We start from the raw sequence: 115,343 nt of genomic DNA, 5'->3' as shown, positions 1-115,343 counted from the left end.
AGATACTGCAAAAAAGCATAATGTTTGTGCAATTTTGAGAGGGTTAAGAGCTGTTTCTGATTTCGATTATGAATATCAGATGTCTAGTATAAATAGTAAATTAGATGACTCTATACAGACGGTCTTTTTAACTCCTAGTGAGAGTTTCTCTTGTATTTCTTCTACGATGGTTAGAGCTGTAGCAATTCATGATTATACTAGGCTCAAAGAATTTGTTCCTGAATGTGTATATGATGAGCTGAAAAATAAAGTGCAAAGAGGATAGTAATGGCTTTATTAATAACAGATGATTGCATAAATTGTGATATTTGTGAGCCTGAATGTCCTAATCAAGCAATTTCACAAGGTGAAGAATATTATGAAATTGATCCTGATAAGTGTACTGAGTGTGTAGGGCATTTCTCTGTATCTCAATGTACAAAAGTTTGTCCAATTAGGTGTATAATTGTTGATCCTGATTATATTGAGACAAAAGAAGATTTAATGTCAAAATATAAAAAGCTTACTTCAAATTAATAACAAAAATTTATTTGAATTAAGTTATGAAGAAGTTGGCAAGTTTTATAGCAGATTTATTAAAATATTAAATTCTTTAATAATTTAAAAATAGATAGATAAGTTTAGTTTAAAAGGTTTCTTAATTTATTTCTGAATTAAAAATCTTATTAACTTAAATTTTTCTTAAAATTTTTCTTGAATATGAACTTTCTTTTATCTAGAATATTTGCATTGACTATTTCCAGTCAAGAAAATTTTATTAAATGTTATAAAATCTATAGAGGAGATTTTTGATGAAATTAAGAAGTATTGCTATTGCTACATCTTTGTTGTTAGGTACAACTAGTTTTTCTTTTGCTGATAATATAATGGATGCATTTGGAAGCACTTGGGGAAGCGTAACTAACAGTGATAACACTTGGGGTCCTCAAGATAGAACAGGACAATGGTACTTAGGTGTACAAGCTAATGGTTTTGCTAATAATTTCAATAACAAAGCTGGTGCCTCTGGTGGTTGGAACGGTATAGTTGGTTATAACATCAACAAATATTTAGGTGTTCAATATAATCAGTTCGCTACTTACGGTGGTATGTTCGGTGGCTTAGGTGAAGGTGTTATTAACTTTAGTAATAGCACAATGGTTACTCCATATGCTGCTGGTGGTGCTGGTTGGGCTAACTTAGCAGGTCAAGCTACAGGTGCTTGGGATGTTGGTGGAGGTCTTAAATTTGAGCTTTCTAGAAACGTTCAATTAACTGCTGACTATAGATATATTCAAACAATGGCTCCTAATGCTGTTGCTGGTGGTGGTCAACAACCAGGTGCAAGAGCTGGTACTAACATGATAGGTGGTGGTATTACTTGGTTATTTGGTGGAGAAGACAATAAAGTTAATACATCTAATATTAAAGATAATGGCGCTACAACTGCTGCTGAAACTACTGGTGCGGCTGCTTTACCAACTATAGATGAAGGTAAATACAATCTTCCTGAAGGTATCAAGCAGTGTGAAGGTAATTTCAACTTAACTAAAGATGGTGTTGCTTGCTATACAGTTGATGGTGATGATGTTACTGTATATTTAGATACTAAGTTTGCTTATGATAGCGCTGATTTAAATGCTAAAGGTAAAGCTGCAATAGCTAGCTTTGTTAAATTTGTAAATAGTTATGATATAACTAAAGTAACAGTTAAAGGTTATGCTTCTCAAGGTAAAACGGGTCCTCTTTATGAGAAATATAATAAAGACCTTTCTGAGAAAAGAGCAGCAGCTGTTTCTAACTATATGAAGCAACTAGGTCTTGATGATACTAAGATCGATACAAAAGGTTTCGGTTATGAGTTTCCATTAGTTCCTAATACAAACTCTGAGAACAAAGGTTACAATCAAAGAGCTCAAGCAAGTGTTTCAGCTCCTTTAAAAGAAGAAGCTTCTAACTAATATATTTACTACAATCAATTATTTATTCTTAAAAGCTTAGGGTTTATAATATTTAGACTCTAAGCTTTTCTTATTTTAGATATGTTAAATGTTGTTCTCTATGAGCCTGAGATTCCACCAAATACAGGTAATATAATCCGCTTATGTGCTAATGTGGGAGCTAATCTCCATCTTATAGAACCATTGGGATTTAAACTTGATGATAAACAGTTAAGAAGAGCCGGATTAGACTATCATGAGTTTGCGGACATTAAAATATATAAAGACTTTAAAGACTTTATTGAGCAGAACCAAGATAAACAGATTTGGGCTTGTACTACTAAAGCTAGTAATTATTATCATCAAGTAAAGTTTTCTGAAGATGATATGCTTTTGTTTGGTCCAGAGACTAGGGGGTTGCCTGCTGATATTTTAGAATCTTTAGGAGAAACACAAATAAAGATTCCTATGAATAAGAACAGTAGAAGTTTAAATTTATCTAATGCTGTCGCTGTTATTTTATATGGAGCATTAGATAGTATTGGTTTTGAAAATTTAGGATTAATTTGATTTATTTTCTTTATAAAATTTAGGTTCGAATCTTATACCATATTTTACATTCATCCACATTCTGCTAATAAAAGATTGTGTTTCAGCATCGTGAATATTTAAAACATACATTTTTTCTAGCATTTCATTAGAGGGTTTTATATTTGTATCATCAAATAGCTTTGATAGGTATTTTTCATTACCAGTCATAGCATTTGGTTGATATAAATAATTACTATTTTGAGCCGCAACATATGGATCAATTATGTAATTCATTAGCTCATAGACTTTATCTAAGTTCTTAGCTCCTTTAGGAATCATTAGCATATCAAACCATATGTTAGTGCCTTCTTTAGGGACAACATATTCTAGTGTAATATCTGGATTTATTTCTTTTGCTCTTTCAACAGACCTTACCACGTCACCAGAATAGCCCATCACTAAACAGAGATTTCCAGCTGTAAAGTCATTTTGATATTTATTGCTATCAAAATACTTAATATAAGGTCTAACATTATCAATAAGATATAAAGCCGCTTCTTCATAGGCTGCTTTATCTGTTGTATTTGGGTCTATACCTTTATAGAAGAAGTAGTTACCAAAAATTTGCTCAGGCTCATCTAAAAGAGATACGCCACAGTCAGAAAGCTTATTTAAATATTTAGGGTTAAAAACATAATTCCAACTATTCGGAATGGTATTTTTACCTAGCCTTTCTTCTATTTGTTCTTTATTATAGGCAAGTCCAGTTGTGCCATAGCTATAAACTACGCCATATTTATTATCTGGATCATTTATTTCTGAAATTTTACTATAGATAATATCATTCTTATATTTTAAATTTGGTAGTTTTGATTTATCTAACTCTACAAGAGCTTTTGATTGGATTTCGCTTGGTAAGTATAGAGAGCCTTGCTCAATTAAATCAAAACCTGATGATCCTGTTAAAACTTTTGTTCTAGTCATATTGTCATCAGAAGTATAGATATATTTTACTTGAGTATTACTGAGTTTAGAAAAACAAGGGATAATATCTGGTGATATATAATCAGCCCAGTTTGTAAAGTTTAGCATTTGTCTTTCATCAGCTTTAGGAATTGGAGTTTTTAAAATGCTATTTTTGCAAATATATTTACTATCTTTAGCATATAGGCCTGAAGCTGAAGTAAGCATTAAAGCAAGTGTTAAATATTTTACTTTTTTCATCTTAATTTAAACTTAATGATCCCTTGTTCTAATTCGGTATAAAGTATATACTAAAATGCTATATCGTATAAACTTTTTTAAGATCTTTGTGGAACAAATTTTGACTAGTAAAAAACTAGGTCTTATTCGTCTAGTTATGATTAATATAATAGCTGTCGATAGTTTGAGAAATATTTCAATAACGGCCCAAGCTGGTTGGATTGTAATCAGCTTTTACATTCTTGCAGCTATATTTTTTCTAATACCTTGTGCATTGTTAACAGCTGAAATGGCTACGGGCTCTTCAGATGAAACTGGAGGTATTTATATCTGGGTTAAAAAAGCTTTTGGAAAGAGATTTGGTTTTGTTATTTTATGGCTTCAATGGGTTTATAACCTAGTATGGTTCCCATCAATATGTGGTTTCTTTGCCGGAGTTATTGCTTATGTTATGGCACCTTTATTGGGGCAAAATGCTAATGATCTAGTCTCTAATCCTTGGTATATGATGTCGATGAGCTTGGTTATGTTTTGGAGTGCTACAGCCATAAATCTTTTTGGAATAAAAACATCAAGTACAGTTAGTACATTAGGTGCTGTTATAGGAACTTTATTGCCTATGATAGTTATAATTCTAATAGCTTTTGTGTGGTCAACAACTCATACAAATAATATAACAATGCCAAGCCTTAATGATTTTGTTCCTTCAGGAAATAATGTAGGAAGTTGGGCTTTATTTATTACAGTGATGTTTAGCTTGTTTGGTTTGGAAATGAGTGCTATTCATGCAGCTAATGTAAGAGATGCTAAGAAAAATTTTCCTAGGGCTTTATTAATTTCAGGTTTCGTTATTCTATTGACATTGATCTTGTCTAATATAGCTGTAATTTTGGTAAGCGAGCAGCTTGAGATAGGTGATGTTGATATTGTGACAGGTCTCATGGTTTCTTTTCATTATTTCTTTTCACAGATAGGTATGCCGTGGTTATCTTATTTTATAGCTATCACATTAATTTTTGGGGCATTTACAACAACATCTGCATGGATAATGGGGTTATCTAGAGCTTTCATGGTTGTTAGTAAAGATAATTTGTTACCAGCTGTTTTCAGTCAGACTAATAAAAATGATGCTCCCGATAAGATTTTAGTGTTTCAAGGGCTTATATTTACTATATTTTGTTTCTTTTATATATTTATGCCTTCTGTTCATTCAGCATATTGGTACTTGAGTGATCTTACTGCTCAGTTAGCAGTAATTGCATATATGGGGATGTTTGCTACAGCACTCAAGCTCAAGTTAACTCAGCCCTTACAGGAAGGTCAATTTGAAATTTTCAAAGGAGCTATAGGTACATTTGTTATGTCTACTTTGGGTATCATTGGATGTGTTATAGCTGTTGTAGTTGGTTTTATTCCATTAGATAATTCTGAGATGTCTGTGTTGTATTTTGACTCTTTGCTCCTTGGCGGAATAGTATTGGCCTTGGTAATTCCTTATGTATTTACCTTAAAAATGGCTAAGTAGTCCTATTTCTCATAGCCTACATATTTAATATCTTCATTATTTATTTCAAATTTAAATACTATCCCTCTAAAGTAAAAATTAAAGTTGTTACAATCCTTTTCTTGATGTGCTCTATCCAAAACTTCTTTTTTTAAAGCATCATCTGTGTAGTGACATAAAGTAAAAAAATTTTGAAAATCAGAATAAAGTTTATTAAAGTTAACAGCATTCATTTGCATTATCCTCACTATTAATCTTAACTTTAAAAAAGTTTAAAAAAAATTATTTGTTACTGTATAATACATCTAGTTAAATATTAAATACAAATAAAAGGTTTGTGTAGTGAGACTATTAGTTGTAGAAGATGATTTGAATTTGGGTGAGGGGCTATTAGAAGCTCTCCAAAAAGAAGGTTATTCTGTTAATTTAGTTTCTGATGGTGAGGCTGCTCAATTATTTATCGAATCAGGTCTTTATGATGTCGTTGTGCTTGATGTTGGCTTACCTATAAGAACAGGTTTTGAAGTGTTAAAGCATGCTAGAGATAAGGGTGTTAAAACACCTATATTATTATTGACTGCTAGAGATAGTTTAGAAGAGAGAGTTAAAGGTTTAGATTTAGGGGCTGATGACTATTTAACTAAGCCTTTTGAATTAGAAGAGCTTGTTGCTAGAATAAAGGCAATTTCTCGTAGAGTTGCCGCTAAAGCAAATAAAACTATAAATGAAGAAGTTAAGTTTGGAGACTTTTGCTTTAACTCAGCTTCTGAGACTGTAACTAGAAAAGGTGTAATTATTCCTATTTCTAAGAAAGAATTAGCTTTACTTTCTATTTTATTGAATAATGCAGGTCGTGTAGTACCAAAAACACAGTTATTAGAAGAAGTTTATTCGACTGATAAAGAAATGGATACTAATACTCTTGAGGTTCATATGCATAATCTCAGAAAGAAAATAAATATGTCTGATTTTATTCAAACAATAAGGGGAGTTGGTTATTTCATTCAAAAAGATAAAATTGAAAAGTAAAAAAGCTGATTGCTTTTATATTGTTGAATGTATAAAGATTTAAGTTTTATAAATGAGTTTTAATTTTACTTTCTGGTTACTGTTTCTTTCTATTGCTTCAGGAATTATTTATTTAATTGATTTACTTTTCTTTCAAAGATCAAGACTTCAGCCTTATAAGGCTGAATTAAAAAAACTATCTAAAAAAGAGAAAAGACAGTTTTATAAAAATCATAATTTAAAAGCACCATTAGTAGCAGATTATGCGAGATCTCTTTTTGGTGTTTTTGTAGCAGTTTTTATAATAAGAACTTTTTTAATTGGAAACTTTTTAATTCCCACAGCATCAATGACACCAACACTCCCTGTTGGGGATTTTATTTTTGTTGATAAAACTGCTTATGGAATAAGAGCTCCTTTTTCTAACAAGGTGCTGATTCCTATTGGAGAACCTAAAAGAGGAGATATAGTTGTTTTTCATTTCCCAGTTAATCCTAAGGTTGATTTTATAAAAAGGGTCATAGGAGTTCCTGGAGATGTGATTTCTTATAAAGATAAGAGATTAACTATCAATGGAGAGCCTTTAAAATATACCGATTGTGACTATCATACTAAAAACTACTATAATCAAGGTGGAAATAGAGAGTCGCAGGATATAGTCTGTGTAGAGCATTTAGGTGATGTTCAATACAAAGTTGATTGGATGAGTATAGCACAACCTACTAATTTTGATGGGGTAACTGTGCCTGAAGGAAGCTATTTTGTTATGGGAGATAATCGTGATAATAGTGAAGATAGTCGCTATTGGGGATTTGTTTCTGAGAAAGATTTGGTTGGTAAAGCTAAAATAGTCTGGTTTAGCTGGGATAGCCATAACAAAACAGTAAGACTAGGTGAAATAGGTAGGATTTTTTAGATAATGTCTAAAGACTATATATCTCTATATAAAAGAATTAATTATTCATTTAAAGATCAAGCTTTTGCGATAAGAGCGCTAACTCATCGTAGTAAAGGTAAAAAAAACTATGAAAGGTTGGAGTTCTTAGGGGATTCGATATTAGGATTTCTAATAGCAGAGGTGTTGTTCTCTATGTTTCCTGAACAATCTGAAGGTAAACTTTCTCAGATAAGAACTAAGTTAGTGAAAGGATATACTTTAGCACAGCTAGCTCTAAAGTTAGGACTTGATGAGTATATAATTTTGGGTGCAAGCGAATTAAAAGGTGGAGGACATAAGAGAGAGAGGATTCTTGAAGATGTCTTAGAGGCTTTAATCGGTGCTATATATTTAGATAGTGATTTTGAGACTGTTAAAAAATGTGTGATTAGCTGGTATAGACCTATATTAGAAAATATAGATCTTGATGTTGTTAAGATAAAAGATAACAAATCAAAATTACAAGAGATTTTATTACAAAATACTTATGAGTTACCCGACTATACTCTTGTAAAAACTGAAGGGGAAGATCATCAGCAAATATTTACTGTAAAGGTTTTAGTAAAAGAGTTTAACTTGGAAACAGAGGGCGTCGCAGATAGTAAAAAAAAGGCTGAGCAATTAGCTGCAGGAGAGATGATTAGATTGCTTGCAGAAAAGGAGCTGTATGAAAAAAAGAAATAAACTCAATTTGAACGGGGTGGTAGTGATTAATAAACCCCAGGGTTTATCATCAAATAAAGTTCTTCAAGAGGTTAAGCATCTATTTAATGCTCAAAAAGCTGGTCATACAGGCACCTTAGATCCAATGGCTACAGGAGTTTTACCTATCTGTTTTGGTAGGGCAACTAAAATAGCCCAGTATTTATTAGACTCTGATAAAGAGTATATGGCTACAATTAAGTTAGGTGTAGAAACTGATTCAGGAGATACTGAAGGACAGATTATATCGGAAAGTAAGCAAATACCTAGTTTAGGTGAGAGTTTAATAGAGAAAATATTAAGTAAATTTAGAGGGAAAATTGAACAAGTTCCTCCAATGTTTTCAGCTTTAAAATATAATGGACAACCTTTGTATAAACTAGCTAGAGCTGGTGAGAAGGTTGAGATAAAGCCAAGAAATATAAACATATATAAGTTAGAGTTAAAATCTTTCGCAGAAGATAATATAAAAATATTAGTTAAATGTTCTAAGGGGACATATATTAGGAGTTTAGCTATAGATATTGGTAGAGAGTTAGGGTGTGGAGGGCATTTGATAGAACTTGATAGAGTTGCAAGTGGACCTTTTAATATTCAACAAGCTTTTGAGCTAGAAAATTTAAAATCATTAAGTTTAGGGCAAAAAATTGATACCATTAATCATGTAGAAAAAGTTTTTGAGGATAAGCCAATTTATTATTTGGCAGAAAATCTTAAAGATGATTTGTTAAAAAGAGGGAAGTTACCTGTTAAACTGGAATTAGATGGAGTGGTGAGAATTTATAGTGACGATATATTTATTGCAATTGCAGAGTTTGATCAGGGTAAATTAAAAAATAAAAAGTTCTTTGAACAGGATATATTTATAAGTGAGTAAATACAATATTGAAAATGACCCTAATAAAGAGTTAGAGGCACAAAAATACACCAACCCAATTCCAAGTAGAGAGTTTATTCTCAAATATCTTAAAGATCTTGGTTTTCCAGCAACGATAGAGAATATTGCACAAGCTTTGGAAATAGATAAAAGATCACAGCTTGAAGGTCTTATCAATAGACTTGGGGCTATGGATAGAGATGGACAGGTTGTTAAAGATAAATCATTTTATAGATTAGCTGATTATAAGCATCTATATATAACATCAAAAGTAAGATCTGATAAAGATGGGCGACTAGTCTTATTCTCTCATGTTGAGCAAGCTGAAGTAGTTATTTCATCAACATATTCAAAGATGTTATTTGTGGGAGATGAGGTTGCAGCTAAGATTATTGGTTTGAATAAGAAAAATCAATTAGAAGCAGAAGTGACAACTATTTTAAAAAGAAATACAAAAACTTTAGTTGGTTATTATGATACCTGCTTTGATGGTCATTTTTTAAGACCAGTAAGTAAAAATATAAGTTCTAATATTATCTTATTGCCTCCTAGAGAAAAAATAGAGCAACATTCGCTTATTGAAGCTGAGATTATAGTTCAACCAAGTGTTATAGGCGCAGCCGTAGGAAGATTTTTAAGAATTGTGGAAGAAATGTCTCCTGTTAAAGAAGCTATGATGATAGCTAGTAAGAAGTATGATTTAACAGAGGAGTGGAGTAAAAAGGCCTTAAAATATTTAGAAAAAGTATCTGAAGATGTGAAGTTAGAAAATAGAGTGGATTTAAGATCACTAGATTTTGTAACTATAGATGGTGAAGATGCTAAAGATTTTGATGATGCTGTTTATGCAACAAAAACAAAGACTGGTGGTTGGAAGTTATATGTTGCCATAGCAGATGTTTCTAATTATGTAAGAAAAGATACTGCTTTAGACCTAGATGCTAAAAAGAGATCTACATCAGTATATTTCCCTGGCTATGTAATACCAATGCTACCAGAGAAATTATCAAATGAACTATGTTCGTTACAACCTAAAGTCGATAGATATTCACTGGTATGTGAAATGAATATCAGTAGTAATGGAGCACTTTCAAGATATAAGTTTTATTCTGCGGTTATTAGATCAAAAGCAAGACTTACTTATACTGAGGTTGCTAACTTGTTGGATAAGAAGAAAAATTCTATTGTAGAAAAATCCCCAGAAGTTATCCCTAGCTTATTTACTTTATATGATTTATATAAAATATTACATCAGGCTAGAGATGAGCGTGGCGCTATAGATTTTGATACGGTTGAAACGCAAATACTTCTTGATGAACATAATCATATTGAGTCAATAGTTCCAAGACATAGAAACGATGCACATAGATTAATTGAAGAATGTATGCTTATAGCAAATACAGCAGCAGCTAAGTTTATGATTAAGCATAAAAAAACTTCACCATTTAGAGTTCATAGTGAACCTAAAGAAGAAAAAATGCTTGCGCTAAAAAAATATTTGGGCTCTCAAGGAATACATCTATCACAAGGTAAAGATGGAAAAGTCACACCTCAAGCAATATCTGAAATGCTTGAAAGTGTTAAAGATCGTAAAAACTTTGATGATATTCAATTGATGACTTTAAGAAGTATGAATCAAGCTGTTTATAGTATTGATAATCAAGGACACTTTGGATTAGCATATAAAGCTTATACTCATTTTACCTCTCCTATAAGAAGATATCCTGATTTAGTAGTCCATAGGCTTATAAAATCAACAATTGATGAATATGGCTATGGAGGCAGCGATTATAAAGCAGGAGAATTAGCTGCAATTTGTGATAATGCATCTAATCAAGAAAGAAATGCTGATGGTGCTTCTAAACAAGTTGAAAATTGGCTGAAGTGCTACTTCATGAAAGATTATATCGGAGAAGTTTTAGATGCTCATATAGCACATATTAACGGTTTAGGGATATTCGCTGAATTAAAAAATATGTACATAGAAGGGCTTATCCATGTTTCGGCTATTAAGGGAGACTATTATATTTTTGATGAGCCTAAAAATATTCTTATAGGAAAGAGAACTAATAGAGTATTTAGATTAGGTCAAGAAATAACAGTACGCGTTGTAAGAGTTGATCTTGATAAAATCCATATAGATTTTGAATTGGTTGATAGTAAGACTGATCCTGAATTGGAAAAATCTTTAACACCAAGAAAAAGTAAAAGAGCTAAATTTAAGGCATCTAGAAAACGTTCAGAAAGAAAGAAAAGAGCAAAAAAGAAAAAAATAAGTGAGCTCGAGTCTTAAAAATTAAAACCATCTTTTTTGCAAGCATTTAAGAATTCTGGTCTTTGAGATATTTGCTTAGCTAAACGTTTTACATTTTCACCAGTGGTAACAGTTAAGTAAGGAAAGAACTTTGCTGCCCATTTGGTATATATGGTTATTAAATAGTCTACAATTGTTGCTTCATCGCCAAACATGAATTCATTTTCTGAAAGGTGATTGTCAACTATTACCCATAGTTCAGAAATTTTATCAGCTAGTTTTTGTAAAACTTCTATATTCTTATTTTCTTTCATAGCGTTAGCTGTACCTGTGGCACGGGTGTAAGAAGGATGAAGGGTAGCATAGTTAAACATTAACTTTTGATAAAACTCTCCCTTATCCTCTATAGATATTTTTTTTAATGAATCACAATGTTTATCTAGTAGATATAAAGTAATAGCAGCACCCTCAGAAATAACTCTTTCGCCAGTATCTAAAGCAGGCACTTGGTTAGTTGGGACTATTTTAGAATAATTTGGGACATCATTACGATGGATTATTTTATAATCTACTTTTAATTTTTCTAATAGAATCGCGATCGCTGTAGAGCATGATCCTGGAATTGAATAAAGGATATACATATTTTCTAAGTTTTTCTTTTTTGGTGAAAATATTATATATATTTCTAATTTAGATAAGTAGTTTATTCAAATACTTAATATTTATGAATATTTGGCTAGATATAGGTTATGAAAGCTTTGGGATAAGTGCTTTTAAAGCTTTTCCTAGGATTATTTTTTTGAAATGTTTTTTCATAAATTTCTCCTTTAATATGTTTTATTAATTTAATAAAGGAATCAAACTTTCCTTTTATATATAATTGTAAGTAGAGAGAAATGTATTGTCTCTATACAAAATTGTATATCTGCTATACAAGAAGGAATATAAAGTATGAATTATAACGATTTATTTTTGTTTATAAAGCTTATAAAACTAGGATCATTTACAGCTCTTGCTGAATCATTGAATACTTCGCAAGCCACTGTATCTAGAAGAATAAAGCAATTAGAGGAATCATTAGGAATAAATCTAATGAGAAGAAACTCTAGAGGACTTATTGAAATGACATCTCAAGGTAGAGAGGTTTTTGAAAGGTTTGAAGGTATAGAGCAAAATGCAAGCGATGCTTTACAAGATATTGTTAATAAAACAAAAGACGTTGAAGGAGTATTAAGAATAGCTTTACCAAAGCAATTTTTTGATAATGTTTTATTAAACAAGTTAAAACATTTTTACTTAAAATATCCAAAAGTTATATTAATCTTTTCCTATAATGGTGGAGCAATAGATTTACTAAAAGAAAATTGTGATATAGGAATTAGCTTTCATAAGCCAGTTGCTCAAAATAATACAATAAAATTGTTAATAAAAACTAAAAATAAGTTATATGTATCTAAAAAGTATATGGAAATCAATGGTATTCCCAAAACATTAGAAGAATTAAAAGATCATCGTTTGGTTGGGTTCTTAGAGAATGGGGAAATAAAAACAAAATTAATAGCCACATCTGAAAAAACACATAAAAAAGAAGAGTTTAATTTTAACCCTAGGTTCATATTAAATAATGCTTTTTGTGATGTCAAAATCGCATTTAGTGATGCTATCGTTATTAATACTTTTGATATATTTATAAACTCGAATGATGAGAATAAATTAGTACCAGTTCTTGAAGAATACCATTTTGGGGAGTCTAATTTTTATTTAATTAGAGGTTCAGGTGTAAGGAGTAAATTAGAAGATACTTTTGTCGATTTCTTAAAGGTTTGTTTATCAAAAGAAAATTAGAAAACTCTATAGTCACTCTAACTATTATAAATTTTTTATCAATGTTATAATTTATTAATTATTCTTTGAAATATGTTGATATGAAAAAAAATAATTTAATTTCTGGTATTTTGGTCGCAACAATATTTCTTTTGTCTTCTTGTGGTAAAACAAGTGTCAATTATGAAAAGTCTGATAGTGTAGATACAACTTCGATTAACTTCAGTTCGACAGATCTTCAAGCCATGACTAAGGATATGGTTGAGGATATGTTATCGTCAAAAGCTGTTGTGAGAATAACATCTATGGAAAGACCAACTTTATTCTTTAGTAATATTCGTAATGAAACAAGAGAGCATATAAATACAAATATGCTATCTAATACAGTACAAACCCAGCTTATAAAGAGCGATATGTTCCAAGTTACAGATATGGAGCAAATTAAGAATGTTAGAGAGCAGCTGGGATATCAAGCAAATAGTGGCATGGTTGATCAAAATACAGCTATAAAGCTAGGGCAGCACATTGGTGCTAGGTATATGGTTTATGGTAGCATTCAAGATATTGATAATACAAATGTAGATGGCGATAAAAGGTCTAAATTCTTTTTAGCAACATTGAAAATGATGGATTTACAAACAGGCTTAATAATCTGGCAAGATGATAAGCAAATACGAAAATCACAAACTAGATCAACATTTGGATGGTAATTCTTTAAAGATATGTAAATGGAGAGTAATATGAAAAAGAAAATTTTAACATCTTTGCTTTTAGCATCACTTTTTATGAGCACTGCATTTGCTCAAGAAACTAATGATACACAATCAGTTCAACAGCAAACTAAGTCAGACTCAAAAAATATAGAGACTGATAATGTTTCAGATTTGAATAATTCTATTAGTTCTGATGCTAAACCAGTCCAAAACCAAGATGGTAGAACTGCTGAGCAAATATTAGAAGATGTTATGGAAGCTTATATTAATGAAAATAATTTAAGAGATAAATATGCTTATGTTGGTTCAGCTGTTGGAGAAGCTTCTTTTAATCAGACTAACTCAAACTATACAGATGGTGTGCAAATAGCATTTGAAAAATCTTTAATAAAAGCACAAGCAGAATATATTTCATTTATCTCTGCAAATACAAAGGTTGATAGATCTTTAAGTATAAATAGTAATCAGGGTACAGGAGCGAATGAATTAAATACTGATTCTGATAAGCCTAAAGCTGGCACACAGGCTGCGATAGATGCTAAAACTATGGCGTTAAGTGAAGCTGAACTAGATGCAAAGCTTAAAGCAAATGGAGTTGATCCAAGTAATATTGCTTCACCAGATGAAAAGAGAAAACTTTTACTTAATCAGCAAACAACAATCCAAAGTTTAACTACTGGATTTGGAAACTTATCAGGATTATTGCCAATAAAGACTTTTGTAGTTGAAAAAGATGGTAATGCTGCAGTAGGTGTAGTGGTTATCTACTCTGATAAAATTAAAGGGATGTTTGAAGATATTAAACACGGCAATGAACCTGTAATAAAAGGTAAGGGTGGGAAGCCAACAGCAGATTTATATAAAGATAAATCTGGTGAAGATATGATGGGAGATTTTGGTATTAGAGTTGGCTTTGATGAAAATAATCAACCATATATTTTATCTTTTGGTCAAGGATCTTATACTGGAGCTAAAATCCAAGGAGTTTCAGCTTCTAGTTATGCTTATAAACAAGCAGAGATTCAAGCAAGAGCCAATATAGTAACTTTAGTTGCTGGACAAATGTCTACAAAAGAGGCTTTAACTCTATCAGAAAATATAGCGAGTACATTAGTTAAGAATAAACAGACAGATCAGTTAAGAAGAGATGATACAACTGATATAGAAAAAGCTCTTTCAACTTATTATCAAACTCATGCGCAGTTGGATTTAATAGGTTTGAAAACAGTTAAAAAATGGAGATACACATTACCAGGTACTAATAATCCAATATATGGCATAGTTATAAGATGGAATCCTGAACAAGTTAAAACAGCTAATGCTATCAAAAATTTTGATTATGATAAATATCGTAGAGAACATGCTCAAACAAGTGATAGCGGAAAAATTTCCACAAATGGTCAAGTTATCATTAGGCAAAGTGATGATAATGAGTATTTAAATCAATTCTAATTTTGAGATAAGTATTATGTTAAGAAATGTGCTTTTAGTATTTATTACATTATTGCTTGTAGCATCTTTGTCTTTAGCTAGTGATCATATATTGGTTGATGGCTTTGGAAAAACAAGACACGAAGCTATTATAAATGCTTTGATTCAAACAGTTAATAAAAATGAAAAAGCCAATGAAGCAGAAATTGAGAAAGAAATAGATAATCTAAATACTCAAATGCCAAATACTTCAGGAAGTTTAGAAATAGCTCTTACAGAAAACTTTGAAAAAGAAATTAGAAAAATAACTAAAGGCTTAATCATATCTTATACAATAGAGAATGAAATCAAACATCAAGAAGGATATGAGGTTAGATTATCTATAAATTTAGGGCAATATCAACCAGTTGATGAAAGATCTAAACTTAATATGTATAAAGTTGCAATAGTTCCATTTAACGTTAAGCAGGATGCTATAAATGCTGGTGATACAACAACTTCTGTAGTAAAAATAGGTTTAGAAGAAGCTATAAAAGCTCAATTTACTCAATCTAGAAAATTTAGAATAGTAAACCGAAATGAAGATGATGAAGCAATTTATCAGTCTGAAATACAAAAAATAAACTCTTCTACTTCAGCAGAAGATAAACTAAAACTAGGCCAGAAAATTGGAGCAGACTTTATTTTGACTGGTGATGTTTTAGCTTTAAGTATAAATGAGAAGAAGTCATCTTATTATGGGGAGAATTTCGCTAATTGGAGAGTTTCAGCCACAGTTTCTTATAGAGTGATTGAGTTAGCTACTATGGAAGTGAAATGGTCTAATACTGTTACAGTATCTCTACCATCAAGTGAAGCAAATGAATATATAGACGCAAATAATGGTTCTTTACTAGAGGTTGAAAATAGACTGTACCATAAGATAGGTAAAGAAATAGCAGATCAAGTTATCGGAGCTATTTATCCACTGTCTGTACTTTCTATTGTAGATAATAATATATACCTTAATCAAGGTGGTGAAAGAGTCAAAAAAGGAAGTATCTATACTATAAGATATGGCATAGGAAGAGTAGAAGATAGTTCTACAGGGCAACATACTGTATTGGATAGTAAGCCATCCGCTAAAATTAGAGTTATAGATGTAATGCCAAAATATTCTATAGCTGAGGTTATCGAAGGTGGAATCAATAATATACAAAAAGGTGATAGAGCATATTTATCTAACTAAATGTTTAACATGAAAAAATTATTTCTAAAATTATTTTTGTATATATATTTTTTTAGTTTTATTACTGGTTGCGCAACTCTTAGCTCTAGTCACCCTGACAAAATAAAGCCAGCTAAAGATTCTATAAGATCAGGAGTTCCGAAAAAAGAAGAGCAAAATTTAAGAAAAGTATTTTTATCAGAAAGTGTGGATTCACCAATTGGATTTCTTGAGGTTGGAAGATTTGAGCAATTTGCTGGTAGTGTTGATACATCACAAAAAAATTATAATAAAGCTACAGACTATGTAGCAAAAACTCAAACTCAAGCTTTAATTAGAGTAAGAGATATTATTTCAGGTATTCAATCAGTTGCTTTAAGTGATAAAGAAAGGCTGTACCGTATTCAAGATTATGAAATAACTTTTTTATATATCTATAGAGCATTAAACTTTTTGATTAATAAGAACATTGAAGATGCTGCTGTAAGTATAAGAAATTTATCTTATGCTCAATATGCTACTTTTGAATCAAAACAGTTAGCTCAAGATATTAAAAGAACAACAAAACAGGACATTAGAGGTGGTGAATCTCAATATATCACTAGAGATTTTGTTAATACTAAGCAGTTTAGGGATACTCAAGAGATTGCTAGTAAAGTAGTTAATTCTTATGAAAATGGTTTTGGATATTATTTGGAAGCTCTAATATACCAAGCCTATGATAATGACTTAAATAATGTGCATTTATCTATGAAAAATGCTTCTAGAATATTGCCAAATAATCCATATGTAAGTAAAGATTATGAGCAGGTAAGAAAGGCATTTTATGGTGAAGCACCTTTATATAAAGATAACCAAGGAAAATTAGTTCTTATATATGAGCAAGGGCTTGTCGAATCGATAAAAAGATTCGATTTGCCAATAATAATATTTGCAAGAATGGCAGGAGTACAAAAAATATCTCTTCCTTATTATGATAAATACGTTTTAGAACCATCTGTAGGTGTAAAAGTTTTTAAAGATAATAATTTAGTAGACTCAGATAAGACATCCTTACTCGTTGATACTACTGCTATGGCGGCTAAGTCATTAAGTGATGATTATCCGGCTATTCTTTCTCGAGAAATAGCTAGAGTTATAGCAAAAGTAACTGCTTCTGTAGCAGCAATACAGTCATCTGGTGATTACGGTGCTTTAGCAGCTGTTGCTGCAACTGCTTATTCTCAACTTACTACAGTTGCAGATCAGAGAAGCTGGTTGCTATTACCAAATAATGTCCAGTTATATAGTATAAATTTAGATCAGGGTTACTATAATATTGAAATAGATGGAAAAATAAGGAAAGTCAAAGTTCAACATGGCAAAAATTCTTTGTTATGGATTACTAAAGTCGATAAATACGATCAAGTAATGTTCAATAGTGTTTTATAGAGGTAGCTGGAATTTTACTTAGGTTCCATATATCATTATATGGTTATATTTTTTATATTCTTGGAGTTTATTTATGAGAATAGTTTCTGTGGATGATATGGCTAAGATTGTCCAAAAACATGGTTTTGATAATTTTGTAAAAGATCTTGTTCAGTATACAAAAGAAGATTTTATAAGATGGAATAAGTTTGATAAATCACCAAGGTACGCAGCGCATGTTCCTGGTGGGGTTTTAGAGCTTATGCCAACTGCAGATGATAAGCTATTTACATATAAATGTGTGAATGGACATCCTGGAAATCCATTTGATGGAAAACAAACTGTTGTAGCTACTGGACAACTTAATGAAATCAAATATGGATATCCTTTATTAATATCTGAAATGACACTTTTAACTGCTTTAAGAACAGCGGCAGCAACTATTTTAGCAACTGATTATCTGGCAAGAAAAAATAGTAAAACTTTAGCTCTAATTGGTACTGGTGCTCAAAGTGAGTTTCAAACTTTGGCACATAAACTAATAAGACCAATAGAAACTGTGAAATACTATGACACAGATCCTAAGGCAATGATTAAGTATGCTAACAATATGAAAAACTCTGGCTTAAACCTTCAACCATGTGAGAGCGCTAAAGAAGCATGTGAAGGGGCAGATATTATAGTTGTTTGTACAGCTTGTAAGCTGCACGCGATTGTTATTGAGAATGATTGGATTAAAGAAGGTGTACATATAAATGGTCTTGGTGGAGATTGTCCAGGTAAGACAGAGTTAGATATGAAAATACTATTCCGTGGTAAGGTTGTTGTAGAGTACAAAGAACAATCTATGATTGAAGGAGAGATTCAAAATCTTTCTCCACAAGAAGTAAAAGAAGTTCTCCATGCTGAAGTTTGGGAAATACTTTCAGGCAATAAGGCTGGTCGCGAAAGTGATGATGAAATTACAATCTATGATTCAGTTGGTTTTGCTATTGAAGACTTTTCAGCATTAAGGTTAGTTCTGGATTTGGCCGATAAATATAAGATTGGCAGTGATATGAATATGATCCCGCCTATTAAAGATCCTAAAAATTTATATTCAGTTCTATAATAATTTTGGAGTAATAATATGAGAAAAGTAGAAGCAATAGGAGTTTCTATTGGTAATGCTGGTCGTAAAATAGGATGTGGAAGAGCTCCTTATGTATTATTAAATCTTCTAAGAGATAGAAGAATAGACGCGCAAATTTTTAATTATATTGGTGGGCGTATTGAAGTAGATACTATGGAAAGATATTTCACTAAAGTAGCTAAGAAAATATCTAATGTATTATCCGAAAATAAATTTCCTCTAGCCTTAGGTGGCGATCATTCATGTGCTATAGGTACATGGAGTGGTGTTTATGATCATTTAAAAAAACAAGGAAATGATCTTGGTTTAATATGGGTAGATGCTCATATGGATAGTCATCGTCCAGATACATCTGAAACTGGTAATATTCATGGTATGCCGGTGGCTCACTTACTTGGTCATGGGTATCAAGAATTTACACACATATTAAATAATGAGCCAAAACTGAAGCCAGAAAATATTGTTTTCTTTGGTATACGCTCTTATGAGCCTGCAGAGGAAGAATTTTTAAATGAGCTTGGAGTAAAGGTTTATTATCAAAAAGATTTGAATAGTCAGAATTTTGAAAAACTCTTTTTAGAAGAGTTTGATCGCCTTGCAAAAGCAACAAATGGTAATGTTGGCATAAGCTTTGATTTAGATGGTTTAGATCCTGTTATGATGGATGCAGTTGGCACTCCAGTGGAAAATGGAATTCAGCCGGAAGTTTTTTATGAGACTATCTCTAAAATTGATTATGATAATTTAGTATGTTTTGAAGTAGCTGAATATAATCCAATGCTTGATAAAACTGGGCTTTCTTTAGGCTATATGGAAAAAGTCTTAAGACTTGTTGAAGGAAAAATAAAAGAGGGTTAGAAGCAATAGTTTTTATATCAGAGGGTAATAAGATATAATGATCTAACTACCTTTTAGATTTTAGTAGCTTAATGACTGATCAAAATATCCTTTTAATGACAGATAGTTATAAGCATTCACATCCTTTTCAATATCCTGAAAATACTAATTACCTTCATTTTTATATAGAAAGTAGAGGAGCGTCAGGTCCTTATCTTAAGGAGGAAACAAAGTTCTTTGGTCTTCAATATTATATTAAAAAATATTTATCTAAACCGATAACTATAGAGATGGTAAATGAAGCTAAAGAACTTTTAGCTCTGCATGGTATTCCATTTTATGAAAAAGGGTTTAGAAAGATTATAGATAAATATAATGGTTATTTACCAGTTAGGATAAGAGCTATTAAAGAGGGTATTGTTATACCTACTAAAAATGCTCTTATGACCATAGAAAGTACAGACGAAGAGCTTTTCTGGTTACCGGGATTTTTAGAAACTCTTTTGCTTAAAGTTTGGTATCCAATTACAGTAGCAACTCTTAGTTACAATATAAAAATAGAAATAGAGAAATATCTAAAAGAAACGGCAGATACTTTAGATAAATTACCCTTTATGTTACATGATTTTGGATATAGAGGTGTTTCAAGTGAAGAGTCTGCTCAGATTGGTGGAGCAGCACATCTTACTAATTTTATGGGTACAGATACATTAGCTGCTTTAAAATTTTGTAGAGATTACTATTCAGAAGAAATGGCAGGATTTTCTATACCCGCTAGTGAGCATTCTACAGTTACATGCTGGGGTCATGGGCTTGAGAATGAGAAAGAAGCTTTTGAAAATATGATAAATAAGTTTGGTGATAATAGTCTTTTATATGCTTGTGTGTCTGATAGCTGGGATTTTAAAGGAGCTATACAAACATGGACAGACTTAAGAGATAAAGTTTTATCTCAGAAGGCAAATCTTGTTATACGACCAGACTCTGGTGATGCAATTGATAATATTACTTATGCTTTAGTTGAATTAGAAAAAAGCTATGGTGTAAAAATTAATTCGAAAGGATATAAGGTTTTAAATAAAGTTGCTTTGATTCAAGGTGATGGCGTGAATCTAACTTTAGTTAAGAAAATCTTAGAAGCAATGAAAAAAATAAAGTTCTCTGCAGAAAATATAGCCTTTGGTATGGGTGGAGCATTGCTGCAAGGTAACTTTGAATCTTCTATAAATAGAGATAGTTTTAAATTTGCAATGAAATGTTCAGCTATCAGAAGAGGAAACGAAATCTTCGATGTGTATAAAAACCCAATAACAGATAGAACTAAAAAGTCTAAAAAAGGGCGTCTTGATCTTATTAAAGATGAGAATGGAGAGTATCAGACTATAGTTTTAGATGAGAGTTTTAAAGTTGGTCAATATCATCCCAAAAGTGAATTTGTAACATATTATGAAAATGGTCAACTATTGTTTGAACAAAGCTTAAAAGATATAAGACGCAGAAGTTAATTTTGGTAATTAAATTACAGGAAGGTAGGTATGGGTTTAATAAAAGATTGGTCTTTTTTTTGGGATAATAGAGAGAAGTTTAGATTAGGTCATTTGACCACAGAGAAACCTAATCCTAAAACCATTGGATTAGCTGAAAAATCTCAGATAGATCTTGAGCTAGCTATAGAAATGATTCGATCAGTTGATATAGATGTTATTGAAAAACTTAAAGAATATTCTAAAGAGTTTGAGTTATTAAAATCCGATATTTCTAAAGCATTAATTACTAATAAGGTTTTTATATCTGGATGTGGTGCAACAGGAAGACTAGCACTTTTATTAGAAAGTCTTTGGAAAAGATATGCACCAGCAAACCTGAAAGATAAAGTTATAGGATTTATGGCGGGAGGTGATGCTGCCTTAGTTAAATCAGTTGAGGGTTTTGAAGATCATCCTGAGTATGCTACTAGACATGTGAAAGAGCTTGGATTTTCTGAGAATGATTTAATGGTTGGGGTTACAGAGGGAGGGGAAACTCCTTTTGTACTGTCAACAGTTGAATATGCAAAAGCTAATTCTAAAGTTGAGCCTTGGCTTATTTATTGTAATTCAGATGAATCTTTGAAATCAGTTAAAAGATCAGATGATTTGATAACTTCCGATGATGTAAAGAGTCTAAGCTTAACTATAGAGTCGATGGCTTTAGCAGGTAGTACTAGAATGCAAGCAACAACTGTACAAACATTGTTTGTTGGTTTAGCGTTATTTGCACAATTTGAAAAAATTGATTTCTTAAAAGAGTTAGATGCTCTTTTAGACGGAGTGAAGTCTATAAATGCTAGTGATGTTAAAGATTTTACTACATTTGAATCTGAGTGTTATAGGAATGGTGGTTTTACAACTTACATAACAGATGATGAGTTAGGTTTAACAATACTTACAGATACAACAGAAAGAGCGCCGACTTTTAGTGTTACACCATTTGAAAATATTAATAATAAAGAAGATAAAACAAGCTATTGTTATTTATCGATAAAAGACTCTAATACTAATACATGGTCAAAAATTTTAAATCATAAACCTAGAACACTAGAGTGGGATTTCTCAATAGCAGATACAGGAATTGAGAGATTAGAAGGTTTTAATATTTCAGCTCAAGCTGTTAAAAGAAGATCTAGCTTAAATAATCATAAAGTAGTTGAAGTTATTAAAAATGAAAATGGTTATACAGTTATTTATGACGATAAAAGTTTTTCTATAAGACATAAAAAAATGTCTGAGGTTACATCTCAAGTTTTATTAAAAATTTTACTAAATACTCATTCAACTTTATTAATGGGTAGATTAGGTAGATATACAAGTAATATTATGACTTATGTATCTCCAGCAAATAATAAGCTTATAGATAGAAGCACTAGATATGTAGAGTATTTATTAGAGCAAACAGGGCATCCTAAAGTGGAGTATGATGATTTAGTCCAGAAGCTATATGAGATATCAAAAAACTTAACAAAAACAGACTCAATAGTAATGGAAACCTATAATCAGATAATAACCAAGGAAGCCTAATGATAGTAAATAAATATCAGAAGTTAGTTCTAGGCCTTATTGTTTTAACAGGGCTTTGTTCTGGTTTTGATATAGGAGTCATTTCAGGAACACTACCTTTAATAGAACAAGAGTTAATGTTGAGTCCTTTGCAACTTTCACAAATTGCGGGAGTAGTATTTTTTGGTGCATTAATATCTAAGTTTATCTCAGGCTTTTTAATGGATTTATTTGGTAGAAGGAATACTATTTCTTTAGGGTCATTTTTATTTGCAATATCCATAGTATTGATGATCTTGTCACAAAGCTATATGTCTTTATTATTATCTAGATTATTTCAGGGTATATCCGTAGGTTTTCTACTTACAGTAATACCTATATATATAGCAGAGGCTAGTTTTGTTAATTTTAGAGGAAGAGCTACAGGGATATTTCAGCTATCATTAGCTAGTGGGATATTTATTGCAAATTTATTAGCAAGTTTGTTGGCAGCTAACTATGGTTGGCGTTTAATATTTGCTTTTGCAATACCTTTAGCTATTTCGTTGCTATTTGTAAGCTTTATAGCGCCATTTTCACCAGCATGGCTTTATTCTAAAGGTAAAACTGCTTTAGCAGATGAAACTAATAAAAGACTTTTTGCAGACTCACAACCGTCATCTTCGATAAGAGAGAAGATAAGGTTTGTAGACTTTATAGCTGCGTTAAGAAATAAGACCTACTTTTTTCAATTAATTTTAATAAGCTTCTTAACAGTACTAAATGGTTTTGTAGGAATTAATTTATTTATAAGCTATGGTCCAACAATATTTGGACAAGTTCTCCCTAATCTAAAAATTCACGCAAGTGACTATGGTTCAGCTTTGACACTTGTGAATCTATTAGCAACAGTAGTGGGTATCTTCTTTGTAGATAGAGTAGGACGTAGGAAATTAGCTATATCAGGTTTGTTAATTGCTTTTGTATTTACTATTCTCACTATTATTGCATTACAGTGTGATCTAAAAATTATAGCTCTTATAGGTATAATTATAGTTGTATTTGGTGGAGCGGTTGGTCCAGCTGTATGTATTTGGTTGATTCTTTCAGAAGTTTTACCTATACATCTAAGAGGCATGGGTATTTCTATAGCATTGGTTTCTAAAGCGCTATTAGAAAGTATATTTATTTCTAGTTTCTTAGAGTTAGTAAATACTTATGGTTATCCACTAATCTTCTCATTTATGGCAGGTTGTATGTTGCTATTTGCAGTATTGGTTTATAAGTTTTTACCAGAAATGGCAAATAAAGAATTAAAATAAGAAATAAATTGTTCTAAATATTTAGTTTTTCATACTTTGTGAAATAAGATCATCAAGATTATAACTAGCTATATCTTTTGCTTTAGCGTGTTGTTCTTCTAGAAGAGCAAAATCAGCATCGGCATAAGCACATAACTCATGGTTCTGATTATATATATCAACTTTCATCCATACAGTTGTTCGGCTTTTACGGATAAGTGTAGTTTTAAAAATATATGCTAACTTACTATAAGCAGGCTTTAAATATTTCACATTTAGATTGCGTGTTACACAAAAAGATTTTGCAGCCATTAGAACGTGCTTGCCTAATATATCGTCACATATCAGTGCTATGATGCCACCATGAATGACATTTTCCCAACCAACATGGTGTGGCAAGCATTTAAACTTCGTATATAGATGATTGCTAATGTGATATAGAGGTAATTGCAAACCAATAGGATTTTTATCTTTAGAGCTAAAGCAGGTATAGTTCCAGTGAAAATCTATAGGTTTGTAGTCATCTAGATTTATCATAATAATAAATACCTTATTTAAATTAGTAACAAGCTTCAATAATTCCAGCTGCACCCATACCTGTACCAATACACATTGTGATCATGCCATATTTTTTACCAGTGCGACGTAAGCCATGAAGAGCTTTTACAGTTAATATTGTACCAGTTGCTCCAAGAGGGTGTCCAAGAGCAATAGCTCCACCACAAGGGTTAACTTTTTTCTCATCAAGCTCTAGGTCATTAATCACAGCTATTGACTGAGCAGCAAAAGCTTCATTAAGCTCAATCCAATCTATATCATTCATAGTTAAATTAGTCTGCTTAAGTACTTTTGGAATAGCTTTTACTGGACCAATACCCATAATGCGAGGTGGTACTCCAGCAACAGCAAATCCTAAAAATTTACCAAGTGGTTGTAGATTATGTTTTTTTAGATATGATTCACTAACTAAAACTACAGCTCCAGCACCATCAGAAACTTGAGAACTATTCCCAGCAGTAACAGAGCCTTTAGCAGCAAAAGCTGGTTTTAGTTTAGCTAAAGCCTCTATAGATGTATCCTTACGAGCACCTTCATCAATAGCAATAATTTTTTTATGATCAACTATTCCACCAGTTTCTTCATCAGGTTTACGATGACTTACATCTATAGGTAAGATCTCATTATCAAAATAACCATTTTCGATAGCAGTAACTGCTTTTTGATGACTCTTAAGTGCAAAAGCATCCTGCTCTTCACGAGAAACATTCCAGTCTTTTGCCACATTTTCAGCTGTAATACCCATACCGTAAGCAATAGCAACATGCTCATCGTTAGCAAAAACTTCCCTACTGAAAGAGATATTATTACCACCAAATGGAATCATACTCATACTCTCTACTCCTGCTCCAATTGCTACATCAATATTTCCTTGAGCAATTTCATTTGCAGCAATAGCGATAGACTGTAAACCTGAACTACAATAACGATTTATTGTAAATGCTGGTATAGAATCAGGTAAGCCTGCTAGTAGTGTTGAGATTCTAGCGACGTTCATACCTTGCTCAGCTTCAGGCATGGCACAACCAACTACTATGTCATCTATATCTTCTGGATTAATACCTGATTCTTCAACAGTCATTCTTAAGACATCAGCTAATAGATCATCTGGGCGTTTTTTTGCAAACCCACCTTTTTTACCTTTTGTAACAGGGGAGCGTTTTGCTGCTACTATATAAACATTTTCACTCATGTGAATTACTCCTTAAAATTAGTTTCTTAACGGCTTACCTGTTTCTAACATATATTGCATACGAGCAGCACTTTTTTCTGATGATGCTAACTCAATAAAGTTTTCTAACTCTTTTTCTAGCAGCCAATCTTCAGAAACCATAGTATCTTTTTCAATTTCTCCTCCGCACATAGCATCTACAAGATTAGAGGCTATGTTATAATCGTGGTCTGAGATTTGATTACCTTCTTTCATATTTATTAGTAAGGCTTTAACTGTAGCAATACCAGTTTCACCAAATACTTTGATCTTTTGTTTTAAAGGTGGCTGATATTCTGAGAATGCCATAAGTTGAGCTTTTTTAAGTGCAACAGCTAAGATTTCTTTTGTATTCATAACAATGATATCGCTCTCACGCAAGAAACCCATTTCTTTTGCTTCATAAGCACTTGTAGCAACCTGTGCCATAGCTAAATTTTTGTAGCGTTTTTCAAAATCTTTCCATGGATCTTGAGCTTCACTGGCACGTTTTGCCATTTCTTTTGAACCACCCCAGCCTGGTATAATTCCTACCCCAGCTTCAACTAATCCGATATAGCTTTCATAAGCAGCAACAGCAGCATCGCAGTGAAGAATAGTTTCACATCCACCACCAAAAGCGAAGCCTTTAACAGCAGCAACAGTAGGGATTTTACTATAGCGTAATTTTTGTGTGATTATTTGGTGTCCTTTACGAATGACTTCTTCGATAGCAGTTTTACCATTCATGGTAAATTTAATACCAAATTCTTCTAAGTTTGCTCCGACAGAGAATACATCTTGCTCTTGCCAAATAACCATTGCTTGACACTTCTCTTCAGCGATATCGATAGCTTGAGAAATTCCATCAAGAACATCATCACCAATTGAGCACATTTTACTTTTAAATGATAATATCCCAATGCCTTTATATTCATCAACTTGCCATAATCTAACACCATCATTCTCAAATAGAGTTTCGGTAGTTATATTGTTATGTTCACCAATAACCATTTCTGGGAATAGTTGACGTTTATAAACAGGTAGACTCTCACGAGATACTAATTTTTTATCAGAGTAACTAAATTGTTTATTATCTGCATATACCCCATTTTCTAGAGTATAAACCCATTCAGGAAGAGGTTGTTTTGATAAAGTCTTACCAGATGCAATTTCTTCTTTCAGCCAACTAGCTACTTTATGCCAACCAGCTTGTTGCCAAATTTCGAAAATACCTTCTTTCCATCCAAACCCCCAACGAATAGCCATATCCATATCTCTTGGAAAATTAGAAATATCACCAACTAAGACAGCAGCATAGTGGAACATCTCTCTGAAACATACCCATAAAAAACGAGCTTGTTGATTTTCGCTATTACGTAATGCCTCAAGTTTTTTGCCCCAATCTTTTTCAGATAGGATTTCTAAGACTTCTTTATCAGCTTTTTTCTCAGAAGGGCGATATTTGTTTGTTTTTAGATCTAACACTTTGATACCGTCTTTCTCTTTAATATATAGACCTTTTTTAGTTTTTTGCCCTAAAGAGCCTTCTTTTATTAGGTCATCAATCCATTGAGGCAGTTGGTAAACATGCTCCCAACCATCTTTTAGATTTGTTTTCATAGTATCAACAACATGAGAAAGTACGTCTAATCCAACAACATCTGCAGTACGATATGTTGCACTTTTTGCACGTCCAAGTTTTTTACCAGTTAAACCATCTACAATCTCAAGAGGAATTCCCATATCTTCTGTGTAGTAACAAGTTATTAACATGGAAAATACGCCTAATCTGTTTGCGATAAAGTTAGGAGTATCTTTTGTACGGATTATACTTTTGCCAAGTTTTGCGGTTAAGAAAGTTTCTAATTTATCCAATATCTCAGTTTTTGTATTAGTATGAGGTATTAGTTCTACTAAAGGCATGTATCTTGGAGGGTTAAAAAAGTGCGCTCCACAGAATTGACTTTGTAAATTCTCAGGAAGATAGTCTGCTAAAGTTTTAATACTTAAACCTGATGTGTTAGTAGTTAAAATAGTATTTGGATCTATGTAATTAGCAATTTTTGTATATAAGCTTTTTTTGATATCCAAACGTTCTGCAACCGCTTCAACAATCAAATCACAGTCTTTTAGAAGCTCTAGATGATCATCATAGTTTGCAGGAGTTATATAGTTGATTGAATCTTTTGATCCAAAAGGAGCTGGTTTAAGTTTTTTTAACTTTTCTAGAGCACCTTCAGCAATAGCATTTGATGATTTATCTTCAGATTTTAAATCAAATAGAATTACAGGAAATCTGGCATTAGCAAAGTGTGCAGCTATTTGAGATCCCATAACACCAGCACCTAATACAGCAACTTTATCAATAGCTTTACGCTTTGAATTTTTTGTAACTTCTTTAGTTGAATGCTTTAGTGTATTAGAAGATGAAGAGGATTCTTCTTTTGATGAACTATCATCTTCTGGAAGATATTCAGGGCCAAAAACTCTTAAATATCCTCTCATAGCATCTTCTTTACTCATTCCTTTAATAGCATCCCATGCCATCCATTTAGCACGTTCAACCATTTTTAATACAGAAGGGCATTTACCTTGAACATCACCTTCCATTACTTGCTTATAGAAAGCGTATAGTTTTAATTTTTGGCTATTATCTGGCTTAAAGTCAATCGTTGCATCACGGACTGCTTCAAGCATTTCATTAAATTTTTGTTCTAACTTTGACATTGCTCTCTCCTAATTAGCTTTATTTTTCTGCCATTCTGGATGGGCATTTTTCGGTCCAAGGGCATAGTCATCAAACTCATCTGTTTGAATAACTTCATTAACTTTTCTTAGCATTTCTTTGACTTTAACTGATTCTTCAGTGGAGATAATATTTTGTTCGACTGCTTGATCAACTAATGATGACCAATTTGCTTTTGGTAGCTTATTATTTTTAATTGCTTCTATAATTTTATGTTTGATTGAATTTGCTTCTAAGGCTGTTAAATAAGCATTTTCTACACGACCAACAGGATCATTATCATCATTAGGGATGTAGCACTTAGTTTTCATCCAATTTCTAGTAGAGCCATTTGTTACAAGCTCTTTACAGATTTTAGCCTCAAGTTCATCAGAAGGTTTTCTGAATTTCTTACCGTATGGAAATACAAAAAGCTTCATTTTTAATGCTAAAAGTCTATTTGGGAAATTTCTAAATAGATCTAGCATGGCTTGTTGAGCATTATATAAACAGTACTGTAAACTCCATTGCACAAATAGATCGTCACTTTCAGGTTCGCCAGAATCTTTATAGTATTTCAGCACTGCACAAGCCATATATAAGTAACTCATAACATCACCTAAGCGAGCAGAAAGCCTTTCTTTTCGCTTAAGACCACCACCTAGCACAACTAATGATAAATCATTGATATATGAAAAAGCAGTACTCATATGAGTTATATATTTGTAGTAACGGTTAAATTTACTTTTGTATCCTGTAGCTGTAATGCCCCCAGTTAAACCATACCAAAGTGTACGACCACCATTACTAAACATATAAGTAATATGTTTTTTCATTAGGTCATTAAAAGCTTTTTTTCCTTCTTCTTCATTTGGATTCATCAAGCTTTCAGCTTCAGAACGAATATATGGATGACAGCGCATTGCACCTTGACCGAAAATCATGAGATTACGAGTCATGATGTTTGCACCTTCCACAGTAATTCCGATAGGTGTTGCCATATATGGAATCGCGAGGTAATTATTTTTACCCATGATAATTGCACGACCGCCATGAATGTCCATAGCATTGTTTATTGTTACTCTTCCCATTTCAGTTAGATGATATTTAGAAATAGCAGATGCTACAGATGGACGAATCCCTCCATCGATGGCACTTACGGTAAATTCACGAGTTGCATTTGCAAGGTAAGCGAATCCTCCTATTTCTGCTAGCTTTTCTTGAACACCTTCAAATTGGGCGATAGGAACTTTAAACTGTTCTCTAACACTACTATAAGCAGAAGTGATCACAGCCGACATAAGTGTATTAGCTGTACCACATGCAGGTAGTGAAATAGCACGTCCAATAGATAAACATTCAACTAACATTCGCCAGCCTTCGCCAGCCATTTTTTGTCCACCAATAATCCAGTCTATAGGAATGAAAGCTTCTTTAGCCTTGATATAACCATTCATGAAGGCTTGCCCTAATGGAAAACCGCGTTTCCCAATTTCTAAACCTTTATGATCATGAGGTAATAGCGCACATGTTATACCTTCTTCACCAACACCATTTAATAATCCTTCAGGATCTTGTAGCTGAAAAGCTAGTCCAACTAAAGTTGCTACCGGAGCAAGTGTTATATATCTTTTATTAATATTTTCTAAACGTATGCCTAGAACTTCTTTTCCATTATGTTCACCATAGCAAACAATTCCTCTATCAGGAAGTGAGGTTGCATCAGATCCTGCAGTTGGGCCAGTTAAAGCAAAACAAGGAATTTCTTCACCAGATGCTAAACGAGGTAGATAATGATCTTTTTGTTCATCAGTACCGTAGTGATGTAATAATTCACCAGGCCCTAAAGAGTTTGGAACCATGACAGTAATTGCAGCGGTAACACTCTTAGTAGCTACTTTCATTACAATCTCAGAATGTGCTGCCGCTGAAAAACCTTTTCCACCATGTTCTTTACGAGTTATAAGGCCGAAAAACCCTTTCTCTCTTATGAAATTCCAAGTTTCTTCTGTTAGATCTTTATCTTCATAGTTAATTTTCCAATCATCTAACATGTTGCATAACTCAACTACTTCATTATCTAGGAAAGATTTTTCCTCATCAGATAATACAAATTTCTGTAAGCTATGTAATTTGTTAAAGTCAGGTTTTCCTTGAAATATTTCTTGCTCAAACCAGCAGTCGCCAGCATTTAACGCAGTCTGCTCAGTTTTAGAAATAGGAGGAATTGATTTTTTACTCATTTTGTAGATTTTGTTGAACATTTTTTCTCCTCAAATAGAAATAAACGTAAAATTAAAAATTCTTACTGATAGTTTTCAGTATACTCCTTCTGTAATGATTTAATACTTATTTTCCCAACTGTATCCTTAGGAAGAGTATCTTTAAAAATCACTTTTTTTGGTATTTTGTAATGTGCTAATTTAGAGGTACAGTAAGCTTGTATTTCTTTACTAGTTATCTTTTGGCCTTCTTTTAATACGATAAAAGCCACAGGCATTTCACCAGTTTCTGATGAGGGAGCTCCTATAACAGCAGCTTCCTCTATTTCTTCTTTATCAAGTAGGGCAAGTTCAATCTCTTTAGGAAAAACATTAAACCCAGAAACAATAATCATATGTTTAATTCTTCCAGATATAACTAGTCTTCCTTCTTCATCAATATATCCAACGTCACCAGTTTTTAACCAACCGTCATCTGTGAAATGTTCTTTATTTATTTTCGGAAGACACCAGAATCCTGGAGATTTTTGAGGTCCTGTTACCCAAATTTCTCCAACCTCTCCTTGTGACAAATCATTTCCGTCAGTATCTCGTATTGAAACATCAGTGTTAGGTAAAGGGAAGCCAACTGATCCATTAAATGGGGCATCATTATCTAAAGTATTAACACTAACTACAGGAGACATTTCAGATAACCCGTAACCTTCTCTGATACTGACACCTGTGACTTCTTTCCACTTATCTGCAATAGACTTCATAGTTGGCATACCACCACTTATAGAAAGTTGAAAGTTAGGGAATTTACTTTTTATAAACTTTTTGTTGTTAAGTAGAGCAATGTATAAAGTATTCACTCCAAAGATTGTACTAAAGTTATATTTTCTCATCTCGCTAACTAGAGAAGATATATTTTTAGGGTTTGGAATCAGAATTTGTAAAGCTCCGGAAAAGTAAAATAGGAATAAGTTGGCTGTCAAACTGAATATATGATAAATAGGTAGAGCATTTATAACTATTTGTTTACTTACATCAACATCAAATCCATCTGTCCAAGCCTTGATTTGATAGACATTGGCAACAATGTTTCTATGTAACAAAATTGTGCCTTTAGGGGTACCAGTTGTACCGCTAGAATATTGTAGGGCTACCATATCATCTGGTGATATTGTGATATTACTATAATCTGGAGTGTGTTTAGATTCCAAAGCCTCACTAAAACTATCAAACCTTTCTTTTGAAAACTGATCTTTCATTTGCTTAAAATATTTAGCAACAAAAGAGACTATTTGTTTTCTAGGGGTCGAATATAAATCAACAATATTTGCTGTCATCATATGCTTAAGATCTTCGCATTCATGAGCTATAGCTTCTACATTATGTGCCAAGAAAGAAAGGACGATTATACCTTTAGCTTTTGAGTCTGTTAGAATGCCTTTAACTTCACAACTAGTATACAAAGGGTTTATATTTACAAATACACAGCCTAGTTTTATGAGCGCAAAGATGATGATAGGGAACTGTAAAATATTTGGTAACATAATGGCAATATGATCGCCTTTTTTAACGTCCCATTTCTGTTGCAGATATCCGGCAAAGGTATCAGAGAGCTCATCTATTTCCTTGAAGGTAAGCTTCTGCCCCTGACATATTAAAGCATCATGAGAAGCAAAATCTTCAGTAGCTGACTTTAGCATATCTTTTAGAGTAATATTTGGAATATCTATATTTGTTGAAATTTGTGAAGGGTAGTTTTTACTCCAAAGTTTATGTGACATAAACTCTCCTATTTGTTGGTTAGCGGATTTTTACCTTAACTTATGATTTTTATAATTTTGAAATCATCCATAAAAACACTTATTTCCTTAACTTTATTATAGTGAACATTATAGAGCCTTCAAATGTTTTTAGGTTAAATTGTGAAAAAACATTAAATAAGTATTAATTTTTAAGGGTGTGAATTAGTGTTTTTATTGGACTTTATAAAGTTATATTTCTTTGTTAGTTTATTTATAATGTATATATTATTAGGTAGAAAATTATTTCTATGAAAATTTATCATAATCCAAAGTGTTCAAAATCTCGTCAAGCTAAGCAAGCCTTAGATGAAAGTAATATAAATTATGACGTACGTTTGTATCTAGAAGATCCTTTGAAAGAAGAGGAGTTAAAAAAACTACTGATAAAGCTAGATTTATCTATAAAGGATATTATTCGTACTAAAGAAGATATTTGGAAAGAAAATTTTAAAGATAAAAACTATACTCAAGAAGAGCTTATAAAAATAGTAGCCGATAATCCAAAATTATTAGAAAGACCAATTATTGAGCATAGCAATAAAGCTGTGGTTGCAAGGTCAGATGATAAAATCGCTGAAATATTAAATACTTACTAGTTTTATGGTAGTATTTTGTTAGTAAAATATTTTTCAATTATCCTTTAACAGTCAAGGAGATGTTTATATGTCTAAAATTTTTTATACAATAACTGATGAAGCTCCAGCGTTAGCAACAGGCTCATTTCTAACTGTGGTTGAAGCATTTGCAAAAACTGCTGATATTAATGTCGAAACAAAAGATATATCTTTAGCAGCTAGAATATTGGCTACTTTTTCTGATTATTTAACAGAAGAGCAAAAATGTTCAGATGATTTAGCAATCTTGGGAGAGTTGGCAAAAACTCCCGATGTTAATATTATAAAACTTCCAAATATTAGTGCTTCAGTACCACAACTTACAGCTGCTATTGCTGAACTACAAGCTAAAGGTTACAAAATCCCTAACTATCCAGCAGAAGCAAAAAATGATGAAGAAAAAGGAATAAAAGCGCGTTATGCAAAGATTTTAGGTAGTGCAGTTAATCCAGTTTTAAGAGAAGGTAACTCTGATCGCCGTGTTGCAGCACCTGTAAAAGCTTATGCAGAGAAACATCCTCACTCTATGGGAGAATGGTCAAAAGATTCAAAATCTCATGTAGCTAGTATGTCTAGTGATGATTTTTATGCGAATGAGAAATCATATATAGTTCCTAAGACAACAACAGTGAGAATAGTTCATACTTGTCCAAAAGGTAAAGAAACTGTATTAAAAGCTGGTTTGGCGTTAGAAGAAAAAGAAATTATTGATGCTACTAAAATTTCTGTAAAAGCATTAAGAGAGTTTTATAAAACTGAAATAGAAAAAGCTAAAAAAGAGGGAACTCTACTTTCATTGCATTTAAAAGCAACAATGATGAAAATTTCTGATCCAATATTGTTTGGTCATGCAGTAGAGATTTTCTTTGAAGATGTATTTAAAAAATATGCAAAAGAATTTAAACAGCTTGGCGTTAATCCTCGTAATGGATGGGGCGATGCGGTTGAAAAAATAAAGCAATTGCCTAAAGCTACTCAAGATAAAATAAATGCAGATATTGAAAAGGTTTTTGCTAAGCAACCTGATATCGCTATGGTTAATTCTGATAAAGGCATTACTAACTTAAATGTTCCTAGTGATGTGATTATTGATGCATCTATGCCTGCAGCGATTAGATCTTCAGGAAAGATGTGGAATAAAGATGGCGAACTTCAAGATATGAAGGCTATGATTCCAGATAGATGCTATGCTGGAGTATATGCTGCAACTATTGATTTTTGTAAAGAAAATGGTGCTTTTGATGTGGCTACTATGGGAGATGTTTCAAACGTCGGCTTAATGGCTAAAAAAGCTGAAGAATATGGTTCGCATGATAAAACATTTGAAATAGAATCTGATGGAAAAGTACAAGTTATAGATTCAGATAATAATATTATTCTTGAACACGACGTTGAAAAAGGTGATGTTTGGAGAGCATGTCAGACTAAAGATGTAGCAGTAAAAGATTGGGTTAAATTAGCTGTTAATAGAGCTAGAATTACTCAAAATCCTGCTATATTCTGGCTAGATTCAAAAAGGGCGCATGATAGAAATTTAATAGCAAAAGTACATGAGTATTTAACTCTACATGATACAACAGGCTTAATTATTGAAATACTGTCTCCGATTGAAGCTACTAAATATTCTTTAAAAAGAGTAAAAGCTGGTAAAAATACAATTTCAGTAACAGGTAACGTTTTGAGGGATTATTTAACAGATCTTTTCCCTATATTAGAGCTTGGGACAAGTGCAAAAATGCTTTCTATAGTTCCTTTACTTGCTGGTGGCGGACTTTTTGAAACAGGTGCTGGTGGTTCAGCGCCTAAGCATGTTGAACAACTCCTAACTGAGAATCATTTAAGATGGGATTCTTTAGGAGAGTTTTTAGCATTAGGAGCATCATTAGATGATTTAGCTATTAAAACTAGAGATAAGAAGATTAAAGTATTAGCAGAGACTTTAGATAAAGCTAATGGAGAATTTTTAGACAAGGATAAATCTCCCCTTCGTAAAGCTGGTGAACTTGATACTAGAGGTAGTCATTTCTATTTAACTTTATATTGGGCGAAAGCTTTAGCAAATCAAAGTGATGATCAAGAATTAAAAACTAAATTTTCTCCTATTTATAAAGAGCTTGCGGCTAACGAAGAAAAAATAGTTAATGAGTTAAATGGCGTTCAAGGTAAGTCTGTTGATATTGGTGGATATTACTATCCCTCTAAGGAGCTTGTAGCAAAAGTAATGCGTCCTAGTAAAACTTTAAATACTATTTTGGCTAAAATATAAGGGAAAGTTGTGTCAGATATTAAAAATGATGAATACATTGAGATTTCTATAAAAGACATTTTATGTAAGTTATGGCGAAATAAGTTAGTTTTTATAGTTGCTCTTATGATTGCATTAATCGTTGGTGGTATAGCGTTGGCTAAGAAGAATTATAATGGTTACACTTATTTTGCTAATGTTTCGTTACCTATATATAATGATGGACGGCTCATATTATTTTCTAGAGATATTATTAATATTTATAATAGTGACCAATATAATGTTACTGATAAGGATTTGAATGTTGACACAAAAACAGGTGATTATTATTCTATTAATTTAACTTATGTATCAAATAAGCCCATCCAACGTGATTTGTTAGATAAGCGAGTAGAAAATTTTGTTAATTTTTTTAATAGTTCAGATTCTTTAAATAGAGCTACTACTAAATATGTAAATTCTTTAAATGAAGCTAATCAGCATATAAAGCTTCTGGATAGTAAGATTAAGCAGTATAAATCAAAGCACAGCTCTGAGGTTGTGGATTTAGCGATGACAATGCTTAAAGATAATTTAATTACATATGAGAGTATGAGGCTTCAAGCAGAGCTGGATATTAAAAATGCAAAATTTGTTGTAAATCAAACTTCTGTAGATTATGCAAAAATAAGTAAGAAGAAATATATATTGGTTGTTTTAGTTTTATCATTCCTGTTTTCTGTATTTGCTGCATTGGGAGTTGATTATTTAAGAGAAAAATTTTTAAATAGAAAATCGTAATCAAACAACCCTAATGAATCAACAGTATATTTCTTTATTAAATAAAATTCCAACTAAATTACGTCGTAAATATATTTCTCTTTTAAAAAATAAGAATATTGACAAAGTTATATTAGTAGGAGAGTTAGAGAGTTTAGCTTTAGAAATTCAAAATAGAAGTCTTCCTAAAATAACTTATCCTGATTTACCAGTTGCTGAAAAAGTTGAAGATATAAAAAAGCTTATTCAAGACAATCAGGTTGTTATAGTGGCTGGTGAAACTGGATCTGGCAAATCTACACAGTTACCTAAAATTTGTTTAGATTTAGGTTTGGGTAAAAGAGGCTTAATTGGACATACTCAACCTAGACGATTAGCAGCTAGATCTATTGCTAATAGAATAGCTAGTGAAATAGGAGATCAATCAAAAGTTTCATATAAGATTCGTTTTTCAGATCAAACATCAGAAGAAACTCTTATAAAAGTTATGACAGATGGAGTTCTTCTATCAGAAATAAAGAATGATAAGTACTTATCTCAATATGAGGTAATAATTATCGATGAAGCTCATGAAAGAAGTTTGAATATTGATTTCCTGCTTGGTTGTATAAAAAAGATTTTGCCTTTTAGACTAGATCTAAAAGTTATTATTACTTCAGCAACAATTGATCATCAGAAATTTACAAGCTATTTTAATCGAGCTAAAGACATTATTATATATGGTAGAACATATCCTGTAGAGATACGATATCAGGATGATGATGAATTTTTAGATTTTTCCTTACAAGAGAGAATTTTGTATGCAATAGATGAGTTAGGAAGAGGTGATATATTAGTATTTTTAGCTACTGAAAGAGACATTCATGAGACTCTTGCTTATTTAAATAAGCAACAACTTAGATTCACAGAGGTCTTACCTCTTTTTTCAAGGCTTTCCAATAAGGATCAGAATAAAATTTTCAATCCGCAAGATTCTACTAGAAGAATTATTTTGGCGACAAATGTTGCAGAAACATCATTAACTGTACCAAGAATAAAATATGTTATTGATTCTGGCTTGGCTAGAGTTAGTCGATATAGCTATCGTACAAAAGTTCAAAGACTGCCTATAGAGAAAGTATCTCAGGCGAGTGCTAATCAAAGAGCAGGGCGTTGTGGGCGGTTATCAGCAGGTATTTGTGTAAGGTTATATAGTGAAGAAGATTTTTTATCAAGAAAAGAATTTACAGATCCAGAGATTTTACGTACAAATCTAGCTTCTGTAATATTGCAAATGTTATTTTTGAAGCTGGGGAATATAAATGAATTTCCTTTTATAGATAAGCCAGATTTTAAATTCATTAAAGATGGTTATAGATTGTTATTTGAGCTTCAGGCTATAAAAAAGCTAAATTACTCTAATCCTGAAATTACTGATGATGGTTTAAAAATGGCAGTAATGCCTTTGGATCCTAAGTTAGCAAAAATAGTAATTGAAGGATATAGACAAAATTGTTTGAAAGAAGTTATATCAATAGCAAGTTTCTTGAGTATACAAGACCCAAGAGAGAGACCTTTAAACTTTCAAGAAAAAGCAGATATAAAACATTCAGCAGATAATGATAAAAATTCAGATTTCATAACTATTTTAAATTTGGCTAATAGGCTTAGTACAGATTTAAAAGACTTGTCAAATAAAGATAAAAAAGAATATTTTAGGAAAAACTTTATATCGCCAGTTAGATTTAACGAGTGGAATGATATTTATAGACAAATTATAGAAACAATACATGGTTTTAAATGGAAGTTGAATTCTACAAAGGAATTAAGCTATGAAAATTTCCACAAAGCTTTAATTAGTGGTTTTATAGGTAATATTGGTTATAACTATGAGAATGTTGAATATCTAGGAGCTAGAGGATTAAAGTTCTTTATTTTTCCTGGGTCATCACAGTTTAAGAAAAAGCCAAAATGGATGCTAAACTCTGAGATTGTTGAGACTACAAAAATATATGCTAGAAATGTGGCAAAAATTGAGCCTGAATGGATTGAGGATTTAGCACAACATCTTGTTAAGAAGCATTATGATGAGCCAGTATGGAGTAAGAAAAGAAAGTCAGTAATAGTTAATGAAAGAGTTTCTTTATATGGTCTGGAAATTGTTTCTAAAAGAATAGTTCAGTATGGAAGAATTAATCCTGAAGAAGCTAGGGAAATATTTATTAGAGATGCTTTAGTTAATGGGGAGTTTGATTCAAGTGCATATTTTTTTAATCAAAATCTTAAGTTAGTCCAAGAGGTTGAAGATTTAGAAAGCAAATCTCGCCGTAGAGATATCCTTGTTGATGAAGATGTAATGTATAAACATTATGACAAGATTATTCCAAATGATGTGTGCGATGGTATTGGTTTTGAAAAATGGGTTAAAGAATTAGGTAAAGACAAACAAAAAAAGTTTGTCTTCGATGTTCAAACGTTGATGCAACATGATGCTAGCAATATCACTCAAGAAAAATACCCAAACACCTTTAATATTGGGAATATGCATTTGCCATTAGAGTATAATTTTGATCCTTTGTCTGAAAAAGATGGTGTTACATTAACGTTACCAGTAGCTTTTTTAAGCGATATTGATCCTATTGTTTTAGAGTGGGGCGTGTATGGATTTTTATATGATAAGATAGTTGCTCTCTTAAGAGCATTACCTAAAAATATACGAAAAGCTTGTGTGCCTGTTCCAACTTATGCGCAAGCTATTCTAGAGTCAATGGATTTTGAAAAAGATAGATATAGTCCATTAAAGTCTATCATTGCTAAACATATTACTAGAATTGTTGGTTTTGTAGTTAATCAAGATGTTTGGCAAGATGAGCAAATAGAAAATTATCTTATTCTAAATATTAAAGTTGCTGATCAAGATGGGAAAACTTTAGCTGTAAGTAAAGATATTAATGAACTAAAGAAAAAGTTTGAAAGCTTTGCTGCTCTAGTTGTAACTAAAGAAGATGATAAGGCTTATTATGACTGGGATTTTGGAAGTATAGATAGAGTTCAACAAATCAAAGAATATGGTATTAATGTAGAGGTATATAATTGTCTTGAAGAGTATAAAGATGGTATAAAACTATCTTATAAGGCTTCAGAAAGCGAAGCATTATTTACTATGAAAAAAGCTTTGGCTAAAATTGTAAAATTAAGATTAAGTAAGTCATTAGATAATAGAATAAAGCAAAATGATTTGGCTAGCCTATCAACATCTATGAAATTAAATGACTCAAAAAATATTGTTATTGATAAAGCTATAGAATTGAGCTTTTTTGAAGATGAAAATATTCCATATGCCAAAGAAGATTTTGAGGTTTTTTATGACCAGGGATTAAAAAGTTTTGAGCAGAATAGAAAAAAAGTTGAGAGTTTAGTTGTTGATATTTTTAAATATAAGCATCAACTTGATAATAAGCTATCTGAAAGAAAAATACCCTTAAATTTTATAGAGCTGTATTCAGATGTAAAAAAAGAGTTAGACAAATTATTTGAAGGTAATTATTTGAGTTATCCATTTATGTATTTAGAAAGATATAAATATTATATTCAAGCATTAGATAATAGATTAGAAAAAGCACAGCAAAATTTGCAAAGAGATAGAGCTTATAGAATTGAAATAGAAGCTTTAGAGAATAGGCTAATAAATGTTAAGACTAGTAAATATTTAGATAAGCAATCAGAGAGTGTGTTGAGAGCACATTTTTTAATTAAAGAACTATGGGTTTCATGGTATTTGCAGAGTGTGAAAACTATAGAGTCAGTGTCATATAAAAAAATAAATGGGTATTTGAGATGTTCTAGTTTAGAGAGTTAATTTTTGTTATAATATGAAAAATTCTTTTCTTGTGACTCATAGTGTTTTTACTTAATAAGTTTGATAAAAGATTTCTAAACTTTGCTGTAATTATTTTTTTAACAATAGTTACAGTCTCTTGGAGTTTTTTTATATTTAATTGGAAATATGATTTATATTTTCTATTAACTATTATTTTTTTGAGATGTATGACATCATTTTTTTTATTGCGTGATTATTCAGCAAGTTGGTCAAAATCAACACAAAAAACTTTTTTAAGAAAAATTTTTGTTAACTTTCCTGTTTTTTGTATTGTCGCTTTAAGTTTTTATGGTAAGGTTCCATTTGCATTAATATTTTCTGAATTTCTTTTCTATTTACTTGCTTTAAATTTTAGTGTTTATAGTTATTATTACTTTATAAATAGAAGTCATGTATCTAAAACTAAGTTAGCAGTTATCTATGGAGCTGGAGTTGCTGGAACTAAAATAGGATTGGAATTTATAAATACTGAATATAGAGTTAAGTATTTTGTTGATGACGATGTGCATTTGCAAAAGAGAACAATAGGTTCTACAAAAATAATATCTAGAGAAAGGTTGAAAAAAGAGCTTTTATCTAAAAATTTTGATTTACTTGTTATAGCTCTTCCAAGAGAATCTAAAAAAGTTATTAAAGAAATTTTTGATGAATTTCAGGATGGTTTCTCTCAAGTTAAGATCATGCCCTCTCTTGAAAATATATTACGAGATGAAAGCTTTTTATCTCAGCTAAAACCAGTTTCTCTATATGATCTTTTATCGAGAGATTCTAAGAGTTTGGATAAGAAGAATATCTTGAATTTTATAAAAGATAAAGTTATTTTAGTTACTGGAGCAGGTGGTAGTATAGGTTCAGAGATTGTTAGGCAATGTATTAAGTTCGAGGCTAAACAAATAGTACTTCTAGATCACAGTGAATTTAATTTATATAAAATTGCTGATGAATATGAAGAATATAATATTAAGAGTGTACTTTGTTCAGTTAGTGATAAAAGTGATTTAGAAGGGGTTTATAAACAATATGCGCCAGATATCATCTTTCATGCAGCAGCTTATAAACATGTCCCATTAGTTGAGGGTAATATTGATAAAGCAATAGTAAATAATATTGTAGGTACAATAAATGCTATAGATTTAGCAATTGAGTATGGTGCTGAGTCTTTTATTCTTATTTCTACAGATAAGGCTGTGCGCCCAACTAACGTTATGGGAGCAACAAAGCGTATTTGTGAGTTATATTTGCAGAATATCGATCCTAGAAAGACTAAGCTAGCAGCGGTTAGATTTGGGAATGTTCTAGGAAGTAGTGGAAGCGTGATCCCTAAATTTGAAGAGCAAATTAGAAAAGGTGGGCCTCTTACTGTTACGCATCCAGAGATTACGAGATATTTTATGTTAATTCCAGAAGCTTGTGAGCTTGTATTACAAGCAGGTGCAATAGCAAAAAATTCGGAAGTCTTTGTTTTGGATATGGGTAAGCCTGTTAAGATACTTGATCTTGCTAAGCAATTTATCAAACTCTCTGGTCGAGATGATATTGCTATCAAGGTAATTGGTCTACGCCAAGGAGAGAAGCTTTATGAAGAGCTTTTGATAGAGGAGGGTGATACTAGTACTGATTATAAAGATATCTTCGTTGGTAAAAAGACATTTTATGATATTAATGAGCTAATTAAAGATATTAATTCACTACTAGTAAATAGTGATAAAATTAGAATTTTAAAAAAGATTGTTCCAGAGTTTGAGCATAGGTTAAATCGGTAAAGATTATGTTTTACAAGATTTTTAAAAGACTACTTGACATCTTACTTTCTTTTGTCGGGATAGTATTGTTGATCCCATTTTTTCTAATTATTATTTTTATGATAAAGAAAGATTCAAAAGGGCCTATATTTTTTAAGCAAAAGCGTTATGGTAAAGATAAACAATTTTTTTATATATATAAATTTAGAACTATGTATGTAGATACTCCAAAAGATATGCCAACGCACTTATTACAAGATCCATCTAAGTGTATAACTAAGATAGGGGCATTTTTAAGAAAAACATCTCTAGATGAGTTACCACAAATCATAAATATTCTAAAAGGTGAAATGAGTATAGTAGGTCCACGACCAGCATTGTGGAATCAAGATGATTTAATTATTGAGCGTGATAAATATGGAGCAAATAATGTACCCGTGGGATTAACCGGTTGGGCTCAAATAAATGGCCGTGATGAATTGCCAATAACTAATAAAGCTAAGTTTGATGGAGACTATGTCAAAAATAAAAGCACATGGTTTGACTTGAAATGTATTTTTCTAACAGTATTTTCTGTTTTTGCTAGAAAAGGTGTGGTTGAGGGTGGCACAGGTTCAATAGAGAAAAAAGAGAATCAAAAATGAAAAAGAAGATCTTAATTACAGGCCTAAATAGTTATATTGGTAATTCTTTTGCTGAATACTGTGTAAGTGATTTTGAAATTAATAAGATTTCTTTAAAAAATGATAATTGGAAAAGTTTAAATTTTTTAAAGTATGATTGTATATTACATGTGGCAGGAATCGCCCATACTTCAAAAGATCCTAAACTAAAAGAAAAATACTATAGAATAAACACGCAACTAACTTATAATCTAGCAAAACAAGCTAAAGATCAGGGTGTTAGACAGTTTGTGTTTTTAAGTAGTATTATAGTTTATGGCGATAGTGCACAGATAGGTCAGCAAAAAGTTATAACTAAAGATACTGAACCTAAACCAGACGACTTTTATGGGGATAGTAAGTTACAAGCTGAAATTAAACTAAATACATTGATTAGTGACGACTTTAGTATTGCTATAATTAGACCACCCATGGTATATGGAGAAGGCTCAAAAGGTAACTATCCAAAGTTGGTTAAACTGGCAAAGTATGCTTTTATTTTCCCAGATATAAAAAATCAAAGAAGCGTTATATCAATAGAAAACTTATCTAAAGAGATTGCTGAAATAATTATCCAAAGTAAAAATGGAATTTTTTTACCTCAAGATAGCGAGTATTTTTGTACATCAAAATTTATCAGGGATTACAGAAAAAACATTTTATCTAAGAACACTTATCTAACAGTCTTATTTAACCCAATTATAAGATTAATTGCTAAAAAAGTAGATTTTGTAAATAAAGTTTTTGGGAATTTGACATATAAATTATGAAGAAGCATATATTAATAGTTAGCCAATATTTTTATCCTGAGAATTTTAGGGTCAATGATTTAGCGGTTGAGCTATATAATAGGGGATATGAAGTCACAGTACTAACAGGTATACCAAACTATCCTTCAGGGAATTTTTTCAAAGGATATGGTTATTTTAGTAAAAGAAAAGAAAATTATGGTGGAGTTAATATAATTAGAATTCCTATAATTCCAAGAAAAAATAGTAAGCTACTTTTAGCATTGAATTATATATCATTTGTGATTTCTGGTTATGTTTGGTCATTTTTTTCCAAATTAAAGCTAGATTATATATTTATATATGAAGTTTCACCAATGACTCAGGCTTTGCCAGCTATTAAGATAGCTAAGAAAAATCATATTCCTTGTTATATTTATGTAACAGATTTATGGCCAGAAAGTGTTGAAGTTGTTCTTGGGTTAAAAAATAAATTTATCCTAACTAGACTTAATAAGATGGTTGATTATATTTATAAAAATTGCAATATGATTTTAACTTCATCAAGAGGTTTTATGGGTAAAATAGTATCTCGAAATAATTCATACGAGCATAAAATAATGTTTTGGCCACAATATGCTGAGAGTTTTTATGAGGAAGCTAAATTAAGAGATGAGCAAGTTTATAATAAATATTTTAAAGATGATGGTAGTTTTAAGGTGCTTTTTGCTGGGAATGTAGGTGAAGCACAAGGGTTAGATATACTTGTTAAAGTCGCATTAAAGCTTAAAGAGAGTAATGTAAGAGATGTGAAGTTTTATGTAGTTGGAAATGGCCGATATAAGCATCAATTACAGAATAATGTTGCTCAAAATAATATTGATAGCTATTTTGTGTTTATTGAGTCGCAGCTTCCACAAAATATCAAGTATTTTATGTATGAAGTAGATGCTTCATTAATATGTTTGACTAAGTCAGAGATATTTTCAATGACAATTCCTGCTAAAACACAGTCGTGTTTGGCTTGTGGTAAACCGATATTGGTATCAGCAGATGGAGAAGTTCAAGAAATAATTACTGAAGCAAAATGTGGTTTATCAAGTGACTCGGGAGACTGGATATCATTATATGATAATATATTAAAAATGAAAGCTATGCCAGAGTCTGAAATAGCCAGCATGTCTCAAAATGCTATAGAGTTTTCACAGAAATATTTTAACAAAAATAAACTAATGGAAGAGTTGGATGACTTGTTTAAATGATTTTAAAGATAAAGTTCTTTTAATAACAGGAGGTACAGGATCATTTGGCGAAACTGTAGCGAATAGATTTTTAGATAGTGGTATTAAAGAAATACGTATATTTTCGCGCGATGAAAAAAAACAAGATGATATGCGAAAGAAGTATAATTCAGATAAGCTGAAATTCTATATAGGTAATGTAAGAGATAGAAAGAGTGTTGACACAGCAATGAAGGGAGTAGATTATGTCTTTCATGCGGCGGCTCTTAAGCAAGTCCCATCTTGTGAGTTTTTTCCAATGGAGGCTGTTAATACTAATGTTCTTGGTACTGAGAATGTATTAGATTCAGCTATATTTTATAATGTAAAGAGTGTTGTTTGCCTAAGTACAGATAAAGCTGCCTATCCTATAAATGCTATGGGGATTTCAAAAGCAATGATGGAAAAAGTAGCAGTAGCAAAAAGCAGAAATTTATCTAATCATGAAACCAAGATATCAATTACAAGATATGGTAATGTAATGGCTAGCAGGGGTTCTGTAATTCCATTATTTTCTAAGCTTATAGATGAAGGTAAAAATCTTACTATTACAGATCCTAATATGACTAGATTTATGATGACATTAGAAGATGCAGTTGATTTGGTGTTATTTGCATTTAGAAATGCAAACCAAGGCGACTTGTTTATCCAAAAAGCGCCGGCGGCTACTATCCAAACACTAGCTGAAGCAATTATGCAGAAGAAGAATAAAAAAATAGGTATAGATATTATCGGATTTAGGCATGGTGAGAAGCTATACGAAGTGCTAGTTACAAAAGAAGAAATGTCTAGAGCTGAGGACATGGGACAATACTATAGGATAGCGGCAGATGATAGAGATCTTAATTATAGCAAATACTTTTCGGATGGTGAAAGTACTATTGCTAAAGCTGAGGATTATCACTCGCATAATACTAATAGGCTAGATGTCGAATCGATGAAGAAGCTTTTAGAGAAAATAGGATACTAGTATGAAAGTTTTAGTAACAGGAGCTAATGGTTTTGTAGGCAAAAATCTGTGTGCCGAATTAGAAAATTTAGATTATCAGCTTTATAAATACACTAGAGAGTCAGATGCTGAAGAGCTAGATCTCTATACCAAAAATTGTGATTTTGTTTTTCATTTAGCAGGTTCTAATAGGCCAGTTAATAATGATGAATTTAGACAGGTAAATACTCAATTAACACAGGAACTATTTGATTTATTAGCGAAAAATGGTAATAGTTCACCAGTAGTTTTATCATCTTCGATACAAGCTAATAAAGATAATGATTATGGTGTAAGTAAAAGATTAGCTGAAGAGACTGCTCTTGCCTCGTTAAATAAGATTTTTATTTTTAGACTACCTAATGTCTTTGGTAAGTGGAGTAAACCTAATTATAATACTGTAGTAGCTACATTTTGTCATAATATCGCTAGGGATATACCTATAAATATTAACGATAAAGATGCTATATTAAATTTAGTTTATATAGATGACTTAATAAAAGATTTTATTAAGCTACTGAAAGAACATAATAATCAAAATAGTGGTTATAAAAATGTTTCCAAAAGCTATGAAGTAACTTTAGGTAAAATAGCTGAGTTAATATATAGATTCAAATCATCTAGACAGACTCTAGAAATTGTAAATATGTTTGATGAGTTTACAAAAAAACTCTATAGCACGTATCTAAGTTTTTTACCCAAAGATCATTTTTCATATCCTTTAAAGATGAATGTAGATGATAGAGGCTCATTTACTGAATTTCTTAGATTGGATGAGAAAGGTCAAGTTTCTGTTAATATATCCAAATCAGGAATTACTAAAGGTCAACATTGGCACCATACTAAAAATGAAAAGTTTTTGGTAGTTTCTGGAAAAGGTGTGGTGAGGTTTAGAAATATATATAGTCAAGAAATTATAGAGTATTATCTATCATCTGATAAACTTGAGGTAGTTGATATTCCCACTGGTTATACGCATAATATTGAGAATCTTGGTGATACTGATATGGTAACTATTATGTGGGCTAATGAATATTTTGATAAAAATAATCCAGACACGTATTTTTTGAAGGTGTAGTAATTTATGAAAAAATTAAAAGTAATGACTGTAGTTGGTACAAGACCAGAAATTATTCGTTTATCAGCAACTATTTTAAAACTAGATCAAAGTTCAGCTATTGAACATATACTAGTCCATACAGGTCAGAACCATGACTATGAATTGAATCAAGTATTTTTCGAGGACTTTGGCTTAAGGAAGCCTGATTACTTCCTTAATTCAGTTAATAATAGTAAGCCAATGGAAACTATAGGAAATATTTTTATTAAAATAGATGAAGTTCTTGATAATGAGAAACCAGAAGCATTGCTGGTTTTGGGAGATACAAATAGTTGTTTATCAGCTATTGCAGCAAAAAGAAAAGGTATTAGTGTCTTCCATATGGAGGCTGGTAATAGGTGTTATGATAAAAGAGTCCCAGAAGAAATAAATAGGAAAATAGTTGATCACATATCAGATATAAATCTGCCTTATAGCGATATTGCTAGAGAATATCTTTTAAGAGAAGGTTTTCCTGGACAAAGAATTATAAAGACAGGCAGCCCAATGTTTGAGGTTTTACAAAATAAAAAAGATGATATAAATAAGTCAAAAATATGTGAAAAACTAGGTTTGATAAAGAACGAATATTTTGTCGTTTCTGCTCACAGAGAAGAAAATGTAAGTCATAAAGAGCATTTTTTAGACCTGTTTGAATCTTTAAATAGTATTGCTGAAATATATAATCTACCAATTATTGTAAGTACACACCCTAGAACAAAGAATGTTTTAGATGCTGAAAAGATAGAGTTAAACCCATTGATTAAAATATTAAAACCTCTAGGTTTTATTGACTATAATAAACTTCAGTTAGATTCAAAAGTAGTGCTTAGTGATAGTGGAACTATTAGTGAAGAAAGTTCAATACTAGGGTTTAAGGCTTTAAATATAAGATACTCACATGAAAGGCCTGAGGCAGTCGAAGAAGGTACAGTCATGATGGTGGGATTAAAAAAAGATAGAATATTACAAGCTCTAACAGTATTGAATGAAGAGATCGATGATAGAAGGAGACTTGTGGCTGACTACTCTATGCCAAATGTTTCTGATAAGGTGTTAAAAATAATTGTTTCATATTTAAACTATAATTTTTAAGCTTTTGGGGCAGTAAATGATAAATATATTAAACTTGATTGGAAGAACACAAGAATTATTTATAGCAGATGTAACAAAAAATGAAAAGAAACTATCTGATGAAGTTTCGTCCTCAAGGTTTTTGGTTTTAGGAGCAGCAGGCTCTATTGGGCAGGCTGTTACTAAAGAAATCTTTAAGCGAAATCCTAAAAAGCTCCATGTAGTAGATATCTCAGAAAACAATATGGTAGAGCTAGTAAGGGATATAAGAAGTTCACATGGTTATATAGATGGGGATTTTAAGACTTTTGCATTAGATATTGGGAGCCTTGAGTATGATGCTTTTATAAAGAATGATGGTGAGTATGACTATGTATTGAATTTATCAGCACTAAAACACGTTAGAAGTGAAAAAGATCCATTTACTTTAATGAGAATGATTGAAACGAATATTTTTAACACTGATAAAACTATAAAGCAGTCTATAGAAAATGGAGTAAAAAAATATTTTTGTGTGAGCACAGATAAAGCCGCTAATCCTGTTAATATGATGGGGGCCAGTAAGCGGATTATGGAGATGTTTGCGCATAAAAATTCCCGTGAAATAGATATATCCATGGCGAGATTTGCAAATGTGGCATTTAGTGATGGAAGTCTGCTTCATGGGTTTAATCAAAGAATTCAAAAAAAACAGCCTATTGTAGCACCTAATGATATTAAAAGATATTTTGTTACACCTAAAGAAAGTGGTGAATTATGCTTAATGTCTTGTATTTTTGGTGAGAATAGAGATGTGTTTTTTCCAAAGTTGAGTGAGAATCTGCATCTTATATCTTTTGCTGATATTGCAGTGAAATATTTAAAAGATTTAGGATATGAACCGCACTTGTGTGAGTCAGAGGATGAAGCAAGAAAGTTAATCAATAATTTACCATCTCAAGGTAAGTGGCCATGTTTGTTTACACAAAGTGATACAACAGGCGAAAAAGACTTCGAAGAATTTTTTACAAATAATGAAGTCTTAGATATGGAAAGATATAATAATTTTGGTGTTATTAAAAACCAAGCTGACTTTAATATTGAAAAATTAGTTGCATTTGAAAAATGTATAAACTCTTTAAAGCAAAATTTATCATGGACAAAGCAAGATATAGTCGAAGAATTCTATAAATTGATCCCTGATTTTGGCCATAAAGAGACAGGAAAGTATTTAGATGGGAAAATGTAATGAAAGGAATAATTTTAGCAGGCGGGAGTGGAACTAGATTATATCCACTTACATTAGGAGTCAGTAAACAACTTTTGCCGGTGTATGACAAACCTTTGTTATATTACCCATTATCGGTGCTAATGCTTGCAGGTATTAAAGAAATTTTAATTATATCAACCGAGAGAGATTTGCCACTCATTCGCGAATTACTTGGTGATGGCTCACAGCTTGGTATAGAACTTAGTTACAAAATCCAGCCATCTCCAGATGGACTTGCTCAAGCATTTATCTTGGGCGAAGAGTTTTTAGAGAGGGGATCTGTTTGTTTGATATTAGGTGATAATATATATTATGGTCATGGTATGAGTTCTATGCTTGAATCTGCTAGAATACAGTGTGAACAGGCTGATGGTGGAGCTTGTGTTTTTGGATATTATGTTAAAGATCCTCATAGGTATGGTATCGTTGAGTTTGATAAGCAAAGAAATGTTATCTCAGTGGAAGAAAAACCCCAGCATCCTAAATCAAATTATGCTATAACAGGGCTATATTTTTATGATAATAATGTTGTTGAGATGGCAAAACAAGTTAAGCCATCTGCTCGAGGAGAGCTTGAGATTACATCACTTAATGAACTTTATCTACAAAAGAATAAACTAAATGTTGAACTTTTAGGAAGAGGATTCGCTTGGCTTGATGCTGGTACACACGATTCACTGCTAGAATCAGGTCAATACGTGGAAACTATTGAAAAAAGACAAGGTCTAAAAATAGCATGTTTAGAAGAAATAGCTTGGCGTAAAGGTTTTATAACATCTGAGCAGGTTTTAAAACAAGCAAAGAAATTATCGAAAACAGAATATGGTCAATATTTGAAGAGAATTGTGAATGATGGAATATAAAGCAAAAAATATATTAGTAACCGGTGCAGCAGGTTTTATAGGTAGTAACTATGTACGCATGATGCTATCGCGCCATAGTAATATTAAAATAATCTCATTTGATAAGCTTACTTATGCAGGTAGTTTAGATAATCTAAAAGACTTGAATAACGAACATAATCATACTTTTATAAAAGGTGATATCTGTGATGAAGTTTTAGTATATCAAGCGCTAAAAGAACATAAGATTGATACGATAGTACATTTTGCTGCAGAATCCCATGTTGATAATTCTATTGCCAATCCTAAAATATTTTTAGAAACCAATGTGATTGGAACATTTACTCTTTTAGACTGTGCTAAAAAGTATTGGTTAGATGAATTAGGTTTCGATGAAACTAGTTGCAAGTTCCATCATGTATCCACAGATGAAGTGTATGGCACATTATTAAAAGATGATCCTGCATTTACTGAAGAGAAAGCATATGAGCCAAACTCTCCATACTCAGCCTCTAAGGCTGGTTCTGATCATATAGTTAGGGCATACTATCATACTTATAAATTACCTATAACTATTTCAAATTGTTCAAATAACTATGGACCATATCAACATCCTGAGAAGTTAATACCAGTTGTGATTAATAGCTGTATTAACCAAAAGCCTATTCCGGTATATGGAGATGGTTCAAATATTCGTGATTGGTTATATGTAGTAGATCATTGTGATGCTATACAAACAGTAGTTGAAAAAGGTATTATAGGGGAGGTTTATAATATAGGTGGAATTAATGAGGTTGATAATTTGACACTTATAAATACTGTTTGTAAAATAATGGATAAGTATATGCCTGAGCATGCTCCACATAGTAGACTAATATCATTTGTAGAGGATAGAAAAGGTCATGACTGGAGATATGCTATAGACAATAGTAAAATCCAGAATGAGTTAGGTTGGAAGCCTTCTCAGGATTTTGAGAAGATGTTTAAAGAAACTATTGAGTTTTATTTATAATATAATTATACGAATATGTCTCACAAGAGGTTATCCGATTGAATAATAAAGTTGCATTTTATGTTATGAACTCTAAAGGGTATTATACTTTAGAAAAATTTATTAATAGGTTCGGTGCTCAAAGCGTAGAGTTTGTGATATCCGGTAAAGATAAAAGTATACAGCACGATTTTTTTCAAGAAATTGAGAGTCTCGTTAAAGCTAATGACATAACTTTTCATGACAAATCTGATGATTATGAGTTTTTAGAAAGTAGTTTTGCTGGATATAAGTTTGCAATTGGTTGGAGATGGATTATTAGAAATGATAGAAATCTGATAGTGTTCCATGATTCTTTACTTCCAAAATATAGGGGGTTTGCACCTCTTGTAAACTGCTTAGTAAACAATGAGAGTCAAAGCGGAGTAACGGCTCTATTTGCTAATAGTGAGTATGATAAGGGAGATATTATAGCTCAAAAAAAATTTGATATAAAATACCCTGTAAAAATTAGTGAGGTGATAAGGCGGGTGGAGCCGCTTTATTATGAACTTGTTGAAGAGGTATTTACATCTATTAAAAATAATGAAACTTTAATATCTATAAAGCAAGATGAGAGTAAATCCACCTATAGTCTTTGGCTTGATGATGAAGATTATTTTATTGATTGGTCATGGCCTTCTACTCAAATAAAAAGATTTGTTGATGCTGTTGGTTATCCATACTGTAATGCAAAAACATATTTAGATAATAAGATTATAAAAGTTATCAATGCTGAGTTAGTAGAGGATGTATATATAGAAAATAGAGCTAGACATATAGGTAAAATAATATTTTATGATGATTATCCTATAGTTGTATGTAAAAATGGTTTGATAGCTTTTAAAGATCTTGTTTGTGAAGATGAGGAAAAAATAAAAATTAAGTTTAGGAGTAGGTTTTACTAATTAAAATATTATGAAAGAAAGTACGATGAGAATGAGCAAATGAAACTATCTATAGTAATACCTCTATATCAAAATGAAAAAAACATACCAGTTACTTACTCAAGACTAAAAGACGAAGTAATCGAGTATTTAGATGATTATGAAATAATACTTGTCGACGATGGCTGTAAAGATAACTCATATCAAGAGGCTATGAAACTGCGAGAAATAGATGATAATGTAAAGGTTATTAGGCTCTCGAGAAATTTTGGGCAACATGTAGCTATATATGCGGGATTGGAACATATATCTGGTGATTGTGCTGCCGTTATATCGGCAGATTTACAAGATCCTCCCAGTTTATTAGTGGAAATGGTTGAAAAGTATAAACAAGGTAGCAAAGTAGTACTAGCCATCAGGGAGTCAAGGGATGAAAAATGGTCGCAAAAACTTTTTTCAAAAATATACTATAAGCTGATGCGAAAATTTGCTATAAAAGATATGCCAAAGGGCGGTTTTGACTGTTTTCTAGCAGATAAACAAGTCATAGAAGTGCTAACAAGCATAGGGGAGAAAAACACATCATTATTTGCCCAGGTGCTATGGCTGGGTTTTAAACGAGCTGAAGTTCACTATTCTCGTCGCTCAAGAGAGATAGGCAAATCTGGCTGGACACTTTCAAAAAAAATAAAACTCGTTGTTGATTCATTACTGGCATTTTCATATGTGCCAATCAGAGCTATTTCTATTATAGGGATGGTTGACTGTATTATATGCATTATAATGGCTATATATATCATCTTACAAAAAATATTCTTTGGAGCAAACCCTGGTTGGTCATCTATCATGGTAGTTATATTATTCACATCAGGTGTTCAGATGCTAACACTCGGCATAATAGGTGAGTATCTGTGGAGAAACTTCGACGAAAGCCGAAAAAGACCACTATATGTGCTGGATAGTAAACATGGTTTATGATTTTATTCAAAAGTATTACTCTTTTATTAAGTTTTGTATTGTAGCAGTTGGGTATAATCTATTTGCATATTTAATTTTTGTGATATTTATATTATTAGATATTAACTACCTGGTTGCTAGTACTATAGCTTTTATATTAGGTGTAGTACTAAGCTTATATATGAATAAAACTTTCGTTTTCGATAGTAGTAATTATAGTAAGGGCTTAATCATTAGATATTTTGTTTTCTATATATTACTACTATCTTTTAATTTGGTCATGCTGCATATACTTGTAGACAAAACTCCTGTAAATGTATATTTATCACAAATTATAGTTACAGGAATATCTGCGGTTGTTTCATTTAATGTGATGAAAGCATTTGTTTTTAAATAAAGATGGTGTAAGAGATTGAAATATATAAAAAATAAATTTTTTATTATAGGTTTGGTAATTGTTCTTGCTGTATCTATAGGTGTTTTTTACGAATCATTTTATCACCAAGTATGGAGTGAACATATATATGGTGTAAGTGATGTACCTTTGCATGTAAATTTTATAATTAAAAGTGAAAAGGTTGGTGCTTTCCCACTCTATAGTATTTGGTTTTATCTAGTCTATATTATTAGCTTTATGTCAAACAGCTATAAAATCCTTGCATATACAAGTATTGTGTTATTATCTGTTTTTGTTATATTTAAATATCTAATTACATATATTATTATTAGTGATGGTAGTAATAAAAAATGGTTAGTTGCTACCGTTAGTACACTAATGATTTTCGCAATGCCAATAATTAGCTTTTTTAATAGTCCTCGTCGCTATACTCATATATACCTAGGTAATATTTCTCCTAATATTTGGCACAATTCAACGCTTATATTTGCAATGCCTTTTTATATCATGCTGTTTAGCTATTCTATTAATAAAATTCTGAGTTTTAGAAATAAAGATATTATCATCATCGCCACACTGTTTATGGTTGCCACGTTGTGTAAACCTAACTTTATCTTAGCATTTGCACCAGTCTTTTTCATTGTATCTTTTTGGTATATCTTATTTAACGAAAGAAAAACTATTAACATTTGTAAAGTATCTACTATTGGGATATGTATATGTGCTATTTTACTAATTCAGTTTATTTCAACCTTTATGCATAATGAGATATTTCCTAAAGTTAGCACTGGAATTGCACCATTAAAAGTATGGAGTTTATATTCTCCACATATTTTACTATCATGCTTATTATCATTTACGTTTCCTGTGTCTGTTACTCTGCTATATATGACCAAAGTTATTTATGAGAAAGAAATATTGCTATCTTGGCTTACGGTATTCATAGCAACTATGATGTTTGCAGTTTTCATCCAATACCCTGACTGGCAAAGCGCCAATTTTGTATGGGGAGCTATTGCTGCAAATTATATTCTGTTTGTATATTGTGTAAAGTTTTTAATTAATCAAAAAATAGATTATAAAAGTATTGTGTGTTATATGATATTTATAATGCATTTTATTTCAGGGTTTATTTTTTTTAAGAATTATTCGTTAACATTTTAGATTATTAAGGCACATGATATGATCTCTTTTAACAAACCACCTGTGACAGGTATTGAAGAAAAGTATATTTTAGAAGCTATACAAAGTCCCAAAATTTCTGGTGATGGTGGGTTTACAAAAAAATGTAGCCAATGGTTTGAAGCTAATTTGTCCTGCCCAAAAGCATTATTAACTACTAGCTGTACCCATGCTTTAGAAATGGCAGCTATTCTTATAGATGTTCAAAAAGGTGATGAGATTATTATGCCATCATATACATTTGTATCAACGGCAAATGCTTTTGTTTTGCGTGGTGCAAAAATTGTGTTTGTGGATATCCGACCAGATACTATGAATATTGATGAGACAAAAATTGAAGCTGCTATTACAAATAAAACTAAAGCTATAGTTCCAGTGCATTATGCCGGGGTTGCATGTGAGATGGATACCATCATGGGTCTTGCAAATAGATATAATTTATTTGTAGTAGAGGATGCAGCTCAAGGTATGATGAGTACTTATAAAGGCAAAGCTTTAGGGACTATTGGACATATTGGGGCTTATAGCTTCCATGAGACTAAAAATTATACAAGTGCTGGCGAGGGTGGCTTGCTAATAGTGAACGATGATAGATTTGTGCAAAGAGCAGAGATTATTCGCGAAAAAGGTACTAATAGAAGTCAGTTTTTTAGAGGGATGGTCGATAAATACTCTTGGGTTGATATCGGTAGTAGTTATCTTATGAACGATGTTAGTGCCGCATATTTATGGGCTCAATTAGAAAATGCAAAACTTATAAATGATAATAGACTTGTAAGTTGGCAGTATTACTATCAGTTGCTTAAGCCTCTAGAAAACATCGGTAAGATAGAGCTCGAAAAAGTTCCAAATAGCTGTATTCATAATGGCCATATGTTTTATATAAAAGTCAGAAACCTTAAAATGAGGTCTAATCTTATAAAACATTTAAAGAAAAATGGCATAAATGCAGCTTTTCATTATATACCACTACATTCATCTAAGTATGGTATATTACACACTAGATTTCATGGTGATGATATGTGTACGACTGGTAATAGTGAAAGATTGGTTAGATTACCTATGTATTATGGGTTAAAAAAGGAAGATATTTCTTATATTTGCAGGGTTGTTAATGAATACTTCAACTAATAAAGATTTACTAATATGTTTTATTATTTATAGCATATCTAATATATTTTTATTGACTAATTTTAGTGGAATATATTGGGATGATTTAACCCTTTATAGTCATAGTTTTGTAACGATTAATTCACAATTTTCTCAATCAATGGGGCTAATGGGGTATTTTGTTAGTCTGGTACATTGGGTATTAGGGTATATAGGTAATGGGATATATATATATAGACTGTTGACTTTCATCCTTATTTATATTTCAGGATTATGTTTATATAAAATATTAGAAACAGTACCACTAATAGCAAGAACAGAAAGATTTCTTCTAACACTGGTATTTTTAGCTTGTCCCCTCTATATAGATAGGATACCGCTTATTGATTTCTTATATACTTTTTGTACTAGTTTATTTTATATAGCATTTTATTTAGTAACTAAAGATTGGCATAGGATTCCACTCAAAAGACTAGTAGTGTTTGTTTTGTTTTTCATATCTTTTGTTCAGCAATCTTTAGTTCCGTTTTATCTTATGGTTTTGGCATATGTTTTCATTAGAGAGTATGATTATAAAAAAAAATTTAAAGAAAATTCATATCTATATTTTAAGTCGAATATTATTCTTATAATTATAATAGTTTTTTTTGCAATATGTAAATTTACATTTTTTGAACCATCTGGGCTATATGCTGGCTACAATAAAATTCATATTGAAATATTTAGTCTTTTAAAACTAATATTGCATACATTTTCTTCTAGTTTAATTGCGCCAATAGCAGTTTCATTAAAGTTATTAATACAGCATAAGCTTTTACTGTTAGGGCTTATGACTATTATTTTTATATTACTTTTTCTTGAGATAAAGAAAAAAAATAATTGTTATACTACCCAATATACGAAGGGGTTATTTTATAGATATCTACTATTGTTATTTGTAGGGGGGGGGATTTTTATCTTAGGGGCTCTTCCATATGTTTTAGTTGGTAAAGTTCCGGTGTATAATGCAGCCTATAGCTCAAGGTTTCAAGTATTATTGCCACTTGGGTTTGCATTTATTATAGTGTATCTGATTAAAGCCTTAGGCATAGTAGTGTTCAGACAGAAGGTGTTAAAGTATCTTTATATTTCGTTAGTCTTTATGTTTGTTGTTTTTAATATTGTGCAACAATATAAATATGAAAAGTCTAACATTTACAGGCAAAGCATTATAGTTAATTTGAGAAGCACAGATATTATAAGAGATAATGATAGTTTTATTTATAATATTAAGGGTAATTGGTATTATCATACTATTTCATTTTATGAAATGAATGGTTTGTCTGTGCGAGCTTTTGGTAACTCTAGTAAGAACTATATACTGTCAACACAAGCTTTAGAATCTGGATATTGTGCTTATAAGCAATATAACTGTTATAATTGGAAACGAAGTAGTAATTATATTAAGATTCAGATTGATTATATTAGAGATATATCTTTTATAGAATTCTTAAAAATGAAGTATTACTCATTAAGTAATGTGGGGCAATATGATAAAATGATAAGAGGATTTGTTAAAATACAAGAGCAAAAGTGAAAACTGAAAAAATAATAGATTTTATAAAGCAAACATTCAGTACAGATTCTTTCATTCCGTTGCATGAGCCTAGATTTATAGGTAACGAAAAGAAATATCTTAATGATTGTATTGACTCTACTTTCGTGTCAAGTGTTGGTAAGTATGTTGACCAGTTTGAAAAAGAATTTGCAGAGTATGTGGGTAGCAAGCATGCTATTGCTGCAATGAATGGCACAGCATCATTACATATAGCATTGATACTTGCGGATGTCGAATATGGTGATGAAGTAATAACTCAGCCACTGACATTTGTGGCTACTTGTAATGCTATAAGTTACTGTGGAGCTAAGCCAATATTTATTGATGTCGATTTAGATACTATGGGTATGAGCCCTGATTCTCTTAAAAAATTCTTAGAAGAAAATTGTGAAGTAAAAGATAATAATTGTATAAATAAAGTAACTGGTAACACTATAAAAACATGTGTACCAATGCATACTTTTGGCCATCCTTGTAAAATTGATGAAATAGTAAGAATTTGTGATGAGTGGTATATTACAGTAGTCGAAGATGCTGCAGAAAGCTTAGGAAGTTATTATAAAAGCAAGCATACTGGAACATTTGGTAAAATTGGAGCTTTTAGTTTTAACGGAAATAAGATTATTACTAGCGGTGGTGGAGGTGTAATAGTCACCGATGATGAAGAGTTAGCAAAAAAAGCTAAGCACTTAACAACGACTGCGAAAGTTCCTCATTCTTATGAATATGTCCATAATGAGATTGGGTATAACTATAGGCTTCCAAATATTAATGCAGCTTTGTTAGTTGCACAGCTTGAGCAACTAGATGTTTTTTTAGCGTCTAAAAGAGAATTAGCCATAATATATAAAGACTTCTTTAAAGATAAAAATGGTATCAAATTCTTTAAAGAGCCAGCTAATTCTAAATCAAATTATTGGCTTCAAGTTGTAATGTTAGATGATAGGCAACAAAGAGATGATTTTTTGACGTTTACAAATAAGCATGGTGTTATGACGAGGCCTATTTGGAGACTTATGAGTGAACTTGAAATGTTTAAAGATTGTCAAAAATATAATTTAGTAAATGCAAAATATTTAGAACAGAGAGTTGTAAATATTCCTAGTTCAGTGAGATTATGAATAAAGAAAAGATTATACTAGTTGGTGGTGGTGGTCATTGCCATAGTGTTATTGACATTTTAGAGCAGCAAGATAAATATAGTATATTAGGAATAGTTGATGCCAAAGAGAAAATTGGTAAAGATGTTCTTGGCTATAAAGTTATTGCTTGCGATGATGATTTAGAAACTATCTTTCTTTCTTGTAAAAATGCAATAATAACAGTAGGACAAATAGAGTCAAATAAAATAAGAGTTAAAATCTATAATGATTTAAAACGAATAGGCTTTAATTTGCCAGTGATAATTTCTCCATTTGCATATGTTTCTAAGCATTCTGATATAGAAGAAGGAACCGTTATCATGCATCATGCACTTATAAATGCGAATGCTAAAATAGGTAGAAATTGTATAATAAATACTAAAGCTCTTGTTGAGCATGATTGCGTAGTTGGAGATAACTGTCATATTTCAACGGCATGTGTTTTAAATGGTGGAGTCGTTGTGAAAAATAATACTTTTTTTGGAAGTAATGCTACATCAAAGCAAGGTATTGAAATTGATGGGTTCATAAAGGCAGGAGAGTTAGTGAAATGAGAGATGTATTTATAATAGCAGAGGCTGGAGTAAATCATAATGGTTCAATTGAACTTGCAAAAAAGTTAATAGATGTTGCTGTTGATAGTGGTGCAAATGCAGTTAAGTTTCAAACCTTCAAAGCCACAAATTTAGTCAGTAAAAATGCACAAAAAGCTAAATATCAAAAAGAAAATATCAACGATGGAGATGATTCTCAATACAATATGCTCAAAAAGCTTGAGCTAGATGTGGATACACACAAAGAACTTATATCTTACTGCAAGCAAAAAAAAATAATGTTTTTATCGACTCCTTTTGATCATGATAGTATAGAGCTTCTAAATAAATTAGGCCTTGCAATATTTAAAATTCCAAGTGGTGAAATTACAAACTTACCGTACTTAAGACATATTGGAAGTTTAAATAAAAAAATAGTTTTATCAACTGGCATGGCGGATATTGGTGAGATAGAAGATGCTCTAGACATCCTTATAGCTGCCGGAACTAAAAAAGAAAATATAATAGTACTTCATGCTAATACTATGTATCCAACACCTATGGAAGATGTAAATTTAAAAGCAATGGTGACTATTGGTAGTGCTTTTGATATCAAGTATGGTTATAGTGATCATACTTTGGGTATAGAGGTGGATATTGCAGCTGTTGCTATGGGTGCAAGCTGTATTGAGAAGCACTTTACACTAGATAAGTCTATGGAGGGACCAGATCATAAGGCAAGTCTTGAGCCAGATGAGCTAAAAGCAATGGTAAGGGCTATACGAAATATAGAACTAGCTCTTGGAAGTAGTGTAAAGAAACCATCTAAAAGTGAAACATCAAATATTGCTGTTGCGAGAAAGTCTATAGTAGCAAAAAAAGAGATAAAAAAAGGTGATATCTTAACAGAAGAAAATATAACTATAAAAAGGCCAGGGAACGGTATAAATCCTATGAGGTGGGATGAAGTTCTTGGATCTGTTGCAATGAAAGACTATGAAAAAGATGATCTGATATGAAGCGAAAAATATGTGTAGTTACAGGCACAAGGGCTGAGTATGGGTTATTATATCCTGTAATGAAGATGATAAAAGACTCTAATAGTTTAGAGCTCCAGATAGTAGCAACTACAATGCACCTGTCTCCAGAGTATGGTTCAACTGTTGAAAAAATAAAAGAAGATGGTTTTACTATTAATGAAACGGTAGAAAATCTTTTAAGTGCAAACACTAATTCGGCCATAGCTAAATCAACAGGTATGGCTTTAATCATACTATCAGACGTATATAAGAGATTAAAGCCTGACTTGGTTTTTTTGTTGGGTGATAGATTTGAGACACATGCCGCGGCGACATGTGCGTTACTAATGAACATTCCTATTGCACATATTCATGGTGGAGAAGTGTCTGAAGCTGCTATTGATGAACAAATAAGACACTCTATAACAAAAATGTCACATATTCATTTTACTTCTACAGAAGAGTATCGAAATAGAATTATTCAAATGGGTGAGAACCCTAAATATGTTATAAATTCGGGAGCTCCAGGATTGGATAATATTTTGAATATGAAACTTCTATCAAAAGAGGCTCTTGAAAAATCACTGGAGTGGAAATTCGCTGAAAAAAATATTCTATTTACATACCATCCCGAAACCATAAAAGAACAATCTGTAAAGAAATCTATTAAACTTATTTTAGATAAACTGGTAGAGCTCCCAAGTACTGTTAATATTCTTATGACATATGCTAATGCTGATGAGGGTGGCTCTATAATAAATGAACAGCTTGAAAAGTGCTCTTATGAAAATCCTAAACGGTTTAAAGTAGTTAAAAGCCTTGGACAATTAAGATATTTATCAGCAATGAAGGTGTGCGATATTATGGTTGGTAACACTTCTAGTGGTATAATTGAAAGTGCTAGTTTTTATAAGCCTGTTGTTAATATTGGAGATAGACAAAAGGGTAGATTAAGAAGTGGTAACGTTATTGATTGTCACTATGATGATTTATTGAATAGTGTAGAGGTTGCTATGTCAAGCGAATTTGTTGAGAAGTGTAAGAAACTTAAAAATATATATGGTGATGGTAATGCGTCGTCTAAAATAGTAAATTCAATTGAACACATTAATTTTCCAGATATTCTAAAGAAGAAATTCTATGATTTGGAGTAGTAGATTATGAAAGCTATCAATAGTATAAAAATAGGTATAGATGCAACAATTAGAGAGGCATGGAAAGTGATTGACTCAGGCGCTATGCAGATAGCATTGGTGGTTGATGATAGTGATAAGCTTATAGGTACACTAACAGATGGTGATATTAGGAGAGGATTTCTAAATGGCTTAAATATGGATAGCTCTATAGAGACCATAGTTTTTAGAACACCTATTACTTCAACTATTGGAGAGGCGAAAGAAGATATAGTTAAAAAAGCAACACTAAAAAAAATTCATCAAATACCCGTTGTAGATGATAAGAACACAGTAATAGGTTTGCATTTGCTTGATGAATTGTCATTGCCTCAGGTTAAACCTAATAGAGTTATTTTAATGGTTGGAGGTCTTGGTACTAGACTGAGGCCTTTAACAAATGATACTCCCAAGCCTATGCTTCATGTCGGTGAAAAGCCGATACTTCAAACAATTGTAGAAAGCTTTGTGAAATATGGGTATATAAATATCACAATGTGTGTTAATTATAAATCGCATTTAATACAAGATCATTTTAGTGATGGAAGCAGCTTTGGTGCAAATATAGAATATATATTTGAACAGAGTAGGATGGGGACGGCAGGAGCTTTAACTCTGCTTAAAGAAAAACCTTTAGAGCCATTTTTTGTTATGAATGGTGATTTACTTACAAATGTGAACTTTGAAAGTCTGAATGATTATCATAGATATAATTTAGCTATGGCGACTATGTGTGTGCGAGAATATGATTTTCAGGTACCATATGGTGTAGTAAAAATGGAGGGTAATAATATAACATCCATACAAGAAAAACCAGTGCATAGTTTTTATGCAAGTGCTGGTATATATATGTTATCTCCAGAAGCTATTGATTATATTCCACAAAATCAGTTTTATGATATGCCCACTCTTTTTGAGAAGTTAATAAGTGCTAAGGAAAAAACCATATCTTTTCCACTAAAAGAATATTGGCTAGATATTGGTAGGATTGATGAGTATAAAAAAGCGAATGATGAGTATAATAAGGTGTTTTAATTGAGAGCATTAATAATTGGTTTTGGTTCTATTGGTAAGCGACATTATGAAGTCTTATCTGGCTTGAATGAAATAGAAAATGTTGATTTGGTAACTAAGCAAACTATAGAGAATACTGTTTGCTATAGTGATTTAGAAAGTGTTGTAAATATTGTTCAATATGATTATTTTATAATAGCTTCTGAAACAAATAAGCACTTTGAACAGTTAGAATATTTAGAAAATACTGTCACAGATAAACTGATACTCTGTGAAAAACCACTTTTTCAGACAAAACAAAATTTAGAAATAAAAAATAATAAAGTGTTTGTAGGATATGTTCTTAGATTTCATCCTTTATTAGAGAAGCTAATAAAGTTTATTCAAGATGAAAAGATTATTGTTGCATATGCTAAGTGTGGACAGTATTTACCATTATGGAGACCAGATACCGATTATAGAAAGTGCTATAGTGCTAAAAAAATAGATGGTGGAGGGGTTTTATTAGACTTAAGCCATGAGATTGATTATGTACAATGGCTATGTGGGCAAATAATTGATGTAAAAAGTTATCAAACAAAAGTATCAGATTTAGAAATAGATTCAGATGATTTAACTATGCTAATTGGCCGAACTAATAAGAGTGTGTTCGTTAATATTTCAATTGACTATATTAGCAAACAGACGCATAGAAGTTTGTTGTTAGAAACAATTGAGAACACATATAAGATTGACTTTATATCTAATAGATTAGTTAAAAAAAATAAAGTTGGGATAGAAGAAGTTTATTCTTTCTCAAACCTTGAGAGGAATTATATGTTTGAAAAAATGCATTTAGATGCTATTAATGATTGCAAAGTAATTTGCTCTTTAAAAGAAGCAATGAATGTTATGGAAACAATATCAACTATTCAGGAGCAGAACAAATGAGTAATGTGTTATGTACTATTTGTGCAAGAGGTGGTTCAAAAGGTGTTAAAAATAAAAATATTAAGAAAATAAATGGAAAGCCATTAATTGCTTATACCATAGAGCAAGCAAAAGCATCGGGTCTTTTTGAGCATGTGGTTATTAGTACTGATAGTGATGATATTGCAGATATAGCGAGGCAATATGGTGCAGAAGTGTTTTTTAAAAGAGATCCTGAAATGGCAAGTGATACAGCAGGCAAACTTGAAGTTATAAAAGATGCTTTTATGAGAAGTGAGGCGCATTATAATAAGATATTTGATTATCTTATTGATTTGGATGTAACAGCACCATTGAGGAGTGTTGATGATATTAAGAACTCATTTTCACAGTTATTAAAAGATGATAATGATAATCTTATAACAGCAATGCCAGGTAGAAGAAGCCCATATTTCAATTTAGTTGAACAAGATAAGGATGGTAAAGTATATTTGTCAAAAAAACTAGATAATACTGTTGTCCGAAGACAAGATGCTCCTGAGTCCTACGACATGAATGCATCTATCTATATATGGAAAAGAGATGTTATTCTAAATGAAAAAACTTTGTTTTTGGATAAAACAGGACTTTATGTAATGCCAGAAGAGAGATCTATAGATATTGATAGTGAGTTAGATTTTAAGTTTGTAGAATTTCTAATGAAGGAAAGAAAAGATGCTTAACGGTAAGGTCGTAGTTATAACTGGTGGAGCTGGATTAATTGGTCAGGAGTTTGTGAAATCAGTTATTGAAAATAAAGGAATTGCTATTATTGCTGATATAAATGAAGAAACAGGTGTTAAAACAAAAGAGAAGCTTTCGGTAGAGTTAAAAACGACAAATATTGATTTTGTTAAGCTTGATATTACTTCGAAAAGCTCATTAAATATTTGTATCGATTACCTTGATGATAAATATGGCAGGATAGATGCTTTGGTCAATAATGCTTATCCTAGAAATAAAAACTATGGTAAGCATTTTTTCGATGTTGAGTATAATGATTTTGTTGAAAATTTAGGGTTAAACTTGGGTGGGTATTTTACAACGTCACAACAGTTTGCAGAATATTTTAAAGCACAAGGATTTGGTAACATCATAAATATAAGTTCTATATATGGAGTGGTAGCTCCTAGGTTTGAAATATATGAAGGAACTAATATGACAACTCCTATAGAATATGCAGCTATAAAGTCTGGTTTAATACATATGACTAAGTATATGGCTAAATACTTCAAAGGGATGAACATTCGAGTAAATGCTTTAAGTCCAGGCGGGATATTTGATAATCAACCAGAAACATTCTTAGAGAAATATAAAGAAAAATGCTTAAATAAAGGAATGCTTGATAAAAGTGATTTAAACGCAACATTGGTTTATTTACTTTCAGATATGAGCAAATATGTTAATGGGCAAAATGTTATAGTTGATGATGGGTTTAGTGTGTAATGCTTGTAAAAAAGAAAGTAGCTTTTGTTTCTGTTCTAAATATACTAACTGTTAGTAGTTATTGTATCATTAGTGAAATGAATAACTTTACAATATTATTAACTGCTTTTTGTATTATAATTACTTTTTTATGCATGAGGCCAAGATATCTATTGCATCCTAATAATATTGTATTTGCATATTTCTGTTGTTACTTGGTGTTAGCTCCTAGTATTTTTGTTATATATAGCTACTTTAATATACAACACGTTTTAGCATGGTCAATACCTGATTTTATAGATATATCAAAATTTGTTTATTTAGATATGTTGTTGGTGTTTTATGTGCTTTTTTATAGCTTTTACTATTTTTTAAATAATATTGAGATAGATGCAAAATTTAACTATGAGGTTAGTAAAAAAAATATTGGCTTACTTTTAATTATTTTTATGTTCGTATTGGTTATTTTTATCTTTCTATCAGGCGGGTTATTATGGTTACAAAATTATAAAGAAGCATATTTAATAGGAAGAAAAGGTCTTGGGTTATTATCTTTAGCTATTATTTTTCTTTCCATATTGCTAGCATTTCTCCTTGGAATCAGAGATTTTGGAAGTACAAAGAGGAGAAATCATTATTTTGTAATATTATCAATAATCTTTATTGTATTTATTTCTATATTTCAAGGTTTTAAAGGTAAGCTTATAATTTTGCTATTATTTTATTTTTTTCCGCTATTATTCAATATTGAAATTTCATTAAAAAAGATTTTATTAATAGGTATTTTTGGGGCTTTATTTTTTTACATAACAAATTATATTCGTTCTAATGGTTATTATTCAACTCCACAAGCATCGTTAGAGTATATTATGACCTATTTTAATGTTTTAAATTTACAAAATCTTTTGGTTCATAATTATTCACCTGGTTTTTTCAACATAGACTACTCATTTTTAATGAAATATACTAATATTTTAGGTATTACAACAAATGCTAATTTTGATTTATCAGTTATGTTAACCAAAGAGTTTTTTCCAAATCAATGGCTCTCATATGGAGCAACTCAGCAATGGCCAATTACTGCTGATTTATATATGAACTACTATGGGATGACTTTAGGATGGATTCCATTACTTATTTACTCATATATTATTAGCTTTATTTATAAAAAGTTTTCTCAAGGTAATTTGATGTGGGGATTTATATATTTGTATGAATTTGTGTTGATATTCTCTACACTTAGGTCTGTATTTATTCCATGGAATATTATAATAGTTATTTTATTCTTTTTAGTATGTAATATTGTGTTTAAATATTCAGTTCGAAGAGATTATACTCTATAGTTATAAGGTTTAAAAATGATAAAAACAATTTTTAATGCAGAAAATAGAGCTGTTAGAAGTTTTAGGATATATTCGTATGTTTATAATAATGTTTCAAAGTTTTTCGGCTATTTCCTATATCAGCGTGCAAAGCTAAAATATAACTTTGATATAGCTCCTACAGCTATAATAGGAAAAGATTTTAAAATTGTTCATTTAGGTAGTATAGTTGTCGGAAGAAATGCCCAAATAGGAAGTAATTGTACTATTAATAATAATGTTACATTAGGAATGAAAAATCAGAAAGATGAATCTATGCCTGTAATAGGGGATAATGTATATATATCAACTGGAGCAAAACTTTTAGGCAATATTAAAATAGGTAATAACTGTATTATAGGAGCAAATAGTGTGGTTAATAAATCTTTTGAAGACTCCTCTATTATCGCGGGCATCCCAGCAAAAAAGATATCTCAAAAATAATGAAAAAAAATATATTTTTATATGCCTGTAGCATAGCTCTGAATAGAGGTTCATTGCTACTATTTTTTCCATTTCTAGCTGCATCATTCTCTCTTTCAAGTTTTGGTAAATGGAATCTTATAATTATAGTAGCGAATCTATTAATGCCAATCCTTACATTAAATGGATCATCATCTATCTTAAGAGAAGGAAGTCTGGATATATGCAAAGGCAACTATTTACTTAAAAAGTATCTTTTATTTACAACTGTTTTAAATGTTACATTATTATTTATTTTATTTGTATTTTTCAGCACTAGTTGGATAATATATAGTGTTCTTATAGGTTTTCTTGAAGGAATAATATATCTTATTATCACATATTATAGAGTATTAGATAAGGCTTTTATTTATTTTTTTATAAATTTATTAAAGATACTGGTCTTATTCTTAGTTATATTGTATGTAACTATTTATCAGACTACATTATATGTTTTGCTTGTGTATTATATTTTAGCCTTACTACTGTTTGTTGTGTTCGTTATTATTCACCTATTTATTAAAAATAATATTGATTACAAACAAACATCAGTAGAAAAAGCATTAAAGTTTTCAATTTTACTCATTCCACATGGAATATCTCAGTGGATAATGAGTAGTTCTGATAGAGTAATAATTGAATATGTGTTAGGTAGTGCTATGTTAGGTGTTTATAGTCTAGCATTTAGTATATCTGCGGGACTTATGCTTATAAATAGTGCTATAATTCTCATAGTCCCCACATATATGATAAAAAGTTATGATATGTGGAAAACGCGACTATATGATAAAAAAATAATAAAAATATACACTTTAGTTTCTATTTGCCTTTTTTTTATTATACTACTTATTTGCAGTGTCGATAATAAGTTTACTCACATATTAAAGTACTATAATAGAAATATGGTTATGATTATATACTTTATATATTTTGGTATATACCTGCTTGGGTTATATTACTTTTATGCAAATTATCTTTTTTTCCATGCTAAGGCATATATTATAAGTAAGACTACTTTTTATACAGCAATTCTTAATATTATGCTTACGTGTTTGTTTGCTTATATTTTAGGTGTGCTCGGGGCTGCTATAGCTACATTTATCTCATATATCTGTTATTTATTCTTAATAAGAAGGGAGTGCCTAAAAATTGAGAAAAATATCACTTTTAATTTAGCTAGAAGTATTATGATCTTTACTATTTGTATAACAATAGTTGGAGGGATATTTTATTATGAAATATAAAGATATGCTCAAAGCCTATTATTATTCTATATCTAATGAGATATGCTTAGATAAGGAGTTTTTAAATAGAGAAAATACATCTGTATTGAGTTTCACTCCAGTGAGGTCAATCAAAACAATAGCATTAGTTAAAAAATATAAAATAAATATTGTTACCTATTCTTTTTTGGCCCTTGTTTATTTTGTATTCTCTCCGGTTTTTTTTCTTAAATCACTTATGAAAAATATTATTAAGCTTAAAAAAAATAAAAATAGCAACATACATGATAATGTGGTTTTAGTAGCTAATAGAAGAGTTGAGTATTTATATAGTAAAATTAAAGAATCTATAAATACTGATACAACTTTTCTAAGCATTAATCGTGTTGGAAGTATGCATAGTATTCCTTTTGGTTTTAATCTAAATCTTTTTGATTTAATAAAGGCATATATGTTTTCAATTGTTTCTATGTTTTATATTTTAATCAAACTTAGAAATAAAACTGATATTATACAAACCTATGTTGCATATGAATGGTTTATGACATATATATCATTAAGTAAAATTAAGAAAGATGTGAAAAATGTATATTTTGCAAATCATTATGATAGATGGGCAACATTATTTGAACAATTATTTTATGATAAGGAGGTAAATCTCATTCAACACGGAATTTTACCTAATAATTTAAGCTTAGTATATAAATTCAAAAATATCGATAAGATATATTGTTATAATAATAAAAGTGAAGTTTTATTTAAAAAGCTTTTTAATGCTGAAAATATTATTTTTGAGAGAGTTTCGCTATCTATTAATTTATCTGAGATAAAGTCCAGAAGAAAAACAATGCTTATAATAGGTCAACCTCATTGCATAGAGAGAGAAATTGAGATTGTAAAAAAGCTATATAATGATTTTATGATTTATATTAAACCACACCCTCTATATCAGGATTCAGCATACTATAAAGTTAAGGGATGTGAGATAATTAAAGATAAAAATTATTATCCAAAAGTCGACTTGGCATTAAGTTATGAATCTACATTAGGTATGGAGTATGAAGCATCTGGTATTACAGTTTTATGGTGGAAGGAATTGAAAGTTGATGAGGTTGTTCATTTAGTAAAAAATATTATGGATGATAAGCTTTAAATAGCTCATCTTTTTATAGTTTCTAAAAAATCCTTATCACAGCTAAAGAAGATTTCATTATCTCAATTAAGAACTTCATTCAATACCACTTTTATATATAATCCAAAGTTTTTGTAATTCATCTTGAGTTATAAGTAACTTTTTTCTGTGGGAGATGGGTCTTCAGTAAACATGAAGCCAGTAATTTTACGATCAAGGGGAAACTCTATTGCCACAGTATCCTTAAACTCTTAAAGATAATCTGATTAATCTTAGATCCTATTTCAATAAAAGTAGTAGTATAAGCAACAACTTCACTATGAACTGAGGGTAACATTGTGAATTTTCTATAACTTCTTTTACGATATGATTAGTGCGCGTAAAATGGCGCTGCTAGATCAATAAAGTTGAATATTTAAAGATAATAGAGAAAAATCATAAATTCTTGCTTTATTTAGCCAGAATAGTTACCGGATTAATCGAAAATTCAATACCATGTCCATTTAATATCTGAGCTGTTTTTATAAGAATACTGTCTTGTACTTCAAGGAAATCAACATAAAAAACTTTCTTAACCATAGCATATATTTGAAGATTTATACCATTTGCACCAAAGGATCCCTCTGTTCTATTACCTATAATAGTTCCCCCGGTTAGTAAAGACACAGCTATAGTTTTATTTTCATCTATATCTGGATGGTTTCTTACCATTTTCTTAATATCCTGTTTAATTATTTCAACTTTATCTAGATTCTCATATGGTATTGTTATATTTTGTACAATTCGCCTATGAGTTCTCCTTGATGTGGTAGTTATGCATGTTGTAAGAAATATAGAGTTTGGTATATGCATTGGCGCAGTTTCATAATTATCTACTTGTGTTGTTAATATGCCTATTTTTTTAATAGAACCTGCAAATTTTATAGTAGAGTTAATATCAGAGGCAATAACATCTCCTTCAGAATATTTTCTATTAAAAACTACGAACAAGCCACCAAAGAAATTTGTAAGTAAAGTACTTTGAGATAAAGTTAAACCTGCAAGAGCTACTCCACTAAATGCCCCTAGAGCTGTCAGAGGAACATCAAGAGCAGCTAAAATAAGTATAATTGATATTATCACAGCTAAGAGTTCTAAAGCTTTAAATATGGCATTGATATCTCTAAAGTCATCATATCCACCACTATTTTTTTTGCTTTTTTCAATGACTATTTGTTTAACTTTATTTAAAAACTTAAAAATATTCATTATTATCGCAATATATACTAAAAACTTGACTGCATTTTCAGTATAAGTATAAATCTGATCTTTATGCTCAGTAAGGTATACAGTTGAAACTAAATCTATAGATACTTTTACAAAATAAACCCATATTAAAATATAAAGTACCCATCTTATAGATCTAAAAAAAGATAGTTTAATTGAGTTACTGACTTTAAATGATAGTATATAGCCCAATATGATTAAGCTGATTGTAATCGAAAGACAAATAATAAAGTCTATACTTAAAACAAAAAGAATACTACGTATTGATATACTACTATCCATATTAAGAAGTATATTATTTAGAATGTTCATTGTTTTTTAAATTATTTCTTACTAATAGAAATATTACTATAAATCTAATTTTATTAAAGTTTTTTATTTTAATCTTCTTGAGGTATTGGAGGAGTATTTGATGAGTTATTATCATCAATAACTATTGAGTCCATATTTGCTTGAGCAGGAGGATGTGCTTCTGCTTTTTTAGAAGAAGTCTTGCTTTCAGTAATATTTGAGTCATTATCACTAATATTGTCATCAATTAGAATTGAACTCATATTTGCTTGTGTAGGAGGGTGAGCTTCTACTTTTTTTGATTCATTTGAAGAAGATCTATTTTGAAATTCATCACTATAGTTTATAGGAGTATAAATTATAGGGGTATTCTCTCTATTTGGAGCTGTTTCACTTGTGCCTACAGCAGCATGTTTCTTAACAAAAGCAAAAACTAAAACTATTAAAGCTATAGAAATCATTAGAATTGCTAATCGATTCAGATAATCAAAAACTTTCATTTTTCCATATTTAGCTTTTTTATAATATAAAATATCAACTTTGTTTAATATAGATATTATTTTCTTCTCAGGAACTTCTAAATATTCACAATATCTTCTAATTTGGTTTTTTAGAACTGTACTGGACTCTTGTAATAGGATATTACCATGAGCCTCTTCAATAGTTTTTATTGTATCAAGAGATAAATTTGTAGCATCAGCAACAGTTTGTTGTTCTAGCCCTTTATTATCTCTAGTCATTTTAATAAATGATTGAAAGCTATAAATCATGATAGGTAAATGATTCTAAATTATTGTATGTTGGAGAATATTATATAAGAAAAAAGTTAAAAATTGAATTATGGTTTAAAGGGATTATTTATTCTTTTTCTTTTCTTCTAACATTTTTTCTAAGAAATGAATATTTGTACCACCTTTAATGAATTTCTCATTATTTAAGATTTCTTGGTGTAGAGAGATATTTGTTTTTATTCCTGTAATAACCATTTCTTCAAGGGCAGCACGCATTTTTTGCATAGCAGAATCTCTATTTTTACCTCTAACAATGATTTTTGCGATCATAGAGTCATAATTAGGAGGTACTCTATAGCCAGAGTAAATATGGGAGTCTACACGAACTCTTGGGCCACCTGGAGCATGATACATTTCAATAAGGCCAGGAGAAGGAATAAATCTTTCTGGATCTTCAGCATTAATTCGACACTCGATAGAGTGGCCATCAATAGCAAGATCAGATTGTTTCCAAGTTAGACCCATTCCAGAAGCTACTCTAATTTGCTCTTTAATAAGATCTGTACCAGTAATAGATTCTGTAACAGGATGTTCAACTTGGATTCTTGTATTCATCTCGATAAAATAGAATTCTCCATTTTCATATAAGAATTCAAATGTACCAGCTCCACGATATTTAAGAATTTTACAAGCATTAACACATCTTGCACCAATATCTTCTCTTTGTTTCTCAGTTAAGCCAATAGCTGGAGCTTCTTCAATAACTTTTTGATGTCTTCTTTGAGTAGAGCAATCTCTTTCAAATAGGTAAATAGCATTACCTTCACCATCACCAAATACTTGAATCTCAATATGACGAGGGTTTTCTAGGAATTTTTCCATATAAACCATATCATTATTGAAAGCAATTCTAGCTTCACTCTTTGTAAGAGCTATAGAGTCTACTAAATCTTCTTTTCTTCTAACGATACTCATACCACGACCGCCACCACCACCGGCAGCTTTGATAATAACTGGATAACCAATTTTCTCAGCGATCTCTAAGTTAGTTTTAGGGTCGTTACCTAAAGCACCACCAGAGCCAGGTACACAAGGTACTCCAGCTTTTTTCATATATTTAATCGCTTCAACTTTATCACCCATAATCTCGATGCTTTCAGCTTTAGGGCCAATAAATATGAAACCACTTTCTTCTACAGCTTTAGCAAATTTAGCATTTTCTGATAAGAAACCATAACCAGGGTGAATAGCATCTGCATTAGTTATTTCTGCAGCTGTGATTATGCTTTGTATATTTAAATAGCTTAAATTTGGAGCAGCTGGGCCTATGCATACAGCTTCATCTGCTAATTTAACATGCATTAAATCTGCGTCAGCAGTTGAATATACAGCGACTGTTTTAATATTTAATTCTCTACATGCTCTTAAAATTCTAAGAGCAATCTCACCTCTATTAGCAATTAATACTTTTTTAATCATATTTCTATTACCTTAATTCTATTTGTAGTTCAAATACGAGTTACTATTAGGTAATAACTTGTTTATTCTATGATAAATAATGGTTGATCAAACTGTACTGGTTCACCATCTTTAGCTAAAATCTTAATGATTTTTCCAGATTTCTCAGCCTCAATTTTATTCATAATTTTCATTGCTTCAATGATACATAAAACATCGCCTTTTTTAACTTCCTTTCCTTCTGCTACATAAGCAGCCGCATCTGGAGATGGTGACTTATAGAAAGTACCAACCATAGGAGATTTAAACTCTTCTCCTGCATGAGTCTCTTGAGGTTTAGCTGCAGGAGCACTAGGAGTAGAGGCAGCTGTGCTAACATTAGTTGGAGCTGCTGGAGCAATAGTTGCAGAAACTGGTGCAGCTGTTGTAACTACACTTGTGCCATTTTGATTTTTAGTCATAAAGATAGAAGAACCACCAGCTTTAACTTTAACTTCTTTAATATCACTTGTATTAAGAATTTCTGCTAGTCTATCAATTGCATTTAATAAATCCATTTTTGTTATACTCCTTTATTTTTAACGAAATCTATGGCTTCAATCATAGCTAATTTATATCCATTAGAACCAAGACCAAATATGCATCCATAAGCAATATCTGATAAAAAAGACTTGGATCTAAAGCTTTCCCTATTATATATGTTTGATAAATGTATTTCAATAAAAGGCTTTTGAGTTGCTAAGAAAGCATCCCTTATTGCAATACTTGTATGAGTGTAAGCAGCGGGGTTTATGATGATAAATTTAGCATTACTTTGTTGTATCTTATCAACAATTTCTCCTTCATGATTGCTTTGAAAGAAATCTATAGAAACTTCATTTTTACTGCCTATATTTTTTAATTCTTTTATTATATCTTTAAGAGATTTGTGCCCATACTTATCAGGCTCGCGAGAGCCTAATAAATTTAAATTAGGGCCATTAATTATTAGAATATCTGTCATGATATATTCCTATATTTTTTAGAAGCAACTGAAAACATTTTACCAGTTTCTATACAAAAACAACTTAATTTTCCTCCCCAAACACATCCTGTATCTATGGCTATAAATTTATTGTCACCAGTATTTCCTTGTAAAGCTGCCCAATGCCCAAATATTATTTTTTCATTAGTTTTTAGTTTTTTATTTTCAAGCCTGAACCAAGCAGACCAATCAGCAGGGATATTTGAGAGATTAGAACTATATTTTAGGTTTAATTTTCCATCCTCAGCGGTTAATCTCATTCGTGTTAGATAATTGGCGATACAGAGCCATCTTTGAACGCCTTCTAATTCTTTTTGCCATTTATCTGCCTCTAAGCAAAATAAATTAGATAGAAATAGTCGTCTTGTGGATTCGTTTTGTAAGACAAACTCTAATTCTAATGCTCTTTTTTTAGCTTTCTTAGTAGACCATATATGTGGAACTCCAGCATGAGTTATAGTAAAGTCATTGATTTTTATTAGAAACTTTTGTTTCCATATCCATTGACGTATTTCTTCCAACTTGGGTGAATCTAGTATTTCATTTAGAGAACTCTTAGATGATCTTGGTAAATAATTATAGCTTGTGGCAAGAAAGATAAGCTCATGATTTCCAATTAAGAGCTCAGCGTTTTCTTCTAGATCCATAATATATGCTATAGTTTCTAAAGATTTTGGTCCTTTATTTATGATATCTCCAATAAATATAAGCTTATCTTGTTTTTTGTCGAACTTAATTTTATTGAGTAGTTTTTTTAGTTCATCTAAACAGCCATGTACATCACCAATAATATAGGTTGCCATTTGAACTCCTATTGTGATAAAAAGTTTGAAAGTTTTACAAAATCTTCTACACTAAGATTCTCGGCTCTTAATTGAGTATCTACAGGTATTTTAGATAAGTCTATATTTTTTTCTTTAAAAATTGGTTTTAAGTTATTTAATAAAGTTTTTCTTCTTTGAGAAAAGCTTTGTTTAACAATAGATGAGAAAAGCTTGTAATTGTTAAGTGCTAAAGGAGTATTTATAGGAATGAGTTTAAGTATACTAGAGTCAACTTTAGGTTTTGGGTAAAAAACCTCAGGTGGAATATGCATTACAGAACTACATCTAAAGTGATATTGTAATATAACAGATAGCCTTCCATAGCTTTTATTATTTGGCTGAGCAGTAATTCTATCAACTACTTCTTTTTGTAGCATGAAATGAGCATCAATAATCTTATCTGTAAAGCTTATTATTTTAAATAAAATTGGTGTCGAAATATTATAAGGAAGGTTGCCTATGAGTTTTATTTTATTATTTGGGAATTTTGAAATATTAAAGTCTAGTACATCTTCATTGAAAATATTTATATTTCCATAAGGTAGACAGTTTTCAATTAATGTTGGTATTATTTCAGAGTCAAACTCAATAACATTTACATTTTTTGTTTTAGTGAGTAGATGTCTTGTTAGAGCACCTAATCCAGGGCCTATTTCAAAAACTATATCATCTTTTGATATGTTGGTTATTTTAATGATTTTGGTAATAATATTCTCATCTTGAAGAAAATTTTGCCCTAAAGATTTTTTCGCTTTTGTTTTGTATTGCATTAATAAAGCTCTTGAGTTTTTAAATCTTTATCCAATATTTTGATATAAGCACTATCTTTCATTGATGTTATCCATGTCTTATAAATCTGTTCAGCCTTTTCTGCATAAATAGCTTCTAGTGCTTTTTGTTCTTCAATTTCTTTTTGAGCATTATATTCTCTAGTATCTGTATATTTGATTATCATCCAACTTTTATTTCCAGTATCAAATGGCTCAGAAAGTTCATCTTTTTTGAGATCCTTTAACTGATTAAAGGCTGCTGGTGTTAATATTGGAGGATTGTCTAAAACTGAAACCCAACCAAATTCGCCATCTGAATGATCATAGTCATTAGTATATTTTTCAGCAATTTTCTTGAAGTCATCGCCACTTTCTATAGCAAGTTTTGCTCTTTTAAGATCATTTTCAGCACTTGAAGCAGTCAGAGTTGCTGTGAGATTAATAACAATACCATCTACATTGTATTGTGTTATTTCATTATTAACCAAAGGCTTTTCCTCTTTTATAGTTTCAACATAAATCATCTGGATTGCATTATCTGCTATAAATGGTTTTGAAGCTTGTCCACTTTTTAGATATTTTACTCTTGATCTGTATATTGGAGGGATTTCTGAATAGGTCATCCATTGAGTTATTGAACCACCTTCCTCAGCATTAGCTGCTTCAGAAAACTGTTTGGCCACATCTGAGAAACTAATATTTTTGTTATTTACTGCAATGGCTAGCTTTTGGAGTAGAGTAAATATTCTATTTTTATCGTCTTTAGACTTTGGTATATCTATGATTAAGTTTTTTAAAAGATACTGTTTTTTAGGAGCCATTTGCCTTTGGAATAATTCTTTATGTTTTTGTATATATTTCTCTACTTCTTTAGGAGATACTGAAATTTGTTGAGCAATAGCTTGTTGTTGAAGCCTGTTAATCATTAGCTGATCCTTAAGCTTATCTTTGTATTCAGAAAAAGTAATGCCTGATGATTCTATACTGGCTTTTAAGTAATCAAGAGATATTCTATTTCTTACTAAGATATCATTTATAGCAGCATCAATTTCTTTGTCTGATATTCTAATATTATTTCTTTGAGCTATTTGTAATAAAATACTCTGAGCTATAAGATTTTGTAATGCTTCTTTTTTAATTTCAAGCTGATTCTGCGGGCCATATGTTTGAGAGGGAGGAAGGGCTGCGAGAGCTTTTTGTACTTCCTGATCAAGTTCTAAAGAGGTTATTACTTTGTCATTAACTATAGCAATTGTTTTATTAATAGCTTGCTCTTGATTACTACTAGAAACTTGAGGAGCAGCATTTGTTGGCATTTGAGGCATATTTGAATTAAAAGAGTTCTGAAATAAATTACTAGATATGTCCGCAAAACAAAAAAAAGGAATAATAAGTGATAATAAAGCAAATTTATACTTTAAATGCATTATTAAACTCCCCACTGTCCAGCTGTATAACCATTTATTTGGCTTAATCTTTGCGCAAGTCCATTCGCTCCATAAACGCCTCCAAGACCTTTGAGTTCAAGTTCTAGCACATAAGTATTATTTAACGCACCAACTTTTTGTGGGTCATTAGGGTTATTACTTGTATAAGCAGATCTTTGAATTAATCCTCGAATTGCCCAAGAGTTTGCATCATATTGCAAACCTACGAAGGTATTTGTTATAGATTGCTGAATAAAGTCATAGTTTGCTAAAGCTGCTATAGCCCAGCTATCGGTAAGCTTAAGTATAGCAGAGGCTGTAATAGTTTGTTGAGGCTTAGGCGCAACACCATTTATTATCTGTTGCATAGTCATGCCTGCCCAGTTATAAGCTATATTATTGTATGAAATATTAAAAATATTGTTGTTTTCACTTTTATATTGTAATTGATAGACTTGATATTCAACGTTACCAGTTTCAACTCTATAGTTTATATCAGCTGAAGCATATATATTTTGTAATACCTGATATGAGAAGCTTCCCATTATAGGAGAGAATGTTGAGTTGTAGAAAGGAAGCAGTCTATTAACGTTAGGTGCTTGATTCCCTTGTGTTAGCCCAACTAATCTGTCTGCAAAAAATATTTGTTGACCTATTTTTGCAGATAGTAGCGTTGATCCATCTTCTTGATTAGTTATTGTATGTTCTAGTGCATAAGTTAACTGATTAGCATTGTTAATTCTATCACCACCAACAAATCTATTTACTTGGAACATCTGCATATACTGTTCATTTGTAAAGTTTGTATCAAATAGAGGAAGATCTGTTTGATCTTGGTAAGGTATGTAGGTGTAAAATAGTCTAGGAAGTAAAGTGGCTGTATAAGCTCCTTTGCCTGTGGTAAACTCTTTGTCAAAATAAGCACCGGCATCTATATTAAATATTGGGATGACACTTGTAGCATTATTTTGATTAAATTTAACTATATCATTTGTATGATTCTGAAGTTGATAATATCTTATTGGAACTTCCAATGATGGAGTAAAATAACCCCATGTGTCTGCTAAATCTAGAGCAAGCTTAGGAGAGTCGTAACTTCTGAAGGCATTTACCATTGAACCATCTGGAGTTCCTGTTCCTAAGATGGGAGCTTCTCTTTTATAAAAATAAGTATTTTGTGTTTTAACTGAGAACTGTAAATAATCAGGTAGGTATTTTGAAACATCTATATTAAAGTTAAAGTCCGGAAGTTTTCCATATGGTGTATTGGCTAAAAACATTGTTTGATCAACTAAACCATAATCTAAAAATTGTAGTTTTGTATCAATAATTTCATTTGTGTAAGAAAGGTTAAACTCTCTATCTAAAAGTGTTTTAGTCACTAAATTTATATTACCAGCTGAGAAATCATTATAAAATTGACTATCACTTACATAATCGTAGTTATAGCTCATTTGTATATTATTATATCCACCAGATCCATTAAATGTAAAAGCTCCTCGAGTCGCATTGCTCTTAAAGTCGTATGGAACTAGAGAGCCTTCAAATTGAGTCTTAAAATATTCATTCATGTATCTAAAGGTAGCATTTTCCATAGGGCCTCTTTGAGACCATAAAACTTGCTCAAATAATAGATCATAGTTTGGAGCAAGGTTAAAGTAGTATGGAATACTAACTCCAAATCCAGAGTTGTCATTTTGTACAAAGCCTGGTGTTAGGAAGCCACTTCTTCTTTTATCATCTGTAGGATATGAGAAATAAGGAACATACATTACTGGTATATCTTTTATCTTAAACCATCCATCTTTCATATATGCCATATTTTCTTTGGTATCCATATCAATAGATTTGGCACTTAATTTCCAAGTATTATCTAAAGGACTGTCTGATGTTATATATCCATCGGTCATGTTTATATCTTTATCATTTAGTCGTCTGAATGTACTTGCGTATCCTCTTATATGTCCAGTGAAGTTATTTTTACTATAGATATCAGTTTTCGGTTCTTTTTTAAAGAATCTAAAATAGGTTTCTCCAGCAATTGCTGTATCATCTTCAAGGTTGGTTGACATATCTTCTGTTCTTATTACAATACCTGAAGATGGTTGCTTTGCTATGACATCACCAGCTATAACTAATGATTCAATAGCAGATTTATCTTGATTAAAGTTTACGATAGCATTTTGACCATAAATTTCTTGATCACATTGAAAAACCTCAACATTTCCTGAGGCTATAAGAGTTCCATCAGTGTCAAACTCTGCTTTATCATAACTTAGTTTAGTTTTGCCACTTTTACAAAGAGGGGCTGTGAAAGTAGTGTCATTATAATATTGTCCACCAGTTCTCAAAGATGAGTTTTTCATCCAGACAAGATCTTTGGCTAAGGCCTCCTCTCTCTCTTCATCGGTAATATCTTTTGAAAATACGTTTGTTGGTTCTACTTCTCTTTCGCAGTTCCAATCGCCGTCGACAATCTTACATTGCCAATCTTCTTTTGCAGGGTTTTCGTTCATGATACGAGCTGCTTGGCTAGACTGACTAAATAATATAGTGCCTAGAAAAGCAAATAATATTCTCTTGATATTCCCCTTCATGAACCTTAGTATTTCCCTTTTTTACTGATTCTATTTAAAATTAAGCCATGCTATTATATCTTCATTTATTGTAGAATTCCACAGCTACATTAAATTCGTATTTATGAAGAGGCGGTTAATTAATATTGTTATGAATATAGAAACATATTTATCTGAAATTTTGAAAGAATCTTTTGAAAAGCTTGGTTATAATTCAACATTGGCAAAAGCTGTCGTATCAACAAGAGAAGGTGTTGGGCATTTTCAATGTAATGCTGCTATGCCTTTAGCTAAATTTGCAAAAAAAGCACCGAACATTATAGCTCAAGAAATAATTGATAATATTGAAGATAAAGATATTTTTTTAGAAATGGTTGTAGCTAATCCAGGATTTATAAATATGACTTTAGCTCCAGAATTTTTAGCTAAATTATCTACAAGTTTTAATAAGGCTAATAAGTTTGGTTATTCTAAAGATATGCAGCCTAAAAAAATAGTATTAGATTTTGGTGGGCCAAATGTGGCTAAGCCTATGCATGTTGGACATATTAGATCTACTTTAATAGGAGATTGCCTACAGAGATTATATAAGTTTTGTGGAGATGAGGTTGTTTCTGATGTTCACCTTGGAGATTGGGGTACCCAAATGGGTATGCTTATCGAGGAGATAAAACTGAAGTCGCCAGATTTAATATATTTTAATGAAAGTTATGATGGTGAATATCCTAAAGACTCACCAGTTACTGTATCTGAATTAGCAGAAATTTATCCTAAAGCTTCAAAAAGATGTAAGTCTGATAAAGACGAAATGGAAAAAGCTCGACAAGCCACATATGAGTTGCAACAAGGCAGAAAAGGTTATAGAGCTTTATGGCAACATTTTGTTGATGTGTCAGTTCAAGCTGTAAAAAATGATTTCGCTGGGTTAGGAGTGACTTTTGATTTATGGTTAGGAGAGAGTGATTCTAATAAATATGTTTCAGAAGTAGTATCTTTCTTAAAAAATAAAGGTCTTATATATGAAGATGATGGGGCATGGATAGTTGATACTGGGCAAGAAGATATTCCTCCTTTGATAGTAATTAAAAGTGATGGCGCAATAATGTATGGAACCACTGATTTGGCAACATTATGGCAAAGACAGAAAGATTTTAATCCAGATAAAATAGTGTATGTTGTTGATAAAAGACAATCTTTACATTTTAAACAAGTTTTCGCTGTTGCAAAAAGAGCTGGGATCGTTAATGAAGGTTGTGAATTAAAGCATGTGGCTTTTGGCACAGTTAATGGAAAGGATGGTAAGCCCTTCAAAACAAGAGAGGGTGGAGTAATGCACCTTAAGGATCTTATTGAGCAGGCAAAATCTAGAGCTAGAGAAAGAATGCAGGATGAAAATTATGACGAAGCTTTAGTTAATCAAATAGCTATGGCAACAATAAAATTTGGAGATCTTGTAAATACATATACATCTGATTATGTTTTTGACTTAGATAAATTCTCTAAATATGAAGGTAAAACTGGTCCTTACTTACTATATACAGCAGTAAGGGTTAAATCTATCATTAGAAAGTTGTTTGGAGAGAGTTTTGATTTGAATGCATTGGTTAATAATTTTGATATTTTATCAGCAACTAACGAGCATGAAGAAAAACTACAATTACAACTTATTCAGTTTCCTTTAGCTGTGGCTAGAACATATGAGAAGTCAGAGCCACATCATTTATGTGAATATGCATACAGTTTGGCAAATACTTTTAGTAAATTTTATGTAAATTGCCCAATTCTAGCTGAAGAAGATGAAGAAATTAAGAGTTCAAGAATAGCTATGTCAGTAGCAACGTTGAAGGCTATGACATTAACATTAAATATGCTTGGTATATCAATACCAGAGAAGATGTAATTAGTTGATTTCTTTTAAAATTCGGTGGTAATTTCTATATCTTAATGGAGAAATATCTCCTTCTTTAACTTTTCTTACTATTTCACATCCAAGAGAGTTCCCTTCATGAGGACAGTTTCTAAATTTACACATACCTTTAAGTTTTTTGAATTCTAAGAAACCATCAAAAAGATCATCTTTGGTAATGTTCCATAGTCCAAATTCTCTAATTCCTGGAGAGTCTATAATGTTTGTGTTCCCATCAATTTCATAAAGTGTAGAGCAAGTGGTAGTATGCTTTCCTTTTTTATTTGAGTTTGAAACTTCATTAGTTTCAGCTATATTTCTTCCAATTACTGCATTTAGTGTTTCAGATTTGCCAACACCTGATTGACCTAGAAAAATAGAAGTTTTATTTTCTAAAGCATTTTCTACAAAACTAGATATATTTGTTTTAAGTAGAGCAGAAATATAGTAAATAGGATATCCAATATTTTTATATATATCTGTAAGGCTATCCATTTTTAATTTATCTTCAGATCCTTGTTCATCTATTTTGTTAACAACTATAATAGGATCAATATCTGCTTTGTGTAGGGCTGCGAGATATCTATCAATATAGTGCTCTATAGGGGCAGGATTGTGAGTTATTAAAATAATAGCTTGATCTACATTTGCCGCAATATTTTTATTTTTTCTTTGGTACTGATTTGGTCGAGAGATAAGATTTTTCCTTGGCAGTAATTTACTTATTACAGGAGTGGTGTTTTCGATAAAGTCTATTTCTACATTATCACCAACGGTTAGGTCTCCTTTAAACTGGCTTCTCATTGAGCAGTCTACCATTTCACCATTATCTAGTTTTACAGAGATTCGCTCGCCAAAATTGGTGATTATTTTGCCTTGTTTTTTAAGCATTTAGTATTTGCTAAAAAGATGTTTATAAAAAAGTATATCACTTTGAATGATATATTTTATAAATAAAACTTATATTAAAAACCGTAGTTGAAATTTGAATTGCTTGATAAGCTTTGCTACTATGAATTTTGTTTACGATTATTTTAATAATAAACTAAAGGGGTATTTATTAATGAAAAAAATAAAATTACTATCATTGTTAGCAATATTCGGTGTTTCTTCAACAGCTGTTTATGCAGCGGATGTTCAATCTGATGATCCATTATCTCCAGTTGGATATTGGGTTCAGTATGATGAAGATAATGATGCTGGAAAAGGTATGGCTGAAGGAATTATTCAAGCATACTTCGCTAAAAATGGTACTTTAGAAATGAAGATAGTTGTTCCATTAATGCAAGTTAATAATAAAACTGGCCAACCAGGTGCACCAATGATTCATTGCGATGTTTGCGGTAAAGGTTCTATAAATGGCTTTAGTTATGACTATACAAGTCCAAGTGATAATTTAGTTCAAGGGCTTACTTTCGCGGGTAATATGCAGAAACAACCAGGTACAGACGGAGCTGGTAAAGGATTCGAGTATGATAAAGGTGGAGTTTTAAATCCTAATGATGGTAAAACTTACAACTCCAAAGCTCAACCAGTAGATGGCGGAGAGACTTTATTTGCTAGAGCTTATAAAGGAAGTGGTTGGTACTCTGTCGGTAAAGATGCTCATTGGAAGAGAATTGATGAAGCTACATATGAAAAAGTTAAGAAAGAATGTGGCTTAACAGATGATGGTGTATATCCATATCAAGCAAAAGATGGAAGCATCAAAAATAACGACTTATATAAGAAGTGTACAAACTATCCTTTTGATGTTAAAAAGCCTGTTTAATCTTATTTTTTTATTTCTTTCATATTTTTTATTTATATACTTAGATCTAAGGTAGTTTTAAAACATGATGAATATGTTAAAAAAAATATCGTGTGTAATTTTGCTACTAGGTTTTTCTTCATCTTTTGCATTTGATGATAAGTTCTTGGCAGATGGTTATTGGATGCAAAAAGACCAAAAGACTGGTAAAAATCTTTCTATTATTCATATATATAAAAATGCTGATGGAAAAGAAAATGCTCAAATGTTTGTTCCTTTATCTGTTGTAGAAAAGGGTAAAGTAATGCCTCCTATGATTTATTGTGAAAATTGTGGTAAAGGTAGTGCTTATGGTAATGAGTATGATTACTCAAGTGGTACAGAAAGGTATCAGGGTCTAGAGTTTGCTTGGAATGCTAAAGAAGCTGAAGAGTGTGCACCAGGTCCCCAAGGACCTGTGTATGATCAGGGAGCTGTATTAAATCCTTATGATGGTCAATACTATCACTTAAAAGCACAAACAATAGAGAATGGTAATAAACTTTATGTTAGAGCATATATGGGCTGGCTTGGTAGAACTGAGTATTGGGAAAGATTATCTGAAGAAGAAGCAGTTAAAATCAAGAAAATGTGTGGTCTAACTAAGAAAAATGTTTACCCATATCAAAATAAAAATAAAGAAATAGTTGATCAAAAATTGTTTGACGAATGCTCGGGTAGAGATTTTGTTAAGAATCCTTGCTAAAATCGTTCTATAAATCTATAAAAAATAAATAACTCATTGATGAATAATTATCGTCAAATTAAAGTACTTTCTGAAACTTTAGCAAATCAAATAGCTGCTGGTGAAGTAATCGAAAGGCCATCTTCAGTAGTTAAGGAATTGGTTGAAAATGCTATAGATTCAGGAGCTACAGAAATTCTTATAGAGATAGAAGATGGTGGTAAATCTTTTATTAAAATTAGAGATAATGGCTCTGGTATAGCTAAAAATGATCTTCCATTGACTCTTATGGCTCATGCTACCAGTAAGATATATGATCTAGATGAGCTTGAATCTGTAGCGAGTATGGGTTTTAGAGGTGAGGCATTAGCGAGTATAGCATCTGTTGCTAAGGTTAAAATAATCTCGAAGTTTGTTGATGATGAACATGCTTGGCAGATAGATAATGAAAACCTAGAAGTGTTCCCAGCTGCTCATATAAATGGCACAACAATAGAAGTTGCAGAGCTTTTCTATAATACTCCAGCACGTAGAAAGTTTCTGAAAAAAGATAATACGGAATATTTACATACTCTTGAGCTGATAAAAAAATATATCTTATGCTATTTCAATATTGGATTTAAACTAATTCATAATAAGAAAGAGATTAATAACTTTGCTATTGCGGATCAGATGCAGGCAAAGTATGACAGAGTTTTAGAGTTATATAATAAAGACTTTATTGAAAATGCTATTTTTATAAATGAAACTGTAGCAGGTGTGACTTTGTGGGGTTGGATAGCATCTCCAAGATACAATAGAGCAAGGCCTGATATGCAAAGTTTCTACATAAATGGTCGTATCATAAAGGACAAGCTAGTTTCTCATGCGATAAAAAGTGCATATAAAGATGTGATGTACGGTAATAGATATCCAGCTTTTCTACTGTATTTTAATATTGATTATTCTGATGTTGATGTGAATGTGCATCCAGCTAAAAGTGAGGTTAGATTTAGAAATCAGAAATTTGTTTATGATTTTCTATTTGGAAAAATTAATAAAATACTTTCTCAAAATACTCTTTCGGAAGAGGGGCAGGAAGATACTGTTATTGAGAAAAAAGTTTCAAATGATAATAATCCTCTAAATATTGGAAATCTAACTCTAGATATTCCAGAACATTCTAGAGTAAAAGAACAGTCATTTTCTAATCTTCTCGAAAGACGAGATTATCAAAAAACTTCAACAAAAGTTGATTTTGAGAAAAGTAAAACTCCTTTAGGTCGGGCAATTTGTCAGATACATGGTATTTATATACTCTCTCAAGTTGAGGATGGTGTGGTTTTAGTTGATATGCATGCTGCACATGAGAGAGTGCTATATGAAGAGATGAAAAAGTCATGGCATGAAAAGGATGATAAGTTTAAGCAAAATCTATTAGTGCCACTGACTTTAGTTTTATCAAGCTACCAAGTTGCTGCAATAGATGAAAATATCAATGTATTTGAAGATCTTGGTTTTGATATTTCAATTGTGTCAGATGATGCGATTTTAATTAGGTCTACACCAATGTTTGTTAAAAATAAAGATATTCAGGATCTCATCTCAAATACAGCAACGGAGCTAATGACATCTGGAAAAACTAAAAGCACAGAATTTTATCTAAACCATATACTAGCAACAGTATCTTGCCATGCAGCTGTTAGAGCAAATGATAAGCTTAATATAGAAGAGATGAATCATCTGCTAAGACAAATGGAAACTGTTGAAAATGCTGGTCAATGTAATCATGGTAGACCAACTTGGGTGAAGCTATCTTTTAGTCAGTTGGATAGTTTCTTTTTGAGAGGAAGATAGGCTTTAATGTTTTTTAGCTTTATAAGTTTTCTCTACTTACTACGTAAGCTTTAGCGACATACTTTTTTCATGGCAGAAAAAGTATGCAAAACTGCCTAGCACTAGCTATCGTAGTTTAAAACAAATGGAAAATAAAAAACTCTCTACGCTCAAACAGTTTTATTTTCTAATCATTTGTTTTGAAGCTACTTGTCGCTGATGTGCGATATAAGTTATGTAACATAAGTATGATTAGTTTATTTGATATCATTATGATATAGCTTATTATTTATTATATTGTTATTGGCGTTAGGGAGTTGTTTTGAAAAAATTTATATCGACTATTTTTGGCTTTATTTTACTTGGAGTAATAGTATGGGGGGTACTGGGTTGTTTCTCTTGTTTGGAATCAATTTAAGCTTTTAGATCCTAGAGTTTCAATTAGTTTGCTAACTGCAGCTACAACTGTGATAGCAGCAACTTTAACAGTTGTATTAGGTAAATATTTCGAGCGTAAAAAAGATATTGAAGCGCACTATAGAGAAAAGAAGACGCAAATATATGATGAGTTTTTGTGTGAGTTCTTTAAAGTATTTTATGATAGTAAAAAGAATCATAATCTTGTTGATTTCCTTCGACAATGGCAGAAGAAGGTAATTCTTTGGGGAGGTCAAGATGTGCTATTGAAATATATTGATTGGATAGGACATTTAAAGAAAGGGAATAACGACGCTAGGAGTATGTTTCTAATGGAAGAGTTTTTTTAGAAATTAGAAAGGACATTGGACATAAAAATAATAAATTGATTAAAGGTACATTCATACATTTGATTCTTAAAGATCCTGAACTTTTTCTGAGCATGGCTAGAAATAATCCAGACGTAACATTGCAAGAAATAGCTCAAGTAGAAAATTTACAAATAAATTAAAATGTGAAATTGTTCTTATAGATTATAACCCATCCAAATACTTCTCAGCATCTAGTGCAGCCATGCAACCTGTGCCAGCAGAAGTTACAGCTTGTTTGTAAACATGGTCAGCTACATCGCCAGCTGCAAATACACCTTTGATATTAGTTTGAGTAGCATCACCTTCAAGACCTGATTTTACTTTTAGGTAACCATTTTTCATTTCTAATTGGTCATTAAAGATAGCTGTATTTGGAGTATGTCCAATAGCTATAAATACGCCTTCTACATTAATAGTTTGTTCACTATTTGTTTTAACATTTTTCACTCTTATTGAGTTAACACCCATGTCTGTACCAAGTATTTCTTCTAAAGTAGTATCCCAGATGATATTTATATTTCCTGTTTCAGCTTTAGATAGAAGTTTATCAATAAGGATTTTTTCAGATCTTAAAGAATCTCTACGGTGTATTAAAGTAACTGTTTTTGCAATATTTGATAAGAATAAAGCTTCTTCAACAGCTGTGTTTCCACCACCGATTACAGCTACATCTTTCCCTTTATAGAAAAAGCCATCACAAGTAGCGCAAGCTGATACACCTTTGCCCATGAATTTTTCTTCCGATGGTAAACCTAAATATTTTGCAGAAGCTCCTGTAGAGATAATAAGAGCATCACATGTATACTCTTCTACTTCACCAACTAATTTGAATGGTCTTTCTTGTAGTTTAACAGAGTTGATAGAGTCATAAACTATTTGAGTATTAAATCTTTCAGCTTGTTTTTGGAGCTTCTCCATAAGCTCTGGTCCCATGATTCCATCAGCTTCTCCTGGCCAGTTATCAACATCTGTTGTGGTTGTTAGCTGACCACCAGGTTGCATACCTGTTATGATTACTGGATTAAGATTTGCACGAGCCGCATAGATCGCAGCAGTATAGCCAGCAGGGCCTGATCCTAGAATTATTAATTTATGATGATTTGCCATTTTATTAGCCTCTTGTTAATGGAATATTTATAAAAGTCATATAAAGTTGATTATAGCATAAAGATATAAGTGTTTTACATAATCAAGGCTATAGAATATAATTAGTCAAAGCATAATAAATTGACTAAATTAGACGAAAAAGATGATCACTATTACATTCCCAGATGGTGCTAAAAAAGAATTTGAGAAAGGCGTTAATTCATTACAAATTGCTAAATCAATATCGCCAGGATTAGCAAAAGTTACAGTTGGTGCTTATATAAATGATAAGCTTGTAGATGCTAAAGATACTATAAATTCAGATGCATCATTGAGATTATTGACTTTGAAAGACCCTGAAGGTCTAGAGATTTTAAGACACTCTTGTGCACACTTATTAGCGCATGCTGTTAAAGATTTACATCCAAATGCTAAAGTAGCAATTGGACCGGTTATTGAAAATGGTTTCTATTATGATTTTTCTTTAGAGAATCCATTAAGTGAATCTGACTTAGCCACTATAGAAAATAAAATGAAAGCTATAGCAAAGGCTAATCATTCAGTAAGCTATAAGGTTGTTTCAAAAGAAGAAGCTATAGAGTTCTTTAAAGCTAGAAATGAAGCTTACAAGGTTGAGCTTGTTAATAGTATTCCAGATAATGAAACTGTAAAAATTTATGAGCAAGATACTTTTGCAGATTTATGTAGAGGTCCACATATTCCAAATACTTCTATACTTAAAGCTTTTAAGCTAATGAGAGTAGCAGGAGCATATTGGAGAGGTGACTCTAATAATGAGATGCTAACTAGAGTATATGGTACTTGTTGGGCGAGTAAAGAAGATCTTGATGATTATCTAAAATTATTAGAAGAAGCTGAAAAAAGAGATCATAGAAAAATTGGTAAAGTATTAGATTTATTCCACTTTCAAGAAGAGTCTCCAGGAATTCCATTTTGGCATAACAATGGTGTCACAATTTGGCGTGAAGTAGAAGACTATATGAGAAGCTCAAACCGTAAATTTGGTTGTGAGGAAATTCGTACGCCACTTATCGCAGATTTTACTTTATGGGAAAAGTCTGGCCATGCCTCTAAATATGCAGAAAACATGTTTGCAACACATTCAGAAAATAAAGACTTTGCAATAAGACCAATGAATTGCCCAACTTGTGTGCAGGTTTATAATACAAAGTTACACAGTTATAGAGATTTACCAATCAGGATGGCTGAATTTGGGATAGTTCATAGAAATGAACCTTCTGGATCTTTACATGGGTTACTAAGAGTTAGAAGCTTTACTCAAGATGATGGTCATATTTTCTGTACTGAAGATCAAGTTGAGTCAGAAGTTGGCTTAATGGTAGAGCAGTGTTTTGAAGTGTATAAAGATTTTGGTTTTAATAGCTTTGAAGTGAAGATAGCTTTAAGGCCAGATCAGAGGATTGGTTCAGATGATGTATGGGATAAAGCTGAAAATACTTTACAAAATGCTCTAAAAAATAAAGGAATAGAGTTTAGCCTACTTCCTGGGGAGGGTGCGTTCTATGGTCCTAAGATTGAATTTCATTTAAAAGATGCGATTGGTAGAAGTTGGCAGTGTGGAACTATTCAGGTTGACTTTTCTATGCCGCAAAGGCTTGGTGCAACTTATATAGATGAAAATAGTAATAAAAAAGTTCCTGTAATGTTACATAGAGCTATTGTTGGATCTTTGGAAAGGTTCATAGGTATGCTTATTGAACACTATGCTGGAAATTTACCTTTATGGTTGTGTCCTACGCAGGTAGTTGTTATGGGAATTAGTAATCAGCAAGATGAATATTGTCAAGAGATTCAAGACGCTATTAAGAAAAGTGGCGTAAGAGCTAAATTGGACTTGAGAAATGAGAAGATAGGGTTTAAAATACGTGAGCATACTCTTGCGCGTGTGCCTTACTTTATTATCGTTGGTAAAAATGAGCAAGAGCAAAGGGTTGTAACTGCTAGGAAACATGATGGGTCCGACCTGGGTCAATTTAGACTTGAGGATTTTTGTGACATTATGAAAAAGCAGATAAGCGATAAGATTTAATTATTTCGGAGGAAATAGGTTATTAAAACAGCAGATAAGAAAGCACCGATAAATGATCAGATAAAAGCAAAAGAGGTGCGCTTAGTAGGTGTTGATGGACAACAAATAGGTATTGTTTCCATTAATGAAGCATTAGCTTTAGCTGAACAGGCTGAAGTTGATTTGGTTGAAATGGTAGCTGGATCAAATCCACCAGTTTGCCGTTTGATGGACTATGGTAAATTCTTATTTGAACAAGGTAAGAAAAAGAACCATGCTAAGAAAAACCAAAAGCAGACACAGGTCAAAGAAATTAAACTAAGACCTGTGACTGATGTCGGGGATTACCAGGTAAAACTACGCAACCTGCTAAAATTCCTAGAAAAAGGCGATAAAGTAAAAGTTACGCTAAGATTCAGAGGTAGAGAAATGTCACATAAAGAGCTGGGTATGGAAATGCTTCAGCGTATGGCAGGCGATGCAGCTGAATTAGGTGTAGTGGAACACCAACCGAAAATGGAAGGTCGCCAAATGATGATGGTTCTTGGACCAAAGAAAAAATAAGTAGTAAAAATGTTTAAAATAATTTAAATGCGGAGTATTTAATATGCCTAAGTTAAAAACAAAAAGTGGTGCGGCTAAACGCTTTAAAAAAACTGGTACAGGTGGTTTCAAACACCGTTGTGCAAACCGTGCTCATATCAATACAAAGATGACAACTAAAAGAAAACGTCATTTAAGAGGTATGAATCAAGTAGCTAAGGTTGATACTGCAAGCTTAGTTCAACAAATGCCATATGCGTAAGTAAGGTTTGTAAAATTATCAATTTTTAAAGTGGAGAAAGTTTATGTCAAGAGTTAAAAGAGGTGTAACAGCACGCGCTCGCCATAAGAAAGTTTTAAAACAAGCTAGAGGCTACTACGGAGCTCGTTCAAGAGTATATAGAGTAGCTAAACAAGCAGTTATAAAAGCAGGTCAATATGCTTATAGAGACCGTAAAAACAAAAAGAGAACATTCAGAGCTCTTTGGATTGTTCGTATCAATGCAGCAGCTAGACAACATGATATTAGCTATAGCCAATTAATTAATGGCCTAAATAAAGCTGGTGTAGAGCTAGACAGAAAAGCTTTAGCTGAATTAGCTGTATATAATAAAGATGCATTTGCAGCAGTAGTTGCTCAAGCAAAAGCAGCTTTAGCTTAATTTCATATTTTAATAAATTCTAATTTTCTAAAATATTTCTTTAAATTGTGTATAAAAAATTACTTTCACAATCTTTCATAAGAAGAATTTCTATTATTATATTTTTGCTTTCAGGCTTAATTCTATTTTTTATTTTAAATGGATCAAAGTATTTTTCATTAGAAAACTTAGGTAACACTTATAAGCATATAGATGTTTATGTGAAAGCTAATTATATTTTTAGCGCTCTTATATTTGCTAGTATCTATATTGCAACAGTATTTTTCTCTATACCTATTAAACCAATTTTAAAGATGATAGCGGGGCTGTTGTTTGGTTTATGGTTAGGATTTACAGTCTGTTTAATATCTGCAACTACAGGAGCTATGTTGGCTTTCTTATTCATAAAGTATAGCTGGGGAGAAGTTTCTAGTAAGCCTAAGTATAGAATTGTTTCTAAATTTAAATCTTTAGTTGAAAATAATCCTATTACAATACTTTTTGTATCAAGGTTATTACCAATACCATTTTTTGTTCCGAATATTTTGGCAGGAATTTTAAAAATTAAAAATACTATTTTTCTTTTTACTACTTTAATTGGAATTGTGCCGGTAACTTTTATTTATGTTTGGTTTGGAACCCATTTAGAAAAAACAGTGTTAAAAGGTAATGTCGATAATTTTATTGATACTAAGTTTATATTAGCTATAAGCATTTTAGGGATATTAGCTTTAGTTCCTCTCCTCTTTAGAAAAAAGTTATAGATCTTTCTTAAATAAAATAGGGCCGTAATAATCTATTATATTTTCAAAAGGCTTTTTACCTTTAAATACATAGTCTTTATAAGAGATTTCATTTATTGCTGTATATTTTAATTTCTCAGCAATTTTCTTTGTTCCAGGACTTGTTGCATCTGTCAAAATGACTGAAAAGCTATTTTCTATTGCAACTTGTTCACTTATTTTAAATAGGTTGGAAGCGATTCCTTTGTTCTGAAATTCAGAAGCGACTCCTAACGCATAAATAGAAAAATTAACTCCTGGTTTTTCTTCAAGATTTACTCCATCATAGAGACCTGATAAAGCTGAATTTATTATTTCAAATGCAGGGTCTTTGTCCGCATATGAGCTTCTATCTACTTTAATTTCTGAATATGGGTCTATATTTATACAGAAGCCTATTACTTTATTTGTATTCTCACATATCGCTACTAGTGATAAACCTGTTGTGGCTGCATGTTTTGCTCTGACTGTAGTCGCAAGAATATAATTTTCATAAGAAACTTTACTATTCTTTATAAGATATTCCTCTTGAATAAATAAGTTCGCAAATAATTCAGCTACTTCTTGGATTCTTGAGTAATCTAAACGAGAATAAATAATTTTTGACTCTTTATGCACTTCTTTCATATATTTTATACAGTTAAAATATTGCCATCTTTCTTAGCAACTATAACAGTATCAGCAGGTTTTATCGCAAATATACCATTTGTAACCACGCCTGTTATTTGATTTAGCTTAGTTTCTAACTCTATAGGATTATTTATTTTTAAATTATATACATCAAGTATGATATTGCCATTATCTGTTATTGTTTGTTCTCTATAAACCGGTTGACCACCAAGCTTAACTATTTCCCTAGCTACGTAACTTCTTGCCATAGGAATAACTTCTACAGGTAGAGGAAACTCGCCTAAAAAATCAACTTGTTTTGATTCATCTATAATGCAAACGAATTTTTTGCTAGCAGCCACACAGATTTTTTCTCTAGTTAAAGCGGCACCGCCACCTTTTATAAGCTCTTTATGCTTGTTGCACTCATCAGCGCCATCGATATATAAGTCAATTTCGCCAGCATAGTTTAGATCAACCACATCAAAACCTAGAGCTTTTAATCTTTTTGTAGAACCCTCTGAGCTTGATACAACAGTTGATATTTTATCTTTATGATTTGCTAACTCTTCTATAAAAAAATTAACAGTACTTCCTGTACCAACTCCTAAAGTTATATTTTGAGTTAAGTATTTAGTTGCTTCTTTAGCTGCTAGTTTTTTAAGTTCATCTTGATTATTCTTTTTTGAAAAAAACATTATTAAAACCTTCTTTGATTAAACCTTTTTTTAAAGTATGATCCTTTAGCTATATATATAACTAGTAGTATTATTGTTACTGCTATTTGTGCTAATAAATTTAAATTGTTAAAAATATATCCTAATAATATATATATACAAATGGCAGGAATTACGATTCTTAGAAAAATATTAAAGAAAGCAGAAACTTTTAAATTTGCCTCTTTCATCATTTCATAACTAAGTCTTTGAGCATCATAGAGCCAGCCAACTACAAATATATCAAATAAGAATATATAGAAAATCACTATATGAAGAATAAATAGATCAGAAAAATCTAGAAAGAATATTCCACTATTAACTAAAGCAATTGCCATAACGAAGGGTATTATAAGAGAGACTAATCTAAAAGTAGAATTTTTACTTATTTTTACTAGATAATTTATCCCAACTAATAAAGTTATTAGATTTAAAGTTATATAAATAACTTCAAGAACTAAGTATTGACCAGGATTATTATCTTTAATTACAGAGAAAATGTTTATTGCCTGAGCATCTGTTGAGAAGTTAATAGATGATATGTCTTTGCCGATTAAAGCGTATGTAACCATACATAATACAAAAGAGAAAATAATAGTATAAATTACACTTTTGATGGCAGTGCTTTTAATGTTAGGACAAGGATCATTACTTCTTACTTCAATAATTGTTTTGTATAAAATTATTGATATAAAGTTAGAAAGAATCGCATAAATAGTAGCCATGGCTAACATATTTTTGAAATTGTAACTTATCTCTGGAGAAAGATTAAAAAAGCTTTCTACACCAATATGAAAATTATGGACTCTAACTGTTAATAAAACTAAGATAACAAGTAAGTAAAGTGATGTATGAGATAAGATTTCTAATATTTTATCAATATTAAACTTTCCTCTAACGGCAGAAATAGCAAGTAAAGCAATAATTAAAAATATAAAGCCTAAAATGGAATACATTATTAGATTATTATCATACACGATAGGAGATTCACTAAGTCTATCTATAGCAGGAACATTATCAAAAAAGTCTAATATATAAGTCGAAACTTCAAAAAGTATAATTGAAAGTAATATAAGTAAAGTTCCTGTAACGAGAAGACTAAGTGGTGTAAGTTTTGAAGTGTTTGATAGTTTTTTTGTTAATTGAGTATGTGTAGTAATAGTCGGGTATTTTTTCTCTAGAAATATAGTTGTTAAACTAACAGGTAATGAAAATATAAGAGTCAGTATTGTATAAGTAAGAAAAAAGCTCCAGCCATTATATGTGTAAACGCTAGAGAAAAATCCAAAAGAAAAACATATACTACTGGATATTATTCCAATAATTATAGATATGGATGTTTGTTTAATATTCATAATTTAGCCTTTTTTATTTCCCTGTAGAAACACAATAGTTTCCTCTAAATGTAATATTTTTAATAAGATTTGTTTTATCATCAACAATCACCCAAGTAGTACAATTCAATGAGTACATATCAGCAAAGTTTGGTTGCTTTTGGGCTTGGATAAATATGGCAGTTTCTGTAGGTCCACCATATCTACCAGCTTCTGGGTTTATCATCATTTTTGTATAAACATAGGCTTTATCTTCATCATTAATAGTCAAAATATTATTTGGGTAACCGAATTTTATCATATAGGCGGTAATAGTTTTACCTATCCAAGATTCTTGTTGATCAATATATTTTTGTCTTGATGCACAAGAACTAAGTAACAAAGTTATAAATAAAGTTGAAAGAATTATTTTTGTAAAACTTTTCATGAGCATTCCTTATTTAATAAATCCAGTTTTTTTCATATATATTGTTAAAAGAGATATAGCTGCTGGAGTTATTCCAGGTATCCTGGATGCTTCACCAAGAGTTGTTGGTTTTTGTTCTATAAGCTTTTGTAGAACCTCATTTGATAATCCTTTAACTTGTTTATAATCAAATTCTTCTGGAATTATCCTTTGTTCTAATAAAGAAAGTTTAGCAATATCTTTGTTTTGTCTCTCAATATAGCCAGAATATTTAGCAGATATTTCTATTTGTTCTATTATATCTTCATCTTCTAAATTAAGGTTTAGATCAGAAATTGTTTTTAATTTTAGATAGTCTATTTCTGGTCTCTTTAATAAATCAAACAGGGTGCTTTCTCTAGTCATTTCTTTCTCTAAGAAACTTTCTAAGTCTCTAGCTTTTTGAGTTTGAGGTCCTATCCATGTATTCTGCATTGATATTATATTTGCCTCAATAGCAGTTTTTTTATTTATAAAATATTCTTCATCTTCTTTAGATAGTAGACCTAATTCAACTGCTATAGGACTTAATCTTAAATCTGCATTATCCTCTCTTAAAACGAGGCGATACTCTGCACGAGAAGTAAACATTCTGTAAGGTTCTTTAGTTCCCTTTGTTATAAGATCATCTATTAAAACACCAATGTAAGCATCAGAACGAGAAGGGTACCATGTCCTATCAGAATTGATTCCAAGACCAGCGTTTATTCCAGCTATTAATCCTTGTGCTGCTGCTTCCTCATATCCAGTTGTTCCGTTTATTTGACCAGCAAAATATAAATTCTTAAGATGTTTTGTCTCTAACGTTGGTTTTAAATCTCTAGGATCAAAGAAATCATATTCAATAGCATAACCAGGTCTCATGATGAAAGCTTTCTCAAAACCTTTGATAGATCTAATGTAATCAACTTGTACTTCAAAAGGTAAGCTAGTAGATAAGCCATTAGGATAAAGTTCAATACTTTCTAAACCTTCGGGCTCAACAAAAACTTGATGTCTTTCCTTTTCAGCAAATCTAACAATTTTATCTTCAATAGAAGGGCAGTATCTTGGACCTATCCCTTCTATTAAGCCACTATACATAGCAGACTTATTTAGATTTTTAGTAATTATGTCATGAGTGGTAGTGTTTGTATAAGTAATGTGACAAGGGATTTGAGTAGGGTGTTCAATTTTGCCTTTTGAGAAAAATGAAAAATATGGAGTTGGATTATCTCCATATTGGACATCCATAACACTAAAATCTACACTTCTCATATCTATTCTAGGAGGTGTGCCAGTTTTAAGTCTATCGACTCTAAATGGTAATGATCTTAATCTTTTAGCTAGGGCATTTGATGGTTTATCACCAGCTCTGCCACCAGCGTGAGATACTTGACCAATATGAATTTTTCCACCAAGGAATGTTCCTACTGTTAAGATAACTTTTTTAGCTCTGAAAGTTACTCCAGTTTTTGTAATAACGCCTGTTACAGTATTATTCTCAACTATTAAATCATCAACTGAATCTTGGAAAAGATCTAAATCTTTATGTGCTGTTAGAAGCTTATTAATGGCCTTTTTATATAAAACACGGTCTGCTTGGGCTCTAGTCGCTCTTACAGCAGGACCTTTTCTTGAGTTTAAAATCCTGAATTGGATGCCAGCCATATCTATAGCTTTTGCCATGATACCGCCTAAAGCATCAATTTCTTTTACAAGATGGCCTTTACCAATGCCACCAATAGCAGGGTTACATGACATCTGCCCAATAGTATCTAAGTTGTGAGTTAATAATAATGTTTTAGTTTTTAACCTTGCTGCTGCAGCTGCGGCTTCAACCCCAGCATGCCCACCACCAACGACTATAACATCATAAACTGTATCGTATATCATAAATTAAAATATAAATATTTTTTAATAAAAAATGCTAGATATCATTTTACTATATTATTAGCTTTTATAATAACTAAAATACTGCTCAAGCTTATATTATTTAGAACACTTTTAACTTATAATTTGTCCTGAGTTAATGAATCCCATAAGTAGAAGTATAGATGTCGCTAAGAGTGAGACATATTTTTGATAAATATATAGATCAAGATCCGATAAAGGTTATGAGAAATAGCACTTTAAAGTCAGCGGCTATTCTCTTTTCTTTTTTGGCTATAGCTTTTACTTTTGACTTTAATAAAAACTTGATAGTTTTATGTCTGTTATTTTTAGCAAATATGATTGCTAGTGTATTGATGGGCAATATAGAAACAAAAAGAAAGGTCTTTTTTCTCTATACAATATCAGCAATGATAATAGTACATGTTTCTACTTATGTGCATCCAATATTTGAAAGAGAATTTTTGCTTATTCTACCATTTGTTTATTTCTTTTTTTGGTTACGCAGGTTTGGGGAAGTTTTTTTATATTTTCCAATGATGCTTATAGTAATGGTATGTATTACTTTTATTAAATTTCCATTGTTTGACTATAATCACTGGAATTTTACTATTTGGAGTATTATTTTAGCGGCGATATTTTATTTTGTGTTGATAAGAGGCTATAAGCCAATGACTAATGATGATATTGAATTAGTTGTTAAATCTTTGATGAAGCTTTTTATTAAAAGCTATAAGGAAACATTTGATAATGCAAAATTTAGAAGGTTTACGCAAACAAAAATCATGGATAGAGCAAATGAAAAATTTAATAATATTATTGCTCTTCAAACACATGGAATGATGTTGCTTAGAAAGTCAAAAATCGAAGACTGGAGATTCTTTTGCTATAACTTAGTAATGCTAAACCGGTTATTAGTAAGATATGTATTAAATTATAAAAAATTTAGCATAAATTATTCACGGATGGGCTTTTCAAATAATGATGAAGTACAGTCTTTGTCTAAAGATTTAGAAAGGATGTTCCTAGAGACTTTGGAGTTAGGAGCAATAATCGTTAGTCACAATCAAGATGCATGGAAAAATAAAATAAGATATATAGAACATCTAAAGTTTAAATTTGAACTAGGATATATAGAAGGCTATAAGCAAGATAAAGAAAAGAGAGATTTCTTATTTAGTTGTATCCTTCTTTTAGATGACATTTTTTTTGCAATAGAAAATACAAGAGAGGCCTATAATGATTTTCTCAAAAGATAGGCTTATTGATAAAATGTCTGATAATACTTTATTAGCCTTTAGAGCTTTATTAGCTTCAACTATTGGTTTATTAATTTGTTATATAGTCTTTAGTCTTAGCGGAGAGGATTCATTTAGAGAAAGAATATACTGGGTAGTGTTTGCGGTTGTGAGTGTTACTGTCAGTACAAATACAGATGTGGTTTTTTCTAGAGCTAAAAATATTGCAGTATTTTCAGTACTTGGTTGTACTTTAGGTTCCGTTATATTGATGCTTATTCAAAAGTATATGGATAGTTTTATCTTAATAGCTATATTGTGTTCATTATCTTTGATGTTATATACATATACAATGTTTCTAAATTATGCGACAAGTGTCTTTTTTATTCATATCTATCTTGTGATGTTTTTCGGATTATTTGTTTTTTGGGATACTGATTTATTTTTTGTCCGTATTATCTGTGTGTTTATTGGAACAATAAGTATATTAGCTGTTTTTATTATTACGAAAAGCACTAAAAATAGAGTTAAGTTCCAAAAAGAGATGTATATTTTATATGGTGAATTTAAACAGATTGTTGATAGTATTGATCGGAAGGTTTCAAATAAAAAAATAATTAACTTAGTGCAAAAAAATATTAGTTTAAACGAACAGCTTTTAGCTGCAAAGTATGAATTTAATACTAGAAGAGAATATTATTCATATAAACAAATTATACTTCTAATGGATGAATTACTAATTAACTTAAAAACATATCGTGTTTTATTTATCCAAGAAAAAAAACATAAAACCGAGTTATATAAAGAGTTTGTGGATTATACAAATGAAGCAATAAAAAAGAACTTTAAGAAGCTGACAATTAGATATGATAGAATTCTATTAGGAGATAAAAAGAATAATCTTTTCTTAAAAAAATAAAGAGAGATATGCAGAACCAAACATTTTTATTCTACGATTTAGAAACAACAGGTATAAATAATTCTTTTGATCAAGTATTGCAGTTTGCAGCTGTGAGAACAGACTTGGATTTTAATGAGATTGAAAGATTTAATTTTTTTGTAAAGCTTAATCCTGATACAACACCAACACCAAGAGCAACAATTACTCATCATATATCTATTGCGCATGCAAATTCTGAGGGTGTTGCCGAATATTACGCTATTCGAAAAATACATAAAATAATTAACGTTCCTGGAACAATAAGTATTGGATATAACACTTTAGGTTTTGATGACGAGTTTCTGCGATTTGCTTTTTTTAAAAATATGCTTCCTCCTTATAATCATCAATTTAAAAATGGCTGTTTTAGAGCAGATTTGTTTCCAGTTGTTGCATGTTACTACCTTTTTTGTAATGAAGCCTTAAAATGGCCTATAGTAGTTGATGATAATGATATGGAAAAGGTTTCTCTAAAATTAGAAAATATAAATTTAGAAAATAATCTACACAGTGGTGGAAGAGCCCATGATGCAATTACGGATGTTTTGGTAACAGTTGAGTTAGCTAGAAAATTACGTCAAGCGAATCCTAAAATGTGGCAGTTTTTATTGCAAAAGTTCTATAAGCAAGTTGATGAGCAAACTTTGGGTAGTTTAGATATTGGAGTTGATGAGTATAAGCAAGCTATAGCAATTGGTGGTATTTTTGGTGCTAAAAATAATTTTATGACTGCAATCTTAAATGTTGGGCAACATAGAAGTTATAAGAACCAAGAAATATTTGTAAGGCTTGATCAGTGTCTATTTTCTGAACATATAGAAAAATTTGAAAGCTTAGAAAATGAGCATTGGCGGCTGACAGTAAATAAAAAGTGGGGAGATATTCCAATTATATTACCTGCTAAGACTAGGTTTGTTGGTAAGCTTCCTCAAGAGAGATTGGATATTATTAAAGCGAATAAAGAGTTCATAAAAGATAATAAAGAACTTTTTAGAGATTTCGTTGAGTATGTTTTAACCTATAAATATCCAGAAATAGAAAATATAGATGTTAGCGCTAGTATTTATCAAAGCGATTTTATGACAGTTGCTGATGAAAAAGGTTGTGATAAGTTTCATAATTCTAAAATTGAAGAAAAAGCTAAAATGCTTAATCAGTTGCCTAAAAGTTATTATGATAGAGCAGTTAGAATAATAGGGAGGTTGGATTTTGAAAAACTGCCCCCAAATTCACAATATGAGTTTCAGGAATATCTTAATAAAATAGTTAGCTTAGAAGAAGATGAGCTTTTAATTGATCATAAGGGTCATAAAAGAATCACATTGGAAGAGATTTATAAAGAAATAGAATATTTAAGAGAAACAGAAAATTTAACAGAAGAACAGCATGCATTATTGTATGAGTTAGAGGAATATCTTTTTTAAGAGATGGATAGATTTAATTTAGTAACAAAATACAAACCAAGTGGTGACCAGCCTAAAGCTATAAGTAGCTTAGTTGATGGTATAAATAATGGTTTGAAGCATCAGGTTCTGTTAGGAGTGACAGGCTCTGGCAAAACCTTTACTATGGCTCATGTAATTAATGAAACTCAAAAGCCTAGTTTAATACTTGCACATAATAAAACCTTGGCTGCGCAACTATATTCTGAAATGAAACAATTTTTTCCAGATAATGCAGTAGAGTATTTTGTTTCATATTATGATTATTATCAGCCAGAAGCTTATGTAGCAGCATCTGATACTTATATAGAGAAAGATTCATCTGTTAATGAGCATATTGAGCAGATGAGACTATCAGCAACAAAAGCTATTTTAGAACGTAAAGATGTAATAATTGTAGCAACGGTTTCAGCTATTTATGGTCTTGGTGATCCAGAGCAGTATATGCAGATGTTATTACATTTAAAAGTAGGTGAAACTATAGATCCTAAGTTGGCTCAAAGAAAGCTTATTGATATGCAATATACTCGTAATGATATGGATTTTAGTAGAGGAACTTATCGAGTAAGAGGAGAAATTCTAGATATATTTCCCGCTGACTCTGAAGCTGATGCTATTAGGGTAGAGTTTTTTGATGATGAAATAGAATCTATAAGCTTAATAGATTCTTTAACTTCTAAAAAAATAAAGCCGTTACATCGAGCAACAATATTCCCTAGTACACATTATGTTGCTTCTAAAGATAGAAAAGAGCAGGTCATAAAGCAAATTAAAGAAGAGCTTAAAGAAAGGATTAAATATTTTGAAGAAAATAATCAATTGCTAGAAGCTCAAAGGATAGAACAGAGAACAAAGTATGATATAGAAATGATAAATGAGCTTGGTTATTGTACTGGGATTGAAAATTATTCTAGATTATTATCTGGGCGTGGTGAAGGTGAGCCACCACCAACTTTGTTAGACTATTTGCCAGAAGATGCTCTAATAATAGTTGATGAATCACATGCTACACTACCTCAATTTGGGGGAATGTATAAAGGGGATCGTTCAAGAAAAGAAAATCTTGTTAACTATGGATTTAGATTATTATCAGCATTAGATAACAGACCTCTTAAGTTTCATGAGTTTGAAAGGCTTATTAACCAAGCGGTATATGTGTCAGCGACTCCTGCTAAATATGAACTGGAAAAATCTGAGAATACAGTTGAGCAGATTATTAGACCTACAGGACTTCTTGATCCCGAAGTGATTGTTAGACCAGTTGCTATACAGGTAGAAGATGCATTATCAGAAATCAATTTAGCAGTAGCAAAGGGTGAGAGAATATTAATAACGACGTTAACAAAGAAAATGGCAGAAAATCTTACAGATTATTTATCTGAACATAATGTCAATGTTAGATATTTACATTCTGATATAGATACAGTTGAGAGAGTACAGATTATTCATGATCTCCGACAAGGTGTGTTTGATGTACTTGTTGGGATTAACCTTTTACGTGAAGGGTTAGATATGCCAGAAGTGGGTATTTTATTAATTTTTGATGCAGATAAAGAAGGTTTTCTTCGTTCTGATAAAGCTCTAATTCAGACAATAGGGCGTGTTGCTAGAAATATAAATGGTAGAGCTATATTGTATGCTGATGTTGTTACAGGTTCTATGCAGAGAGCTATGGAAGAAACTCTTAGAAGAAGAGAAACTCAAAATGAATACAATATAAAAAATAATATTACACCAAAAACAATCATAAAAGATATTGATGACATGCTCGATAGTTCTCCAGAGAAGCAAAGACGAGAATATAAAAATAATGCGAGAATAAAGGTTGATGATGTGGATGTTTCGGCTATACTAGGTATGTCTGAAGCTACTCGAGTTATTAAAGCATTAGAAAAGCGTATGAGAAACTATGCGAAAGAGCTAGAGTTTGAAAAGGCAACAGCTATTAGAGATAAAATAACAGAAATAAAACAGAAATTTATAAACCTATAGAACTTTTATTATGGCAATTGAGAGTAAATTAAAAAAAGATAGATTATTTCTTAGATTTACTATAGCAAAAATAAAAAACTATCTATTTAGAATTAAAAAAAGTTTATATGCAGCTATCATCCTTTGTGGATTTATTATGATGGCTGTATTATATTTAGGAAACTGGGCTTTAGCATTACAATCTTTACAAATATCAGTAACATTGTCATCTATTGTTTTTGTACTATTATTTTTAGTTACTAGAGATGATAATCCTGTTGATATTATTGTTTCAGGTGTTGAGGGTGAATCAAAAGTATTAGATGAGCTAAGAAAATTAAATAATAACTATGTGCTTTTCAATAGACTTATTTTACCAGATGAACAGTCAACATATGGAACTAGAGAATTAGACTTTGTAGTTATTTCAAAAAACTGTATTTATGTTGTTGAAGTAAAGAATAATAGAGGTCATATTGAAGTTCAGAATATGGCTGAAAGATGGCATGTTGAGAAAACATCACAGCATAATAATGTTTATGCTAAAACAATTAAAAACCCAATAAGACAAGTTTTTGCACAAAAGAAAGTTTTACAAACATATTTATTTAAAAAGAAAGTTTATATAAAAGGTATACCTGTAGTAACTATAGTTGTATTTGCTAATGATGATGCTGATTTGAGTGATATTTATGTTGCAGAAGATGCTAATCAAGCAGTTTTACAATTAGAACATTTATTGCCATTCATTGAGAATAAAGAACAATATTTGGAAAAAATTCCTACAAAATCTAGAAAAAAAATAATTAGATATTTAGAAAAGGTTTAGTATGAATAATAGGCCTATAGGAGTGTTTGATTCAGGTATAGGAGGTCTAACGGTTGTTAAAAACCTAATGGAACTCTTACCAAATGAAAATATAATTTATTTTGGTGATATAGCTAGAATTCCTTATGGTACTAAATCTAGGGCAACTATCCAGCGATTTGCTGAACAGACAGTTAAATTTCTATTAGATCAAGAAGTTAAAGCAATTATTATAGCGTGTAATACTATTTCTGCAGTAGCTAAAGAGGCTGTTCAGAATTTGGCTAAGAATATACCAGTAATAGATGTCATAAGTGCAGGAGCAAAAGCTGCTGAAAGCTATAATCATATTGGTGTGATAGCAACACAAGCGACAGTCAATAGTAAGGCATATTCACGAGCTATACATGAGCATAATAAAGATGCTGTTGTTGACTCACAAGAATGTGGTCTTTTTGTACCGATGATAGAAGAAGGCTTTGTAAAAGGTGTAGCAATAGAGGCTGTAGCTAGTGAATATCTAAGTTTTTTTAAAGATAAGGATATTGAAGCTTTAATACTGGGATGTACTCATTATCCATTAATAGCAGATATAATTGCAAAGTTCATTAAAGAGGGTACTTTACTTATTGATCCAGCAACTCAAGCTTGCTTAATGTTAAAAGAATGTCTTGAGGAGAAAGATCTATTGAATGTAACAAATCAAAAATCAGATTATAGATTTTACGTTACAGATATTCCTATTAAATTTAAAGCAATGGGTGAAATGTTCTTAAAAACGCAAATGGATTATTTAGAAATAGTTAGTCTTGAAAATTAGATTTTAGTCAAATAATAATTGTCTTAATAAAACATAAATGAAACACTATATTATAGTAGATTCTATAAAAGAGTTTTTATGGATAATAGACCAATAGGAGTATTTGATTCAGGAGTCGGAGGGCTTTCAGTAATGAAAAGTCTAATGAAGAATCTACCTAACGAAAAATTTGTCTTTTTCGGAGATACTGCAAGAGCTCCTTATGGAATTAGATCATCAGAAACCATAAAGAAATTTTCTACCCAAATAGTAAATTTTTTATTAGAGCAAAGTGTGAAAGCTCTTGTTATAGCTTGTAATACTATTACAGCGGCAGCTGAGGAAACTATTAAAAATATAGCGAAAGATATTCCAGTAATAAATGTAATAAGACCAACAGTAAATGAAGTCTGTAGGAACTATAAATCACTAGGATTAATAGCGACAGAATTTACTGTTAGTAGTAATGTTTATCCAAAAATAATTAATTTATTTAATGAAGATATAGTTATTTATTCACAGGCATGTAGTCTGCTTGTGCCAAGAATTGAATTAGGAGTATTAGAAGGAATAGAGCTAGAAGAAATAGTTGATAACTGTCTTAGACTTTTAAAGAATAAAAACATAGAAGCATTAATACTAGGATGTACCCATTATTCACTTATAAAAAATATAATTTCAAGGTATCTTGGGAAAGATATTTTAATAATAGATCCAGCAGAATTTACAGCATTAGAAGTAAAAAAATACTTAGAAAATAAGATAATTATTTCATCAGGAAAAGGTAGTAAAGAAAGCTATTTTTTTGTTTCTGGAGACCTTAGCAAGTTTAAGCAAATAGGAGAGATGTTTTTAGAAAGTAAGATCGATAATTTAGAGAGAGTATCTCTAGATTTTTAATATTCTGGTATCTAGTAATTTTTTTATTTATACTGCATGAAACTTTTAGAGTATTTAAAGTGATATGAGTGAGATAATTTCTAATAATATGCAAAGTAAAAGAATAGTAATTTTAGCTGGTTTTGGAGCGGTTTTAGAAGTATATGACTACATAATTTATGTTATCTTCGCGAAACAAATATTGGCAACATTTTTTTCAAACATTGAAAACGAAGCCGTAAAAGCTTTTATTGTCGTGGCTATTTTCTCAATAACCTATATTGTTAGACCATTTGGAGCAATATTATTAGGTACATTAGGTGATAGGTATGGTCGTAAGAAAATTTTTACCTTTACTATAGTGCTTATGGGTATTGCTTCTTTTGCAATGGGTATTATGCCAGGTTATGAAACTTTAGGATTATTTGCTAGTTTAAGTTTTCTTCTATTTAGGATATTGCAAGGATTTGCACTAAGTGGAGAGCTACCAGCTGCATATGTAATAGTTTATGAATCTGTTTCTAATAAAATAGGCTTTAGGCTAAGTATATTATTTGCTTTTGTATTATCTGGTTTTTTATTAGCTACTACAGTTTGTTCAATATTAGAGTTTATATTTGGTGAATATGCTTGGAGAGCTAGTTATATATTAGGGGGAGGACTAGCATTTTTTGGATTCTATCTAAGATTAAAGCTCAATGAGACTCCTTTATTTAAGAAAATCTCAAGTGAGAAGAGAAAGCCTTTATTTGAGCTTTTTAAATATAATGCTTTAGGAATACTCACGGGATTTTGTTTTGCTATGTTATTTGCTACAGGAGCAATAATACTATTACAATATTCTAACTTTTTCATATCTAAAATATTAGATAAAGATAGTGTAACTAGTATTATGATACCAGTTCAAATATTGGTTTTATTTGCTGTAATATTCTTTGGATATTTTTCAGATAAAATAGGTCTTTTGAAAACATACACTATAGGATGTATAGGTCTTTTAATTTTTGTAGGACCTTTATTTTCAATAATGAATAGTTTTAATACTGTGCTAATTGGAATGATGTTGTTAATTATATTGTATGCCTTCGGAGCTTCAGTCACTTTATTTTTCTTATGTGATATTTTTCCAACTGAATTTAGATTATCAGGAGTGGCTTTAAGCTATAGTATAAATTCAGCATTTGTTGGTGGAGTATGCCCTTTATTGAGTAATCATATAATCGAAAATTCAGGTGTCTTATGGCTTGGCCCAACGACTATATCTATGCTTTGCTTAGCTTTTGGTTTGTTAGCTATCTTATTATATAAAAAAGTTGGTGGACATTTCAAAGAAAGAGAAAATGCCAATATCAAGCTTTAAACAATTAGGCAAATTATCTTAATCCTGTTACTCTTTATCATTATAAATATCATTATAAATATCATTAGAGTTAATAATTGGAAAATAAGCGTTTAAATATATTTTTACTTATTCCATTGGTTGTAACTTTTTCATTTGGAATGGATAGCTATATTCCTTTTATTATAGTAATAAAAAGTCAGCTTAATCTGTCAGCATCTATTGTTCAGCTAAGTATGAGTATTTATATATTTGCTTTAGCGGTTGGTCAGATTTTTATAGGATTATTATCTGATTATATTGGTAGAAAAAAAGCCTTATATCTTTCAACGATTCTTTTTATGGCATCATCTGTATTATGTGGATTTTCAACTTCTGGCACTCAGTTAATTATAGGAAGATTTTTACAGGGTATAGGCGCTTGTGGTTTAAGAGCTTGTACTTATACAATGGTTAAAGACTGCTACGATGGAGATCAGGCATCGGCTTATTTGACTCGTTTATATAGTGCTGTGAGTTTGTCTCCTATGATAGCTCCATTAATAGGTGGGTTTGTTGGTGGAATATGGGGCTGGGAAGCTATATTCTTTATGATGGTGATTTTAGGAATAGCGCTTTTAGGATGTATTTATCCATTACCAGAAACATATAGTAAACAAACAGAAAAAACACTTAAGCAACATTTTAAAGACATTGGAGCAGTGTTTAGAGATAAGCAAATTCTTTTTTATGGGTGTTTATCAGCTGCTGGAATTACAGCAATGTTTTGTTTTGTATCTTCAATGAGTTATATAATTTTATTGCAGTATCATTTATCTCAAGAGTATATATATCTGACATTTGTGATTTGTGGCATAGGTATGTTTATAGTAGGCATGCTTTCTAAAAAGATTATTTCTTCATTAGGCTCTAAGCAAGCTCTATATTATTCATTTGGAGTTAGTGTATTTCTCTTGATTATAATGAGCATATTAAGTCTTTTAGGAGATTTGAATTTCTCTATGTATGTACTATTTAGTATGCTTCTAATAAGTATTGCAATTATTTTAAATGGATGTTCTATTTCAATGGGAGTAGCATCACGTAAAACATTAATAGGTTTAGGCATATCTATAATTGGAGTGCTTGGATACGGTATTGCTGCAATAAGTGGTTGGGTATTATCACTATTACCAATAAATACTTTTAGCTATGGTTTAGTTGTTGGTACATATTATCTATTTATGATAGTAATATCTTTAATAGCAATTAAGCCTAAGAAGGCTATTATCAATTAACTATTACTTATAAGATTGATTAGATTAGTATAATATTTGACACCATTTAGCATGGCATCTGCAGTTAAATCAAATGTTGGCTCATGTACCATAGAAGTAAAACCTTTAACTTCATTTCTAACACCAAGAAACACATAACAAGCAGGTATTTCTTTTGCAAAATAAGAAAAATCTTCAGACCCCATCCATGGAATTTTTGACTCTACAACATTAGTTTCACCAAGTGCTAACTTTACAGCCTGAGTAGCTTTATTGGTTGGTGCTTCAGAGTTTCTTGTTTCAGGATAACCATTAATATAATTTATATCTACATTTCCATTATAAGTTGTAGCAACACCTTGAGCTATTTCATGTAAACGCTTTTTTGCAAGGTCTTTTCCATTGGAGCTCAAATATCTTATAGCTCCCTTTAACTTGACCTTGTCTGGAATTACATTATATGCTGAGCCTGCTTCAATAGCAGTTACTGAAATAACTATGGGATCAAAACTATCACTATTTCTAGATACTACTGTTTGTACTTGATTAATAAATTGCGAAGCCATAATAATTGGGTCATTTGCTGTCATAGGTATACTAGCATGCCCACCTTTACCATGAAAAGTTATATCAAATAGATCTACCCCAGCTAGAGCAACAGGAGAGCATATTTGTATTTTACCCTCATCAATAAGAGGCATGACGTGTATGCCATATATTTCATCGACTACATCTATAGCACCATCTGCTATCATAGCGGGGGCTCCACCGGGTAGGACCTCTTCAGATGGTTGGAAAAGAAAGCGAACATTAACGTTCAAAAATTCTTTGTTTTTTACTAATTGTTGAGCTGTAACCAAAACCATTGCACAATGCGAGTCATGTCCACACATGTGAGCTTTGCCATCTACTTTAGATCTATATTCACAAGAGTTTTGTTCATGAATCGGTAAAGCATCCATGTCTGCTCGTAATGCTATAGTTTTTTTTGCATTTGGGACTTTTAAATCAGCAATAACACCTGTTTTACCGATACCAGTTTTTATTTCTAACCCTAGTTTTTCTAATTCTGCTGTTATGTATTTAGCAGTATTTTGCACATCAAAACCAAGCTCTGGATATTCATGAATATGCTGTCTAATACGTTTTAGTTCAGCAAGAGCATTTTCATTTATAGTAATTTTATTATTCATAATATGTAGAAAAAATATCGTAATTATTACTTATTTTACACAATAACTAATTTGGATAGCTAGGTTTTATAGCTTTTAAGATTTATTTAGTTTGCTTTATAAACTTGTAACTTTATATTGGCAGTGTAAAATTTTCTTTAATCTCAATGCTCTTTTAGTCATCATGAATGAAAGCCTAAAGTTAAGTGAATTTCTTGAGTTAATCAAGAGCACCATAGAAATGGGTTTTGGTTACCAAGGCTTTTGGGTAGTAGCAGAACTTTCTGAATGGAGAAAATCTGGAGCTCATTATTATGGAGAACTAATAGAACATGATGGTATTAGTAAATATCCTATAGCTAAGATTAGATGTAATTGTTGGGCAAATGTTGCAAATAGTATTTTAGCAAAGTTCAAGTCTATAACAGGTGAGCACTTAAAGCCTGATATGAAAGTACTTTTTAAAGTAGCTGTTAATTATCATATAAGTTTTGGTTTGAGCTTGAATGTAGTAGATATAGATCCTTCATTTACTTTAGGTGATAGAGAAGCTCGGAAAATAGAAATATTAGATACTCTTACAAAAGAGGGTATTATCAAGAAAAATAAAGAACTAGAGTTACCATTAGATTTTACAAATATAGCAGTTATAACAAGCTCAACAGCAGCTGGAAAAGGAGACTTTTTTGAAGAAGCTCAGAAACTAGAAACTCTTGGACTATGTAAATTTGATATATATGAAGCTCTCATGCAAGGCAAAGATTGTGCTTTAAGTGTAACTAAAGCTTTTGGGAGAGTAGCAAAAAGAGTTAGCAACTATGATGCTATTGTTCTTATTAGAGGAGGCGGGTCTCAAGCAGATCTAGATTGGTTTAATAATATTTTACCAGCAAGACTTATTTGTAATTCCAAAGTGCCTGTTTTTATAGGAATTGGGCATGAAAGAGATAATACGGTTCTAGATGATATATGTACTAAAAGTTTTGATACTCCATCTAAGGTTATAAACTATATTGCAAATGCTATTATAGATAATGCTAGTGATGCTAAATATAATTATGAGTCTATAATAAAAATGACAAAAAATTTTGTTAAATTTAATAAAGCAAAATTAGAAAATGAATATGATTCATTTAAATCTCAATTAGATAATTATCTAAATTATTTAGATAATAAAATAAATCATGAATATAAAACTATAATTTCAACAGGTAAGGCATTAATTAAAGGTTATTCTCAAACCATAGAATCTGAATATAAAAGAATATTTGAAAACAGTAGTAGTAGCTTAAAATACTATAATCAAAATGTTATAGGTCAATATAAAGAGTTAGTTAATTATTCAAAGAATATACTAAATTACTATGGCAGTTCTTCAGAATACTTATATAGGCAAATATTATCAGTTTCTATAGAGCCAACTTTGAAAAGGGGTTTTAGTGTAACTAAATCTAATGATGGTAAGTTTATAACGACTAAAGAAAAAGCACAAAAACAAAAGAATTTAGTAATAGTATATTCAGATGGGATGATAAATGTGGAGGTGAAAAATGGCAACACAGAGTAAAAAATTTGCTAGGAATTATGAGATATTAGAAGAGATTAATGAAAAGTTACAAGATGGGCAAGATAACCCAGCATTATTAGATGAATTGGCACCTTTGCTAGAACAAGCTTCTAAAAGCTATAAATTTTGTAAAGAAAGAATTTTAGCAGCGCAGAAATTTATAGATGAATTTGAAGATGAAAAAGAATAATATAGATAAGACATAATTGAAAATTCTAGTTTTAGTTTAGGAGCTTGTTATGGATAAGAAAAATGGGTTAAAGAAAGTTCTACTACTTAGTACTTTGACTATTGTTATTTTGGCAATTATTTTAGAGTTTAAATTTGGAACTAGTAGAGATATTGACACTCAAACAGATCAAGCAATAGAATCACAGTCTAATGATAGTGAAAACAATATGCCAGCAGTAAAAGAGCCACTAGAACAGCCTCTAGAACAAAAGCAACAATTAGAATCAAATATTCAATCTAGCCAATCTAAAGAAGATATGGATGAACAACTAAAACAGGCAGATAATTACTTTAAGTCTACTAACCCTGAGGATCATAAAAAAGCTTTCGAGATATATAAACAGTGTGCAGAAAAAGGAAACCATAAAGCTGAATTGATGTTAGGAGAAATGTATCAAGAAGGTAAGGGAGTTCCGCAAAGTAATGCTAATGCGTTGAGTTATCTTGCAAAAGCATTTTATGATAAAGATACGAAAGATGAAGCTGAATATCATGTATGCAATATATATATAGCTGAAAAAAAATATGATAAAGCTATTCCCTTACTAGAAGAGTTAACAGAGAAAGACTACCAAAATTCAGCAGTTGATTTGGCTAGTCTATATTTTACAGGTGCTGGAGATGTTCCAAGAGATCAGGCTAAAGCTAGAGCTATATTAGAAAAAGCATATAGGCATGGAGATGTAAATGCTGAGGTTTTTCTAGGAGATCTTTATTTTAGAAGCTATGATGTGCCAGAAGCTACTAAACTTTGGGAAGAAGCCGCAAAACAAAATAATAATATTGCTCAATTTAAGCTAGGTTACCTGTATATACAAGGTATGGGGATGTTTAAGTTATTTCTAGATAAGAAGAAAGGATTAATGTATTTGAATCAATCTGCCGATAATGGAAATATTAGAGCTATGCTTACATTAGGTGATATTTATTATAATGGCAAATATGAAGTTAAGCCAAATAAAGAAAAAGCAATAGGCTATTTTAAGCGAGCTAAAGCAGCAGGTGATGCAGAAGCGACACAAATTTTAGAGAATATTTCAGCATTAGATAAGAGACAAGCCAAACCTCAATAAATATATTATTTAACATATTATTAATATTTTTTTTATATAAAACAAATTTTGCTTTAAAAAATAAGGTATTTTACATATAAATTTTGTATTATTTGAGAGAGATATTCTTTTTTACAAAAGGTTTTTAAGATGTATAATTCAAAATTTATAACTATAGTGGGGTTTATTAGCTTAATAATCTATGTTTATTGGTATATAAATTTATTTCGCATAAATAGAAAGATTTTACCAAATAGAGAGAGGCAGAAGGCTAATAATTATCTAATTATATCTGTAGTAACTCCTATTGTTTTAGTAGTTATTGGTTTGCTTACTTTGGTTATATCTCAAGATTTAACTCATGAGGCATTGCTTAAAGATTCTATAGTATATGTTATGAGTGACAATTTTCCTTTTATAGGAGTATTTTTTCTTTGTTTTCCTATATTGATCGTGCCTTCTATCTGGACAAAATATAGCGATAATAAGCTAATCTTTTATTATATGGTTTTTGGATTACTTTTTATCTCAACTCATTATATAAGTTTTCAGATATTTAAAAGTTATTATGGGATTTATTTATACCAAGTTGACAGTTTATTAAAAATATTTCTTATAACTAATAGTTTTTTAGCTATAGTTTCAATAATAAGTTTCTTTTTTAGTATAGTTTTGAGTGGATTTATTTCTAAGCATCTAATTAATAAAGAAATGCTTTATAAACAGAACAGCAGAAAAGTTGTTAATATATTTATTATTAATGCATTAGTAATTACGATAGTAGGAATAATTGGTTTAATAGCTTGCAGTATAGTGGCTATTAATATAAACGATTTCCCAAGTGTAACAAGAGTGTTTTCAATTCTTCTAGGATTTTCGAGTTTATCGGCTATAATTTCAGCTTTTTATTATTCTAAAAATGTTATTTCTGTTATGAGTCTTATTATTTTATTATTTTTTATAAAAAGTGTTGTTCATATCTATTTAATTAATATCTATGATGCTGTTACTGTCTCAGATCAGGTTATAAACTTTTCAATGAATTCATTGTTTACGATGCTTATTTTTATGACGATTGTTTATAACATTTTAAGAAATGATATCCTTAAAATTGTTCTAATGACAGTTTTTGTGTCTTTATATATGCTTTCTTATGTAGTAATGTTATTGCTTGGTAAGGGGTATGGATATGTGTTTGTAAGTTTATTTTATATATCATATATTGTTCTATTTTTAGCTATTTTAATTTTAAATACAAAAAGAATACAAGCTAATAAATAAAAGCTAAATAACCATGCCAGGCATTTGCCATAATCCAGCAGTTCTCAAAGTATCTTTTAGGATAGCTATTTTTTCTTGATCATTTATGGGGTTGTCTATATCATAATTATCTTCATTAGCGGATAAATTATCTATTGCTATAGGTAAAAGATTATTATTTATTGCTTGATTAAAGACTGAGGTTGCACGTCTAATATGAGCTGTAGATGTAATTAATATTAAGTTTTCTATAGGAGCATTTAAGCTTTTTATTATATTTATGCTATTAATAGCATTCCAAACAGTACTTATTGACTTATCTTCAACTATTATTTGGTTTGCATCTATACCATGCTTTATTAGCCATTGTTTCATTTGGTATGACTCCGTAACACCAGCTTGAGCAGCACCACCACTTACAATAATTTTTGCATTTGGATATCTCTTGCTTGCTTCAAGACCTTTCTTAAGTCTATCAATAAGTATTTTATCCATACTTCCATCTTCATTTAATGCATAGCCTAATATCACTATAATTAAAGTATTATCATTAGGAAGTTTTATATCATCTAGATTAGTGTTTATTTTAAGAGTAAAATTTTTCTTTGCAGTTTCTATTGCATCTATATAATGTTGAGTTTGATTCCAATCTGAATTTTTTACCAAAGATATATTGTCATCATAAGACTCTGGATCCCATACTAGAGAATAGGCCGCTATATATATTTGTGGAAAAGGTTTTCCTAGGTTTTCAACAGATTGATAAGTTTTTCGTGCGCCATCTAAATCGTTGTTTGAAACTTGTAGAGCTGCTAGTGATAGGCTAAATTGGAAATATCTATAACTATTTTGATCAACTTGTTTTATCGCAGCTTTCAGAGATTCTATAGCTTGCTCAGGATTTCCTCGTTGAGTAATACCAGCTCCATTTCCTAATACGTTTGTATCATATTGAATGTTTGATACAGCATTTTGCTGATAAGCTAATACGTCCAAATACTCTGATGAAAAAGCAATTGAAATACATGGAGAAAGTAGAATGGTTAAGCTAACTAAAAGAGAGAATAATGTTTTATTAGATCTAAGTTTGTAATTACTCATTTATTTAATTAATAGAAGATTTATAATCTTGTAAATATAATAGCATAATAAATAAGTAGCTTTTTATTTTGGCAAAAAATAGGTAAATTATTATTAGGTAAATTTACTTAAAACCTTTTTAGAATGCAAAAAAAAATATCTTTTAGAAATATAGCTTGTGCAGGATTTGCAACAAGCGTTGAATACTTTGACTTTGCGTTATTTGCATATGTTACAACTTTTATATCAGCTGCATTTTTTCCTGAAAATGAGCCGGCTGTTGCCATTATTAAAACCTTTGGTATGTTTGCTGTAGGTTATTTAATGAGACCACTTGGTGGAATATTTTTTGGTAATTTAGGCGATAAAGTTGGACGTAAAAAAGTATTAATTATTACAGTAGGTCTAATGTTTATTTCTACTGCTATGATAGCTTTTACTCCTGGATATCAGACATTAGGTATCTTTTCTGTAGTTTTAATTATGTTGGCAAGAATGATCCAAGGGTTCTCTATTGGTGGTGAGTATAATGGTGTATTGGCTATATTAAGTGAACAGGCTCCAGACAATAAAAGGGGGATGATAACTGCTTTTGGAACTTTCTTTTCAGGTTTTGGAGTTTTCTTAGGAACGGTTTCTGTTTTCTTACTTTCGGAGTTATTAACTACGGAACAAATGTTTGCTTATGGGTGGAGAATAGGCTTTATTGTTGGAATGGTTTTAGCGGTTATTGTTTTAGTATTACAATTTTTTCAAGATGAATCTCCAGAGTATATAAAAGCAAAAGAAGACCACGTACTTGAAAGTGCACCAGTAATTTCTGCTATTAAAGAATACCCTTATCAAATATTTATAGTTTTCGCTTTAGCAGGGTATTTGGGTATAGTTTATTATATGATTTCTGCATTTGTTCCATCATTCCTTGAACATAATTTGCACTACGATACACATGTGGCAATGCTTGTTGTGATGATTGCATCTTTTGCGTATTTCTCAACAGCACCTATTTGGGGTTGGGTATCTGATAAAATAGGGCGTAAAAAAGTTTTAATCTTTTCCTGTAGTCTAGTTGGAATATTAATTTATCCGAGCTTTTATGTGATAGTTTATGAAAACTCTGTTATTTCAGATATTGTAATTATGGCAATATTAATGCTTCTAATTTCAGCAGCAACAGCTACTTTTGTGGTTACTATTAATGAGCTTTTCCCTACACATTTAAGGTTTAGTGGTGTAGCAACCGGATATAATATAAGCAATGCATTGTTGGGTGGGACAGCACCATTAATTTCAGGTTTGTTGGTTATGCACTTTGGAGACTTGGCACCAAGTATTTATGGAGTTATTGTTTCTATAATTATTGTGGTAATAGTGATTAGAATGCCAGAAACTAAGGGTATAAAGTTAGAGGAGTAAATATAGTCTTGAAAAACAGTTATATTATCCCCAAATAATAAAATGTAACAACACACAAATTAAGGTGTATATTATGGGATTAGGTAAAGTAATAACAGCAAATGAAAATAGCTTTGAGACAGTTTTAGAAAAGGCTGGTAGCAAACCAGTATTAGTAGATTTCTTTGCTGAGTGGTGTGGTCCTTGTAAAATGCAGGAGCCAATCCTTGATAAGCTTTCTAAAGATTATGATGGTGCTGTGATAGTAAAGATAAATGTTGATGAAAATCAAAGCCTTGCAGCTAAGTTTAGAGTTAGAAGTATTCCTACTATGATTATCTTTAAAAATGGTAAAGAAGTTGAAACTATGCATGGTGTAAAAACACAGTCTCAATTAGAAGATAAATTAAATAGTCATAAGTAGACTTTAGAAATTAGATATTTTATCAAATTCAGTTTTATCATAAGCATCATTCCAAAAATGCCACTCTAATACTGTGCTAGTATAGAAAGCATCAAGCATTTTATTTTGTATCTCTTTAGTTGCTTTATTAGCTAGGTCATCAAAAATGCTAATAGCCTCATTAACTATATCTTCAAATTCTTCACTAGCATACGTATCTATCCATTTAGAGAAAGGATTATTTTTATCAGCTTTCTTTGCTATTGCTTTACCTACTTCACAATAAACCCAAGGACAAGGTAGCATAGCAGCTACGGCAATTTCTAAAGGCTCAGATGAGCAATTTTTATTAGATAGCTTGTATATGCTAGGGTTGCAGGAGATAGTTTTCCTGTATCTGCAAGGTTGTAAGTTTTTTTGAAAAATTCGTGGATTATTTCTTCTTCTGCAGTAAATGCAGCCATAGAGTGGTTAAGATAAATTTTTACGTATTCTAGAGGAGATTTTGCTGCAATTATTGCATAGGCTCTAGCAAAATCTTGTAAGTATAAAATATCTTGTTCAATATAGTAGGCAAACTTTTCTATATTGAGAGTGCCTTTAGAAAGTTCTTTATTAAAAGGATGGTTATGTATAGCTTCAATAATATCTTCACAATGCTTCCATGCTTTATCTGATAATTTAGTCATTTAATTTTCCTTAGTTAGTTTCTTTATTCCATAAGCTATAGAAATGATGTACAGGTCCATTGCCTTTGCCGATATTTATATCTTTTGAGGCTAAAAGAGCTCCCTGCAAATATTTTTTTGCAGCGTCACAGGCATCTAAATATGAATAACCTTTCGCTAAAAAGCTTGTAATAGCAGCTGAAAGGGTACACCCTGTTCCATGAGTGTTTTTGGAATCGATACGTTCAGAGGTGAAAATATGCTTTTCTCCTTTATTATTCATAAATAAATCTTTTGCAAAACCACCTTTTTCATGCCCACCTTTTACAAGCACGGCCTCACAGACAAATTTTAAGATTTCTTCTGCAAATTTTTCCTTAGACAGG

At 31.1% G+C, this 115,343-nt stretch carries 105 protein-coding genes and 1 pseudogene (2 of these 106 only partly in view); 78 read left to right on the top strand and 28 right to left on the bottom strand.

The window, feature by feature from the left end:
• The 4 genes from coaD to trmL form a co-directional block, all read left to right on the top strand.
• A protein-coding gene (coaD, locus tag KX01_RS08900) for a pantetheine-phosphate adenylyltransferase (RefSeq protein WP_071664647.1) crosses the window boundary here: on the top strand, positions 1 to 265 show its 3' portion. It extends 227 nt beyond the left edge of the window; only the last 265 of its 492 coding nucleotides appear in the window; its start codon lies beyond the left edge, outside the window; its stop codon occupies positions 263 to 265.
• Between the two features lie 2 nt (positions 266 to 267).
• Entirely contained in the window at positions 268 to 516 is a 249-nt protein-coding gene (locus KX01_RS08895; protein WP_071664646.1) for a YfhL family 4Fe-4S dicluster ferredoxin, read from the top strand.
• A gap of 275 nt (positions 517 to 791) precedes the next feature.
• On the top strand, positions 792 to 1,940 hold the full coding sequence (locus KX01_RS08890) for an OmpA family protein (protein ID WP_071664645.1): 1,149 nt from the start codon (positions 792 to 794) through the stop codon (positions 1,938 to 1,940).
• A gap of 81 nt (positions 1,941 to 2,021) precedes the next feature.
• Positions 2,022 to 2,489, top strand: coding sequence for a tRNA (uridine(34)/cytosine(34)/5-carboxymethylaminomethyluridine(34)-2'-O)-methyltransferase TrmL (gene trmL / locus KX01_RS08885; RefSeq protein ID WP_071664644.1), 468 nt, complete (start codon positions 2,022 to 2,024; stop codon positions 2,487 to 2,489).
• On the opposite strand, the gene KX01_RS08880 is transcribed toward trmL, so the two are convergent.
• The gene (locus KX01_RS08880) at positions 2,481 to 3,641 is read right to left on the bottom strand and encodes a polyamine ABC transporter substrate-binding protein (protein ID WP_083578950.1); all 1,161 of its coding nucleotides are present in this window, start codon (positions 3,639 to 3,641) and stop codon (positions 2,481 to 2,483) included. The two genes, trmL and KX01_RS08880, sit on opposite strands and share 9 nt — an antisense overlap.
• A 121-nt stretch (positions 3,642 to 3,762) precedes the next feature.
• On the opposite strand from KX01_RS08880, the gene KX01_RS08875 reads away from it, so the two are divergent.
• The gene (locus tag KX01_RS08875; RefSeq protein WP_071664802.1) at positions 3,763 to 5,178 is read left to right on the top strand and encodes an APC family permease; all 1,416 of its coding nucleotides are present in this window, start codon (positions 3,763 to 3,765) and stop codon (positions 5,176 to 5,178) included.
• A gap of 2 nt (positions 5,179 to 5,180) precedes the next feature.
• Here the strand turns inward: KX01_RS08875 and KX01_RS08870 are convergent, their stop codons facing one another.
• On the bottom strand, positions 5,181 to 5,390 hold the full coding sequence (locus KX01_RS08870) for a hypothetical protein (protein WP_071664642.1): 210 nt from the start codon (positions 5,388 to 5,390) through the stop codon (positions 5,181 to 5,183).
• Between the two features lie 109 nt (positions 5,391 to 5,499).
• Between KX01_RS08870 and KX01_RS08865 the strand changes: the two genes are divergently transcribed.
• The 5 genes from KX01_RS08865 to rnr are packed head-to-tail and all read left to right on the top strand — an operon-like array spanning position 5,500 to position 10,974.
• A complete protein-coding gene (locus KX01_RS08865) occupies positions 5,500 to 6,186 on the top strand; it encodes a response regulator (RefSeq protein ID WP_071664641.1) in 687 nt (228 codons plus the stop codon).
• A gap of 52 nt (positions 6,187 to 6,238) precedes the next feature.
• Positions 6,239 to 7,081 carry a signal peptidase I gene (gene lepB / locus KX01_RS08860; RefSeq protein ID WP_071664640.1) on the top strand — a complete coding sequence of 281 codons (843 nt, stop codon included), beginning with the start codon at positions 6,239 to 6,241 and terminating at the stop codon, positions 7,079 to 7,081.
• 3 nt (positions 7,082 to 7,084) lie between these two features.
• Positions 7,085 to 7,786: a ribonuclease III gene (gene rnc / locus KX01_RS08855; protein ID WP_071664639.1), complete on the top strand. Its 702-nt coding sequence runs from the start codon at positions 7,085 to 7,087 to the stop codon at positions 7,784 to 7,786.
• On the top strand, positions 7,770 to 8,681 hold the full coding sequence (gene truB, locus KX01_RS08850) for a tRNA pseudouridine(55) synthase TruB (RefSeq protein ID WP_071664638.1): 912 nt from the start codon (positions 7,770 to 7,772) through the stop codon (positions 8,679 to 8,681). Before rnc ends, truB begins: the two co-directional genes overlap by 17 nt.
• Complete coding sequence (rnr, locus tag KX01_RS08845) at positions 8,674 to 10,974, top strand: ribonuclease R (protein WP_071664637.1); 2,301 nt, start codon at positions 8,674 to 8,676, stop codon at positions 10,972 to 10,974. Before truB ends, rnr begins: the two co-directional genes overlap by 8 nt.
• Here rnr and KX01_RS08840 read toward each other — a convergent pair.
• On the bottom strand, positions 10,971 to 11,576 hold the full coding sequence (locus KX01_RS08840; protein WP_071664636.1) for a glutathione S-transferase family protein: 606 nt from the start codon (positions 11,574 to 11,576) through the stop codon (positions 10,971 to 10,973). The genes rnr and KX01_RS08840 overlap by 4 nt on opposite strands.
• A gap of 310 nt (positions 11,577 to 11,886) precedes the next feature.
• Between KX01_RS08840 and KX01_RS08835 the strand changes: the two genes are divergently transcribed.
• The 10 genes from KX01_RS08835 (at position 11,887) to KX01_RS08790 (ending at position 23,825) form a co-directional block, all read left to right on the top strand.
• Entirely contained in the window at positions 11,887 to 12,780 is an 894-nt protein-coding gene (locus KX01_RS08835) for a LysR family transcriptional regulator (RefSeq protein ID WP_071664635.1), read from the top strand.
• 80 nt (positions 12,781 to 12,860) lie between these two features.
• Positions 12,861 to 13,469 (top strand): penicillin-binding protein activator LpoB, encoded by a 609-nt coding sequence (gene lpoB, locus KX01_RS08830; RefSeq protein WP_071664634.1) that lies wholly within the window; start codon positions 12,861 to 12,863, stop codon positions 13,467 to 13,469.
• Between the two features lie 30 nt (positions 13,470 to 13,499).
• Entirely contained in the window at positions 13,500 to 14,924 is a 1,425-nt protein-coding gene (locus KX01_RS08825) for a DUF6844 domain-containing protein (RefSeq protein ID WP_071664801.1), read from the top strand.
• A 16-nt stretch (positions 14,925 to 14,940) separates the two neighbouring features.
• Complete coding sequence (locus KX01_RS08820) at positions 14,941 to 16,131, top strand: CsgG/HfaB family protein (RefSeq protein WP_071664633.1); 1,191 nt, start codon at positions 14,941 to 14,943, stop codon at positions 16,129 to 16,131.
• Between the two features lie 9 nt (positions 16,132 to 16,140).
• Positions 16,141 to 17,541 (top strand): hypothetical protein, encoded by a 1,401-nt coding sequence (locus KX01_RS08815; protein ID WP_071664800.1) that lies wholly within the window; start codon positions 16,141 to 16,143, stop codon positions 17,539 to 17,541.
• A 73-nt stretch (positions 17,542 to 17,614) separates the two neighbouring features.
• Positions 17,615 to 18,631: an ornithine cyclodeaminase gene (locus KX01_RS08810; RefSeq protein WP_071664632.1), complete on the top strand. Its 1,017-nt coding sequence runs from the start codon at positions 17,615 to 17,617 to the stop codon at positions 18,629 to 18,631.
• Between the two features lie 18 nt (positions 18,632 to 18,649).
• A complete protein-coding gene (locus tag KX01_RS08805) occupies positions 18,650 to 19,510 on the top strand; it encodes an arginase (RefSeq protein ID WP_071664631.1) in 861 nt (286 codons plus the stop codon).
• A 71-nt stretch (positions 19,511 to 19,581) separates the two neighbouring features.
• Positions 19,582 to 20,994 (top strand): nicotinate phosphoribosyltransferase, encoded by a 1,413-nt coding sequence (locus tag KX01_RS08800; protein ID WP_071664630.1) that lies wholly within the window; start codon positions 19,582 to 19,584, stop codon positions 20,992 to 20,994.
• 30 nt (positions 20,995 to 21,024) lie between these two features.
• Complete coding sequence (locus tag KX01_RS08795) at positions 21,025 to 22,545, top strand: hypothetical protein (RefSeq protein ID WP_071664629.1); 1,521 nt, start codon at positions 21,025 to 21,027, stop codon at positions 22,543 to 22,545.
• Positions 22,545 to 23,825: an MFS transporter gene (locus KX01_RS08790; RefSeq protein WP_071664628.1), complete on the top strand. Its 1,281-nt coding sequence runs from the start codon at positions 22,545 to 22,547 to the stop codon at positions 23,823 to 23,825. The genes KX01_RS08795 and KX01_RS08790 overlap by 1 nt, the downstream gene beginning before the upstream one ends.
• 21 nt (positions 23,826 to 23,846) lie before the next feature.
• On the opposite strand, the gene KX01_RS08785 is transcribed toward KX01_RS08790, so the two are convergent.
• Genes KX01_RS08785 through KX01_RS08765 form a run of 5 tightly spaced genes read right to left on the bottom strand, consistent with a single transcriptional unit; the run spans position 23,847 to position 32,276 of the window.
• Positions 23,847 to 24,341: a PaaI family thioesterase gene (locus tag KX01_RS08785; protein WP_071664627.1), complete on the bottom strand. Its 495-nt coding sequence runs from the start codon at positions 24,339 to 24,341 to the stop codon at positions 23,847 to 23,849.
• A gap of 22 nt (positions 24,342 to 24,363) precedes the next feature.
• Entirely contained in the window at positions 24,364 to 25,554 is a 1,191-nt protein-coding gene (locus KX01_RS08780) for an acetyl-CoA C-acyltransferase (RefSeq protein WP_071664626.1), read from the bottom strand.
• Between the two features lie 18 nt (positions 25,555 to 25,572).
• Positions 25,573 to 28,281, bottom strand: a complete 2,709-nt coding sequence (locus tag KX01_RS08775; RefSeq protein ID WP_071664625.1) for an acyl-CoA-binding protein — start codon at positions 28,279 to 28,281, stop codon at positions 25,573 to 25,575.
• A 9-nt stretch (positions 28,282 to 28,290) separates the two neighbouring features.
• Positions 28,291 to 30,543 (bottom strand): acyl-CoA dehydrogenase, encoded by a 2,253-nt coding sequence (locus KX01_RS08770; RefSeq protein WP_071664624.1) that lies wholly within the window; start codon positions 30,541 to 30,543, stop codon positions 28,291 to 28,293.
• Between the two features lie 41 nt (positions 30,544 to 30,584).
• On the bottom strand, positions 30,585 to 32,276 hold the full coding sequence (locus KX01_RS08765) for a long-chain-fatty-acid--CoA ligase (protein WP_071664623.1): 1,692 nt from the start codon (positions 32,274 to 32,276) through the stop codon (positions 30,585 to 30,587).
• A 269-nt stretch (positions 32,277 to 32,545) separates the two neighbouring features.
• On the opposite strand from KX01_RS08765, the gene arsC reads away from it, so the two are divergent.
• The 32 genes from arsC (at position 32,546) to KX01_RS08605 (ending at position 68,050) form a co-directional block, all read left to right on the top strand.
• Positions 32,546 to 32,893, top strand: coding sequence for an arsenate reductase (glutaredoxin) (arsC, locus tag KX01_RS08760; RefSeq protein WP_071664622.1), 348 nt, complete (start codon positions 32,546 to 32,548; stop codon positions 32,891 to 32,893).
• A 67-nt stretch (positions 32,894 to 32,960) separates the two neighbouring features.
• Complete coding sequence (locus KX01_RS08755; protein WP_071664621.1) at positions 32,961 to 35,177, top strand: NADP-dependent isocitrate dehydrogenase; 2,217 nt, start codon at positions 32,961 to 32,963, stop codon at positions 35,175 to 35,177.
• A 9-nt stretch (positions 35,178 to 35,186) separates the two neighbouring features.
• Positions 35,187 to 35,936 carry a GumC domain-containing protein gene (locus KX01_RS08750; RefSeq protein ID WP_071664620.1) on the top strand — a complete coding sequence of 250 codons (750 nt, stop codon included), beginning with the start codon at positions 35,187 to 35,189 and terminating at the stop codon, positions 35,934 to 35,936.
• Positions 35,937 to 35,949: 13 nt separating this feature from the next.
• On the top strand, positions 35,950 to 39,753 hold the full coding sequence (hrpA, locus tag KX01_RS08745) for an ATP-dependent RNA helicase HrpA (RefSeq protein ID WP_071664619.1): 3,804 nt from the start codon (positions 35,950 to 35,952) through the stop codon (positions 39,751 to 39,753).
• Between the two features lie 188 nt (positions 39,754 to 39,941).
• Positions 39,942 to 41,537, top strand: a complete 1,596-nt coding sequence (locus tag KX01_RS08740) for a polysaccharide biosynthesis protein (protein WP_232223329.1) — start codon at positions 39,942 to 39,944, stop codon at positions 41,535 to 41,537.
• Positions 41,538 to 41,542: 5 nt separating this feature from the next.
• Positions 41,543 to 42,160, top strand: coding sequence for a sugar transferase (locus tag KX01_RS08735; RefSeq protein WP_071664617.1), 618 nt, complete (start codon positions 41,543 to 41,545; stop codon positions 42,158 to 42,160).
• On the top strand, positions 42,157 to 42,948 hold the full coding sequence (locus KX01_RS08730; protein WP_071664616.1) for an NAD-dependent epimerase/dehydratase family protein: 792 nt from the start codon (positions 42,157 to 42,159) through the stop codon (positions 42,946 to 42,948). Before KX01_RS08735 ends, KX01_RS08730 begins: the two co-directional genes overlap by 4 nt.
• Positions 42,945 to 44,168 carry a glycosyltransferase family 4 protein gene (locus tag KX01_RS08725; RefSeq protein ID WP_071664615.1) on the top strand — a complete coding sequence of 408 codons (1,224 nt, stop codon included), beginning with the start codon at positions 42,945 to 42,947 and terminating at the stop codon, positions 44,166 to 44,168. Before KX01_RS08730 ends, KX01_RS08725 begins: the two co-directional genes overlap by 4 nt.
• The gene (locus KX01_RS08720) at positions 44,152 to 45,156 is read left to right on the top strand and encodes a polysaccharide biosynthesis protein (protein WP_071664614.1); all 1,005 of its coding nucleotides are present in this window, start codon (positions 44,152 to 44,154) and stop codon (positions 45,154 to 45,156) included. The genes KX01_RS08725 and KX01_RS08720 overlap by 17 nt, the downstream gene beginning before the upstream one ends.
• Position 45,157: 1 nt before the next feature.
• Complete coding sequence (locus KX01_RS08715) at positions 45,158 to 46,252, top strand: polysaccharide biosynthesis C-terminal domain-containing protein (RefSeq protein ID WP_071664613.1); 1,095 nt, start codon at positions 45,158 to 45,160, stop codon at positions 46,250 to 46,252.
• A 6-nt stretch (positions 46,253 to 46,258) separates the two neighbouring features.
• Positions 46,259 to 47,368, top strand: coding sequence for a non-hydrolyzing UDP-N-acetylglucosamine 2-epimerase (gene wecB / locus KX01_RS08710; protein WP_071664612.1), 1,110 nt, complete (start codon positions 46,259 to 46,261; stop codon positions 47,366 to 47,368).
• 16 nt (positions 47,369 to 47,384) lie between these two features.
• On the top strand, positions 47,385 to 48,575 hold the full coding sequence (locus KX01_RS08705) for a UDP-N-acetylglucosamine 4,6-dehydratase (RefSeq protein ID WP_071664611.1): 1,191 nt from the start codon (positions 47,385 to 47,387) through the stop codon (positions 48,573 to 48,575).
• The gene (gene rfbA / locus KX01_RS08700; protein ID WP_071664610.1) at positions 48,575 to 49,459 is read left to right on the top strand and encodes a glucose-1-phosphate thymidylyltransferase RfbA; all 885 of its coding nucleotides are present in this window, start codon (positions 48,575 to 48,577) and stop codon (positions 49,457 to 49,459) included. Before KX01_RS08705 ends, rfbA begins: the two co-directional genes overlap by 1 nt.
• Positions 49,449 to 50,450 (top strand): dTDP-glucose 4,6-dehydratase, encoded by a 1,002-nt coding sequence (gene rfbB / locus KX01_RS08695; RefSeq protein WP_071664799.1) that lies wholly within the window; start codon positions 49,449 to 49,451, stop codon positions 50,448 to 50,450. The genes rfbA and rfbB overlap by 11 nt, the downstream gene beginning before the upstream one ends.
• Before the next feature lie 38 nt (positions 50,451 to 50,488).
• Positions 50,489 to 51,376, top strand: a complete 888-nt coding sequence (locus KX01_RS08690) for a formyltransferase family protein (RefSeq protein ID WP_083578927.1) — start codon at positions 50,489 to 50,491, stop codon at positions 51,374 to 51,376.
• Between the two features lie 39 nt (positions 51,377 to 51,415).
• A complete protein-coding gene (locus KX01_RS08685) occupies positions 51,416 to 52,333 on the top strand; it encodes a glycosyltransferase family 2 protein (RefSeq protein ID WP_071664609.1) in 918 nt (305 codons plus the stop codon).
• Positions 52,305 to 52,709 carry a GtrA family protein gene (locus KX01_RS08680; RefSeq protein ID WP_083578926.1) on the top strand — a complete coding sequence of 135 codons (405 nt, stop codon included), beginning with the start codon at positions 52,305 to 52,307 and terminating at the stop codon, positions 52,707 to 52,709. Before KX01_RS08685 ends, KX01_RS08680 begins: the two co-directional genes overlap by 29 nt.
• 15 nt (positions 52,710 to 52,724) lie before the next feature.
• On the top strand, positions 52,725 to 53,873 hold the full coding sequence (locus KX01_RS08675; RefSeq protein ID WP_071664607.1) for a hypothetical protein: 1,149 nt from the start codon (positions 52,725 to 52,727) through the stop codon (positions 53,871 to 53,873).
• Between the two features lie 18 nt (positions 53,874 to 53,891).
• Positions 53,892 to 55,022: a dTDP-4-amino-4,6-dideoxygalactose transaminase gene (gene rffA / locus KX01_RS08670; RefSeq protein WP_071664606.1), complete on the top strand. Its 1,131-nt coding sequence runs from the start codon at positions 53,892 to 53,894 to the stop codon at positions 55,020 to 55,022.
• On the top strand, positions 55,006 to 56,577 hold the full coding sequence (locus KX01_RS08665; RefSeq protein ID WP_071664605.1) for a hypothetical protein: 1,572 nt from the start codon (positions 55,006 to 55,008) through the stop codon (positions 56,575 to 56,577). Before rffA ends, KX01_RS08665 begins: the two co-directional genes overlap by 17 nt.
• Entirely contained in the window at positions 56,574 to 57,719 is a 1,146-nt protein-coding gene (locus tag KX01_RS08660; RefSeq protein WP_071664604.1) for a LegC family aminotransferase, read from the top strand. The genes KX01_RS08665 and KX01_RS08660 overlap by 4 nt, the downstream gene beginning before the upstream one ends.
• Entirely contained in the window at positions 57,716 to 58,294 is a 579-nt protein-coding gene (locus KX01_RS08655; protein WP_071664603.1) for a NeuD/PglB/VioB family sugar acetyltransferase, read from the top strand. The genes KX01_RS08660 and KX01_RS08655 overlap by 4 nt, the downstream gene beginning before the upstream one ends.
• Complete coding sequence (gene neuB / locus KX01_RS08650; RefSeq protein ID WP_071664602.1) at positions 58,291 to 59,292, top strand: N-acetylneuraminate synthase; 1,002 nt, start codon at positions 58,291 to 58,293, stop codon at positions 59,290 to 59,292. The genes KX01_RS08655 and neuB overlap by 4 nt, the downstream gene beginning before the upstream one ends.
• The gene (gene neuC, locus KX01_RS08645; RefSeq protein ID WP_071664601.1) at positions 59,289 to 60,446 is read left to right on the top strand and encodes a UDP-N-acetylglucosamine 2-epimerase; all 1,158 of its coding nucleotides are present in this window, start codon (positions 59,289 to 59,291) and stop codon (positions 60,444 to 60,446) included. The genes neuB and neuC overlap by 4 nt, the downstream gene beginning before the upstream one ends.
• Positions 60,447 to 60,452: 6 nt before the next feature.
• Positions 60,453 to 61,499, top strand: a complete 1,047-nt coding sequence (locus tag KX01_RS08640; protein ID WP_071664600.1) for a nucleotidyltransferase family protein — start codon at positions 60,453 to 60,455, stop codon at positions 61,497 to 61,499.
• Complete coding sequence (locus KX01_RS08635) at positions 61,500 to 62,408, top strand: Gfo/Idh/MocA family protein (protein WP_071664599.1); 909 nt, start codon at positions 61,500 to 61,502, stop codon at positions 62,406 to 62,408.
• Positions 62,405 to 63,109, top strand: a complete 705-nt coding sequence (locus tag KX01_RS08630; protein ID WP_071664598.1) for an acylneuraminate cytidylyltransferase family protein — start codon at positions 62,405 to 62,407, stop codon at positions 63,107 to 63,109. Before KX01_RS08635 ends, KX01_RS08630 begins: the two co-directional genes overlap by 4 nt.
• On the top strand, positions 63,102 to 63,872 hold the full coding sequence (locus KX01_RS08625; protein WP_071664597.1) for an oxidoreductase: 771 nt from the start codon (positions 63,102 to 63,104) through the stop codon (positions 63,870 to 63,872). The genes KX01_RS08630 and KX01_RS08625 overlap by 8 nt, the downstream gene beginning before the upstream one ends.
• Positions 63,872 to 65,194, top strand: coding sequence for an O-antigen polymerase (locus KX01_RS08620; RefSeq protein ID WP_071664596.1), 1,323 nt, complete (start codon positions 63,872 to 63,874; stop codon positions 65,192 to 65,194). The genes KX01_RS08625 and KX01_RS08620 overlap by 1 nt, the downstream gene beginning before the upstream one ends.
• Before the next feature lie 15 nt (positions 65,195 to 65,209).
• Positions 65,210 to 65,656: a serine O-acetyltransferase gene (locus tag KX01_RS08615; protein WP_071664595.1), complete on the top strand. Its 447-nt coding sequence runs from the start codon at positions 65,210 to 65,212 to the stop codon at positions 65,654 to 65,656.
• On the top strand, positions 65,656 to 66,918 hold the full coding sequence (locus tag KX01_RS08610; protein ID WP_071664594.1) for a lipopolysaccharide biosynthesis protein: 1,263 nt from the start codon (positions 65,656 to 65,658) through the stop codon (positions 66,916 to 66,918). The genes KX01_RS08615 and KX01_RS08610 overlap by 1 nt, the downstream gene beginning before the upstream one ends.
• Positions 66,908 to 68,050 carry a hypothetical protein gene (locus KX01_RS08605; RefSeq protein ID WP_071664593.1) on the top strand — a complete coding sequence of 381 codons (1,143 nt, stop codon included), beginning with the start codon at positions 66,908 to 66,910 and terminating at the stop codon, positions 68,048 to 68,050. The genes KX01_RS08610 and KX01_RS08605 overlap by 11 nt, the downstream gene beginning before the upstream one ends.
• Before the next feature lie 429 nt (positions 68,051 to 68,479).
• Here KX01_RS08605 and KX01_RS08600 read toward each other — a convergent pair whose 3' ends face one another.
• The 9 genes from KX01_RS08600 to KX01_RS08560 form a co-directional block, all read right to left on the bottom strand.
• Positions 68,480 to 69,607: a mechanosensitive ion channel domain-containing protein gene (locus KX01_RS08600; RefSeq protein ID WP_071664592.1), complete on the bottom strand. Its 1,128-nt coding sequence runs from the start codon at positions 69,605 to 69,607 to the stop codon at positions 68,480 to 68,482.
• 68 nt (positions 69,608 to 69,675) lie between these two features.
• Positions 69,676 to 70,353 (bottom strand): helix-turn-helix domain-containing protein, encoded by a 678-nt coding sequence (locus KX01_RS08595; protein ID WP_071664797.1) that lies wholly within the window; start codon positions 70,351 to 70,353, stop codon positions 69,676 to 69,678.
• A gap of 87 nt (positions 70,354 to 70,440) precedes the next feature.
• Positions 70,441 to 71,796 carry an acetyl-CoA carboxylase biotin carboxylase subunit gene (accC, locus tag KX01_RS08590; protein WP_071664591.1) on the bottom strand — a complete coding sequence of 452 codons (1,356 nt, stop codon included), beginning with the start codon at positions 71,794 to 71,796 and terminating at the stop codon, positions 70,441 to 70,443.
• Positions 71,797 to 71,858: 62 nt separating this feature from the next.
• On the bottom strand, positions 71,859 to 72,332 hold the full coding sequence (gene accB, locus KX01_RS08585; RefSeq protein WP_071664590.1) for an acetyl-CoA carboxylase biotin carboxyl carrier protein: 474 nt from the start codon (positions 72,330 to 72,332) through the stop codon (positions 71,859 to 71,861).
• Between the two features lie 5 nt (positions 72,333 to 72,337).
• A complete protein-coding gene (aroQ, locus tag KX01_RS08580) occupies positions 72,338 to 72,778 on the bottom strand; it encodes a type II 3-dehydroquinate dehydratase (protein WP_071664589.1) in 441 nt (146 codons plus the stop codon).
• Positions 72,775 to 73,602, bottom strand: coding sequence for a symmetrical bis(5'-nucleosyl)-tetraphosphatase (locus KX01_RS08575; protein WP_071664588.1), 828 nt, complete (start codon positions 73,600 to 73,602; stop codon positions 72,775 to 72,777). The genes aroQ and KX01_RS08575 overlap by 4 nt, the downstream gene beginning before the upstream one ends.
• A gap of 8 nt (positions 73,603 to 73,610) precedes the next feature.
• Complete coding sequence (gene rsmA / locus KX01_RS08570; RefSeq protein WP_071664587.1) at positions 73,611 to 74,393, bottom strand: 16S rRNA (adenine(1518)-N(6)/adenine(1519)-N(6))-dimethyltransferase RsmA; 783 nt, start codon at positions 74,391 to 74,393, stop codon at positions 73,611 to 73,613.
• Positions 74,393 to 75,820, bottom strand: coding sequence for a peptidylprolyl isomerase (locus KX01_RS08565; RefSeq protein ID WP_071664586.1), 1,428 nt, complete (start codon positions 75,818 to 75,820; stop codon positions 74,393 to 74,395). The genes rsmA and KX01_RS08565 overlap by 1 nt, the downstream gene beginning before the upstream one ends.
• A 2-nt stretch (positions 75,821 to 75,822) precedes the next feature.
• Positions 75,823 to 78,417 (bottom strand): LPS-assembly protein LptD, encoded by a 2,595-nt coding sequence (locus KX01_RS08560; RefSeq protein WP_071664585.1) that lies wholly within the window; start codon positions 78,415 to 78,417, stop codon positions 75,823 to 75,825.
• A 130-nt stretch (positions 78,418 to 78,547) separates the two neighbouring features.
• Between KX01_RS08560 and argS the strand changes: the two genes are divergently transcribed.
• Positions 78,548 to 80,296 carry an arginine--tRNA ligase gene (gene argS, locus KX01_RS08555; RefSeq protein WP_071664584.1) on the top strand — a complete coding sequence of 583 codons (1,749 nt, stop codon included), beginning with the start codon at positions 78,548 to 78,550 and terminating at the stop codon, positions 80,294 to 80,296.
• Here the strand turns inward: argS and rsgA are convergent, their stop codons facing one another.
• On the bottom strand, positions 80,297 to 81,193 hold the full coding sequence (gene rsgA, locus KX01_RS08550; RefSeq protein WP_071664583.1) for a ribosome small subunit-dependent GTPase A: 897 nt from the start codon (positions 81,191 to 81,193) through the stop codon (positions 80,297 to 80,299).
• Positions 81,194 to 81,365: 172 nt separating this feature from the next.
• On the opposite strand from rsgA, the gene KX01_RS08545 reads away from it, so the two are divergent.
• The 5 genes from KX01_RS08545 (at position 81,366) to KX01_RS09585 (ending at position 85,519) form a co-directional block, all read left to right on the top strand.
• Entirely contained in the window at positions 81,366 to 82,073 is a 708-nt protein-coding gene (locus KX01_RS08545; protein ID WP_071664582.1) for a DUF2147 domain-containing protein, read from the top strand.
• Positions 82,074 to 82,146: 73 nt separating this feature from the next.
• A complete protein-coding gene (locus tag KX01_RS08540) occupies positions 82,147 to 82,797 on the top strand; it encodes a DUF2147 domain-containing protein (protein ID WP_071664796.1) in 651 nt (216 codons plus the stop codon).
• A 39-nt stretch (positions 82,798 to 82,836) separates the two neighbouring features.
• Complete coding sequence (gene mutL, locus KX01_RS08535) at positions 82,837 to 84,612, top strand: DNA mismatch repair endonuclease MutL (protein WP_071664581.1); 1,776 nt, start codon at positions 82,837 to 82,839, stop codon at positions 84,610 to 84,612.
• Between the two features lie 425 nt (positions 84,613 to 85,037).
• Complete coding sequence (locus KX01_RS08530; RefSeq protein WP_071664580.1) at positions 85,038 to 85,358, top strand: hypothetical protein; 321 nt, start codon at positions 85,038 to 85,040, stop codon at positions 85,356 to 85,358.
• A gap of 35 nt (positions 85,359 to 85,393) precedes the next feature.
• Positions 85,394 to 85,519, top strand: a complete 126-nt coding sequence (locus KX01_RS09585) for a hypothetical protein (RefSeq protein WP_269556701.1) — start codon at positions 85,394 to 85,396, stop codon at positions 85,517 to 85,519.
• 22 nt (positions 85,520 to 85,541) lie between these two features.
• Here KX01_RS09585 and trxB read toward each other — a convergent pair whose 3' ends face one another.
• A complete protein-coding gene (trxB, locus tag KX01_RS08525) occupies positions 85,542 to 86,486 on the bottom strand; it encodes a thioredoxin-disulfide reductase (protein ID WP_071664579.1) in 945 nt (314 codons plus the stop codon).
• 142 nt (positions 86,487 to 86,628) lie between these two features.
• Between trxB and thrS the strand changes: the two genes are divergently transcribed.
• From thrS to KX01_RS08500, 5 genes are read left to right on the top strand one after another with little or no spacing between them, the layout of a single operon-like run.
• Positions 86,629 to 88,536: a threonine--tRNA ligase gene (gene thrS / locus KX01_RS08520; RefSeq protein WP_071664578.1), complete on the top strand. Its 1,908-nt coding sequence runs from the start codon at positions 86,629 to 86,631 to the stop codon at positions 88,534 to 88,536.
• Positions 88,537 to 88,557: 21 nt separating this feature from the next.
• Entirely contained in the window at positions 88,558 to 89,079 is a 522-nt protein-coding gene (gene infC, locus KX01_RS08515) for a translation initiation factor IF-3 (RefSeq protein ID WP_071664577.1), read from the top strand.
• Positions 89,080 to 89,122: 43 nt separating this feature from the next.
• Positions 89,123 to 89,320 (top strand): 50S ribosomal protein L35, encoded by a 198-nt coding sequence (gene rpmI / locus KX01_RS08510; RefSeq protein ID WP_071664576.1) that lies wholly within the window; start codon positions 89,123 to 89,125, stop codon positions 89,318 to 89,320.
• A gap of 43 nt (positions 89,321 to 89,363) precedes the next feature.
• Positions 89,364 to 89,720, top strand: a complete 357-nt coding sequence (rplT, locus tag KX01_RS08505; RefSeq protein WP_071664575.1) for a 50S ribosomal protein L20 — start codon at positions 89,364 to 89,366, stop codon at positions 89,718 to 89,720.
• A 47-nt stretch (positions 89,721 to 89,767) separates the two neighbouring features.
• On the top strand, positions 89,768 to 90,463 hold the full coding sequence (locus KX01_RS08500) for a TVP38/TMEM64 family protein (RefSeq protein ID WP_408606604.1): 696 nt from the start codon (positions 89,768 to 89,770) through the stop codon (positions 90,461 to 90,463).
• On the opposite strand, the gene KX01_RS08495 is transcribed toward KX01_RS08500, so the two are convergent.
• Genes KX01_RS08495 through mnmG form a run of 5 tightly spaced genes read right to left on the bottom strand, consistent with a single transcriptional unit; the run spans position 90,458 to position 95,460 of the window.
• Positions 90,458 to 91,108 (bottom strand): GNAT family N-acetyltransferase, encoded by a 651-nt coding sequence (locus KX01_RS08495; protein ID WP_071664574.1) that lies wholly within the window; start codon positions 91,106 to 91,108, stop codon positions 90,458 to 90,460. The two genes, KX01_RS08500 and KX01_RS08495, sit on opposite strands and share 6 nt — an antisense overlap.
• A 5-nt stretch (positions 91,109 to 91,113) precedes the next feature.
• Positions 91,114 to 91,788: a ribose-5-phosphate isomerase RpiA gene (gene rpiA, locus KX01_RS08490; RefSeq protein WP_071664573.1), complete on the bottom strand. Its 675-nt coding sequence runs from the start codon at positions 91,786 to 91,788 to the stop codon at positions 91,114 to 91,116.
• A gap of 2 nt (positions 91,789 to 91,790) precedes the next feature.
• Positions 91,791 to 93,161 carry a hypothetical protein gene (locus KX01_RS08485; RefSeq protein WP_071664572.1) on the bottom strand — a complete coding sequence of 457 codons (1,371 nt, stop codon included), beginning with the start codon at positions 93,159 to 93,161 and terminating at the stop codon, positions 91,791 to 91,793.
• Between the two features lie 13 nt (positions 93,162 to 93,174).
• Positions 93,175 to 93,567 carry a hypothetical protein gene (locus KX01_RS08480; RefSeq protein WP_083578925.1) on the bottom strand — a complete coding sequence of 131 codons (393 nt, stop codon included), beginning with the start codon at positions 93,565 to 93,567 and terminating at the stop codon, positions 93,175 to 93,177.
• Between the two features lie 9 nt (positions 93,568 to 93,576).
• Positions 93,577 to 95,460, bottom strand: coding sequence for a tRNA uridine-5-carboxymethylaminomethyl(34) synthesis enzyme MnmG (gene mnmG / locus KX01_RS08475; protein WP_071664570.1), 1,884 nt, complete (start codon positions 95,458 to 95,460; stop codon positions 93,577 to 93,579).
• A gap of 161 nt (positions 95,461 to 95,621) precedes the next feature.
• Between mnmG and KX01_RS08470 the strand changes: the two genes are divergently transcribed.
• The 9 genes from KX01_RS08470 to KX01_RS08430 all read left to right on the top strand — a co-directional run bounded on the left by KX01_RS08470 (position 95,622) and on the right by KX01_RS08430 (position 106,150).
• Positions 95,622 to 96,716 carry a hypothetical protein gene (locus KX01_RS08470; protein WP_071664569.1) on the top strand — a complete coding sequence of 365 codons (1,095 nt, stop codon included), beginning with the start codon at positions 95,622 to 95,624 and terminating at the stop codon, positions 96,714 to 96,716.
• A complete protein-coding gene (locus KX01_RS08465) occupies positions 96,697 to 97,614 on the top strand; it encodes an FUSC family protein (RefSeq protein WP_071664568.1) in 918 nt (305 codons plus the stop codon). The genes KX01_RS08470 and KX01_RS08465 overlap by 20 nt, the downstream gene beginning before the upstream one ends.
• Before the next feature lie 8 nt (positions 97,615 to 97,622).
• The gene (locus KX01_RS08460; RefSeq protein WP_071664567.1) at positions 97,623 to 99,059 is read left to right on the top strand and encodes an exodeoxyribonuclease I; all 1,437 of its coding nucleotides are present in this window, start codon (positions 97,623 to 97,625) and stop codon (positions 99,057 to 99,059) included.
• A 3-nt stretch (positions 99,060 to 99,062) separates the two neighbouring features.
• A complete protein-coding gene (uvrB, locus tag KX01_RS08455) occupies positions 99,063 to 101,069 on the top strand; it encodes an excinuclease ABC subunit UvrB (protein ID WP_071664566.1) in 2,007 nt (668 codons plus the stop codon).
• Between the two features lie 10 nt (positions 101,070 to 101,079).
• Positions 101,080 to 101,877 carry a nuclease-related domain-containing protein gene (locus KX01_RS08450; protein ID WP_071664565.1) on the top strand — a complete coding sequence of 266 codons (798 nt, stop codon included), beginning with the start codon at positions 101,080 to 101,082 and terminating at the stop codon, positions 101,875 to 101,877.
• Between the two features lies 1 nt (position 101,878).
• Positions 101,879 to 102,676: a glutamate racemase gene (murI, locus tag KX01_RS08445; protein ID WP_071664564.1), complete on the top strand. Its 798-nt coding sequence runs from the start codon at positions 101,879 to 101,881 to the stop codon at positions 102,674 to 102,676.
• Positions 102,677 to 102,754: 78 nt separating this feature from the next.
• A complete protein-coding gene (murI, locus tag KX01_RS08440; RefSeq protein WP_071664563.1) occupies positions 102,755 to 103,555 on the top strand; it encodes a glutamate racemase in 801 nt (266 codons plus the stop codon).
• Between the two features lie 64 nt (positions 103,556 to 103,619).
• On the top strand, positions 103,620 to 104,894 hold the full coding sequence (locus KX01_RS08435; protein ID WP_232223328.1) for an MFS transporter: 1,275 nt from the start codon (positions 103,620 to 103,622) through the stop codon (positions 104,892 to 104,894).
• Between the two features lie 77 nt (positions 104,895 to 104,971).
• On the top strand, positions 104,972 to 106,150 hold the full coding sequence (locus KX01_RS08430) for an MFS transporter (RefSeq protein WP_071664562.1): 1,179 nt from the start codon (positions 104,972 to 104,974) through the stop codon (positions 106,148 to 106,150).
• Here KX01_RS08430 and KX01_RS08425 read toward each other — a convergent pair.
• The gene (locus tag KX01_RS08425; RefSeq protein WP_071664561.1) at positions 106,147 to 107,322 is read right to left on the bottom strand and encodes a M20 metallopeptidase family protein; all 1,176 of its coding nucleotides are present in this window, start codon (positions 107,320 to 107,322) and stop codon (positions 106,147 to 106,149) included. The two genes, KX01_RS08430 and KX01_RS08425, sit on opposite strands and share 4 nt — an antisense overlap.
• A gap of 163 nt (positions 107,323 to 107,485) precedes the next feature.
• Between KX01_RS08425 and xseA the strand changes: the two genes are divergently transcribed.
• From xseA to KX01_RS08405, 4 genes are all read left to right on the top strand, one after another.
• Positions 107,486 to 108,868, top strand: coding sequence for an exodeoxyribonuclease VII large subunit (gene xseA, locus KX01_RS08420; RefSeq protein WP_071664793.1), 1,383 nt, complete (start codon positions 107,486 to 107,488; stop codon positions 108,866 to 108,868).
• Positions 108,852 to 109,058: an exodeoxyribonuclease VII small subunit gene (xseB, locus tag KX01_RS08415; RefSeq protein WP_071664560.1), complete on the top strand. Its 207-nt coding sequence runs from the start codon at positions 108,852 to 108,854 to the stop codon at positions 109,056 to 109,058. Before xseA ends, xseB begins: the two co-directional genes overlap by 17 nt.
• Before the next feature lie 49 nt (positions 109,059 to 109,107).
• Positions 109,108 to 110,172 (top strand): tetratricopeptide repeat protein, encoded by a 1,065-nt coding sequence (locus KX01_RS08410; RefSeq protein WP_071664559.1) that lies wholly within the window; start codon positions 109,108 to 109,110, stop codon positions 110,170 to 110,172.
• Between the two features lie 129 nt (positions 110,173 to 110,301).
• Positions 110,302 to 111,432: a hypothetical protein gene (locus KX01_RS08405; protein WP_071664558.1), complete on the top strand. Its 1,131-nt coding sequence runs from the start codon at positions 110,302 to 110,304 to the stop codon at positions 111,430 to 111,432.
• A 3-nt stretch (positions 111,433 to 111,435) separates the two neighbouring features.
• On the opposite strand, the gene KX01_RS08400 is transcribed toward KX01_RS08405, so the two are convergent.
• Positions 111,436 to 112,512, bottom strand: a complete 1,077-nt coding sequence (locus KX01_RS08400) for a YdcF family protein (RefSeq protein ID WP_071664557.1) — start codon at positions 112,510 to 112,512, stop codon at positions 111,436 to 111,438.
• Positions 112,513 to 112,635: 123 nt separating this feature from the next.
• On the opposite strand from KX01_RS08400, the gene KX01_RS08395 reads away from it, so the two are divergent.
• Positions 112,636 to 113,907, top strand: coding sequence for an MFS transporter (locus KX01_RS08395; RefSeq protein WP_071664556.1), 1,272 nt, complete (start codon positions 112,636 to 112,638; stop codon positions 113,905 to 113,907).
• Between the two features lie 73 nt (positions 113,908 to 113,980).
• Positions 113,981 to 114,310: a thioredoxin gene (trxA, locus tag KX01_RS08390; RefSeq protein ID WP_071664555.1), complete on the top strand. Its 330-nt coding sequence runs from the start codon at positions 113,981 to 113,983 to the stop codon at positions 114,308 to 114,310.
• 3 nt (positions 114,311 to 114,313) lie between these two features.
• On the opposite strand, the pseudogene tenA reads toward trxA, so the two are convergent.
• Positions 114,314 to 114,978, bottom strand: a pseudogene (tenA, locus tag KX01_RS09560) (thiaminase II).
• Positions 114,979 to 114,988: 10 nt separating this feature from the next.
• On the bottom strand, positions 114,989 to 115,343 hold the final stretch of the coding sequence (thiD, locus tag KX01_RS08380) for a bifunctional hydroxymethylpyrimidine kinase/phosphomethylpyrimidine kinase (protein ID WP_071664554.1). 452 nt of this gene lie beyond the right edge of the window; only the last 355 of its 807 coding nucleotides appear in the window; its start codon lies beyond the right edge, outside the window; its stop codon occupies positions 114,989 to 114,991.

It is taken from the genome of Francisella frigiditurris (genome assembly GCF_001880225.1).
Classification (GTDB): domain Bacteria; phylum Pseudomonadota; class Gammaproteobacteria; order Francisellales; family Francisellaceae; genus Francisella; species Francisella frigiditurris.
The sequence above is the reverse complement of the archived record's forward strand: the minus strand, read 5'-3'. Positions and strand labels throughout refer to the sequence as shown.

Excerpts from the sequence above, each read along its gene's own strand:
- KX01_RS08895 (WP_071664646.1), top strand. The coding sequence starts at position 268 with ATGGCTTTATTAATAACAGATGATTGCATAAATTGTGATATTTGTGAG.
- KX01_RS08890 (WP_071664645.1), top strand. The coding sequence starts at position 792 with ATGAAATTAAGAAGTATTGCTATTGCTACATCTTTGTTGTTAGGTACA.
- trmL (WP_071664644.1), top strand. The coding sequence starts at position 2,022 with ATGTTAAATGTTGTTCTCTATGAGCCTGAGATTCCACCAAATACAGGT.
- KX01_RS08880 (WP_083578950.1), bottom strand. The coding sequence starts at position 3,641 with ATGCTTACTTCAGCTTCAGGCCTATATGCTAAAGATAGTAAATATATT.
- KX01_RS08870 (WP_071664642.1), bottom strand. The coding sequence starts at position 5,390 with ATGAATGCTGTTAACTTTAATAAACTTTATTCTGATTTTCAAAATTTT.
- lepB (WP_071664640.1), top strand. The coding sequence starts at position 6,239 with ATGAGTTTTAATTTTACTTTCTGGTTACTGTTTCTTTCTATTGCTTCA.
- rnc (WP_071664639.1), top strand. The coding sequence starts at position 7,085 with ATGTCTAAAGACTATATATCTCTATATAAAAGAATTAATTATTCATTT.
- truB (WP_071664638.1), top strand. The coding sequence starts at position 7,770 with ATGAAAAAAAGAAATAAACTCAATTTGAACGGGGTGGTAGTGATTAAT.
- KX01_RS08840 (WP_071664636.1), bottom strand. The coding sequence starts at position 11,576 with ATGTATATCCTTTATTCAATTCCAGGATCATGCTCTACAGCGATCGCG.
- KX01_RS08835 (WP_071664635.1), top strand. The coding sequence starts at position 11,887 with ATGAATTATAACGATTTATTTTTGTTTATAAAGCTTATAAAACTAGGA.
- lpoB (WP_071664634.1), top strand. The coding sequence starts at position 12,861 with ATGAAAAAAAATAATTTAATTTCTGGTATTTTGGTCGCAACAATATTT.
- KX01_RS08825 (WP_071664801.1), top strand. The coding sequence starts at position 13,500 with ATGAAAAAGAAAATTTTAACATCTTTGCTTTTAGCATCACTTTTTATG.
- KX01_RS08820 (WP_071664633.1), top strand. The coding sequence starts at position 14,941 with ATGTTAAGAAATGTGCTTTTAGTATTTATTACATTATTGCTTGTAGCA.
- KX01_RS08815 (WP_071664800.1), top strand. The coding sequence starts at position 16,141 with ATGAAAAAATTATTTCTAAAATTATTTTTGTATATATATTTTTTTAGT.
- KX01_RS08810 (WP_071664632.1), top strand. The coding sequence starts at position 17,615 with ATGAGAATAGTTTCTGTGGATGATATGGCTAAGATTGTCCAAAAACAT.
- KX01_RS08805 (WP_071664631.1), top strand. The coding sequence starts at position 18,650 with ATGAGAAAAGTAGAAGCAATAGGAGTTTCTATTGGTAATGCTGGTCGT.
- KX01_RS08800 (WP_071664630.1), top strand. The coding sequence starts at position 19,582 with ATGACTGATCAAAATATCCTTTTAATGACAGATAGTTATAAGCATTCA.
- KX01_RS08795 (WP_071664629.1), top strand. The coding sequence starts at position 21,025 with ATGGGTTTAATAAAAGATTGGTCTTTTTTTTGGGATAATAGAGAGAAG.
- KX01_RS08790 (WP_071664628.1), top strand. The coding sequence starts at position 22,545 with ATGATAGTAAATAAATATCAGAAGTTAGTTCTAGGCCTTATTGTTTTA.
- KX01_RS08785 (WP_071664627.1), bottom strand. The coding sequence starts at position 24,341 with ATGATAAATCTAGATGACTACAAACCTATAGATTTTCACTGGAACTAT.
- KX01_RS08780 (WP_071664626.1), bottom strand. The coding sequence starts at position 25,554 with ATGAGTGAAAATGTTTATATAGTAGCAGCAAAACGCTCCCCTGTTACA.
- KX01_RS08775 (WP_071664625.1), bottom strand. The coding sequence starts at position 28,281 with ATGTCAAAGTTAGAACAAAAATTTAATGAAATGCTTGAAGCAGTCCGT.
- KX01_RS08770 (WP_071664624.1), bottom strand. The coding sequence starts at position 30,543 with ATGTTCAACAAAATCTACAAAATGAGTAAAAAATCAATTCCTCCTATT.
- KX01_RS08765 (WP_071664623.1), bottom strand. The coding sequence starts at position 32,276 with ATGTCACATAAACTTTGGAGTAAAAACTACCCTTCACAAATTTCAACA.
- arsC (WP_071664622.1), top strand. The coding sequence starts at position 32,546 with ATGAAAATTTATCATAATCCAAAGTGTTCAAAATCTCGTCAAGCTAAG.
- KX01_RS08755 (WP_071664621.1), top strand. The coding sequence starts at position 32,961 with ATGTCTAAAATTTTTTATACAATAACTGATGAAGCTCCAGCGTTAGCA.
- hrpA (WP_071664619.1), top strand. The coding sequence starts at position 35,950 with ATGAATCAACAGTATATTTCTTTATTAAATAAAATTCCAACTAAATTA.
- KX01_RS08740 (WP_232223329.1), top strand. The coding sequence starts at position 39,942 with ATGACATCATTTTTTTTATTGCGTGATTATTCAGCAAGTTGGTCAAAA.
- KX01_RS08735 (WP_071664617.1), top strand. The coding sequence starts at position 41,543 with ATGTTTTACAAGATTTTTAAAAGACTACTTGACATCTTACTTTCTTTT.
- KX01_RS08730 (WP_071664616.1), top strand. The coding sequence starts at position 42,157 with ATGAAAAAGAAGATCTTAATTACAGGCCTAAATAGTTATATTGGTAAT.
- KX01_RS08725 (WP_071664615.1), top strand. The coding sequence starts at position 42,945 with ATGAAGAAGCATATATTAATAGTTAGCCAATATTTTTATCCTGAGAAT.
- KX01_RS08720 (WP_071664614.1), top strand. The coding sequence starts at position 44,152 with ATGACTTGTTTAAATGATTTTAAAGATAAAGTTCTTTTAATAACAGGA.
- KX01_RS08715 (WP_071664613.1), top strand. The coding sequence starts at position 45,158 with ATGAAAGTTTTAGTAACAGGAGCTAATGGTTTTGTAGGCAAAAATCTG.
- wecB (WP_071664612.1), top strand. The coding sequence starts at position 46,259 with ATGAAAAAATTAAAAGTAATGACTGTAGTTGGTACAAGACCAGAAATT.
- KX01_RS08705 (WP_071664611.1), top strand. The coding sequence starts at position 47,385 with ATGATAAATATATTAAACTTGATTGGAAGAACACAAGAATTATTTATA.
- rfbA (WP_071664610.1), top strand. The coding sequence starts at position 48,575 with ATGAAAGGAATAATTTTAGCAGGCGGGAGTGGAACTAGATTATATCCA.
- rfbB (WP_071664799.1), top strand. The coding sequence starts at position 49,449 with ATGGAATATAAAGCAAAAAATATATTAGTAACCGGTGCAGCAGGTTTT.
- KX01_RS08685 (WP_071664609.1), top strand. The coding sequence starts at position 51,416 with ATGAAACTATCTATAGTAATACCTCTATATCAAAATGAAAAAAACATA.
- KX01_RS08680 (WP_083578926.1), top strand. The coding sequence starts at position 52,305 with ATGTGCTGGATAGTAAACATGGTTTATGATTTTATTCAAAAGTATTAC.
- rffA (WP_071664606.1), top strand. The coding sequence starts at position 53,892 with ATGATCTCTTTTAACAAACCACCTGTGACAGGTATTGAAGAAAAGTAT.
- KX01_RS08665 (WP_071664605.1), top strand. The coding sequence starts at position 55,006 with ATGAATACTTCAACTAATAAAGATTTACTAATATGTTTTATTATTTAT.
- KX01_RS08655 (WP_071664603.1), top strand. The coding sequence starts at position 57,716 with ATGAATAAAGAAAAGATTATACTAGTTGGTGGTGGTGGTCATTGCCAT.
- neuB (WP_071664602.1), top strand. The coding sequence starts at position 58,291 with ATGAGAGATGTATTTATAATAGCAGAGGCTGGAGTAAATCATAATGGT.
- neuC (WP_071664601.1), top strand. The coding sequence starts at position 59,289 with ATGAAGCGAAAAATATGTGTAGTTACAGGCACAAGGGCTGAGTATGGG.
- KX01_RS08640 (WP_071664600.1), top strand. The coding sequence starts at position 60,453 with ATGAAAGCTATCAATAGTATAAAAATAGGTATAGATGCAACAATTAGA.
- KX01_RS08630 (WP_071664598.1), top strand. The coding sequence starts at position 62,405 with ATGAGTAATGTGTTATGTACTATTTGTGCAAGAGGTGGTTCAAAAGGT.
- KX01_RS08625 (WP_071664597.1), top strand. The coding sequence starts at position 63,102 with ATGCTTAACGGTAAGGTCGTAGTTATAACTGGTGGAGCTGGATTAATT.
- KX01_RS08620 (WP_071664596.1), top strand. The coding sequence starts at position 63,872 with ATGCTTGTAAAAAAGAAAGTAGCTTTTGTTTCTGTTCTAAATATACTA.
- KX01_RS08615 (WP_071664595.1), top strand. The coding sequence starts at position 65,210 with ATGATAAAAACAATTTTTAATGCAGAAAATAGAGCTGTTAGAAGTTTT.
- KX01_RS08610 (WP_071664594.1), top strand. The coding sequence starts at position 65,656 with ATGAAAAAAAATATATTTTTATATGCCTGTAGCATAGCTCTGAATAGA.
- KX01_RS08605 (WP_071664593.1), top strand. The coding sequence starts at position 66,908 with ATGAAATATAAAGATATGCTCAAAGCCTATTATTATTCTATATCTAAT.
- KX01_RS08600 (WP_071664592.1), bottom strand. The coding sequence starts at position 69,607 with ATGAACATTCTAAATAATATACTTCTTAATATGGATAGTAGTATATCA.
- accC (WP_071664591.1), bottom strand. The coding sequence starts at position 71,796 with ATGATTAAAAAAGTATTAATTGCTAATAGAGGTGAGATTGCTCTTAGA.
- accB (WP_071664590.1), bottom strand. The coding sequence starts at position 72,332 with ATGGATTTATTAAATGCAATTGATAGACTAGCAGAAATTCTTAATACA.
- aroQ (WP_071664589.1), bottom strand. The coding sequence starts at position 72,778 with ATGACAGATATTCTAATAATTAATGGCCCTAATTTAAATTTATTAGGC.
- KX01_RS08575 (WP_071664588.1), bottom strand. The coding sequence starts at position 73,602 with ATGGCAACCTATATTATTGGTGATGTACATGGCTGTTTAGATGAACTA.
- rsmA (WP_071664587.1), bottom strand. The coding sequence starts at position 74,393 with ATGCAATACAAAACAAAAGCGAAAAAATCTTTAGGGCAAAATTTTCTT.
- KX01_RS08565 (WP_071664586.1), bottom strand. The coding sequence starts at position 75,820 with ATGCATTTAAAGTATAAATTTGCTTTATTATCACTTATTATTCCTTTT.
- KX01_RS08560 (WP_071664585.1), bottom strand. The coding sequence starts at position 78,417 with ATGAAGGGGAATATCAAGAGAATATTATTTGCTTTTCTAGGCACTATA.
- argS (WP_071664584.1), top strand. The coding sequence starts at position 78,548 with ATGAATATAGAAACATATTTATCTGAAATTTTGAAAGAATCTTTTGAA.
- rsgA (WP_071664583.1), bottom strand. The coding sequence starts at position 81,193 with ATGCTTAAAAAACAAGGCAAAATAATCACCAATTTTGGCGAGCGAATC.
- KX01_RS08545 (WP_071664582.1), top strand. The coding sequence starts at position 81,366 with ATGAAAAAAATAAAATTACTATCATTGTTAGCAATATTCGGTGTTTCT.
- KX01_RS08540 (WP_071664796.1), top strand. The coding sequence starts at position 82,147 with ATGTTAAAAAAAATATCGTGTGTAATTTTGCTACTAGGTTTTTCTTCA.
- mutL (WP_071664581.1), top strand. The coding sequence starts at position 82,837 with ATGAATAATTATCGTCAAATTAAAGTACTTTCTGAAACTTTAGCAAAT.
- trxB (WP_071664579.1), bottom strand. The coding sequence starts at position 86,486 with ATGGCAAATCATCATAAATTAATAATTCTAGGATCAGGCCCTGCTGGC.
- thrS (WP_071664578.1), top strand. The coding sequence starts at position 86,629 with ATGATCACTATTACATTCCCAGATGGTGCTAAAAAAGAATTTGAGAAA.
- rpmI (WP_071664576.1), top strand. The coding sequence starts at position 89,123 with ATGCCTAAGTTAAAAACAAAAAGTGGTGCGGCTAAACGCTTTAAAAAA.
- rplT (WP_071664575.1), top strand. The coding sequence starts at position 89,364 with ATGTCAAGAGTTAAAAGAGGTGTAACAGCACGCGCTCGCCATAAGAAA.
- KX01_RS08495 (WP_071664574.1), bottom strand. The coding sequence starts at position 91,108 with ATGAAAGAAGTGCATAAAGAGTCAAAAATTATTTATTCTCGTTTAGAT.
- rpiA (WP_071664573.1), bottom strand. The coding sequence starts at position 91,788 with ATGTTTTTTTCAAAAAAGAATAATCAAGATGAACTTAAAAAACTAGCA.
- KX01_RS08485 (WP_071664572.1), bottom strand. The coding sequence starts at position 93,161 with ATGAATATTAAACAAACATCCATATCTATAATTATTGGAATAATATCC.
- KX01_RS08480 (WP_083578925.1), bottom strand. The coding sequence starts at position 93,567 with ATGAAAAGTTTTACAAAAATAATTCTTTCAACTTTATTTATAACTTTG.
- mnmG (WP_071664570.1), bottom strand. The coding sequence starts at position 95,460 with ATGATATACGATACAGTTTATGATGTTATAGTCGTTGGTGGTGGGCAT.
- KX01_RS08470 (WP_071664569.1), top strand. The coding sequence starts at position 95,622 with ATGTCGCTAAGAGTGAGACATATTTTTGATAAATATATAGATCAAGAT.
- KX01_RS08465 (WP_071664568.1), top strand. The coding sequence starts at position 96,697 with ATGATTTTCTCAAAAGATAGGCTTATTGATAAAATGTCTGATAATACT.
- KX01_RS08460 (WP_071664567.1), top strand. The coding sequence starts at position 97,623 with ATGCAGAACCAAACATTTTTATTCTACGATTTAGAAACAACAGGTATA.
- uvrB (WP_071664566.1), top strand. The coding sequence starts at position 99,063 with ATGGATAGATTTAATTTAGTAACAAAATACAAACCAAGTGGTGACCAG.
- KX01_RS08450 (WP_071664565.1), top strand. The coding sequence starts at position 101,080 with ATGGCAATTGAGAGTAAATTAAAAAAAGATAGATTATTTCTTAGATTT.
- murI (WP_071664564.1), top strand. The coding sequence starts at position 101,879 with ATGAATAATAGGCCTATAGGAGTGTTTGATTCAGGTATAGGAGGTCTA.
- murI (WP_071664563.1), top strand. The coding sequence starts at position 102,755 with ATGGATAATAGACCAATAGGAGTATTTGATTCAGGAGTCGGAGGGCTT.
- KX01_RS08435 (WP_232223328.1), top strand. The coding sequence starts at position 103,620 with ATGAGTGAGATAATTTCTAATAATATGCAAAGTAAAAGAATAGTAATT.
- KX01_RS08425 (WP_071664561.1), bottom strand. The coding sequence starts at position 107,322 with ATGAATAATAAAATTACTATAAATGAAAATGCTCTTGCTGAACTAAAA.
- xseA (WP_071664793.1), top strand. The coding sequence starts at position 107,486 with ATGAATGAAAGCCTAAAGTTAAGTGAATTTCTTGAGTTAATCAAGAGC.
- xseB (WP_071664560.1), top strand. The coding sequence starts at position 108,852 with ATGGCAACACAGAGTAAAAAATTTGCTAGGAATTATGAGATATTAGAA.
- KX01_RS08410 (WP_071664559.1), top strand. The coding sequence starts at position 109,108 with ATGGATAAGAAAAATGGGTTAAAGAAAGTTCTACTACTTAGTACTTTG.
- KX01_RS08405 (WP_071664558.1), top strand. The coding sequence starts at position 110,302 with ATGTATAATTCAAAATTTATAACTATAGTGGGGTTTATTAGCTTAATA.
- KX01_RS08400 (WP_071664557.1), bottom strand. The coding sequence starts at position 112,512 with ATGAGTAATTACAAACTTAGATCTAATAAAACATTATTCTCTCTTTTA.
- KX01_RS08395 (WP_071664556.1), top strand. The coding sequence starts at position 112,636 with ATGCAAAAAAAAATATCTTTTAGAAATATAGCTTGTGCAGGATTTGCA.
- trxA (WP_071664555.1), top strand. The coding sequence starts at position 113,981 with ATGGGATTAGGTAAAGTAATAACAGCAAATGAAAATAGCTTTGAGACA.